102 protein-coding genes, 1 tRNA gene and 2 pseudogenes (2 of these 105 running past the window's edge) are annotated in these 113,602 nt (G+C 71.3%); 59 read left to right on the top strand and 46 right to left on the bottom strand.

The features are described from left to right. The 8 genes from ACZ601_RS14115 to ACZ601_RS14080 form a co-directional block, all read right to left on the bottom strand. Window positions 1–824: the 5' portion of a DUF1565 domain-containing protein gene (locus ACZ601_RS14115; RefSeq protein ID WP_469537064.1), read on the bottom strand. It extends 256 nt beyond the left edge of the window; the window shows 824 of its 1,080 coding nt (coding positions 1–824); it begins with the start codon at window positions 822–824; the stop codon falls past the left edge of the window. Further along, the gene (locus ACZ601_RS14110) at window positions 821–1,423 is read right to left on the bottom strand and encodes a hypothetical protein (RefSeq protein ID WP_469537062.1); all 603 of its coding nucleotides are present in this window, start codon (window positions 1,421–1,423) and stop codon (window positions 821–823) included. The genes ACZ601_RS14115 and ACZ601_RS14110 overlap by 4 nt, the downstream gene beginning before the upstream one ends. A gap of 3 nt (window positions 1,424–1,426) precedes the next feature. After that, the gene (locus tag ACZ601_RS14105; protein ID WP_469537059.1) at window positions 1,427–3,406 is read right to left on the bottom strand and encodes a heparinase II/III family protein; all 1,980 of its coding nucleotides are present in this window, start codon (window positions 3,404–3,406) and stop codon (window positions 1,427–1,429) included. A 3-nt stretch (window positions 3,407–3,409) separates the two neighbouring features. After that, entirely contained in the window at window positions 3,410–5,197 is a 1,788-nt protein-coding gene (locus ACZ601_RS14100; protein WP_469537057.1) for a heparinase II/III domain-containing protein, read from the bottom strand. Next, window positions 5,185–5,949, bottom strand: a complete 765-nt coding sequence (locus ACZ601_RS14095; protein WP_469537054.1) for an SDR family NAD(P)-dependent oxidoreductase — start codon at window positions 5,947–5,949, stop codon at window positions 5,185–5,187. The genes ACZ601_RS14100 and ACZ601_RS14095 overlap by 13 nt, the downstream gene beginning before the upstream one ends. A 44-nt stretch (window positions 5,950–5,993) precedes the next feature. Next, the gene (locus ACZ601_RS14090) at window positions 5,994–6,917 is read right to left on the bottom strand and encodes a carbohydrate ABC transporter permease (RefSeq protein ID WP_469537051.1); all 924 of its coding nucleotides are present in this window, start codon (window positions 6,915–6,917) and stop codon (window positions 5,994–5,996) included. Beyond that, on the bottom strand, window positions 6,904–7,746 hold the full coding sequence (locus ACZ601_RS14085) for a carbohydrate ABC transporter permease (protein ID WP_311307464.1): 843 nt from the start codon (window positions 7,744–7,746) through the stop codon (window positions 6,904–6,906). The genes ACZ601_RS14090 and ACZ601_RS14085 overlap by 14 nt, the downstream gene beginning before the upstream one ends. Window positions 7,747–7,884: 138 nt before the next feature. Next, the gene (locus ACZ601_RS14080; RefSeq protein ID WP_469537048.1) at window positions 7,885–9,153 is read right to left on the bottom strand and encodes an ABC transporter substrate-binding protein; all 1,269 of its coding nucleotides are present in this window, start codon (window positions 9,151–9,153) and stop codon (window positions 7,885–7,887) included. Between the two features lie 225 nt (window positions 9,154–9,378). Here ACZ601_RS14080 and ACZ601_RS14075 point away from each other — a divergent pair, with 225 nt between their 5' ends. Beyond that, window positions 9,379–10,533: a LacI family DNA-binding transcriptional regulator gene (locus ACZ601_RS14075; RefSeq protein ID WP_469537045.1), complete on the top strand. Its 1,155-nt coding sequence runs from the start codon at window positions 9,379–9,381 to the stop codon at window positions 10,531–10,533. 65 nt (window positions 10,534–10,598) lie between these two features. Here the strand turns inward: ACZ601_RS14075 and ACZ601_RS14070 are convergent, their stop codons facing one another. Then, window positions 10,599–12,446 carry a serine hydrolase domain-containing protein gene (locus tag ACZ601_RS14070; RefSeq protein WP_469537042.1) on the bottom strand — a complete coding sequence of 616 codons (1,848 nt, stop codon included), beginning with the start codon at window positions 12,444–12,446 and terminating at the stop codon, window positions 10,599–10,601. 181 nt (window positions 12,447–12,627) lie between these two features. On the opposite strand from ACZ601_RS14070, the gene ACZ601_RS14065 reads away from it, so the two are divergent. The 3 genes from ACZ601_RS14065 (at window position 12,628) to ACZ601_RS14055 (ending at window position 16,938) form a co-directional block, all read left to right on the top strand. Beyond that, window positions 12,628–13,737, top strand: coding sequence for an NAD(P)H-dependent flavin oxidoreductase (locus ACZ601_RS14065; protein WP_469537039.1), 1,110 nt, complete (start codon window positions 12,628–12,630; stop codon window positions 13,735–13,737). Then, on the top strand, window positions 13,734–15,275 hold the full coding sequence (locus ACZ601_RS14060) for an acyl-CoA synthetase (RefSeq protein ID WP_469537037.1): 1,542 nt from the start codon (window positions 13,734–13,736) through the stop codon (window positions 15,273–15,275). The genes ACZ601_RS14065 and ACZ601_RS14060 overlap by 4 nt, the downstream gene beginning before the upstream one ends. A gap of 151 nt (window positions 15,276–15,426) precedes the next feature. Continuing rightward, on the top strand, window positions 15,427–16,938 hold the full coding sequence (locus ACZ601_RS14055) for an acyl-CoA synthetase (protein WP_469537034.1): 1,512 nt from the start codon (window positions 15,427–15,429) through the stop codon (window positions 16,936–16,938). Window positions 16,939–16,974: 36 nt separating this feature from the next. On the opposite strand, the gene ACZ601_RS14050 is transcribed toward ACZ601_RS14055, so the two are convergent. Further along, entirely contained in the window at window positions 16,975–17,763 is a 789-nt protein-coding gene (locus ACZ601_RS14050) for an SAM-dependent methyltransferase (protein ID WP_469537031.1), read from the bottom strand. Window positions 17,764–17,935: 172 nt separating this feature from the next. Then, window positions 17,936–19,231: a phenylacetate--CoA ligase PaaK gene (paaK, locus tag ACZ601_RS14045; RefSeq protein ID WP_469537029.1), complete on the bottom strand. Its 1,296-nt coding sequence runs from the start codon at window positions 19,229–19,231 to the stop codon at window positions 17,936–17,938. A gap of 209 nt (window positions 19,232–19,440) precedes the next feature. Between paaK and ACZ601_RS14040 the strand changes: the two genes are divergently transcribed. Continuing rightward, window positions 19,441–20,964: an alpha/beta fold hydrolase gene (locus ACZ601_RS14040; RefSeq protein WP_469537026.1), complete on the top strand. Its 1,524-nt coding sequence runs from the start codon at window positions 19,441–19,443 to the stop codon at window positions 20,962–20,964. 17 nt (window positions 20,965–20,981) lie between these two features. Here ACZ601_RS14040 and ACZ601_RS14035 read toward each other — a convergent pair whose 3' ends face one another. Continuing rightward, window positions 20,982–22,616 (bottom strand): FAD-dependent oxidoreductase, encoded by a 1,635-nt coding sequence (locus ACZ601_RS14035; protein ID WP_469537024.1) that lies wholly within the window; start codon window positions 22,614–22,616, stop codon window positions 20,982–20,984. 276 nt (window positions 22,617–22,892) lie between these two features. On the opposite strand from ACZ601_RS14035, the gene ACZ601_RS14030 reads away from it, so the two are divergent. The 7 genes from ACZ601_RS14030 (at window position 22,893) to ACZ601_RS14000 (ending at window position 28,238) form a co-directional block, all read left to right on the top strand. Continuing rightward, window positions 22,893–24,014 carry a TcmI family type II polyketide cyclase gene (locus ACZ601_RS14030; protein ID WP_440577373.1) on the top strand — a complete coding sequence of 374 codons (1,122 nt, stop codon included), beginning with the start codon at window positions 22,893–22,895 and terminating at the stop codon, window positions 24,012–24,014. Window positions 24,015–24,091: 77 nt separating this feature from the next. Beyond that, complete coding sequence (locus ACZ601_RS14025) at window positions 24,092–24,526, top strand: cupin domain-containing protein (protein ID WP_440577372.1); 435 nt, start codon at window positions 24,092–24,094, stop codon at window positions 24,524–24,526. Next, window positions 24,523–25,791 (top strand): beta-ketoacyl-[acyl-carrier-protein] synthase family protein, encoded by a 1,269-nt coding sequence (locus ACZ601_RS14020; RefSeq protein WP_469537020.1) that lies wholly within the window; start codon window positions 24,523–24,525, stop codon window positions 25,789–25,791. The genes ACZ601_RS14025 and ACZ601_RS14020 overlap by 4 nt, the downstream gene beginning before the upstream one ends. After that, the gene (locus ACZ601_RS14015) at window positions 25,788–27,035 is read left to right on the top strand and encodes a beta-ketoacyl synthase N-terminal-like domain-containing protein (RefSeq protein ID WP_469537019.1); all 1,248 of its coding nucleotides are present in this window, start codon (window positions 25,788–25,790) and stop codon (window positions 27,033–27,035) included. The genes ACZ601_RS14020 and ACZ601_RS14015 overlap by 4 nt, the downstream gene beginning before the upstream one ends. A 50-nt stretch (window positions 27,036–27,085) precedes the next feature. Further along, window positions 27,086–27,343, top strand: coding sequence for an acyl carrier protein (locus ACZ601_RS14010; protein ID WP_311307478.1), 258 nt, complete (start codon window positions 27,086–27,088; stop codon window positions 27,341–27,343). A 1-nt stretch (window position 27,344) separates the two neighbouring features. Further along, entirely contained in the window at window positions 27,345–27,824 is a 480-nt protein-coding gene (locus tag ACZ601_RS14005; RefSeq protein ID WP_440577369.1) for an SRPBCC family protein, read from the top strand. Between the two features lie 81 nt (window positions 27,825–27,905). After that, window positions 27,906–28,238 carry a TcmI family type II polyketide cyclase gene (locus tag ACZ601_RS14000; protein WP_469537013.1) on the top strand — a complete coding sequence of 111 codons (333 nt, stop codon included), beginning with the start codon at window positions 27,906–27,908 and terminating at the stop codon, window positions 28,236–28,238. Window positions 28,239–28,313: 75 nt separating this feature from the next. On the opposite strand, the gene ACZ601_RS13995 is transcribed toward ACZ601_RS14000, so the two are convergent. The 3 genes from ACZ601_RS13995 to ACZ601_RS13985 all read right to left on the bottom strand — a co-directional run bounded on the left by ACZ601_RS13995 (window position 28,314) and on the right by ACZ601_RS13985 (window position 32,309). After that, a complete protein-coding gene (locus ACZ601_RS13995; protein ID WP_469537010.1) occupies window positions 28,314–29,387 on the bottom strand; it encodes a methyltransferase in 1,074 nt (357 codons plus the stop codon). Between the two features lie 35 nt (window positions 29,388–29,422). After that, window positions 29,423–30,496 (bottom strand): right-handed parallel beta-helix repeat-containing protein, encoded by a 1,074-nt coding sequence (locus ACZ601_RS13990; protein WP_469537007.1) that lies wholly within the window; start codon window positions 30,494–30,496, stop codon window positions 29,423–29,425. 184 nt (window positions 30,497–30,680) lie between these two features. Further along, window positions 30,681–32,309 carry an acyl-CoA synthetase gene (locus ACZ601_RS13985; protein ID WP_469537004.1) on the bottom strand — a complete coding sequence of 543 codons (1,629 nt, stop codon included), beginning with the start codon at window positions 32,307–32,309 and terminating at the stop codon, window positions 30,681–30,683. Between the two features lie 329 nt (window positions 32,310–32,638). On the opposite strand from ACZ601_RS13985, the gene ACZ601_RS13980 reads away from it, so the two are divergent. From ACZ601_RS13980 to ACZ601_RS13950, 7 genes are all read left to right on the top strand, one after another. Next, a complete protein-coding gene (locus tag ACZ601_RS13980; protein WP_469537001.1) occupies window positions 32,639–33,439 on the top strand; it encodes a crotonase/enoyl-CoA hydratase family protein in 801 nt (266 codons plus the stop codon). A 15-nt stretch (window positions 33,440–33,454) separates the two neighbouring features. Then, window positions 33,455–34,423 carry a Zn-ribbon domain-containing OB-fold protein gene (locus ACZ601_RS13975; protein WP_469536997.1) on the top strand — a complete coding sequence of 323 codons (969 nt, stop codon included), beginning with the start codon at window positions 33,455–33,457 and terminating at the stop codon, window positions 34,421–34,423. After that, window positions 34,424–35,476 carry a thiolase domain-containing protein gene (locus ACZ601_RS13970; protein WP_469536994.1) on the top strand — a complete coding sequence of 351 codons (1,053 nt, stop codon included), beginning with the start codon at window positions 34,424–34,426 and terminating at the stop codon, window positions 35,474–35,476. Further along, complete coding sequence (locus ACZ601_RS13965; RefSeq protein ID WP_440575735.1) at window positions 35,469–36,635, top strand: thiolase domain-containing protein; 1,167 nt, start codon at window positions 35,469–35,471, stop codon at window positions 36,633–36,635. The genes ACZ601_RS13970 and ACZ601_RS13965 overlap by 8 nt, the downstream gene beginning before the upstream one ends. Before the next feature lie 67 nt (window positions 36,636–36,702). After that, a complete protein-coding gene (locus tag ACZ601_RS13960; RefSeq protein ID WP_469536991.1) occupies window positions 36,703–37,110 on the top strand; it encodes an ACT domain-containing protein in 408 nt (135 codons plus the stop codon). A 142-nt stretch (window positions 37,111–37,252) separates the two neighbouring features. Next, entirely contained in the window at window positions 37,253–37,753 is a 501-nt protein-coding gene (locus tag ACZ601_RS13955) for a hypothetical protein (RefSeq protein ID WP_073738907.1), read from the top strand. Window positions 37,754–38,059: 306 nt separating this feature from the next. Next, window positions 38,060–40,300, top strand: a complete 2,241-nt coding sequence (locus tag ACZ601_RS13950) for a glycoside hydrolase family 95 protein (RefSeq protein WP_469537605.1) — start codon at window positions 38,060–38,062, stop codon at window positions 40,298–40,300. Here the strand turns inward: ACZ601_RS13950 and ACZ601_RS13945 are convergent. Continuing rightward, entirely contained in the window at window positions 40,276–42,489 is a 2,214-nt protein-coding gene (locus ACZ601_RS13945; protein WP_469536987.1) for a terpene synthase family protein, read from the bottom strand. The two genes, ACZ601_RS13950 and ACZ601_RS13945, sit on opposite strands and share 25 nt — an antisense overlap. A 297-nt stretch (window positions 42,490–42,786) precedes the next feature. Between ACZ601_RS13945 and ACZ601_RS13940 the strand changes: the two genes are divergently transcribed. Beyond that, window positions 42,787–44,118, top strand: a complete 1,332-nt coding sequence (locus ACZ601_RS13940) for an N-acetylmuramoyl-L-alanine amidase (protein ID WP_469536985.1) — start codon at window positions 42,787–42,789, stop codon at window positions 44,116–44,118. A 124-nt stretch (window positions 44,119–44,242) separates the two neighbouring features. Here the strand turns inward: ACZ601_RS13940 and ACZ601_RS13935 are convergent, their stop codons facing one another. Continuing rightward, window positions 44,243–45,379 (bottom strand): aminoglycoside phosphotransferase family protein, encoded by a 1,137-nt coding sequence (locus ACZ601_RS13935; RefSeq protein WP_469536982.1) that lies wholly within the window; start codon window positions 45,377–45,379, stop codon window positions 44,243–44,245. 231 nt (window positions 45,380–45,610) lie between these two features. On the opposite strand from ACZ601_RS13935, the gene ACZ601_RS13930 reads away from it, so the two are divergent. Next, a complete protein-coding gene (locus ACZ601_RS13930) occupies window positions 45,611–47,110 on the top strand; it encodes a DNA-binding protein NsdB (RefSeq protein ID WP_469536979.1) in 1,500 nt (499 codons plus the stop codon). A gap of 18 nt (window positions 47,111–47,128) precedes the next feature. Here the strand turns inward: ACZ601_RS13930 and ACZ601_RS13925 are convergent. Beyond that, window positions 47,129–48,586: pseudogene (locus ACZ601_RS13925) on the bottom strand (PP2C family protein-serine/threonine phosphatase); the annotation flags it as partial. Window positions 48,587–49,218: 632 nt separating this feature from the next. Here ACZ601_RS13925 and rpmG point away from each other — a divergent pair. Further along, on the top strand, window positions 49,219–49,383 hold the full coding sequence (gene rpmG, locus ACZ601_RS13920) for a 50S ribosomal protein L33 (RefSeq protein WP_440575741.1): 165 nt from the start codon (window positions 49,219–49,221) through the stop codon (window positions 49,381–49,383). Between the two features lie 199 nt (window positions 49,384–49,582). Here the strand turns inward: rpmG and ACZ601_RS13915 are convergent, their stop codons facing one another. From ACZ601_RS13915 to ACZ601_RS13900, 4 genes are all read right to left on the bottom strand, one after another. After that, a complete protein-coding gene (locus ACZ601_RS13915) occupies window positions 49,583–50,251 on the bottom strand; it encodes a DUF1275 family protein (RefSeq protein WP_469536976.1) in 669 nt (222 codons plus the stop codon). 113 nt (window positions 50,252–50,364) lie between these two features. Then, entirely contained in the window at window positions 50,365–51,738 is a 1,374-nt protein-coding gene (locus ACZ601_RS13910; protein WP_469536973.1) for a cryptochrome/photolyase family protein, read from the bottom strand. A 70-nt stretch (window positions 51,739–51,808) separates the two neighbouring features. Continuing rightward, a complete protein-coding gene (locus ACZ601_RS13905; RefSeq protein WP_469536971.1) occupies window positions 51,809–53,353 on the bottom strand; it encodes an SDR family oxidoreductase in 1,545 nt (514 codons plus the stop codon). 200 nt (window positions 53,354–53,553) lie between these two features. Beyond that, complete coding sequence (locus tag ACZ601_RS13900; protein WP_440575025.1) at window positions 53,554–54,171, bottom strand: sigma-70 family RNA polymerase sigma factor; 618 nt, start codon at window positions 54,169–54,171, stop codon at window positions 53,554–53,556. A 171-nt stretch (window positions 54,172–54,342) separates the two neighbouring features. Here ACZ601_RS13900 and ACZ601_RS13895 point away from each other — a divergent pair, with 171 nt between their 5' ends. From ACZ601_RS13895 to ACZ601_RS13855, 9 genes and pseudogenes are all read left to right on the top strand, one after another. Continuing rightward, window positions 54,343–55,347 (top strand): MerR family transcriptional regulator, encoded by a 1,005-nt coding sequence (locus ACZ601_RS13895; RefSeq protein ID WP_469536968.1) that lies wholly within the window; start codon window positions 54,343–54,345, stop codon window positions 55,345–55,347. A 135-nt stretch (window positions 55,348–55,482) separates the two neighbouring features. After that, on the top strand, window positions 55,483–56,733 hold the full coding sequence (locus ACZ601_RS13890; protein WP_469536966.1) for an NAD(P)/FAD-dependent oxidoreductase: 1,251 nt from the start codon (window positions 55,483–55,485) through the stop codon (window positions 56,731–56,733). Window positions 56,734–56,855: 122 nt separating this feature from the next. Next, window positions 56,856–57,758: a VanZ family protein gene (locus ACZ601_RS13885; RefSeq protein ID WP_469536963.1), complete on the top strand. Its 903-nt coding sequence runs from the start codon at window positions 56,856–56,858 to the stop codon at window positions 57,756–57,758. A 130-nt stretch (window positions 57,759–57,888) separates the two neighbouring features. After that, window positions 57,889–58,656: pseudogene (locus tag ACZ601_RS13880) on the top strand (DUF4389 domain-containing protein); the annotation flags it as partial. 158 nt (window positions 58,657–58,814) lie between these two features. After that, complete coding sequence (locus ACZ601_RS13875; RefSeq protein WP_440575021.1) at window positions 58,815–59,537, top strand: DUF4230 domain-containing protein; 723 nt, start codon at window positions 58,815–58,817, stop codon at window positions 59,535–59,537. Between the two features lie 288 nt (window positions 59,538–59,825). Next, entirely contained in the window at window positions 59,826–60,341 is a 516-nt protein-coding gene (locus ACZ601_RS13870) for a lytic polysaccharide monooxygenase auxiliary activity family 9 protein (protein ID WP_469536961.1), read from the top strand. Window positions 60,342–60,627: 286 nt separating this feature from the next. Beyond that, entirely contained in the window at window positions 60,628–61,035 is a 408-nt protein-coding gene (locus ACZ601_RS13865) for a hypothetical protein (RefSeq protein ID WP_469536958.1), read from the top strand. A 124-nt stretch (window positions 61,036–61,159) separates the two neighbouring features. Continuing rightward, window positions 61,160–61,606 (top strand): nitroreductase family deazaflavin-dependent oxidoreductase, encoded by a 447-nt coding sequence (locus ACZ601_RS13860; RefSeq protein WP_440575029.1) that lies wholly within the window; start codon window positions 61,160–61,162, stop codon window positions 61,604–61,606. Between the two features lie 274 nt (window positions 61,607–61,880). Further along, the gene (locus ACZ601_RS13855) at window positions 61,881–62,279 is read left to right on the top strand and encodes a DUF6221 family protein (RefSeq protein ID WP_469536955.1); all 399 of its coding nucleotides are present in this window, start codon (window positions 61,881–61,883) and stop codon (window positions 62,277–62,279) included. A 118-nt stretch (window positions 62,280–62,397) separates the two neighbouring features. On the opposite strand, the gene ACZ601_RS13850 is transcribed toward ACZ601_RS13855, so the two are convergent. Next, window positions 62,398–62,586, bottom strand: coding sequence for a DUF6381 family protein (locus ACZ601_RS13850; RefSeq protein ID WP_385038336.1), 189 nt, complete (start codon window positions 62,584–62,586; stop codon window positions 62,398–62,400). 150 nt (window positions 62,587–62,736) lie between these two features. On the opposite strand from ACZ601_RS13850, the gene ACZ601_RS13845 reads away from it, so the two are divergent. Then, window positions 62,737–62,810: transfer RNA gene (locus ACZ601_RS13845), tRNA-Met, on the top strand. Window positions 62,811–62,896: 86 nt separating this feature from the next. Here ACZ601_RS13845 and ACZ601_RS13840 read toward each other — a convergent pair. Continuing rightward, window positions 62,897–63,295, bottom strand: a complete 399-nt coding sequence (locus ACZ601_RS13840) for a MerR family transcriptional regulator (protein WP_469536952.1) — start codon at window positions 63,293–63,295, stop codon at window positions 62,897–62,899. 53 nt (window positions 63,296–63,348) lie between these two features. Here ACZ601_RS13840 and ACZ601_RS13835 point away from each other — a divergent pair, with 53 nt between their 5' ends. Next, window positions 63,349–64,461, top strand: a complete 1,113-nt coding sequence (locus ACZ601_RS13835) for an alkene reductase (protein WP_469536949.1) — start codon at window positions 63,349–63,351, stop codon at window positions 64,459–64,461. A gap of 56 nt (window positions 64,462–64,517) precedes the next feature. Here ACZ601_RS13835 and ACZ601_RS13830 read toward each other — a convergent pair whose 3' ends face one another. Together ACZ601_RS13830 and ACZ601_RS13825 are read right to left on the bottom strand one after the other, a co-directional pair. Beyond that, window positions 64,518–65,090: a GNAT family N-acetyltransferase gene (locus ACZ601_RS13830; RefSeq protein WP_469536947.1), complete on the bottom strand. Its 573-nt coding sequence runs from the start codon at window positions 65,088–65,090 to the stop codon at window positions 64,518–64,520. Between the two features lie 92 nt (window positions 65,091–65,182). Then, a complete protein-coding gene (locus tag ACZ601_RS13825; RefSeq protein ID WP_440575014.1) occupies window positions 65,183–65,926 on the bottom strand; it encodes an AraC family transcriptional regulator in 744 nt (247 codons plus the stop codon). 54 nt (window positions 65,927–65,980) lie between these two features. Between ACZ601_RS13825 and ACZ601_RS13820 the strand changes: the two genes are divergently transcribed. Continuing rightward, window positions 65,981–67,186 (top strand): MFS transporter, encoded by a 1,206-nt coding sequence (locus tag ACZ601_RS13820; protein ID WP_469536943.1) that lies wholly within the window; start codon window positions 65,981–65,983, stop codon window positions 67,184–67,186. Here ACZ601_RS13820 and ACZ601_RS13815 read toward each other — a convergent pair whose 3' ends face one another. Next, a complete protein-coding gene (locus ACZ601_RS13815) occupies window positions 67,187–67,978 on the bottom strand; it encodes an AraC family transcriptional regulator (protein ID WP_469536940.1) in 792 nt (263 codons plus the stop codon). Between the two features lie 93 nt (window positions 67,979–68,071). On the opposite strand from ACZ601_RS13815, the gene ACZ601_RS13810 reads away from it, so the two are divergent. Both ACZ601_RS13810 and ACZ601_RS13805 read left to right on the top strand, forming a co-directional pair. Beyond that, complete coding sequence (locus ACZ601_RS13810; protein ID WP_469536936.1) at window positions 68,072–68,875, top strand: sulfite exporter TauE/SafE family protein; 804 nt, start codon at window positions 68,072–68,074, stop codon at window positions 68,873–68,875. A gap of 29 nt (window positions 68,876–68,904) precedes the next feature. Next, a complete protein-coding gene (locus ACZ601_RS13805; RefSeq protein WP_469536933.1) occupies window positions 68,905–69,444 on the top strand; it encodes an AAA family ATPase in 540 nt (179 codons plus the stop codon). A 70-nt stretch (window positions 69,445–69,514) separates the two neighbouring features. Here the strand turns inward: ACZ601_RS13805 and ACZ601_RS13800 are convergent, their stop codons facing one another. The 3 genes from ACZ601_RS13800 to ACZ601_RS13790 form a co-directional block, all read right to left on the bottom strand. Beyond that, a complete protein-coding gene (locus ACZ601_RS13800; RefSeq protein WP_469536931.1) occupies window positions 69,515–70,888 on the bottom strand; it encodes an MFS transporter in 1,374 nt (457 codons plus the stop codon). A 115-nt stretch (window positions 70,889–71,003) separates the two neighbouring features. Next, entirely contained in the window at window positions 71,004–72,656 is a 1,653-nt protein-coding gene (locus ACZ601_RS13795; protein ID WP_469536928.1) for an amidohydrolase, read from the bottom strand. 203 nt (window positions 72,657–72,859) lie between these two features. Next, the gene (locus tag ACZ601_RS13790) at window positions 72,860–73,759 is read right to left on the bottom strand and encodes an Lrp/AsnC family transcriptional regulator (RefSeq protein ID WP_469536925.1); all 900 of its coding nucleotides are present in this window, start codon (window positions 73,757–73,759) and stop codon (window positions 72,860–72,862) included. A 210-nt stretch (window positions 73,760–73,969) separates the two neighbouring features. Between ACZ601_RS13790 and ACZ601_RS13785 the strand changes: the two genes are divergently transcribed. After that, window positions 73,970–74,980, top strand: a complete 1,011-nt coding sequence (locus ACZ601_RS13785; RefSeq protein WP_469536922.1) for a C-terminal binding protein — start codon at window positions 73,970–73,972, stop codon at window positions 74,978–74,980. 5 nt (window positions 74,981–74,985) lie between these two features. Next, a complete protein-coding gene (locus ACZ601_RS13780) occupies window positions 74,986–75,780 on the top strand; it encodes a class II aldolase/adducin family protein (RefSeq protein WP_469537602.1) in 795 nt (264 codons plus the stop codon). Here ACZ601_RS13780 and ACZ601_RS13775 read toward each other — a convergent pair whose 3' ends face one another. From ACZ601_RS13775 to yhfZ, 9 genes are all read right to left on the bottom strand, one after another. Beyond that, the gene (locus ACZ601_RS13775) at window positions 75,781–76,032 is read right to left on the bottom strand and encodes a hypothetical protein (protein ID WP_469536919.1); all 252 of its coding nucleotides are present in this window, start codon (window positions 76,030–76,032) and stop codon (window positions 75,781–75,783) included. A gap of 99 nt (window positions 76,033–76,131) precedes the next feature. Further along, on the bottom strand, window positions 76,132–77,373 hold the full coding sequence (locus ACZ601_RS13770) for a phosphopentomutase (RefSeq protein ID WP_469536916.1): 1,242 nt from the start codon (window positions 77,371–77,373) through the stop codon (window positions 76,132–76,134). A gap of 10 nt (window positions 77,374–77,383) precedes the next feature. Continuing rightward, window positions 77,384–78,547 carry an alanine racemase gene (locus ACZ601_RS13765; RefSeq protein WP_469536913.1) on the bottom strand — a complete coding sequence of 388 codons (1,164 nt, stop codon included), beginning with the start codon at window positions 78,545–78,547 and terminating at the stop codon, window positions 77,384–77,386. A gap of 2 nt (window positions 78,548–78,549) precedes the next feature. Next, complete coding sequence (locus ACZ601_RS13760) at window positions 78,550–79,674, bottom strand: aminotransferase class V-fold PLP-dependent enzyme (protein WP_440574991.1); 1,125 nt, start codon at window positions 79,672–79,674, stop codon at window positions 78,550–78,552. A gap of 1 nt (window position 79,675) precedes the next feature. Then, window positions 79,676–80,632 (bottom strand): phosphotriesterase family protein, encoded by a 957-nt coding sequence (locus tag ACZ601_RS13755; protein ID WP_469536910.1) that lies wholly within the window; start codon window positions 80,630–80,632, stop codon window positions 79,676–79,678. A 90-nt stretch (window positions 80,633–80,722) separates the two neighbouring features. Beyond that, a complete protein-coding gene (locus tag ACZ601_RS13750; RefSeq protein ID WP_440574993.1) occupies window positions 80,723–82,057 on the bottom strand; it encodes a YhfT family protein in 1,335 nt (444 codons plus the stop codon). Between the two features lie 43 nt (window positions 82,058–82,100). Next, window positions 82,101–82,457 carry a DUF2620 domain-containing protein gene (locus ACZ601_RS13745; protein WP_024491812.1) on the bottom strand — a complete coding sequence of 119 codons (357 nt, stop codon included), beginning with the start codon at window positions 82,455–82,457 and terminating at the stop codon, window positions 82,101–82,103. Between the two features lie 60 nt (window positions 82,458–82,517). Continuing rightward, the gene (locus ACZ601_RS13740) at window positions 82,518–82,904 is read right to left on the bottom strand and encodes a transcriptional antiterminator (RefSeq protein WP_469536906.1); all 387 of its coding nucleotides are present in this window, start codon (window positions 82,902–82,904) and stop codon (window positions 82,518–82,520) included. A gap of 122 nt (window positions 82,905–83,026) precedes the next feature. Continuing rightward, the gene (gene yhfZ / locus ACZ601_RS13735; protein WP_440574996.1) at window positions 83,027–83,965 is read right to left on the bottom strand and encodes a GntR family transcriptional regulator YhfZ; all 939 of its coding nucleotides are present in this window, start codon (window positions 83,963–83,965) and stop codon (window positions 83,027–83,029) included. Window positions 83,966–84,101: 136 nt separating this feature from the next. Between yhfZ and ACZ601_RS13730 the strand changes: the two genes are divergently transcribed. The 3 genes from ACZ601_RS13730 to ACZ601_RS13720 all read left to right on the top strand — a co-directional run bounded on the left by ACZ601_RS13730 (window position 84,102) and on the right by ACZ601_RS13720 (window position 88,377). After that, window positions 84,102–85,721, top strand: coding sequence for an MFS transporter (locus tag ACZ601_RS13730; RefSeq protein ID WP_469536903.1), 1,620 nt, complete (start codon window positions 84,102–84,104; stop codon window positions 85,719–85,721). A 284-nt stretch (window positions 85,722–86,005) separates the two neighbouring features. Continuing rightward, window positions 86,006–86,797: an endonuclease/exonuclease/phosphatase family protein gene (locus ACZ601_RS13725; protein ID WP_469536900.1), complete on the top strand. Its 792-nt coding sequence runs from the start codon at window positions 86,006–86,008 to the stop codon at window positions 86,795–86,797. Beyond that, on the top strand, window positions 86,794–88,377 hold the full coding sequence (locus tag ACZ601_RS13720; RefSeq protein WP_469536897.1) for an alpha-amylase family glycosyl hydrolase: 1,584 nt from the start codon (window positions 86,794–86,796) through the stop codon (window positions 88,375–88,377). Before ACZ601_RS13725 ends, ACZ601_RS13720 begins: the two co-directional genes overlap by 4 nt. A 75-nt stretch (window positions 88,378–88,452) precedes the next feature. Here ACZ601_RS13720 and ACZ601_RS13715 read toward each other — a convergent pair whose 3' ends face one another. The 4 genes from ACZ601_RS13715 to ACZ601_RS13700 all read right to left on the bottom strand — a co-directional run bounded on the left by ACZ601_RS13715 (window position 88,453) and on the right by ACZ601_RS13700 (window position 91,782). Next, window positions 88,453–89,706, bottom strand: a complete 1,254-nt coding sequence (locus tag ACZ601_RS13715; protein ID WP_469536894.1) for a sugar ABC transporter substrate-binding protein — start codon at window positions 89,704–89,706, stop codon at window positions 88,453–88,455. Between the two features lie 124 nt (window positions 89,707–89,830). Next, window positions 89,831–90,118, bottom strand: a complete 288-nt coding sequence (locus ACZ601_RS13710) for a DUF1905 domain-containing protein (protein ID WP_469536893.1) — start codon at window positions 90,116–90,118, stop codon at window positions 89,831–89,833. Window positions 90,119–90,294: 176 nt separating this feature from the next. Then, a complete protein-coding gene (locus ACZ601_RS13705) occupies window positions 90,295–90,951 on the bottom strand; it encodes a class I SAM-dependent methyltransferase (protein WP_469536891.1) in 657 nt (218 codons plus the stop codon). Between the two features lie 54 nt (window positions 90,952–91,005). Next, window positions 91,006–91,782, bottom strand: a complete 777-nt coding sequence (locus ACZ601_RS13700; protein ID WP_440575002.1) for an IclR family transcriptional regulator — start codon at window positions 91,780–91,782, stop codon at window positions 91,006–91,008. A 220-nt stretch (window positions 91,783–92,002) separates the two neighbouring features. Here ACZ601_RS13700 and ACZ601_RS13695 point away from each other — a divergent pair, with 220 nt between their 5' ends. From ACZ601_RS13695 to ACZ601_RS13675, 5 genes are all read left to right on the top strand, one after another. Beyond that, complete coding sequence (locus ACZ601_RS13695) at window positions 92,003–93,643, top strand: OPT/YSL family transporter (protein WP_469536888.1); 1,641 nt, start codon at window positions 92,003–92,005, stop codon at window positions 93,641–93,643. A 75-nt stretch (window positions 93,644–93,718) separates the two neighbouring features. Then, the gene (locus tag ACZ601_RS13690; RefSeq protein ID WP_469536886.1) at window positions 93,719–94,771 is read left to right on the top strand and encodes an S-methyl thiohydantoin desulfurase domain-containing protein; all 1,053 of its coding nucleotides are present in this window, start codon (window positions 93,719–93,721) and stop codon (window positions 94,769–94,771) included. A gap of 373 nt (window positions 94,772–95,144) precedes the next feature. Then, entirely contained in the window at window positions 95,145–95,306 is a 162-nt protein-coding gene (locus ACZ601_RS13685) for a hypothetical protein (protein ID WP_440575005.1), read from the top strand. Next, window positions 95,303–95,872: a sigma-70 family RNA polymerase sigma factor gene (locus ACZ601_RS13680; protein WP_311307524.1), complete on the top strand. Its 570-nt coding sequence runs from the start codon at window positions 95,303–95,305 to the stop codon at window positions 95,870–95,872. Before ACZ601_RS13685 ends, ACZ601_RS13680 begins: the two co-directional genes overlap by 4 nt. Further along, complete coding sequence (locus tag ACZ601_RS13675) at window positions 95,869–96,732, top strand: hypothetical protein (protein ID WP_469536884.1); 864 nt, start codon at window positions 95,869–95,871, stop codon at window positions 96,730–96,732. The genes ACZ601_RS13680 and ACZ601_RS13675 overlap by 4 nt, the downstream gene beginning before the upstream one ends. A gap of 30 nt (window positions 96,733–96,762) precedes the next feature. On the opposite strand, the gene ACZ601_RS13670 is transcribed toward ACZ601_RS13675, so the two are convergent. Together ACZ601_RS13670 and ACZ601_RS13665 are read right to left on the bottom strand one after the other, a co-directional pair. After that, the gene (locus ACZ601_RS13670) at window positions 96,763–97,701 is read right to left on the bottom strand and encodes a carbohydrate kinase family protein (RefSeq protein ID WP_469536882.1); all 939 of its coding nucleotides are present in this window, start codon (window positions 97,699–97,701) and stop codon (window positions 96,763–96,765) included. Between the two features lie 67 nt (window positions 97,702–97,768). Then, window positions 97,769–98,518 (bottom strand): dienelactone hydrolase family protein, encoded by a 750-nt coding sequence (locus ACZ601_RS13665; RefSeq protein WP_469536880.1) that lies wholly within the window; start codon window positions 98,516–98,518, stop codon window positions 97,769–97,771. A 504-nt stretch (window positions 98,519–99,022) separates the two neighbouring features. Here ACZ601_RS13665 and ACZ601_RS13660 point away from each other — a divergent pair. Further along, window positions 99,023–99,823 carry an SAM-dependent methyltransferase gene (locus tag ACZ601_RS13660; protein ID WP_440578761.1) on the top strand — a complete coding sequence of 267 codons (801 nt, stop codon included), beginning with the start codon at window positions 99,023–99,025 and terminating at the stop codon, window positions 99,821–99,823. Window positions 99,824–99,929: 106 nt separating this feature from the next. Here ACZ601_RS13660 and ACZ601_RS13655 read toward each other — a convergent pair whose 3' ends face one another. Beyond that, a complete protein-coding gene (locus ACZ601_RS13655; protein WP_469536878.1) occupies window positions 99,930–100,610 on the bottom strand; it encodes an alpha/beta fold hydrolase in 681 nt (226 codons plus the stop codon). 232 nt (window positions 100,611–100,842) lie between these two features. Here ACZ601_RS13655 and ACZ601_RS13650 point away from each other — a divergent pair, with 232 nt between their 5' ends. From ACZ601_RS13650 to ACZ601_RS13595, 12 genes are all read left to right on the top strand, one after another. Further along, window positions 100,843–101,499: a ThuA domain-containing protein gene (locus ACZ601_RS13650; protein ID WP_440578759.1), complete on the top strand. Its 657-nt coding sequence runs from the start codon at window positions 100,843–100,845 to the stop codon at window positions 101,497–101,499. Then, complete coding sequence (locus ACZ601_RS13645; RefSeq protein WP_469536876.1) at window positions 101,484–102,581, top strand: Gfo/Idh/MocA family protein; 1,098 nt, start codon at window positions 101,484–101,486, stop codon at window positions 102,579–102,581. Before ACZ601_RS13650 ends, ACZ601_RS13645 begins: the two co-directional genes overlap by 16 nt. Before the next feature lie 126 nt (window positions 102,582–102,707). Next, a complete protein-coding gene (locus tag ACZ601_RS13640) occupies window positions 102,708–105,740 on the top strand; it encodes an alpha-mannosidase (protein ID WP_469536874.1) in 3,033 nt (1,010 codons plus the stop codon). Between the two features lie 346 nt (window positions 105,741–106,086). Continuing rightward, window positions 106,087–107,301, top strand: coding sequence for an ROK family transcriptional regulator (locus tag ACZ601_RS13635; protein WP_469536873.1), 1,215 nt, complete (start codon window positions 106,087–106,089; stop codon window positions 107,299–107,301). A gap of 185 nt (window positions 107,302–107,486) precedes the next feature. Further along, window positions 107,487–108,311, top strand: a complete 825-nt coding sequence (locus ACZ601_RS13630) for an aldo/keto reductase (RefSeq protein WP_469536870.1) — start codon at window positions 107,487–107,489, stop codon at window positions 108,309–108,311. 50 nt (window positions 108,312–108,361) lie between these two features. Continuing rightward, on the top strand, window positions 108,362–109,381 hold the full coding sequence (locus tag ACZ601_RS13625; protein ID WP_469536867.1) for an aldo/keto reductase: 1,020 nt from the start codon (window positions 108,362–108,364) through the stop codon (window positions 109,379–109,381). Continuing rightward, window positions 109,378–109,551, top strand: coding sequence for a hypothetical protein (locus ACZ601_RS13620; protein ID WP_469536865.1), 174 nt, complete (start codon window positions 109,378–109,380; stop codon window positions 109,549–109,551). Before ACZ601_RS13625 ends, ACZ601_RS13620 begins: the two co-directional genes overlap by 4 nt. A gap of 70 nt (window positions 109,552–109,621) precedes the next feature. Beyond that, complete coding sequence (locus ACZ601_RS13615; RefSeq protein ID WP_469536862.1) at window positions 109,622–110,254, top strand: HAD family hydrolase; 633 nt, start codon at window positions 109,622–109,624, stop codon at window positions 110,252–110,254. 116 nt (window positions 110,255–110,370) lie between these two features. Beyond that, on the top strand, window positions 110,371–110,811 hold the full coding sequence (locus ACZ601_RS13610) for a MarR family winged helix-turn-helix transcriptional regulator (protein ID WP_469536860.1): 441 nt from the start codon (window positions 110,371–110,373) through the stop codon (window positions 110,809–110,811). Between the two features lie 37 nt (window positions 110,812–110,848). Beyond that, window positions 110,849–112,597: an MFS transporter gene (locus tag ACZ601_RS13605; protein ID WP_469536857.1), complete on the top strand. Its 1,749-nt coding sequence runs from the start codon at window positions 110,849–110,851 to the stop codon at window positions 112,595–112,597. Window positions 112,598–112,702: 105 nt separating this feature from the next. After that, window positions 112,703–113,272 carry a cysteine hydrolase family protein gene (locus ACZ601_RS13600; RefSeq protein WP_469536854.1) on the top strand — a complete coding sequence of 190 codons (570 nt, stop codon included), beginning with the start codon at window positions 112,703–112,705 and terminating at the stop codon, window positions 113,270–113,272. Next, a protein-coding gene (locus ACZ601_RS13595) for a YbhB/YbcL family Raf kinase inhibitor-like protein (protein WP_469536851.1) crosses the window boundary here: on the top strand, window positions 113,269–113,602 show its 5' portion. The gene runs 239 nt beyond the window's last position; only the first 334 of its 573 coding nucleotides appear in the window; its start codon is at window positions 113,269–113,271; the stop codon falls past the right edge of the window. The genes ACZ601_RS13600 and ACZ601_RS13595 overlap by 4 nt, the downstream gene beginning before the upstream one ends.

Raw genomic sequence — 113,602 nt, 5'->3', positions numbered from 1 at the left:
CTGCCGCGCGCGTCGAGCCCGCCTGAGCTGGGGTCCCGCTGTTCGGCGCAGTCGTTGTACTCGACGTAGTTGTTGGTCGAGTTCTCCTTCACGTCGACGCACTCGTTGCCCCGGGTGGCGATCGTGTTGTGGTGGATGCGGTTGTCGCGGCTGATGTCGGGGGCCGCGTCCGGGGCGCCGTTCGCGCCCTGCTGCTCGGGGGCCGTGCCGAGGTAGATGCCCTCGCCGTTCTTGCCGCCGCCGCCGAACTTGAAGTCCGCGACACCGCAGTCCGTGATCGTGTTCCCGGAGATCTCGGCACCGGTCACGAGGTAGCGCACCCGCAGGCATTCGTCCGCCGCGTTCTTCAGGGTCATACCGGTGATGCGCAGACCGCCCACACCGTTCCCGGGAGTCGTGCTCATGACATAGATGAGCTTGAGGCGGTACCCGGAGACATCGGTGGACGAGCCGTGCAGCCCGTCCACGGTGAATCCGCTCAGCGTCGTCGAGTCGTGCCGCACCTGGATGATCCGGGTGTCACCGGCGCCCTTCACCACCGCGTTCGACGGGCCCGTGAGGGTGACCCCGGCGCGCTCGGTGACGACATCCTGCTTGTACGTGCCTGCGGCGAGGTTCACCACCGCGCCCGCCGGCGCCAGGTCGAGGGCCTTCTGGATCGTGGCGAACGGAGACCCCGCCGACGTACCGGAGTTGGTGTCGCTACCGGACGGCGACACGTAGTAGGAGGTGGCGGCCGCAGCGGCCACCGACGGCGGGGCGAGGGCGAGCGGGGTACCGGCCGCGAGCGCGGCGACGAGGGTGGTGCGCAGTGCGTGGCTCATGAGGTGTGCCTCCTGGGATCAGCGAAGGACAGAGCGAGCAGTACGGGGATGCTCGGGCCGAGCAGCAAGGGCCCCAGCGGTACGACGAGAGAGAGCAGTACGGCGGAGACCACCGCGCCGAGCAGGGCGGTGCCCCGGGCGGCCGAGCCGAAACCGAGCGCCAGCGCCCGGCGGGTCCAGTCGCGGAGGGCCCCGCCGGGCGTCCGGGCGGCCTCGGCCGCGAGCGCCACATGGTGGATGACCAGGGCGGCCGCGATGCCCGCCTGGGCGGCGAGCAGGAGAGACGTCCACGGCTCGGAACGGCCCAGCAGATAGACGATGTTGGCGCTCAGGACGGCCGCCGCCGCCGTGGAGGCCAGTCCGTGCCGCCACAGCGAGCGCCAGTAGCGGGGGAAGGACGCGAAGGTGTTGGCGAAGCAGTGGCTGTCTCCCTCGGTCCGCCACCGCTGGAGCCCGTGCGCCATCGCGGCGAGCGCGGGCAGCCAGGTGACCACCCCCAGCGACAGCACGACGAACGCGGCCCCGGCGGCGGCCGGGTAGGCCACGAACTCCAGCCGCCGCAGCAGCGTCGGCCAGTTGGACGAGAGAGTTGCCCGCATGGGTCAGCCGGCCTTTCCTGTGTACGGTTCCGGCACGTCGAGGACGACCTCGCCGTCCAGTTCGAGCCGGGTGGCCGCCACCACGTACGGGGCGCCGTCCGAGGTGAGCAGTACGGCCGCGGCGTCGGCGCTGACACCTTCGGTACGGATCCGGCGGGCGACGGGGGAGAGCAGCACGGTCTCCGTACCGAACATCACCCCGTGCCCCGCCGCACAGGGGACCTGTGCGGCGTCCGCCCCCGGCTGCGGGCCGATCGCCGTGAGGAACAGCCCCTCGGCGGACCTGGCGGTCGTCGAACGCAGCGTGTGCAGGGTCCGGGTGAGGCTCAGCTCCGGCGTGCTGGACGTCGGATTGGCCACCACCTCGGTGACCTCGCTGACGGTCCGGCCGTCGGCGGGCGCGAACTGCCGCACCCGTGCGGTGGCCTCACCCGACCGGATCAGCCGGCTGCCGTCGGGCCGGGGTTCCGTGGGCCCGTCGGTCTGGAGCAGGAACGTCCACTCACGTGCCGCGTCCGCCTCCGCGAGGTCCAGCAGCACCAGCCGGCCCGACGGGGTGAACACCAGCGTCCGGTCCAGCCTCCGCACCCCGAGCGCGGGGTCGTACATCGCGGCGATCTCCGCCGTCGCGTGCGCCCATCCGCAGTCGGGGGAGAGGAGCACATCGCGCTGCCTGGCCTGCCGTTCGAAGGGGATGTCGCGGTACACGTGGTACCGGTCCTCGTCCGCGTACCCCTGCCCGTCCACCAGCAGCAGATTGTGGTGCGCGGCCTTCTTACGGTTGCTGTAGCCCTCGTCCACCGCGAGGAACGCGCCCTGCGAGACCAGCACGAACGAGCCCGAATCGGGGTGGTGGTGGCCCTGGTTGAGGGTCTCCCAGCCCTTCTCCGCCCGGTGCTTCGCGGCCGTCTCCCAGGCCCGGTGGCCCCCGCCGGGGCTGGCCTTGAACGAGACCAGGGTGGCGTCGTCGTCCCAGCCGGTACGGGCGGCCAGCAGCCCCAGGTCAGGGAAGAACGCCCGGGTCTCGGTGGGCCTCGCGGCCGCCACGGACGGGTCGTACCAGAGGTATTCGAGGTAGGCCTCCGGCAGGATCCCCGGCCGCACACCGCTCTCGGCCGCCTCCTTCCACAGCAGCTCGCCCGAGGCCAGATCACCCATCCACTGGGCCTCCGGGATGCCGTACTGCGCGCCGAGGCGGTAGTACAGCGCGGCACTGTGGCCGCTGCGCCGGTCGTGGCAGTCACCGTGGTCGACGTTGAACGCGAAGCCGGGCGCGGTCTGGTGCAGCCGGTAGCGGAACGTGTGGGACATGAACCCGCCGCGGTCCCACCAGTCGACGCCCTCCGCCTCCTTCAGGAGGTCCAGGTGAATGGCGAGGAAGGGTACGCCGTAGCGCCAGTACACGACGCCCTCCGCGTGCGAGCCGTCCTCCGGCATCAGGTCGAGCACGGTCCCGAGATTGTCCTTGGCGCGCTCGGTCCACTCCTCCTTGCCGAGCACGTACCCGGCCGTCGCCAGCCCCGCGTAGCAGATCCAGTTGTGGTTCTGCCAGTACGAGGAGGACCACCAGCTGCCCTCGCTCGCCACCGCGTACTCGTACATCCGCCGCCCCTGGAGCAGCAGCTTGTACCGCAGCAGCGCCCGTACCCCGTCCGGCAGTTCGTCGCCGATCCACTTGTACGTGAGGGCCAGGTGGTGGAGCAGCCAGCCGGCGTCCAGATCGTGGTCCGGCATATGGGCCCTGCCCCAGTGGGGCAGCCGCACCGCGGCCTCGATCCAGCGCCTGCTCTCCGCCAGGTGGGCCGGATCGCCGCCCACCCGGTAGGCCAGCGCCGGGTTGGACGCCGCGGGGCCCAGCCAGGTGATGCTGGCCAGCGGGTGCGTACGGGGCGGGGTCAGCCCGCGGTGACGGGCAGCCTCCTCGAACAGCCGGGCCTCCTGTGCGGGGCGCGGTCCTGGCGGCGGGGTCGCCGAGAGCAACAAGGGTCAGTCCTCCGATCGGAACCGTGTGATGCCGCCGTCCGCGAGCCGGACCGTCAGCCCGTCCTCCGCCAGCGTCACGTCGGTGACGGCGGGCCCGGCGGACCCGGCCTGGTACACCGAGGCGAAGGTGACCCGGTCGGCGACGGCGGTGAAGTCGACTCGGGTCCGCACCCGCTGGGGGTCGTCGGCCGGGCCGGGGCCCGGGGTGCTCACCGGGCGCACCGGCACCCCGGCGAGGTGCGTGTGCCAGCCGTGCAGCGTCTCGTCGCCGTACCAGGTGGTGCGCACCGGCCCGGCCCCCTGCGACTGGACGTCCAGGGCGGTGCCGGGGCGCAGCTGCGCGGTGATGCGCCGGTCCTCCCCGGCGGTCACGGTCAGCAGGTCGACGAGGAAGCCCTCGCCCGCCACGATCCGCCGGACCGCTCGCACCCCCTCGTACGCGGTGGTCACCTCCGCGGTCACCGAACGTTCGTCCGAGTGCAGCAGCGTGCCCGTGCACTCGGCCTGCTCGCCGCCGTCCACCCGGAACGCCGGATGTGCCTCGGTCGACGCGTACAGATCACGGAACTCGGCGTGGGCGTAAGGGACCTGACCTGGGTCGGGCTGCCACGGAGTCGTATCGCCGTAGAGATAAAGAGACAGCTTGTCCCGGTGGCCGTGCGAACCGCCGTGCGGGCCGAAGTCCAGCAGCGCGTGGATGCCCGCGACCCGCAGCACCCCGTACCCCGCGGAGCCGAACACCGTCAGCGCACCGGGCGCGGCCCGCTCCGGCAGCGGCGGGCCGGCGAACCAGCCGCCCAGCTCCCGGTCGAGACCGTCGTCCGCGTCACCGAGCTCGCCGCGAGCCCGCCCGGCCACCGCCTCCAGTGCGGCGGACGGCACCAACTGCTGTGCCAGCGAGACCATTTCGAGCCACTCAAGGGCCAGCGGACCGCGCAGGTACGGGCCGTCGTGCAGCGCCGGAAGAATGCCGCCCGGTGTGGCGATCGTCGCCAGCACGTCCGTCATCCCGGCCAGCACACCCACCACATCGGCCGGGAGGGCCGCCGGATCGGTCCCGCGCAGCGCGAGCAGCGCCGACCGCAGTACGAACCCGTGGTAGTAGGTGCTGCCCTCCCACTCCCAGCCGTCCTCCGCGACCGCGACCCGCAGATGCGCGTACAGGCCGTGCTCGCCCTCCAGCCACTCCTTGCCGCCGTCCCACTCCTGCCCGCGCGCCGCGGCGGCGCCGCGACCGGCGGCCACCCCCGCGGCATTGAGCCACGCGGTGTAGTTCGAGGCGAGCTGCCCCTTTCCGGTCAGCACGTTCCGGGCGTCCAGGGCCGCCCGCTCCAACGCCGCTAGCAGCGGCAGTACTTCGGCCAGATCAGCCGTGCCGTGCTCGGCCAGCGTGCTGACCGCGTGGCCGATGTTCACCGCCCAGATCGCGTCCGTCAGCGCCTGGTGGAAGAGCCGGCCGCGCAGCATCCAGCCCTGCGCCTCGCCGTGCCGCGAGGTGGCCAGCTCCTCGTACAGACCCGCGTACTCGACGAGCCGGGCCACCGCCTCCTCGCGCTCGCCGCGGTGGGCGAGCACCCGCAGGTGCCGCGCCCACGCCTGGTGCGACAGCACCAGCCAGGCCCCGCGCACCGCCTCGTCGTCCACCCGGCAGCCGTACGCGCAGCGCGCGCCGCCCTCGGGGAACACCCCGCAGAGCACATCGCCGTGATCCAGCTCCACCCCGTGCGCCGGGCACACGTACGCGTGCCACCAGCCGCCCCGCTCCCGGGCGATCCCCCTCAACGCGGCCACACGCCACCGTCGATGTCCACCGTGGTGGCGGTCAGGAAGCCGGACGCGGGCGACGCCAGGTGGACGACGGCGGAACCGACGTCCTGCGGAGTGCCGGCCCGGCCCACCGGGATGCCCGCCTCCATCGCCTGCTGCGCCTGGGGCGCGGTGAACGTGTCGTGGAAGGCGGTGCCCTTGATGAAGCCGGGGGCCACGGCGTTCACCGTGATGCCGGTGCCGCCGAGCTCCTTGGCCAGGCCCTTGGTGAAGCCGACGACCCCGGCCTTGGCCGCGGCGTAGGCGACCGAGCCGGGGCCGCCGCCGTTGTGCGCGGCCAGCGACGCCATGGTGATGACGCGCCCGGCTGACGACTTCGTCAGATGCGGCAGAGCGGCCCGCACGGTGCGGAACGTCGAGGTCAGATTGGTGGAGATGACCTGCTCGAAGTGGTCGTCGGACATCTCGGCGATCTTCGCCCGGCCGACCAGATGGCCCGCGTTGCAGACCAGGACGTCCAGACCGCCGAGGAACCCGGTCGCCTCCTCGACGAAGCGGTCCACCTCTGACGTCACCGTCACATCGGCCTGGAACGCCTTGGCCCGGCGGCCCAGCGCCTCGATCTCGGAGACCGTCTTCGCGGCCTCCTCCGCGGAGGAGTGGTAGTGGACGGCGACATCGGCGCCGGCCTCCGCGAGGGCGACGGCGATGGCACGGCCGATGCCGTGGCCCGCTCCGGTCACCAGCGCGCGGGAACCTTGGAGATCAGCAGACATGGGGGGAAACCTTTCGATATCCGGTCACTCAGGACCGGGACCGGTCACTTGAGACCGGCGGTTGCGAAGCCCTGCACGAAATAGCGCTGGCCGATGAGGAAGAGAACGACCATGGGCAGGGTGGCGAGCGTGGTGCCCGCCATCAGGAAGTGCCACTGGGTGCCGTTCTCGGTCTTGAAGACGGAGAGCCCGACCTGGATCACCCGGAGGCTGTCCGAATGGGTCACCAGCAACGGCCACAGGAAGTTGTTCCAGGAGGACTCGAAGGTCAGCAGCGCCACGGTGATGAAGGCCGGCTTGACCTGCGGGGACATGATCCTGGAGTAGATCCGGAACTCCCCGAGCCCGTCGAGCCGGGCGGCCTCCTCCAGCTCCACAGGAAGGTCCAGGTAGAACTGCCGGAAGAGGAAGACGGCGAACGGGGTGACCGCGCCGGGCACGATGAGGGCCCACCAGGAGTCCAGCCAGCCGCTGCCGCCCTGGCCGAAGAGGTCGTTGCCACCGGCCAGCGGCATGAAACGGACGATCAGGAACTCCGGCAGCACCTTGGTGTACGTCGGGATCATCAGCGCCGCGATGAACAGGTAGAAGATGACCTCGCTGCCCCGGAACCTGATCCGGGCCAGTGAGTACCCCGCCATCGACGCCACCAGGACGTTGATGAGGGTGTGGCTGAACGCGATGATGAAGCTGTTACGGGCGTACGTGGCGAAGGGCGCGGCCTTGAGCGCGTCGACGTAGTTGCCGAACTCCCAGTGCTCCGGCAGCAGTCCGGTGTCCTGCGACGCGATCTCCACGGGTGTCTTGAGGGAGGTCAGCACCATCCAGACGAACGGCACCACCATCAGCAGCGAGACGACGCAGAGCGTCAGGAAGAGAGCGATCCGGCCGGCGGAGCGGCGGTTGCCCTTGGTGGCGGTCCGGGGCGGACGCGGGGCCCCGGACTTGAGCGGCTCAGCTGTGGCCACGGGTGCCTCCCATGATCCGCCGGTTGACCAGGGTGAAGCCCATCAGCAGGACGAACAGCACCAGGGACTGGGCGCAGGCGTAGCCGACGCGGAACTCCCGGAAGGCGGACTTGTAGATCTCATACGTCATCATCGTGGTGCTGTTGGCCGGTCCGCCGTCGGTCAGGATGTAGATCTGGTCGAAGGACTGGAACGCGTTGATCATCGAGGTGATGAGCACGAAGAACGTCGCCGGCTTCAGCAGCGGCAGGGTGATCGAGAAGAACTGCCGGACCTTCGAGGCGCCGTCCACGGAGGCCGCTTCGTACAGCTCCTTCGGCAGGGACTGCAGCGCGGCCAAGTAGATGAGCATCTTCATGCCGATGCCCTGCCAGATGCCGACCAGGATCACGGACGGCATCGCCCATGAGGTCGAGGAGAGCCAGGCCGGGCCCTGGATTCCGACGAACGACAGCAGGGTGTTGAACAGCCCGTTGCCCGGGTTGTAGATCCACAGCCAGACCAGGGCGATGGCCACCGTGGCGGTGACCTGGGGCAGGAAGATCGCGGTGCGGAAGACACCCCGCGCCTTCAGCCCCGTGTGCAGGGCGAGCGCCATCAGCAGCCCCAGCGCCATGCCGAACGGCACCGTGAAGAAGGTGTAGATGACGGTGTTCACGATGGACTTGCGGAACACCGCGTCGTCCAGCATGTCCCGGAAGTTGTCGAACCCCACGAACTGCGGCGGCGTCAGCACGTCGTACTTGGTGAAGGCCAGGACGACCGAGGCGACGACCGGCAGCCCGATCCAGAGGGAGGCGTGCAGCAGGGCGGGTGCCACCATGAACATGCCGGCCCGTTGCCTGCGACGCCCGGGGCCCGTCGGGGTCCTGCGCGACCGCCGGGTCGCCGGTGCGCTGTGCTCAGTCGGGGAAGGCGGCCGCGCGGGCCGTGCCTTCAGTACGGATACAGCTCCCACAGTGACGCCTCACATCCGGCCGATGGCGGCCTCGGCCAGCCGGCCGAGTTCCGCGATGGCGTCCTTCGCGGACTGTCCGCCCACGATCGCGGGCTCAAGGGTCGGCTTGATCTTCTCGCGGATCTCCATCCACGCGGCCGTGCCGCCCTCCGAGCGCGCGGCGCTCATGTTCCGCAGCGACAGATCGACGAACTTGTTCTCCTTCACATAGCCGGATTCGTTGAGGTCCTTGAGCCCCGGCACGGAACCGCGCTGCTTGGCCGCGCCCAGGATCGACTCCGGGGTGGAGAGGTACTCGACCAGCGCACGGGCCGCCGCGGGGTGCTTGGAACGCGCCGACTGGGAGACCAGCGTGCCGCCCTGGAGCATCGCCGGCCTGCGGTTGGCGAGGACGAAGCAGCCGAGCGTGTCGTTCTTCAGGAGGTCCGGCGACTGCTCACGGCACTGTTCCCACAGGGCGCTGGTCGTCATCATCATCGACGCCTTGCCGGTCTGGACGTTCGACGGTGCGCCGGCGTCCGTCTTCTTCGTGTAGTCCGCGGAACCGTCCTTCGACAGGTCCTTGAAGAACTGCAACGCCTCGACGCCCCGGCTGTCGGTGAACAGCACCTTCTTGCCGTCCTCGCTGAACAGCTGGCCGCCGTTGGCGAAGAGGAAGGTCTCCCAGCACTGCCGCAGATCGATGGAGAACGGGTCGAAACCGATCCGGCCGCCCTTCGTCAGCTGCTTGGCGATGGCCCGCAGCTCCGCCCAGTTGGCCGGTGTCTTCTTGATCCCGGCCTCGGCGAAGTGGTCCTTGCGGTAGACGACGATGCGGGTGTCCAGCACCACCGGCAGCGCGTACAGCTTGCCGTCGTAGCGGGACGGCTCCAGCACCCGCTTCTCGTAGTCGTGCGCGGTGGCGAACTTCTCGGGCAGCGGGGCTATCGCCTTCTTGGCCGCGAACGGCGGGATCCAGCCGACGCCCATCATCAGCACGTCGGGCAGCAGGCCGCCCGCGAGTCCCGTGGTGATCTTCTCGTTGAGCTGCGCGTACGTGGTGTAGTCCACGTTCACCTTGACGTCCGGATACTTCTTCCGGAAGCCGCCGAGGATCTGCTTCTCCAACAGCGTCTTGCCGTCGGCGCCCTCGTAGATCGGGGTGAGCAGCGTGATCTCGCCCTCGGCGGGACCGTCGGCGGAGCCGGCGGCGGAGGAGCCGGTGCCGCAGCCGGAGAGTGCGGCCGCGGCGGTACCGGCGCCGATGGCAGCGAGCAGCGACCGTCGTTTGAGTTCCATGGACACCCCTTTTGAGGTGGAGGCAGTGGATCGATCCAGCGATGGCAACCCGGCCATGGCTGGGAAGCGCTGGTAAATCGATGCACTGAGACTAGGAACGCCCTGAGAGGCGCGTCAACAGCTGATGCACAACAATTTTCAGGGACGTTAACAGGTGTACCGGTGAAGAGAGTTCAGTAAATCGGTACACTAGTCTGGCTGAACGCGTTCCGAACCGGAGGTGGCATGAGCGGGGTAACGATCCATCAGGTCGCGGAGGCCGCGGGTGTATCCGCGAGCACCGTGTCGAACGTCCTCAACGGGCGTACGGACCGTATGCAGGCGGCCACCCTGGCCCGCGTGGAGCAGGTCATCGAGCAGCTCAGCTACCGGCCCAACCGTGCGGCGCGGATGCTGCGCACCGGCCGGATCAAGGTCATCGGCCTGATCGTGCCGTCCGTCGCCAACCCCTTCTGGGGGTCGCTCGCCCGCGAGCTGGAGGCCATCGCGCTGGCCGACGGCTACCACGTACTGCTCTGCAACAGCGAGCGCGACCCGGCCCGAGAGCTCAAGTACAGCGAGGAACTGCTGGCCGACGGGGTGAGCGGCGTGGTGCTCTGCTCCTCGCTGCCCTCGCTCGACCACGTCGCGCCGCTGCTCGGGCGCGGCCTGAAGATGGTCGCGTTCGACCGCACCGCCCAGGCGGGCGACCCTCCCTCGCTGTCCTCCATCAGCGTCGACAACGCGATGGGCGCGGAGCTGGCCACCCGCCACCTGCTTGAGCTGGGGCACCGCAGGCTGGCGTTCGTCTCCGGCTCGGTCAACAGTGTCAACCGGCGCGAGCGGCTGCGCGGATTCCGGGCCGCCCTGGAGTCGGCCGGCCTCGACCCCGCCGACGCGATCGTCTGGCCCGGCGCAGACACCGCCGAGTTCGGTGACAAGGACGCCGCCGAACTGGGCCGCAACGCCGCCCGCGAACTCCTCGGCCGGCCGCGACCGCCCACCGCGTTCGTCGCCATCAACGACATGTGCGCGATCGGGATCTGCCGGGGCGCGAAGGACGCCGGGCGCAGCGCCGGACAGGACGTCTCCGTGGTCGGGTTCGACGACATCCTGCTCGCCGACCTCTTCGAGCCGCCGCTCACCACGGTCCGCCAGCCGCTGCCGGAGATGGCCGCCGAGACGTTTCAGCAGCTGCGTGCACGCATCGAATCGGCACCGGTGGCGGGGCGTTCGCTCCTGATCAGGCCGAGGCTCGTCGTACGGAAGTCGACCGCGCAGGCACCCGCGGCGGCGGCGGCGGTGCCGGCGAGCCGGGCCCGCATCGGTGAGCCGACGGCCCCGACGACGGCCCAGACGGCGGCCCAGACGGCGGCTCCGGCGGCAGGGGCGCGCGGCTGACCTGACGCGCGGACGCCCCCGCCGGCCGCGGCCCGGACCCGGTGCGGGCCGCCGGACCCACCGGATCAGTTCGCCGAGGGGGCCCAGCCGTTCGCCTCGATGCGGTGGGCGTCGCCCGCCCGGCCCTCGTCGAAGACCGTGCGGCCGCCGTCCTCGACCCGGATCGCGTCGACGTAGACCCCGCGGCCGACGTACAACTGGTCCGTGGCGTACCGCCACCTCAGCCGCAGCTCGCTGCCGTGCCAGGCCGACAGGTCCGCGTCCAGCCGGTGCCAGACCCGGCCCGACCAGCCGGAGACGGAGCCGGCCGGATGGGGTTCCGGCCGGGGCCGCCGGTCCCGCGCCGCAACGGTGCTGAAGGGCACCGGCTGCCAGCTCGTCCCGGCGTCGGAGGAGCCCTCCAGGAACAGGAAGTCGGAATCCGGCTCGGTGTCCCACCACAGGGCGCAGCTCAGCCGGGCGCGCGAAGAGGTGAGGGCCAGCGGCGGGAGCGCCAGGGTGGCCGATGACGCACTGGCCAGGCCGGAGAACCAGGCCGTACGGCCCCGGGCGGGCGGGACCGCGACGGCGCGCGCCATCTGGTTGGCGGTGGCGACGCGTGGCGCGCTGCCGGAGCGCCAGCCGCGCACCGGGTGGACCGAGTTGCCGAGGACGATCAGGAACGAGTCGGTCGTCGGGTCCAGGACCAGGCTGGTGCCGGTGAACCCGGTGTGGCCCGCGGTGCGCGGGGTGGCCATCGCGCCCATGTACCAGTGCTGGTAGAGCTCGAAGCCGAGGCCGTGCGCGTCGCCCGGGAACGCCGTGTTGAAGTCGGTGAACAGCAGGTCCACCGAGTGGGCGGAGAGGATCCTCGCGCGCCCGTAGACCCCGCCGTTGAGGAGTGTGCGGGCGAGGACCGCCAGGTCCCAGGCGCAGGAGAAGACGCCGGCGTGACCGGCGACGCCGTCGAGGCTGTACGCGTTCTCGTCGTGCACCTCGCCCCAGACGAGTCCTCGGTCGAGTCCGGACCACGGCGGCCGCTCGTCCTCGGTCGCGGCGATCTTCGGCCGCCAGGAGGCGGGCGGGTTGTAACGGGTGCGGTGCATCCCGAGCGGAGCGGTGATCTGTTCGCGGAGCAGGACGTCCTCGGTGCGGCCGGTGATCTTCTCCAGCACCAGCTGGAGCGAGATCAGATTGAGGTCGGAGTAGAGGTACACCGTGCCCGGCGGGCTCGCCGGCACCTCGTTCCAGATCAGCGCCAGCTTCCCCTCCCGGGTCGGCGCCGAGTAGAGCGGAATCCAGGCGCGGAAGCCCGAGGTGTGGGTGAGCAGCTGGCGGATCGTGATGTCCTGCTTGCCGCCGCCGGCGAAGTCGGGGAGGTACGAGGCGACCGTCGCCTCCAGCTCCAGCGTGCCCCGTTCGATCTGCTGCACGGCCAGGATCGAGGTGAACAGCTTCGAGACCGACGCAAGGTCGAAGACCGTGTCCTCGGCCATGGCGATCTGCTGCTCCGGCGGGAACTCCACCCCGGTGTCGGTCTTCTCGTCGTACGCCGCATAGCGCACCGCCTTGCCGATCGGCCGGTGCAGCGCGACCGTCCCGCCCCGCCCGGCCAGCAGCACCGCACCCGCGTACCAGGGGTGTTCGGGGGAGTTGCCGAGATATCTCTCGGCCTCGGTGACGAGCTGGTCCAGCGGCTCCTGGAGCAGCCCGGCCCGCGCGGCCGAGCCGCGCCGCAGCGTCGGCCGGTGCTGCCCGGACGGCGATCCCGCCGCGGTTCCTGCGCGCATGTCCGACGCCCCCGCCTCCGGCTCCGTGGCAGACGCCCGCTCCGCGAACGGAATCGGCGCCAGGGCGAGTGCTCCGCCCAGGGCCAGCATCCCACCGCCCAGCCTCCGCCGGCTGATGCCCCCGCCCGCCGTGTCCTCGGCCATCCGGAACCCCTTCCCTGCGTGAAAGTAACTTTCGAAATCTCTTCCGAGACTGAAACTTCCTGCCGGACCAGAGAGTACTCACACCCTCCGCCGCCCCACAGGTCTCCGGGGCCACAAAGAATCTGACACTGCATCAGAAAATCTCTTCCTTCGGCTGTCCGACTGCGGCATCCTGCCGCCCATGGAGACGGAGCTGAGCAAGAAACTGGGGATCGAGCACGCCATCTTCGGCTTCACGCCGTTCCCCGCGGTGGCCGCGGCCATCACCCGGGCCGGCGGATTCGGTGTGCTCGGAGCGGTCCGCTACACCGCCCCCGACGACCTCGCACGCGACCTCGACTGGATGGCGGAACACACCGACGGCAAGCCCTACGGCCTCGACGTCGTGATGCCCGCGAAGAAGGTGGAGGGTGTCAGTGAGGCCGATGTCGAGGCGATGATCCCGGCCGGGCACCGGCAGTTCGTCCAGGACACCCTCACCAAGCACGGCGTCCCCGAACTCGCCGAGGGCGAGGCCTCCGGCTGGCGCATCACCGGCTGGATGGAGGAGGTCGCCCGCAACCAGCTCGACGTCGCGTTCGGCTACCCCATCAAGCTGCTCGCCAACGCACTGGGCTCGCCGCCCGCCGACGTCATCGCCCGCGCCCACGAGCAGGACGTGCTCGTCGCCGCCCTCGCCGGCAGCGCCCGGCACGCCCGGCACCACGCGGAGGCCGGCATCGACGTCGTCGTCGCGCAGGGCTACGAAGCGGGCGGCCACACCGGGGAGATCGCCTCCATGGTCCTCGTCCCGGACGTCGTCGACGCGGTGGGTCCGCTCCCCGTCCTCGCCGCCGGAGGCATCGGCAGCGGCGAACAGATCGCCGCCGGGCTGGCCCTCGGCGCCCAGGGCGTCTGGCTCGGCTCCCTCTGGCTCACCACGGAGGAGGCCGACATGCACTCGCGCGCCCTGACCGCCAAACTCCTCGCCGCGGGCTCCGGCGACACCGTCCGCTCCCGCGCCCTCACCGGAAAACCCGCGCGCCAGCTGCGTACCGAATGGACCGACGCCTGGGACGACCCGGCGGGCCCCGGCCCGCTGCCCATGCCGCTCCAGGGGCTTCTGGTGGCCGAGGCCGTCTCTCGCATCCAGAAGTACGAGACGGGAGCGCTGCTCGGCACCCCCGTCGGCCAGATCGTCGGCCGGATGAACACCGAGCGCGGCGTGCAGGCCGTCTTCGACGACCTCACCCGGGGGTTCGAACGCGCCGTGGACCGGATCAACCGCATAGCCGGACGGAGCACCTCATGAACCAGCCGCCCAACGGCTTCTGGGCCCAGGCCACCGCAGAGCCCGACCGCACGATCCTGATCGCACCCGACGCAGAGAACTGGACGGCCGGCCGGCTGCACGCCGACGCCAACCGGATGGTCCACGGGCTGCGCGCCGCAGGACTGGAGGAGGGCGACTCCTTCGCCGTCGTGCTGCCCAACGGCGTCGAGTTCCTCACCGCCTACCTCGCCGCCTCGCAGTCCGGCTTCTACCTCGTCCCGGTCAACCACCACCTGATGGGCCCCGAGATCGCCTGGATCGTCTCCGACTCCGGCGCCAAGGTGCTCATCGCCCACGAACGCTTCACCGACGCCGCGACCGCCGCCGCGGACGAGGCGAAACTCCCGACGAGCCACCGCTACGGCGTCGGCGAGGTGGACGGCTTCCGCCCGTACGCCGAACTGCTGGAGAACCGGCCGGTATCGCCCCCCGAGGGACGCACCCTCGGCTGGGTCATGAACTACACCTCCGGCACCACGGGACGGCCGCGCGGCATCCGGCGCCCGCTGCCCGGAAAGCTTCCCGAGAAGACGTACCTCGGCGGCTTCCTCGGGATCTTCGGCATCAAACCGTTCGACGGCAACGTCCATCTGGTCTGCTCACCGCTCTACCACACGGCGGTGCTCCAGTTCGCGGGAGCCGCCCTGCACATCGGCCACCCGCTGGTCCTGATGGACAAGTGGTCGCCCGAGGAGATGCTGCGGGCGATGGACACCCACCGCTGCACCCACACGCACATGGTCCCCACCCAGTTCCACCGCCTCCTCGCCCTCCCCGATGAGGTGAAGCGGGGTTACGACGTCACGGCGATGCGCCACGCCATCCACGGGGCGGCCCCCTGCCCCGACCACGTCAAACGGGCCATGATCGACTGGTGGGGCAGTTGCGTCGAGGAGTACTACGCGGCCAGCGAGGGCGGCGGCGCCTTCGCCACCGCGGAGGACTGGCTGCGGAAACCGGGCACGGTCGGCCGGGCCTGGCCGATCAGCGAACTCGCGGTCTTCGACGACGAGGGCAACCGCCTCGCACCCGGCGAGCTCGGCACCGTCTACATGAAGATGAGCACCGGCGGATTCAGCTACCACAAGGACGAGGGCAAGACGCGGAAGAACCGCATCGGGGACTTCTTCACGGTGGGCGACCTCGGCATCCTCGACGAGGACGGCTATCTCTTCCTCCGCGACCGCAAGATCGACATGATCATTTCGGGCGGGGTCAACATCTACCCCGCCGAGATCGAGAGCGAACTGCTCACCCATCCCGCCGTCGCGGACGCCGCGGTCTTCGGCATCCCGCACGCCGACTGGGGCGAGGAGGTCAGAGCGGTCGTCGAAGCCGCCGAGGGGTACGCGGAGGGTGACGCGCTCGCCGCCGAGATCCTCGGCCACTGCGCCGAGCGGCTCGCCGGGTACAAACGCCCCAAGACCCTCGGCTTCATCACGACGATGCCCCGCGACCCCAACGGCAAGCTGTACAAACGGCGTCTGCGCGAGCCGTACTGGGAGGGGCGCACCTGACGCGGCGGCCGGGGCACGACCACCGCGCGGGCCCCGGCCGTGGTCGCGCCGCCCCCCCACCACCCCCGAAACGTGCCCGCCCGGCGCCTTTGACATCCCGAGCGGTATCCGGACCCTTGACCACCGGGCCCGGCCCGCACAGGATCACGCCATGACAGGTGTACGAAGCAGCACAGTCGACGGCGTCCTGACCCGCAGCGCACGGCGCACCCCTGGCCGCACCGCCCTGCGGTACGCCGACCGGACCTGGACCTACCGGGAACTGGAGGAGGCCGTCAGTACCGCGGCCGCCGTCCTGATCGACGGCCACGACGGCCACGGGCTGCACCCGGGGGACCGGGTGGCCTCCTACGCCCACAACTCCGACGCGTACCTGATCGGCTTCCTCGCCTGCGCCCGCGCCGGACTCGTCCACGTGCCCGTCAACCAGAACCTCACGGGCGAGGACCTGGCGTACATCCTGAGCCAGTCCGGCAGCTCCCTGGTCCTCACGGACCCGGACCTGGCCGGCCGGGTCCCGGACGGCTACCCCGTACGCGCACTGCGCGACGCCCCGGACTCCCTGCTCGCGGAACTGGCCACGCCGCGCGCTTTCACGCCGGACCACGAACCGGGCGCGGACGACCTGGTCCAGCTGCTCTACACCTCGGGGACCACCGCGCTCCCCAAGGGCGCGATGATGACGCACGGCGCCCTCGTCCACGAGTACGTCAGCGCCGTCACCGCCCTCGACCTCCGGGCCGGCGACCGGCCCGTGCATGCCCTGCCTCTCTACCACTCCGCGCAGATGCACGTGTTCCTGCTGCCCTACCTCGCGGTCGGGGCCGTGAACACGGTCCTGGACGCACCGGACGCCGGCCGGATCTTCGATCTCGTCGAGTCCGGACACGCCGACAGCGTCTTCGCCCCGCCCACCGTCTGGATCGGCCTCGCCAACCACCCGGAATTCGGACGGCGCGATCTCGGCGGGCTGCGCAAGGCGTACTACGGAGCTTCGATCATGCCCGTACCGGTACTGGAACGGCTCCGCGACCGGCTGCCCGGACTGGCCTTCTACAACTGCTTCGGGCAGAGCGAGATCGGCCCGCTCGCCACCGTCCTTGGACCCGACGAGCACGAGGGGAGGATGGACTCCTGCGGCCGGCCCGTCCTCTTCGTCGAGGCCAAGGTGGTCGACGAGGACGGCGCGGACGTCCCCGACGGCACGGCCGGCGAAGTGGTGTTCCGCTCACCGCAGCTGTGCAGCGGCTACTGGGACAAGCCGCAGGAGAGCGCCGAGGCGTTCCGCGAGGGCTGGTTCCACTCCGGCGACCTCGCCGTACGCGACGCGGAGGGCTACTTCACCGTCGTCGACCGGGTGAAGGACGTCATCAACTCCGGCGGCGTCCTCGTCGCCTCCCGCCAGGTCGAGGACGCCCTCTACACCCACCCCGCAGTCGCCGAGGCGGCCGTCGTCGGACTGCCCGACGAGCGCTGGATCGAGGCCGTCACCGCCGTCGTCGTGCTGCGGGACGAGGCGACGGAGGCCGAACTGATCGACCACGCCCGCGAGCGGCTCGCCCACTTCAAGGCCCCCAAGAAGGTCCTCTTCGTGGACGGACTCCCGCGCAACGCCAGCGGCAAGATCCTCAAGCGGGAGCTGCGCGAACGCTTCGGCGCATAGGGCCCGTCCGGCGGATCATGGCCGGGGGCGCGGGGTTCACGCCACGCGGGCGACCCCGGCGTAGAAGCTCTCGGTCGCCCCGGTGCTCTCCGGGAGCGGCGTGTCCTGACGCCAGCGGGGAGCCGTGGTCAGACCGGGCTCGACGAGGTCGAGCCCGTCGAAGAACCGGGCGACCTCCGAGCGCGTCCGCGGCCGCAGGCTGATGCCGCTCGACCTGTACTCGTCGGTCTTGTCCTGCTCTGCGGAGAGGAAGTCCTTGGTGAAGTGCGAAAGCACCAGGCAGCTGCCGGAGGGCAGCGCGTCCAGGAGGGTGCGGGTGATGCCGTAGGGATCGTCCTCGTCGGGAACGAAGTGCATGAGGGCGACCAGGGACAGCGCGACGGGCCGGCCGAAGTCCAGCAGGCCCCGGGCGTGGTCCAGGATCCTTCCCGGCTCACGCACATCGGCGTCGAGGTAGTGGGTGGCGCCCTCGGGGGTACTGACGAGCAGCGCCTCGGCGTGGCGCAGGACGATCGGATCGTTGTCCGTGTAGACGACCCGGGCCGCCGGGTTGATCTCCTGCGCTACCTGGTGGAGGTTCGGCCGGGTCGGAATGCCCGTGCCGATGTCGAGGAACTGGTCGACGCCCGCGTGCGCGGCCCAGGCCACCGCCCGGTGCATGAAGGCGCGGTTCTGCGCAACGGCGGCCTTCGCCACGGCCGGCATCTGCTCCCCGAGTTCCTGGTCCACGGGGTAGTTGTCCTTGCCGCCCAGCAGATAGTCGTAGACACGCGCCGGGTGCGGCCTGCTGGTGTCGATGGGCGAGCCGGCCGTGCCAGACGTCATGGAGAGCTCCAGAGTGCTTCGGTGCGCAGCCGGTGCGCGTGCGCGGAACTGGACGGGACAGGCGGGAGGGGGAGCGCGGCCACGCCGCGGACCTTCACCGCATCGACGTATCCTGTCACAGCAACCAGGCAGACATCGTGGTGAGTTGAGCCGAAATGGCAGATGGGCGACGTCAACTGCCCGGCTTGTCCCGCTCGTCGACGATCCGCCTGAACTTGCCGACCGACCTCTCCAGCGTCTCCGGATCGAGGATCTCCACCCCGACCGAGACCCCGATCCCGTCCTTGACGGCCGCCGCGACCGACACGGCGGCGGCCGCGCGCTGCTCGGGCGTCGCCCCGGCCCTGGCCTCCGCGCGTACCGTCAGCACGTCCAGCCGGCCCTCGCGGGTCAGCCGCAGTTGGAAGTGCGGTGAGACCGCCGGGGTACGGAGCACGATCTCCTCGATCTGCGTCGGGAAGAGGTTCACCCCGCGCAGGATCACCAGGTCGTCACTGCGCCCGGTCACCTTCTCCATGCGCCGGAAGACCCGTGCCGTCCCCGGCAGCAGCCGGGTCAGGTCCCGGGTCCGGTAACGGATCACCGGCATGGCCTCCTTGGTGAGCGAGGTGAACACCAGCTCGCCCTCCGCCCCCTCGGGCAGCACCTCGCCGGTGAACGGGTCGACCACCTCCGGATAGAAGTGGTCCTCCCAGATGTGCAGCCCGTCCTTCGTCTCCACGCACTCCTGGGCGACACCCGGCCCCATCACCTCGGACAGCCCGTAGATGTCGACGGCGTCGATCGCGAACCGCTCCTCGATCTCGCGCCGCATCTCCTGCGTCCACGGCTCCGCCCCGAAGATCCCCACTTTCAGGGAGGTCGCCCGCGGATCGACGCCCTGGCGCTCGAACTCGTCCAGGAGCGTCAGCATGTACGAGGGCGTCACCATGATGATCTCGGGCCGGAAGTCCTGGATCAGCTGGACCTGCCGGGCCGTCATGCCGCCGGACGCGGGAATGACCGTGCAGCCGAGCCGCTCCGCCCCGTAGTGCGCGCCGAGTCCGCCGGTGAACAGCCCGTATCCGTAAGCGATATGGACCTTCTGCCCCGGGCGGCCGCCCGCTGCCCGGATCGAACGGGCGACCACGTCCGCCCAGGTGTCCAGATCCCCCTGGGTGTAGCCGACGACGGTCGGGCGGCCGGTCGTGCCGCTGGAGGCGTGGATCCGGCGCACCCGCTCCTCGGGCACCGCGAACATCCCGAACGGATAGTTGTCCCGCAGATCGGCTTTGGTGGTGAAGGGGAACCTGGCGAGATCGGCGAGCGAGCGGCAGTCGTCGGGGTGCAGCCCCGCGCGGTCGAACGCGTCCCTGTAGTGGCCGACGTGGGTGTACGCGTGCAGCAGTGTCGCCCGCAGCCGTTCGAGCTGGAGCGCCCGCAGCTCCTCGCGGTCCATTCGTTCCGCCGCGTCCAGCAGAGCCGTCATGCGGATCTCCCTCTTCCGTGCGCATCGTGCAGACGACCGATCATTCGGTCGCTCCTCCCGGGAGCAGTAATTCAGGATCTTCGGCCCGCTGGCAAGAGGTGGGACCGGACGCATGTCGCGCGACCGTCCCCGACGCGGCCGGCCCGCCGCGGATACGCTCGTACCGAACAGAGCCGCATCACCCGGTCGGCCCTGTTTGGATGGTTTGCATGCCGACTTTCCACACGTACGACGGAACCGAGCTCGCGTATCACCTCGAAGGACAGGGCACGCCCCTGATCTGCCTGCCGGGCGGGGCCATGCGGGCCAGTACCTATCTCGGACGCCTGGGCGGACTCGACGGCCACCGGCAACTGGTGCTGTTCGATCTGCGGGGCACCGGGGACTCCGCCGTACCGGGCGACACCTCCACCTACCGCTGCGACCGGCTGGTCGACGACGTCGAGGCACTGCGCGAACACCTCGGGCTGGAACACATCGATCTGCTCGCCCACTCGGCGGCGGCGGACCTCGCCGTGCTCTACGCCGCGCGGTACCCGCACGCGCTGCGCCGCCTGCTCCTCGTCGCCCCCACGACACGGGCCGCCGGACTCGGATTCGCCGAGCGCGAGGCCCGCGAGGCCGCCGCGCTGCGTAGCTCGGAACCGTGGTACGAGGAGGCGCTCCCGGCTCTGGAGCAGATCTGGGCCGGACACCTCGACGACGAACTGCGCGCAGCCTCCCGGCCGTTCCTCTACGGCCGCTGGGACGCCGCCGCACAGGACCACGCCGCGTCGTCCGCCTCGCAGATCAACGCCGTTGCCGCACAGGGCTATTACGCGCCGGGCGCCTTCGACCCGGCCGCGACGGTGGCCGCGCTGCACGAGCTGACGTCCCCGGTACTCGTCCTCGCCGGGGAGTACGACGGCGTGACGACCCCCGACCGCGCCGCCGAACTGGCCGCGCTCTTCCCGGAAGCCGAGTTCGCCGTACAGCGTGGTGCCGCGCACTTCCCGTGGCTGGACGACCCCGGGGCCTTCGTCCGCACCGCCGCCGCCTTCCTGGACCCGGACGTGCACAGCGTGCAGGCCGGCGGGACACGGCTCGCCTACCGGGTGTGGGGAGACCCGTCCGCACCGCCGGTCGTGCTGGTCCACGGACGCTGCGACGACAGTCGCACCTGGACCCGGATCGCCGGACAACTGGCCGCCCGGAACCGGGTGTACGCCATCGACTTCCGCGGCCACGGCCTCAGCGACTGGCCCGGCCGCTACTCCCTCGAACTGTTCCGGGACGACCTGCACGCGTTCCTGGAGGCCCGCAACCTGGCCGGGGCCACGGTCGTCGGGCACTCCATGGGCGGCGCGGCGGCCTACCTGCTGGCCGGGCGCCAGCCCGGACTCATCGGCCGGCTCGTCCTGGAGGAGGCCCCGCCGCCCTTCCCGCTCGACCCGCCCCGCGGACCCGTGGAACGCCCCGAAGGCGAGCTCGGCTTCGACTGGCCCGTGGTGCCGTCCATCGACGCCCAGCTCAACGAACCCGATCCGGCGGGCCTGGAACGGCTCGGTGAGATCACCGTCCCGACCCTGGTCATCGGCGGCGGGCCACGCAGCCAGATCGACCAGGAGGACCTCGCCCGGATGACCCGGCGGATCCCCGGCGGCCGGCTCGTCACCATCGACGCCGGCCACCTCGTCCACACCGAACGGGCGGAGGAATTCCTCGCGGCGCTCCGGTCGTTCGGCGTGGCCTGACGCGGCCGCCCGGTCGGTCAGCCCCGGTGCAGCAGCGACACCATGACATCGCGCAGCGTCGCCTCCGCGTCCGCGACGCCCGCCGGTGAACGCCAGGCGACGAACCCGTCGGGGCGGACCAGCACCGCGCCCTCGGCGCTCGTCCCGTGCGCCTCGGCCCAGTCGGCACCGGCCTCCGGCTCCAGATCGCCGCCGGGACCGGTGCCGATTCCGAACGCGTCCAGCCGCACCGACAGCTGGTCACCGACCCGGGCCGCCGCCCGCCGCCACGCCACGTCCGCGCCATCGGTGAGCAGGACGAACGAGCGCTCGTACAGGTCCAGGGTGGAGATCCGCTCCCCGGCGCGCCGGACCCACAGGTGCGGTGCGCGGCTGCCCGGTTCACCCGTCAGCTGCATCCCCTGCGGCACCACCGGCTGATCCGGGGCGACGCCCAGCACCGCACCCTCCACATAGCGGTAGCCCAGCGCCACGTTCAGCATGCCGCCGCGCTTGCCGCCGCCCACGGTGGGCGGCGGCGCGTACCCCGGGTGGCTGTGCTCGCCGGAACGCGCCGAGGCCCGCTCGCTCGTCGCCCGCGCCACCGGCAGCCGCTCCGCCCCGTACGTGTCCAGCAGACCCGGCCCCGCCTCACCGCGCAGCACGGCGGCCAGCTTCCACGCCAGGTTGTGCGCGTCCTGGATGCCGGTGTTGGAGCCGAACGCCCCGGTGGGCGACATCTCGTGCGCCGAGTCACCGGCGAGGAACACCCGGCCCCGTGAGTAGCGGTCCGCCACCCGCTCCGCCGCCTGCCACGGCGCCTTGCCGGTGATCTCCACATCGATGTCCGGTGCGCCGACCGCCTTGCGGATGTGCTCGGCGCACCGTTCGTCCGTGAAGTCCTCCAACGTCTCGCCCCGGTCGGGCTGCCACGGCGCGTGGAACACCCACTGCTCCTCGTTGTCCACCGGCAGCAGGGCGCCGTCCGCCTCCGGGTTGGTCAGGTAGCAGACGATGAAGCGCCGGTCACCGAGCACATCGGCGAGCCGGCGGGAGCGGAAGGTGATACTCACGTTGTGGAACAGGTCGCCGGCACCCGAACGGCCGATGCGCAGCTGCTCGCGGACCGGACTGCGCGGGCCGTCGGCGGCGATGAGATAGTCCGCCCGAACGGTGGTGTGCTCGCCCGTCTCCCGGTTCTTCAGGACCGCCCCGACACCTGAGCCGTCCGCGTCGAACGACAGCAGTTCGGTGGAGAACCGCAGGTCACCTCCTTGCTCCCGGGCCCGGTCCAGCAGCGCGGGCTCCAGGTCGTTCTGGCTGCACAGACACCAGCCCGTCGGGCTGAAGCGGGCCAGTGCGCCACCCGGGTCGATTTCCTTGAACAGCCACTCCTGGTCCTCACCGGTCAGCGAACCGGCCTGGAGGATGCCGTGGTTCTCCGCCAGCACCGAGGCGGCCGCCCGGATCCGCTCCTCCACCCCCGCCCGGCGGAAGACCTCCATCGTGCGGACGTTGTTGCCCCGGCCGCGCGGATGCGTCGAGGTGGCCGCGTGCTTCTCGACCAGCAGATGCTCGACGCCGAGCCGGCCGAGGAAGAGGGACGCGGACAGGCCCACCAGGGATCCGCCCACGATGAGGACCGGTACGTGGAGGTCGACGTTCTCGTTCATGAGTTGCTCCAGCTCGGACGCCGTACAGATGCAGTGTCCATGCCCCTGCCGGAGCCCTCTCGGAGCGGTTCGGACGCCCGCTCACCTGAACGGTTCATAAATCTCGCGTCAGCCGGACCAGCGTTTCACGATCGGTGACGGAGACGACGCCCGCGGTCCGGGGCGGACCGTGCGCAGCTGCCGGGAGACTCCCCGCTCCGATTCCACTCGACAGCCACCGGTTACCCAGCGAACCGGCGGGCCGGGCCGCCCCACCGTCTCGAAGGAGTTCGAAAGATGACCACCACCCTCTCGGAACGGACCTCCCAGTCCGCCTTCGACGGATCAAGGCTGCGGGTCATCCTGCTGCTTGACCTGCACGACGGCGCCCAGAAGCAGTTCCTGGACGCCTACGAGGACATGCGCAACCAGGTGGCCTCCATCCCCGGCCACATCAGCGACCAGCTGTGCCAGTCCATCGAGAACCCCTCCCAGTGGCTCATCACCAGCGAATGGGAGAGCGCCCCGCCCTTCCTGGCCTGGGTCAACAGCGAGGAGCACGTCGCCACGGTCCAGCCCCTGCACAGCTGCGTGCGCGACACCCGCTCGCTGCGCTTCAGCGTGCTGCGCGAGACCGGCGCCGCCTTCGAGGAGAGCTTCGAGCCCGCCAAGGGCGGCCTGCAGGCCGCGCCCCGCCTCGGGGACGGGATCGTGCGCCACGCGCTGACCTTCACCGTGAAGCCTGGCACCGAGGAGAGGGTCGCGAAGATCCTCGCCGACTACGACCCCCCGAAGGCACGGGTCGACGAGCACACCCGGCTGCGCCGCACCTCGCTCTTCATGCACGGCAACCGTGTCGTGCGCGCGGTCGAGGTCGAGGGCGACCTCCTCGCGGCCCTGCGCCACGTCTCCCGGCAGCCGGAGATCCGGGCCGTCGAGGAAGCGCTCAACCCGTACCTGGAGCAGGACCGCGACCTGGCCGACCCCGACTCCGCCCGGATGTTCTTCACCCGCGCGGCGCTGCCCACCGTCCACCACGTGACGACGGGCCGCCACCCGGACCGGGACCTCAAGCGCCACGCGCTCTTCTACCAGGCCAAGGAGGGCTGCGGCATGGCCCTGGCCCGCCTCCTGGCCGAGCACGACGAGGAGGAGGCCGACGACCCCGGCAGCCCCATCGACAGCAGCACCATCTTCCAGCGCGACGACGTCGTCGTCCGCCTCCTGGAAGTGGACGGCCCCCTCGACGCCCAGCCCGACCGGTCGCTGGGTATCCACGGCCCCGGCAAGGCGGCCCGGCTCGCCCGCCTCCTCGACGGGGAGGCGAACCCCGTGCCCACCGGCGACCAGGACGCCATGCGCTTCCTCGGCCGCGCAGGGATGCACCTGATCACCGACCGGCGGGCCGCGGAGTCCTGAACCGCGTACCCAGCAGAGCGGGGGGTTCTCGCTCGACCCGTCGACACAACGCGCAACGCGCCAGGAGGAAGACACTCATGACCACGCACCGGCCACGCATCGTGGACCTCAGTGAGACCCAGCCCAACACCAGGCGCGGAGGCGACCTGCGCGCCCTGCTCACTCCGACGGCCGTAGGCGCCACCAGCGGCTTCATGGGACTGGCCACCATCCAGCCCGGCGACCGCATCGCGGAGCACTACCACCCGTACTCGGAGGAGTTCGTGTACGTGGTGAACGGGCTCCTGGAGGTCGACCTGGACGGTGAGCCGTACGCGATGCGGCCCGACCAGGGGCTGCTGATCCCGCTGAACGTACGCCACCGCTTCCGCAACGTCGGTGACACCGAGGTCCGCATGGTCTTCCACCTCGGCCCCCTCGCCCCCCGCCCGGAGCTCGGACACGTCGACACCGAGCAGACAGAGGCCCCCGAGCAGGGCGCGCCGCCAGAACGAACCGAGGCCGCCTCATGACCCGGCGGGTGGCGGTCACCGGGGTGGGGGTCGTCGCTCCGGGCGGGATCGGCGCACCGGCCTTCTGGGACCTCCTGGCCAACGGCCGCACCGCGACACGCGGCATCACGCTCTTCGACCCGGCCGGCTTCCGGTCCCGGATCGCCGCCGAGTGCGACTTCGACCCGGCGGCCCACGGCCTTGACGAGGACGAGGTCGCCCGCTCCGACCGGTACGTCCAGTTCGCGATGGTGGCCGCCCGCGAGGCACTCGCGGACGCGGGCCTGGACCAGGAGCGCACCGACCCCTGGCGGATGGGCGTCTCGCTCGGCACGGCAGTCGGCGGAACCACCCGGCTGGAGCACGACTACGTCGCGGTCAGCGGCAGCGGCGCGCGCTGGGACGTCGACCACCGTCCGGCCGGGCCCCATCTGGAGCGGGCGTTCTCCCCGAGTTCGCTGGCCTCCGCCGTCGCCGAGCAGGTCGGCGCGCACGGCCCGGTGCAGACCGTCTCGACGGGCTGCACCTCCGGTCTCGACGCGATCGGCTACGCCTTCCACTCCATCGAGGACGGCCGCGTCGACGTCTGCGTCGCTGGGGCCTCGGACTCCCCGATCACCCCGATCACGGTGGCGTGCTTCGACGCGATCAAGGCGACCTCCGCCAACAACGAGGACCCGGAACACGCCTCCCGGCCCTTTGACTCCCGCCGCGACGGCTTCGTGATGGGCGAGGGCGGCGCCGTACTCGTGCTGGAGGAACTGGAGCACGCCCGCGCCCGGGGCGCGACGGTGTACTGCGAGATCTCCGGCTACGCCACCTTCGGCAACGCCTACCACATGACCGGGCTGACCCCGGAGGGCCTGGAGATGGCCGAGGCCATCAACCGGGCACTGGGCCATGCCAGGATCGACGCGTCGGACATCGACTACGTCAACGCGCACGGCTCGGGCACCAAACAGAACGACCGGCACGAGACGGCCGCCGTGAAGCGGGCGCTCGGCGCGCACGCCCACGACGTACCGATGAGCTCCATCAAGTCGATGGTCGGCCACTCGCTCGGCGCGATCGGGGCGATAGAGATCGCGGCCTGCGTACTCGCGCTGGTCCACCAGACGGTACCGCCGACGGCGAACTACGAGTCCCCGGACCCCGAGTGCGACCTCGACTACGTGCCGCGCACCGCACGCCCGCTGAAGCTGCGCAGTGTTCTCTCCGTCGGCAGCGGCTTCGGTGGCTTCCAGTCCGCTGTCGCCCTGACCAGAACCGGTGGGAGGACACCATGAGCACCGACAAGGCCCGGCAGACCGTCATCACCGGCATCGGCGTCGTCGCCCCCAATGGCACGTCCACCGAGACCTTCTGGAAGCGGACGCAGGAAGGCATGAGCGTCCTGGACCGGGTCACCCGCGAAGGGTGCGAGGAGCTCCCGCTGCACGTGGCCGGCGAGGTCAGGGGCTTCGACCCGGTCAGCCTGATCGAGGAGCGCTACCTCGTCCAGACCGACCGGTTCACGCACTTCGCGATGGCCGCGGCGGACATGGCCCTGGACGACGCCCGGCTGGGCCGCGCCGACTACGAGGACAAGCCGTTCAGCGTGGGCGTGGTCACCGCCGCGGGGTCCGGCGGCGGCGAGTTCGGCCAGCGCGAACTGCAACGGCTGTGGGGCCAGGGATCCAAGTACGTCGGCCCCTACCAGTCGATCGCCTGGTTCTACGCCGCGAGCACCGGCCAGATCTCCATCCGGGGCGGCTTCAAGGGGCCTTGCGCGGTGGTGGCCAGTGACGAGGCCGGCGGCCTGGACGCCATCGCCCACGCGGCCCGGTCCGTCCGGCGCGGCACCGACGCGGTGGTCGTCGGCGCGGCGGAGGCCCCGCTCGCGCCGTACTCCGTCGTCTGCCAGCTCGGATACCGCGACCTGAGCGCCGGCGAGGACCCGACGCGGGCCTACCGCCCGTTCACCTCTGACGCCTGCGGATTCGTGCCCGCGGAGGGCGGCGCGATGTTCGTGGTCGAGGAGGAGGGCGCGGCCCGGGAGCGCGGCGCCCGGGTCAGGGCCGAGATCGCCGGTCACGCGGCCACCTTCACCACCGCGATGCGCTGGGAGGAGTCCCGCGAAGGGCTCGCCCACGCCATTGAGGGGGCGCTGCGGGAGGCCGGCTGCGCGCCCGAGGAGATCGACGTGGTCTTCGCGGACGCCCTCGGCGTACCCGCCGCGGACCGTGCGGAGGCGCTGGCGCTGGCCGACGCGCTCGGTGCGCACGGCACGCGGGTTCCGGTGACGGCGCCCAAGACCGGTACCGGGCGGGCGTACTGCGGCGCCCCCGTCCTCGACGCGGCGGCCGCCGTGCTCGCCATGGAGAACGGTCTGATCCCGCCGACGCCGAACGTGTTCGAGGTCTGCCACGACCTCGACGTCGTCACCGGACGGGCCCGTGCCGCCGAACTGCGGACCGCGCTCGTGCTCAGCCGCGGCCTCATGGGCTCCAACGCGGCGATGGTGCTGCGGCGCCCCGCCCGCGGCGCGTGAGAGCCCACCGAAAGTACCCGCGAGATCCCGCGAGAAGGAAGAAGCACCTCATGACCGACCGACTGACCTACGACGAACTCGCCGCCCTGATGAAGAAGGGCGCCGGACTGACCGTCGACCCCCGGGAGATGGAGAACCGCTCCGGCACCGCCTTCGACGAGTTCGGCCTCGACTCCCTGGGCCTCCTCGGCATCGTCGGCGTGCTGGAGAACCGGCACGGACAGCCGCTGCCGGCCGACGCCGACCGGTGCAAGACGCCCCGCGAGTTCCTCGACCTCGTCAACAACAGCCTCATGACAGGAGCCTGACGTGTCCGGACACACCGAGAACGAGATCATCATCGCCGCCCCCCTGGACCTCGTCTGGGACATGACGAACGACCTCGCGAACTGGACAGACCTGTTCAGCGAGTACGCCGCCGTCGAGATCATCGAACGCGACGGCGAGCGGACCACCTTCCGCCTGACCATGCACCCCGACGAGAACGACAAGGTGTGGAGCTGGGTCTCCGAGCGCACCACCGACCGCCGCGCCCGCAAGGTCCGCGCCCGTCGCGTCGAGCCCGGCCCGTTCCAGCACATGGACATCCACTGGGAGTACTCCGAGGTCCCCGGCGGAACCCGCATGCACTGGGCGCAGGACTTCGCGATGCGCCCGGACGCCCCGGTCGACGACGCCTGGATGACCGACAACATCAACCGCAACTCGCGCGTCCAGATGGAGCTCATCCGGGACAAGATCGAGCAGCGCGACCGTGAGCGCCGCTCGGCGTCCGTCACGGCCGGCTGACGTCCCGTCCGCCGACGGTCCGGCCGCACCCGGCACCCGTGCCGGGTGCGGCCGGACCGGGTATCAGAAAGGCACCACCCGATGCACCACGCACTGATCGTCGCCCGGATGGCACCGGAGTCGGCGCCGGACATCGCCGAACTGTTCGCCGCCTCCGACAGCAGCGAGCTGCCGCACCTGGTCGGCGTCACCCGGCGCAAGCTCTTCCAGTTCGGCGACGTCTACCTGCACATGATCGAGTCCGAGCGGCCGCCGGGACCGGAGATCGCCAAGGTGACCGAGCACCCGGAGTTCAGGGGACTCAGCGACCGGCTGACCGCCTTCATCAGCCCGTACGACCCGCAGACCTGGCGGGGCCCGAAGGACGCGATGGCCCAGGAGTTCTACCGCTGGGAGCGCGACGACTCCGCCTGACGACGACGATCGCCCCGGGCCCGGCCTCTCGGCCGGGCCCGGGGCGATTCGCGTGCGCTCGCCGCGACGGCGGAATCAGTCCGGGACCACGCATTCGAACGCGTGGAGGTAGGGGTTGACCTGCCGGACCTCACCGATGAGCAGCCCGGCCTCCGACAGCCGGTCCACCAGACTCTGCCGGGTGTGCTTGGCGCCGCCGACGTTCAGCAGGAGCAGCAGGTCCATGGCGGTGGTGAACCGCATCGAGGGGGTGTCGTCGACGAGGTTCTCGATGACGACGAGCCGGGCCCCCGGACGCGCCGCCGCGACGACGCTGCGCAACGCGCGGCGGGTGCTGTCGTCGTCCCACTCCAGGATGTTCTTGATGATGTAGAGATCGGCCGCCACCGGGATGCCCTCACGGCAGTCCCCGGCCACGATGGCGGTCCGCCCGGCCAGCGGGCCGCCGTCCCGCAGCCGTTCGTCGGCCCGTGCCACCACACCCGGCAGGTCCATCAGGGTGCCGCTCACCGAGGGGTGCTTCTCCAGCAGGCTTGCCAGTACGTGCCCCTGACCGCCGCCGATGTCGGCGACCGAGGACACCCCGGTGAGATCGAGGAGGGCCGCGACGTCCAGCGCGGACTGCACGCTGGACGTGGTCATGGCCCGGTTGAAGACCTGGGCCGACTCGTGCGCGTTCTGGTGGAGGTAGTCGAAGAACTCCTTGCCGTGCACGTCCTCAAAGACATTGCGGCCGGAGCGCACCGCGTCGTCCAGCCGGGGCCAGACGTCCCAGGTCCAGGGCTCGGTGCACCAGAGTGAGATGTACCGGAGGCTGTTCGGGTCGTCCTCGCGCAGCAGCCGCGACATCTCGGTGTGGGCGAACGCGCCGTCCGGGGTCTCGGTGAAGATGCCGTAGCAGGACAGGGCGCGCAGCAGCCGCTCCATCGGTACCGGTTCGGTCTTCACCGCCGCGGCCAGCTCGGCGGCGGTGGCCGGTGTCTCGCCCAGCGCGTCCGCGACACCGAGCCGGCAGGCGGCACGCACGGCGGCGGCGCAGGCGGCGCCGAACACGATCTCGCGCAGCCGCATCGCGGGCTGCGGTGCGGCCGCGGCGGCGGGCGGGCCGGGAGCGGTGGCGGGGGTGGGGGTGGTACTCACGGTGGTCATGCGCTCTCGCTTCTCCTCGTACGGGGGCGCACCGGTCAGCACATTCCGGCCGGTGCGGACGTCGTGCAGACGTTGCCGGTGAAGTCGTTGCCCGTGCCGGTGTCCTCGTTGGCCAGGTCGGCCGGCTGGTTGCCCGTGACCACGTTGCCGGTGATGGTGTTGTCGGTGTTCTTCGCTCCGACGAAGCTCTTGAACAGCACGACGCCGCCCGAGAGCGGGGTGGCACCCACGTTGTCCCGGATCACGTTGGAGCGGACCTGGGTCGTCTCGGTGCCGGTGAGGACGATGCCGGAGCCCTGGAGGGCGGGCAGCCGGTCGGAGGCATCGCAGAACTTGTTGTTCCCGGTGATCCGGTTGGACCGGATGGTCATGGCGCCGGCCTTCGGTGTTCCCTCGTCGCCCACGACGAACACGCCGGTGCAGTTGGCGGTGAGGGTGTTGTCGTCGACGAGCAGGTTCCGCACCCGGCGTGCGGTGAACCCGATCCGGTTGTCGGTCAGCGTGTTGCCCCGGACCCGGGTGCCGAGGGTGTCCGTGGCGCCGCCCTCCTCGTCCACGCTGTTGGCGACGAAGATGCCCGCGTCGCCGTTGGCGCGGGCGGTGTTGTCCCGGATGTCGGAGCGGGTGGAGCGCTGCTGGGCGATGCCCCAGGTGCCATTGGAGCCGGCGGTCACGTCCCGGACCTCCAGCCCGTCCGTCCAGGAGGCCCAGACGCCGTTCTTGGCGAACCCGGTGACCGCGAGGGACCGGACGGACACGCGGTCCACGGTGTGCTGGGCCGTGCCCAGGACGCAGACGCCGCTGCCGGCCTTCGCGCAGGCGTTGTCCGGCTGCGCGCGGCTGGTGTCCGGCACGATGACCGTACGGTCCCCGGAGCCGCGCAGGGTCAGGCCCGGCGTGCTGATGAGCACGCTCTCGCGATAGGTGCCGGGCCGGACGACGATCGTGTCACCGGCCCGTGCGGCGTCCACGGCTGCCTGGATCGACTGGCCCGGATACACCACACGGTCGCCGGCCGCAGCGGCCGAGGCGGACGGAACGGCCGCGCCCAGTCCGGCGGCCGAGACGGCTGCGATGCTCACGAGGGATGTGAAGTGTCGTTTCCTCATGAGCCGAAGCTATGGGCGATCACCCCCCGATGCCACGCAGGGTGAGCGGTTGGGTACCGGACGTGCCCGAATGGCTTACGCCATGCCCCGCGGCCCCCGTCCGCGACGGACGCGGGGCCGCGCACTCGGGTGATATCGGGGCCGCCCGCCAACGCTCGTCTCCGCCGCCGACCCGACCGGTGTCTCAGCCGTCGGCCGGGCGGACCGGAGCGACGACCGAGCGGGCCCACCGGTAGTCGGCCTTTCCGCTGGGGGAGCGCCGGATCTGCGCGGCGATCACCAGGTGCCGGGGGATCTTGTAGCCGGCCAGCCGGGTCCGGCAGTGCGCCTGGACGTCGTCGAGCGAGGGAGCCTGAGCGCCCTCGCGCAGCTGCACCACGGCGGCGACCTGGCTGCCCCAGCGCTCGTCCGGCGCGCCGGCGACCAGCGCGTCGTACACGTCCGGATGGGCCTTGAGGGCCTGCTCGACCTCCTCCGGATACACCTTCTCGCCGCCGGTGTTGATGCACTGCGAACCCCGGCCCAGCACGGTCACGATGCCCTCGGCGTCGACCGTCGCCATGTCGCCGAGCAGCACCCACCGCTCCTCGCCCCTGCGGAAGAACGTCTCCGCGGTCTTGCGGGGGTCGTTGTAGTAGCCGAGCGGTACGTGACCGCGCTGGGCTATCCGTCCCGGCACGCCCGGCTCCGCCGGCTCGAAGGTCGCCGGGTCGACCACCGCCGTACGGGAGTTCATCCGCAGCCGGAAGCCGTTCTCCGGCCCGGAGTCGGCCGTCGCGGTGCCGTTGAATCCGGATTCGGACGAGCCGAAGTTGTTGAGCAGCATCACCGTGGGCACCAGCGCCTGGAACTCCGCCCGTACCGAGTCGGACATCACGGCGCCCGAGCTGGAGACGGAGAACATCGACGAGCAGTCGGTGCCCTTCAGCGGCCCCTTCAGCGCGTCGATCAACGGCCGCAGCATCGCGTCGCCGACCAGCGACACGCTGGTGACCTTCTCCCGCTCGATCGTGCGGAGCACCTCGTGCGGCACGAACTTGCGGTGCAGCACGACCCGCTGCCCGAAGTTGAAGCCGATGAACGCCGTGAGCGTCGAGGTGCCGTGCATCAGCGGGGGAGTGGGGAAGAAGGTGATGCCCTCCCCGCCCGCCGCGACCCGCTCGGCCAGCTCCTGCGGGGTCTTCACCGCCTCTCCGGTCGGCGCGCCGCCGCCGAGACCGGAGAAGAAGAGGTCCTCCTGGCGCCACATCACGCCCTTGGGCATGCCCGTGGTGCCGCCCGTGTAGATGATGAACTGGTCGTCGGGCGAGCGGGGGGCGAAGCCGCGCCCCGGATCCCCGACGGCCTCGGCCGCCGCGAACGCGACGGCGTCCGGACCGGATGCCCCTTCCGGGGGCGCTCCCACCCGGACGAGATGGCGGAGCTTCGGCGCCTGCGGCGCGGCGGCGGCCACGCGCTCGTCGAACTCGGCGTCGAAGACGAGCGCCGCCAGGTCCGCGTCCCGGTAGAGGTAGACCAGCTCCTCCTCCACGTAGCGGTAGTTGACGTTGACCGGGACGATGCGCGCCTTCAGGCAGGCCAGCACCGTCTGGAGGTACTCGACCCCGTTGTACAGATGCAGTCCCAGGTGCTCGCCGGGGGCGATGCCGGCCTCGATCAGATGGTGGGCGACGCGGTTCGCCGCGGCGTCCAGCTCCGCGTAGGTGAGCCTGCGCTCGGCGCCGGTCCCGGGATGGTCGAGGTAGACGAGCGCCTCGCGTTCCGGGACAGCGTCGACGACCGATTCGAACAGGTCGGCAAGGTTGTACTCCACCGTTCCTCCTGACCCCGGTTGCTGAGTGGCCCGGCGGTCATTAGAGCGCCGACCGGCACAAGTGGGAAGGGGCCCCGGCGAAGAAAACTGACTGCCTGTCAGAAAACTATTGAACTGCCTCCCCAACTACTGCAACCTGTTCTAGTGCCGCGTCAGGGAACCTTCGCCCGTCGCGACGCCCGGCACGCACTCTCGCCGCACCGCCCCCGGACCCCGGTACATCCAGTACAGGAGCCCGGGGGCGGCACACCGAGAGCACGCACCGGACGCCGCTCCTACTGGGCGAAGGTTCCCTGACGCGGCACTAGCCTTACGACGGGAGACAGACCATGGGCGGTACGGAACACCTCACCGTGCAGCGCGAAGGCGCCACACTGGTGCTCACCCTGAACAGGCCGGAAGCCAAGAACGCGCTCTCGCTGCCGATGCTGGTCGGCCTGTACGACGGCTGGCTGGCCGCCGACGCGGACGACGGGATCCGCTCCGTCGTCCTCACCGGCTCCGGCGGCTGCTTCTGCGCCGGAATGGACCTCAAGGCCCTCGCGGGTGACGGCATGGACGGCGAGCGCTACCGGGACCGGATGAAGGCCGACCCCGACCTGCACTGGAAGGCCATGCTGCGCCACCACCGCCCCCGCAAACCGGTCATCGCGGCGGTCGAGGGCCACTGCGTGGCGGGCGGCACCGAGATCCTCCAGGGCACCGACATCCGCATCGCGGGGGAGAGCGCCACCTTCGGCCTCTTCGAGGTCAGACGCGGCCTCTTCCCCATCGGCGGCTCCACCGTCCGGCTGCCCCGCCAGATCGCCCGGACCCACGCCCTCGAAATGCTCCTCACCGGCCGCCCGTACGACGCCGCGGAAGCGGCCCGGATCGGTCTGATCGGCCGGGTCGTCCCCGACGGAACCGCGCTGGAAGCCGCCCTCGCGGTCGCCGAGCAGATCAACGCCTGCGGCCCGCTCGCCGTCGAGGAGGTCAAGGCATCGGTGTACGAGACCGCGGAGATGACAGAGACCGACGGCCTCGCCGCCGAACTCAAGCGCGGCTGGCCGGTCTTCGCCACCGCCGACGCCAAGGAGGGCGCCCGCGCCTTCGCCGAGAAGCGCCCGCCCGTCTACCGACGCGCCTGACCCATAGGAGCACCCGTGCCCGACATCCTCAGCGCACCGCTGGTGGTCGAATTCCCCTTCACCCGCTCCCTCGGCCCGGTCCAGAGCGCCTTCCTCACCGGACTGCGCGAACGCACCGTGCTCGGCGTGCGGACCGGCGGCGGCAAGGTCCTGGTCCCGCCCGTCGAGTACGACCCCGTCACCGCGGAGGAGATCCACGAACTGGTCGAGGTCGCCACCACCGGTACGGTCACCACCTGGGCCTGGAACCCGCGGCCCCGCCGCGACCAGCCCCTGGACACCCCCTTCGCCTGGGTGCTCGTACGGCTCGACGGAGCCGACACCGGGCTCCTGCACGTCCTGGACGCACCCGGGCCCGAAGCCGTCCGCACCGGCATGCGCGTCCGCGTCCGCTGGGCGCAGGACCGCACCGGAGCCATCACGGACATCGCCTGCTTCGAGCCGTCCGGGAGCGGGCCCGGCGAACCCGGCGAGCCCGGCCAAACCGGCGAACCCGTCCCGCACGACGGCGAGTTCACCGAACCCGTCACCGGCATCGTCGCTCCCGCCCGGCTCGACTACACCTACACCCCGGGCCGCGCCCAGAGCGCCTACCTGGAAGCGCTGGCGGACCGACGCGTCGTCGGCGAACGCTGCCCCTCCTGCCGCAAGGTGTACGTACCACCGCGCGGCGCCTGCCCCACCTGCGGCGTCGCCACCGACGAACGGGTCGAGGTCGGACCGCGCGGCACGGTCACCACCTACTGCGTCGTCAACATCAAGGCCAAGAACCTCGACATCGAAGTCCCCTACGTCTACGCGCACATCGCCCTGGACGGCGCCGACCTCGCCCTGCACGCACGGATCGGCGGCATCCCGTACGACCAGGTGCGGATGGGCCTGCGCGTCGAACCCGTATGGACCGAGGGAAGCCGCCATCCCGACCACTACCGGCCGACCGGAGAACCGGACGCCGACTACGACGCGTACAAGGAGCTGGTCTAGATGCGGGACGTAGCGATCGTCGCCTTCGCGCAGACCGACCATCTGCGCCGCACCGACGAACTCTCCGAAGTCGAGATGCTGATGCCCGTCCTGCACCAGGTCCTCGACGCGACCGGCCTGCGGACCAGCGGCATCGACTTCACCTGCTCCGGCTCCAGCGACTACCTCGCGGGCCGCGCCTTCTCCTTCACCATGGCGCTCGACGGCGTGGGCGCGCACCCGCCGATCTCCGAGTCCCACGTGGAGATGGACGGGGCCTGGGCGCTGTACGAGGCCTGGGTGAAGATCCAGACCGGCGAGGCAGAGACCGCACTCGTCTACGCGTACGGAAAGTCCTCGCCCGGCCAGGTGCGCGACGTGCTCACCCGCCAGCTCGACCCCTACTACACCGCCCCGCTGTGGCCCGACTCCATCGCACTCGCCGCCCTCCAGGCCCAGGCGCTCATCGACGCGGGCGACACCGACGAGAGCGCGCTGACGGCCATCGCCACCCGCAGCCGAGAGGCCGCGTCGGACAACCCGCACGCCCAGCTCGCCGGAGACGTGCCGGCCGGCGACTACCTCGTGCGGCCGCTGCGCACCGGCGACTGCCCGCCCATCGGTGACGGCGCGGCCGCCGTGATCCTCGCCGCCGGGGACACCGCACGGGCACTGTGCGCGCGGCCCGCCTGGATCCGGGGCATCGACCACCGCATCGAGGCCCACGGCCTCGGAGTGCGCGAGCTGACCGAGTCACCGTCGACCCGGCTCGCCGCCGAACGGGCCGGGGTCTTCGAACGGCCCGTCGACACCGCCGAGCTGCACGCCCCGTTCAGCTCCCAGGAAGTGGTGCTGCGCAAGGCGCTCGGCCTCGGCGACGAGGTCAGCGTCAACCCGTCCGGCGGCGCGCTCGCCGCCAACCCGGTGATGGCCGCCGGGCTGATCCGCCTCGGAGAGGCCGCCGCCCGCATCCACCGCGGTGAGTCGGACCGGGCTCTCGCCCACGCCACGTCCGGCCCCTGCCTCCAGCAGAACCTGGTCGCCGTCCTCGAAGGGGAGAGCACCCATGCCTAAGGAGCCCGTGGCCGTCGTCGGCGTCGGCCAGACCAAGCACGTCGCGGCCCGTCACGACGTCTCGCTCGCCGGACTCGTCCGCGAGGCCGCTGTCGCCGCACTGAAGGACGCCGCACTGACCTGGGCGGACATCGACGCCGTGGTCATCGGAAAGGCCCCCGACTTCTTCGAGGGCGTGATGATGCCGGAGCTCTACCTGGCCGACGCCCTCGGCGCGGTCGGCAAACCCATGCTCCGGGTCCACACCGCCGGCTCGGTCGGCGGTTCGACGGCACTCGTCGCCGCGAACCTCGTCGCCGCCCGGGTGCACCGCACCGTCCTCACCCTCGCCTTCGAGAAGCAGTCCGAGTCCAACGCGATGTGGGGCCTCTCGCTGCCCATCCCGTTCCAGCAGCCCCTGCTGGCCGGTGCGGGCGGCTTCTTCGCCCCGCACGTGCGCGCCTACATGCGCCGGACCGGAGCGCCCGACACCGTCGGCTCGCTGGTGGCCTACAAGGACCGGCGCAACGCGCTGAAGAACCCGTACGCGCACATCCACGACCCGGACATCACCCTGGAGAAGGTCCAGTCCGCACCGATGCTCTGGGACCCCATCCGCTACTCGGAGACCTGCCCGTCCTCCGACGGGGCCTGCGCCATGATCCTCACCGACCGGGCGGGCGCGGAACGGTCACCCCAGCCGCCCGCGTGGGTGCACGGCGGCGCGATGCGCAGCGAACCGACCCTCTTCGCCGGCAAGGACTTCGTCTCGCCGCAGGCCGGCAAGGACTGCGCCGCCGACGTCTACCGGCAGTCCGGCATCAGCGACCCGCGCCGGGAGATCGACGCCGTCGAGATGTACGTCCCGTTCTCCTGGTACGAGCCGATGTGGCTGGAGAACCTCGGCTTCGCGGACGAGGGCGAGGGGTGGAAGCTGACCGAGGCCGGGGTCACCGAACTCGACGGCGACCTGCCGGTGAACCCCTCGGGCGGAGTGCTCTCCACCAATCCCATCGGCGCTTCCGGCATGATCCGCTTCGCGGAGGCGGCCCTCCAGGTGCGCGGAGGCGCGGGGGAGCACCAGGTGGACGGTGCGCGCCGGGCGCTCGGCCACGCCTACGGGGGCGGGGCGCAGTTCTTCTCGATGTGGCTGGTCGGCGCCGAACCGCCCACGCGCTGACCACGCCCGGTCCCGGGCGGCCGCCACCTGCGGTCCGTCCGGGGTCACCGTGGGTAGCCTGACGGGTGTGACCGCTGAGAGAGACCTTCGAACCCTGCTGCGCGAACTGCGCCCGGAGCTGCACCCCGGCCGGTACGTGTTCGCGACCGTGCCCGACGGAGTGGTGCCCGCCGGAGCCTCTCCTGTCGTCACGGTGAGTGAGAGCGAGGGGCTCACACTGGTGCTGCCGGAGCCGGAGGCCGTGGCGGCGGGGCTGAGCCACTCCTACCCCGCGGGCTGGATCACGCTCCGTGTGCACTCGGCGCTGGAAGCCGTCGGGCTGACCGCCGCGGTCTCCCTCGCGCTCACCGACGCCGGGATCAGCTGCAACGTGGTGGCCGGATTCCACCACGACCACCTCTTCGTGCCGCACGACCGGGCCGCGGAGGCCGTCGTCGTACTGGAGAGGCTGGCGGCGGAGTCGGCCGCGCGGTGACCGGGCGCGGAGTCGGACGCGGGTGACCGGGCGCGGAGTCAGCCGCGGGGTGACCGGACGCCGGACGGTTGCCCTCCGGTGCCGTCCGGGCCCCTGCGGGACCGGGCTCCGCGACGTGAGCCCGGCCACGTAACATGTCCGCATGTCCTTCCTCCGCCGCCGTAGCGCCGCCACACCCGCGGGCCCCGACTTCGACGTCCTGGCCATGGACCCCGGAGACTGGCCCGGAAACCTCGGCGCCGGTCTGCTGCCCGCCCCCGACGGCAGCTGTCAGGGCGTCTTCCTCCGCTACGACCTGTTCGGCGGCCGCGGCCCCGCGATGATCATCGGTAACCTCCCGGAGGGCTCGCCCGCCCGCGAGACCGAGGAGGGCCAGGTCCCCTTCGAGGTGGCCCAGCTGCTGCTCGCGCTGGAGAACGACGAGCCGGTCGAGGTCACCGGAACCGAGGACATGCCCGTGATGCAGGGCGACAACCTGCTGATCGTCCGCCGGGTCAAGCTCTCCGAGAGCCGGATCGCCTGCGTGCAGTTCGACCGCAGCGACGGGGTGCTCGTCACGATCGCCAGCTGGGACCGTCCGATCACCGATGACCTGTACACGCTCCTGAAGCCGCTGCCCGCGGAACTCTTCCAGCAGGGCTGAGCCGCACCCCGAGGCCGGGCCGTCGCACAGCCCGCGCTGTCCGGTCCGGCGGCTCCACTTCCACCGCGCACATCCGACCTCTGTCCAAGAGGCGACTTTGTCATTCGTCTTGTCTAAGTAGTCGTCGGACCTCTACCGTCGTTCGGCATGACATCCGGGATGACGCGACGCACCACCATGAAGACTGCGATCGGCGCAACTGGAGCTCTGGCACTGGGAGTTCCGGGCTTGTCCGGTACGGCGACCGCCGCCGGTACCTCCGATGAATCGGTGAAGGTGAGAGACGCGAGGGAGCTGCCGAACCCGGTGCTCCACTACCTCGCCCCGGCCGCCGACTGGGAGAGCGAATCCCTGCCGATCGGGGGCGGCGCCCTCGGCGCGAGCGTCCACGGCACGCTCGCCACCGAACGCCTCACCTTCAACGAGAAGACCCTGTGGTCGGGCGGGCCCGGCTCGGCCGACGGATACGACTTCGGGAACTGGACCGCCCCCAGACCCGGCGCCCTCGACGCCGTCCGCCGGCGCCTCGACACCGAGGGCGCCCTCGGCCCCGACGCCGTGGCCGCCGAACTCGGCCAGTCCCGCCGCGGCTACGGCGCCTACCAGGTCTTCGGGGACCTCCTGATCGATGTGCCGGGCGCCCCGGCCGCCCCCGACGCCTCCTACCGCCGCGCCCTCGACCTGCGTACCGCACTCGCGACCGTCGGCTACACGCGGGACGGGGCCACCCACACCAGGGAGTACTTCGCCTCGTACCCGGGAGCGGTCATCGGCGGACGGTTCACGGCGGACCGGCCGGGACAGGTGACCCTCACGCTGCGCTACACCTCGCCGCGCGGCGACTTCACCGCGGCCGCCACCGGCGACCGGCTCACCGTACGCGGAGCGCTCCAGGACAACGGGCTCCGCTTTGAAGCCCAGCTCCGGGTCCGCACCGAGGGCGGCACCGTCACCGCCGGCGCCGACGGCAGCCTCACCGTCACCGGCGCCGACAGCGCCTGGTTCTTCCTCGCCGCCGGGACCGACTACGCGGACACCTACCCGGACTACCGGGGCGCGGACCCGCACGACAGGGTCACCGCCGCCGTCGACGCCGCGGCCGGCGCCACGTACGAGCAGGTCCGCGACGCCCACACGGCCGACCACCGCGCCCTCTTCGACCGGGTGGCACTCGACGTCGGCCAGCTACTGCCCGACCCTGACCTGCCCACCGACCGGCTGCTCAGCGGATACACCGGAGGGGCCACCCCGGCCGACCGGGCCCTGGAGGTGCTGTTCTTCCAGTACGGGCGCTACCTGCTGATCGCCTCCTCGCGCGAGGGCTCACTGCCCGCCAACCTCCAGGGCGTGTGGAACAACTCCACGACTCCGCCCTGGTCCGCCGACTACCACACCAACATCAACCTCCAGATGAACTACTGGCTCGCCGAGGTCACCAACCTCGCCGAGACCACCGCGCCCTACGACCGCTACGTCGAGGCCATGCGCGAGCCGGGCCGCCGGACGGCGAAGGAGATGTTCGGGAGCGCCGGCTGGGTCGTGCACAACGAGACCAACCCCTACGGCTTCACCGGCGTCCACGACTACTCCACCTCGTTCTGGTTCCCCGAGGCCGCCGCCTGGCTCACCCAGCAGATGTACGAGCACTACCGGTTCAACGGCTCCACCGACTATCTGCGCGCCACCGCCTACCCGGCGATGAAGGAGGCCGCGGAGTTCTGGCTGGACAGCCTGCGCGCCGACCCCCGTGACGGACTCCTCGTCGTCACCCCGAGCTACTCGCCCGAGCACGGGGACTTCACCGCCGGGGCCGCGATGTCCCAGCAGATCGTCCACGACCTGCTGACCAGCACCCTGGAGGCCGCCCGCACCCTGGGCGACGACGCGGCCTTCCGGGGCAGGCTGGAGGCGGCCCTGGACCAGCTCGACCCCGGGCTGCGGACCGGTTCCTGGGGCCAGCTCCAGGAGTGGAAGACCGACCGGGACGACCCGGCCGACGACCACCGTCACGTCTCCCATCTCTTCGGCCTCCACCCCGGACGGCAGATCGAGCCCGGGAGCCAGTGGGCCGAAGCGGCGAAGGTCTCGCTCGGCGCCCGCGGTGACGGCGGCACCGGCTGGTCCAAGGCCTGGAAGATCAACTTCTGGGCGCGGCTGCGGGACGGCGACCACGCCCACAAGATGCTCTCGGAGCAGCTGAAGACCTCCACCCTGCCCAACCTCTGGGACAACCACCCGCCGTTCCAGATCGACGGGAACTTCGGCGCGGCCTCCGGCGTCGCGGAGATGCTGCTGCAGAGCCAGCACGACACGGTCGAGATCCTCCCCGCCCTTCCGGCCGGCTGGCCGGACGGATCGGTGCGCGGACTGCGCGCCCGGGGCGGGTTCAGCGTCGACATCGAATGGGTCTCGGGAACGGCCCGCCGTGTGGTGATCACGGCGAGCCGCACCCGCGAGGTGACGGTCAGCAGCACCCTGTTCCGGAGCGGCACGAAGACCTTCAGGGCGCTCGCCGGGGAGAGCTACCCGCTGACCCCTGAGAGCTGACCGAAGAGCGAGGACACCCGGGCGGAGGACGTGCCGAGCCCCGTGGGACCGCTGAGGTGCCACGGGGCAGCCGCGCCCTGCCGCAGATCCTCCTCGCGATAGCGCCGGCAGCCCCGGTGCCAGATCAGGATGCCCGCGATCCAGTGCTTCAGCTCCAGCACGTACCCCGCCAGGATCTCCCGTGCCTCTTCGTCCAGGCCGAAGTCGTCGTACAGCACCGGGAGTTCGTTCTCGGCGACATGCAGGAACTGCCGCAGCCGCGACTTCATCAGGTCGTACACGAGCCGCATCCCGGTCGGGTAGTCCACCCCGAAGAAGTTCTGCACCACCAGGACGCCGTTGTGCACCTCACCCTCGTACTCGATCTCCTTCTGGTACGAGAAGAGGTCGTTGAGCAGCGCGGCGTAGTCCGCCGCCGCGTTCTCCAGGGAGCACAGCGGGCCGCTGTCGTAGATCTCCGCAGGAACCTTCCTGCCGTGCCCGAGCCGGCACAGACTCATCGTCAGGTCGGATCCGAAGGTCATCCGCCGCATCTCGACGTAGTCCACCGGATCGGGAATCCGGTTCTGCGCCTGGTTCGCCAGCTCCCACACCCAGCTCGCCGTCATGTCCTCGATGCAGGTACGGAAGGCGCGCCGGCCGCTCTCGTCCATCGGCGCCGCCGTGCGCTCCCACAGATCGGCCAGCCCGCGCTCCAGCGCGTTGACCGGCTCGGGCACGCCCGTCCCGTCCAGCGGCATGAACTGCGAAAGACGCGCGTTGGCCACCTTCGCCCCGGCGAGGTCACGGGCCCGCCCGTGCACCACCGGGAACCAGTCGTCGCCATAGGTCCCCCAGGCCAGCCACTGCGACGAGAGATCGAGCTCGTCCGGGCCGGCGTCGGGATGGATCCCCGCCGCGCACAGCGGCAGGTCGATCGCCAGCAGCCGCCGCTCGTCCCAGATGTGCGAGCCGGGCACCCCCGGCTGCGCCTCCAGGATGCCCATCCGGGACGACCAGTCGACGAGCCGCAGCCGGGCCCCTTCCAGGTGCGGGCTGAGCGTTGTGCCGAACGGCAGGTCGAAATCGGGCAGCAGGGACGGGCCGACGTGCTGGTAGGGCAGATACATGTGACTCCGCAGCCTGGCCGATTCCGACCGGGGGGTGAACCGGATCGACGCGGCCGCCATCCCGAGGCCCGGCGTCGCCCGCTCCGAACCTCCGCCGTTCATGTAGCGGCTGGAGCGCATGTGCCACTCGTGGCCGCCGGACTGCCAGTCCTGGAGGCCCTTGACGTAGGCCAGGACCGCCGCCGTCTGCGCGGGATCCAGCGCCTTCTCGGAGCAGAGCGGACCGAGCTCGGTCAGGGCGGTGTTCTCGAACTGCTGGAGCCGCGACGTCAGCAGGTCGTTCACCGCCTCCGCGGCCTCCTGGGTCGAGCACTCCAGGAAGCGCTCAAGAACCAGCACGCCGTTGCTGTTCTCGCCCTCGTCCTCGACCTCGCGCTGGTACGAGAAGAGGTCGTTGCGCAGATGGACGGCGTCCGAGAAGGCGTCGCGCAGCACCCGCAACGCCCGCTCACCGGCCACCGCCTCCGGCACCTCCGCACCGGCCGCGTACTCCACCAGACCCGCCGACCACGGGGCGCCGCCCACCTTGCGGCGCATCTCGATGTACTCGACGGGGTTCGCGATGCGGCCCTCGTTGATGTTCGCGAGCTCCCACAGTGACTCGTTGAGCAGGTTCTTCGTCGCCTCGGCGAACCGGGCCCGCCAGCCGTCGGACATCGCCGGCACGGTCCGCGCCCACAGATCGGCCAGCCCCGCCTCCACCGGGTTCTCCGGCTCCGGCGTCGGCGCGCCGCGCTCCATCGGCATGAAGGCGGGCAGCCGGTCCAGATACCGTTTGCCGCCCTCGCGGTCCGGGGTGCGCTTGAACAGCTCCAGGAAGTGGTCGTCGAAGAAGAAGACCCACACGTACCAGTCGGTCACCAGCGACAGCACCTCGGCCGCGCAGTCGGGGTGGGTGTACGCGCACAGCAGCGCGTAGTCGTGGGAATCGAGGTCCTTCTCCTCCCAGATGCCCGAGCCCTCCAGCATCCCTATGGCCCGCGCCCACCCCTTGGTGTGCTGTCGGGCCTCCTCGACATGAGGATTGAGCCGCGCCGGATACGGAACATAGAAGTCCGGCAGGGTGAAGGGCTGAGCCATGTGCGTACGGCCTTTCGATGAGCCTTCGCGTGAGCGTCACGCGGTTCGTTGTGTCCGCGCGAGCACTACCCTTCGGCCGTTCGGGGCACGCACAACCCTGAATAGTCATACAAAACTTGATGTTGCCAGAAAGTCGTCGCCCACCGCCCTTCGCAGGTCAGAGCACCTGCCAGTGGTCTGGTCCACTGGCTCAACCCCTCGCATCCACAGCGCTCTTGACGACTTCTCACCTCAGGTCACAGAGTGTGCGCGCACGACGCAAAGCCCGGAAAGCGCACAGCTCCAAGAAGGGTTGTCATGACGTCCAAGCAGAGGACCGGACTCGCGGTCGCGTTCACCACCGTCGGCGCGCTGAGTCTCGCGCTGCTCAGTCCCACGGCGCAGGCCGGTGCGGACGGGGTGCGGCCGGAGTGCCCGCGCGGCCTCGAATGCGACTGGGTCCCGGCGGCCTACCAGCAGACCGGAGACCCGGCCGACAAGGAGACGTACGGCAACTACGACACCGCGGACCGGCCGCACACCAACAAGATCAGATTCATCGTCCTCCATGACACCGAGGAGGACTTCGACACCACTCTGGACATCTTCCAGAACCCGCTGAAGCAGACCTCCGCCCACTACGTGGTGCGCTCCGGCGACGGCCACGTCACCCAGATGGTGAAGAACAAGGACGTCGCCTGGCAGGCCGGGAACTGGTACCTCAACTCCAACTCCATCGGCATCGAGCAGGAGGGCGTCGCCGTCGACGGCGCCAAGTGGTACACCCCCGAGATGTACCGCTCGACCGCCGCACTGGTGCGCTACCTCGCCGCCAAGTACGACATCCCGCTCGACCGCCAGCACATCATCGGCCACGACGGGGTACCGCCCACGAGTGCCGCCGGCACCGCGGCCATGCACTGGGACCCGGGCACCTACTGGGACTGGAACCGCTTCATGGCCCTGCTCGGCAAACCCACCGTGCCGACGGCCCGCAAGAACAGCGAACTCATCACCGTCAACCCGAGGTTCAAGGACAACAAGCAGGCGTTCCGTGACTGCGAGAAGGGCGTCGACCTGCCCGTCCAGGGCTCCAGCGCGGTCCCGCTCCACACCGGACCCTCCGCCGACGCACCGCTCTTCTCGGACCCGGGGCTGCACACCGACGGCTCGCCCGGCACCAACTGCGTCGCCGACTGGGGCAGCAAGATCAGCGCGACCCAGCAGGCCGTCGTCGCCGGCCACGCGCCCGGCTGGACGGCGATCTGGTGGTACGGCCAGAAGGCCTGGTTCGAGACCCCGGCCCGCACCCGCACCACCACCCCCACCGCGGGCTATGTCGTGAGGCCGAAGGCCGGCAAGGCGGAGGTCCCCGTGTACGGGGTGGCGTACCCGGAGAAGTCCGAGTACCCCGCAGACTTCGCGGACCAGCGGGTGGGCACACCGCTCCAGTACACGATCAAGGCGGGCCAGTCCTACCCCGGCGGCGGCGAGGCCCCCACCGGCTTCTTCTACGCGCCGACGATCGACGCCTCCTACCCGCTGGACCACTCCTTCTTCAAGGGCAAGGAGAAGTACGTGACCGTCCAGATCGGCCACCGCATCGCCTTCGTGAAGGCCGCCGACGTGGACATCGTCCGCGCGCACTGAGCCCGCGCGCACCTAGAGCGCGCCCGTCCGGCGGCGGGCGCAACACAGCGCGCTGCGGGTCCGGTGTGTCGGCACCTGACCCGCAGCGCGCGTCCCCCTGGAGGGTCTGGAGGGCCCGGACGGTCTAGCGAGTGCCGACCGCGGCCCGTACGGCCCGCCTGGCCAGCGCGCAGTCGTCGTGCAGCCGGCGCAGCAGCAGACGCTGCTCCTCGCCCGAGGAGAGGGCGCCGGGCCGGTCCTGAGCGGGCCGGGGGCCCGAGGTGTCCCGCATGGCCCGCTGCACGGCCGTCTCGTACGTACGGATCTCCCGTGTCAGCACGAGCATCAGGTTGACGAGGAAGGCGTCCCGCGCCGCCGGTCCCGCGACCTGGGCCAGCTGGCTGATCTGGCGCCGGGCCACCGGGGCGTCACCCAGCACCGTCCACAGCGTCGCCAGGTCGTACCCCGGCAGATACCAGCCGGCGTGCTCCCAGTCGACCAGCACCGGGCCGGTGGGCGACAGCAGGATGTTGGAGAGCAGCGCGTCACCGTGGCAGAACTGCCCCATCCCCTGGCGGCCGCCCGCATGGGCCAGACCGTGCAGGAGCTTCTGCAGATCACCCAGATCGCGATCGGTGAACAGCCCCAGCTCGTGGTAGCGGTTGATGCGTGCCGCGTAGTCGAGCGGGGCCTCGAAGAGACCGGACGGAGGCCGCCAGGCGTTGACCCGGCTGACCGCTCCGAGCACTGCCCGCAGATCGGCCCGGGGCGGCGCCTCCGACGGATGCCTCGTCAGCGCCGCCACCCGGCCGGGCATCCGTTCGATGACCAGGGTGCAGTTCTCCGGGTCCGCCGCGATGAGCCGGGGAACCCGTACCGGCGGGCGGTGCCGGACGAACGCCCGGTATGCCGCTATTTCGTGGCGGAACCGCTCCGACCACGCCGGGGAGTGGTCCAGTAAGCACTTGGCGACCGCGGTCGCGCGTCCGGTCGAACCGACGAGCAGTACCGAACGGCCGCTGCGCCGCAGCACCTGCACCGGATTGAACTCCGGGCAGATCCGGTGCACCGAGGCGATCGCCATCCTCAGCTGCGCGCCCTGCGGGCCCGACAGGTCCAGTCTTCCGCTGAGCGAGGGGGTACCCGGCCCTGCCATACGCCGGGCCCGACCCATGCCGGGCGCCGGAACAGCGGCGCGGGGGTCGAGATACGGTCCGCCGCCCGACCCGAGAGGACGGAGCGGCCGGGGCGGGGCGGACACGGAGGACGATGCTGTGTACATGGGCGAGACAGATCCCTTCGTGCGCCGACAAGTTGCGTGCGCCGCCCCGGCCGGCGGCCGTTCGGCACCCTGGGGAGTACCGAGGGCTGCCGGGCGGGGTGGCGCTTTCCTACCTGACACCGGCGCGCGGGTGGCAGACCATGTGGCGGACCCTGGCGAACCCTGGCGAATAGTCGCAGGGCATCTGACAGGGGGTTACTGTCAACACAGCCGAGAACCTGGGGGCTTGACGTGACCGGAGAACCCAACACCCGTCTGTCGGACCTGTTCGGCCTTGCCGGCTGGTCCAAGGGCGAACTCGCGAGAATGGTGAACAGGCAGGCGGCGGCCATGGGCCACCCCCAGCTCGCCACCGACACCTCGCGGGTGAGACGCTGGATCGACATGGGGGAGTCCCCGCGCGATCCCGTCCCTGAAGTGCTGGCGGCCCTGTTCACCGAGCGGCTCGGTCGTGTCGTGACCATCGAGGACCTCGGGTTCGGTCGGCGCGGGCGTGTGGGGAAACGGCGAGAGACCGGGACGGAACACAATCCCGACCAACTCCCCTGGGCGCCCGAGCGGACGGCAGCGGTCCTCACCGAATTCACGGGAATGGACCTCATGCTCAACCGACGCGGCTTGGTGAGCGCGGGCGCCGCGCTCGCCGCCGGCTCCACCATCGCCGGCCCCATGCACGACTGGCTGCACACCGACCCCGTACTGGCGGCCGACGCGCCACGCACCGACGATCCCGTGCACGCGGACCCGGCCGGTTTCGACCGGTACGAGGCCGCGCCCATCGGTTCGCAGGAGATCGAGGCGCTGGAGCGGTCCGTGGAGGTGTTCCGCGCCTGGGACGCCTCCCGGGGCGGCGGTCTCCAGCGCAAGGCCGTGGTGGGCCAGCTCAACGAGGTGGGCGGCATGCTGGCCTACCGCCACCCCGACCATCTGCAGCGGCGCCTCTGGGGCGTGGCTGCCAACCTCGCCGTACTCGCGGGGTGGATGTCCCACGACATCGGCCTCGAACCAACGGCCCAGAAGTACTTCGTCATCGCGGCCCACGCGGCGCGCGAGGGCGGTGACCGGCCCCGCGCGGGCGAGGCACTGTCCAGGGCGGCCCGTCAGATGGTCCACCTGGGCCGTCCGGACGACGCGCTCGACCTCATGAAGCTCGCCAAGTCCGGCTCGGGCGACATGGTCCTGCCGCGCACCCAGGCGATGCTCCACACCATCGAGGCCTGGGCACAGGCGTCCATGGGGCGGGGCCAGGCCATGCGACGCACGCTGGGCCTGGCCGAGGAGCTCTTCGTCTCGGACAAGGGCGATGTCCCACCGCCCAGCTGGATGCAGATGTTCGACGAGGCGGATCTGCACGGCATGCAGGCACTGGCGTTCCGCACCCTCGCCGAGCATGAGCCCTCGGCGGCCGTCATCGCCCAGCGGCACGCGAAACAGGCACTCGAACTGCGGGTCACCGGGCGCCAGCGGTCGAAGATCTTCGACTACATCTCGCTCGCCTCGGCGTGCTTCATCGCCGACGATCCGGAGCAGGCCGACCGCTACGCCCGGCTCGCCCTGGTGTCGATGGGGGAGACCTCCTCGCACCGCACCTGGGACCGGCTGCGCGAGATGTACCGGCTCACCGGCCAGTTCGCGGGACACGGGAAGATCGAGGACCTGCGCGAGGAGATCGAGCGTTCACTGCCGCAGAGGTCCCTCATCAAGCAGCGGACCAGGAGCTCCGAGATCTGACCCCGGACCAGGGTCCTGAGCTCCGATGCGGGCGATCAGCACACAGGCGTCGTCCAGCCGGCTCGCGCCGCCGAACTCCTCGGCGACGGCACGTACGCAGTCCTGCGCCGAGCGGGCCACGGCGAAACGCGGCGCGAGTCCGAGCAGCGCCTCCGTGCCCTGACGGAGGCCGCCGCGCCCGTTGTCGGTCCTGGCCAGTCCGTCGGTGTGGAGCACCAGCACATCGCCGGGCAGCAGGGCCGCCTCGTCCTGCTCGTAGGCGACCCCGGAGGCCGCTCCGAGCAGGACGCCGTCGGGCTGCGGCAGCGGGCGCCCGGTTCCGTCGCGGAACAGCAGCGGTGCGGGGTGCCCGGCCTGCGCCCAGTCCAGGGTGCGGGTTGCGGGGTCGAACCGGCAGCACACCGCGCTGCCCAGCGCGGGCTGGACCGACGACGTCTCCAGCAACTGGTTCAGATGCCCCATCAGGGCTCCCGGATCGATGCCGGCCATCGCCATGCCGCGCAGCGCCCCGAGGATCATCGCCATGGCCGAGGTGGCCTGGATGCCGTGACCGGTCAGATCACCGACCGTGAGCAGCGTCCGGCCGTCCGGCAGCTCCATGGCGTCGTACCAGCCGCCGCCGATCAGTTCGCCGGACCCGGAGGGCAGGTAGTGGGCCGCGATGTCCAGGGCTCCGGGCCCCTGGTCCGGGAGGCGCAGCGAACCCCGCCATGGCGGAAGTACGGCCTCCTGCAGCTCGACCGCGATCCGGCGCTCGGTCCGGTCGATGTGCTGCTGGCGGCGGAGCGAGTCATGGGTGCGGCGCACCGTCCGCTGGCTGCGCCGCAGCTCGCTGACGTCGCGCAGGACCGCCCACATGGAGGCGGTGCAGCCGTCCGCGTCGAGGACGGGCTCGCCCATCATGTGCAGGGTCCGCATCTCGCCGTCGGGCCGGTGGATCCGGAACTCCCCGTCTATCGACTCTCCGTCGACCAGGCAGTCCGTCACGAGAGCGGTGAGCAAGGGCTGGTCCTCGGGGACGAGCACGGTGGGCAGATCGTCCAGGGAGAGCGGTCCGGCCTCCGCGGTCCGGCCGAAGATCTGGAGCAGCTCCTCTGACCAACTGACCTCGTCCGTCAGCAGATTCCACTCGGCGCTGCCCACCCGGCCGATCAGTGAACCCTCCCGCTCCTCGCTGAGGGGCACCGGGCCCGTGCCCAGGGACAGTTCGGCGGCGAGCTGCTGCGCGGCCTCCGGCGGGAGCCCCTCCCTGAGCTGTCCCAGGTGCGCGCCGAGATCGTCCAGGTGATGGACCGCCAGTTCGCAGAGCGCGCGCTGCCAGCGCAGCTGCGGATCGTCCTCGTCGACAGCCATGGCGTCGCGCCGCACCGCTTCCACGTCGCCGCGCAGCCGGCGCGTCCGGTTGATCAACGCGTCGACGGCATCGCGCTCGGGCGACTGGGGGGCGGGGCGGTCCGCGGACAGATGGGACGGCATGACGTACTCCGATACAGGCGCGGTACAACCAGGTCTGAGGGTGGACCGGATACGACTGTCGCACAGCCGGCTGGGGGTCGTAAGCGGTTTGGCGACACTCGATGCGTTCTTGCTTCTGACATATGCCAGCGGCTGGACGACGCGGCGATCGTTCGAACAGCCTTTCTTTCAAGGGCTGTTGAGTCAGGCGATCCGGTGTGCGGAGGCCCTCCGTGCGCCCTTTCGTGCTGGACCCGAGTGGTGCGGGCGTGGTGCGTCGGGGCATATGCGGGACGCGGGCCCCGTGGGCGGCGGGTGCCGCCGGGCCCGTCGCCGTCAGTGCGCGGGCGGCGTCATCGCGGTGGTCGTGATGGGGGAGGGGAAGCTCTTCGGGCGCATGGGTCACATTCCTCTGGCGGTCGTTCGCTGGGCCGGGCACTGCGGTCAACGAGCGTGGCGGCCTCACGTGACGGCGTCGCGGAAGAGTGCTCGACCTGTCGTGGGCGAGTGCCGGACCCGTGGCCGGCAGCTCCGGAATCCGGGCGGGGTCCGGGTGGGAATGCGGCCACCCGCTGTCGCGTTGCACCGGCAGAACGAAAACGAATCCCGTTCCCATCAAGGGGTGGATTCGGTCCGCCAGTACGGAGGTTCCCATGGCCCGAAGTGAAGCCCGTCCCGTCGTCACGCTCCGTTCGACCGCAGGAACGGGCCAGAGTTATGTGACGCGCAAGAGCCGCCGCAACAACCCCGACCGGATGGTCCTGCGCAAGTACGACCCGGCCGCCGGGCGGCACGTCCTCTTCCGCGAGGAGCGCTGACCGCCGAGCGGCTCACGGTGCGGGTGTCCGTGCTCCGGATCACACTCCGGGGTGCGGATTCCCGGGAACGCGAGGCAATGGTTTATCGTTCACCTATATGTGATGACGCACTGAGCGCACACACCAAGAACTGCCCCGGCTGGATTCCCCCGATCCGGCCGGGGCTTCCCTTTTGCCCGGTCGCGGATCCTGCCCCGGTTCACCGCCGGCGCGGTACGGCCTCGACCAGCAGCGCCGCCGCCGCGAGCGCCGCCGCGGCCACGGCCCCGGTGCCCGGCCGCTCGCGCACGGCCAGCGCGGCCGCCGCCGCCCCCGTCACCAAGGCGGCCAGCCGGCCGGCCACCCAGCCGTCGCCCCGCCGCCAGGAACCCACGGCCAGCCTGCCGACGAGGGAGGTCAGCGTGCCGGTGAAGTAGTTCGTCGGCGTGGCACGGAGACGGGCCTGGATCCCCATCGCGAGCCCCATGAGAGCCAGCAGGCCCAGCCGGTCCGCGTCCGAAGTGATCAGATCCAGCCCCCACAGCACAGCGGCCGCGGCGAGCAGCGCCACCTCGGCCGCCAGCATGACCGGCAGCCGCCGCCACACCCGCTCGCCCGCCACCGCACCCCACGCCACCCCGAAGCCGTACGAGACGAGCGCCGTGACCACTCGCAGCGCCACCCCCTCCTCACCCGCCCCGGCGGCGGAGGCTCCCAGCAGGACCAGGTTCCCCGTCATCACCCCGGCGAAGACCTGGCCGACGCAGATGAAGACGAACGCGTCCGCCGCGCCGGACGCCGCCGACAGGAGCAGCAGGGCCGCATGACCGCGTGGTTCGTCCACGGTGGCACGGCCGGCCGGGGCGGAGGGCGCGTCGGGAGTCGGCATGGCCGCATCTTCGCTGGCGCCGGGCCCGCAGGGGCGTGTTGCCCGTCGGCCCGGCGTGCCGCGCGGTGCGGCGCCGCACCGGCCGCCGGCCCACCGGCGCGCGCCCGCGGCGATCAGTCCAGGCCGCGCGCCTGCTTGAACCGTCCCAGCCCCTCGGCCAGGTCCACCAGCGGATCCGGATAGTCCAGCCGGGCACGCTCCGCGCCGCGCAGCTTCCACGGCTCGTGCACGGCGGACCCCGCCAGCGCCGCCAGCTCCGGAACCCACCGTCGGACGTAGTCGCCGTCCGGGTCGTAGCGCTTGGCCTGGAGCACCGGGTTGAGCACCCGGTTCGGGCGGCTGTCCGTCCCCGTTCCGGCCATCCACTGCCAGTTCAGCTGGTTGTTGGCGACGTCTCCGTCCACCAGTAGATCCAGGAAGTGCCGGGCGCCGACGCGCCAGTCCACGTACAGGGTCTTGGTCAGGAAGCCCGCGGCGAGCAGCCGTCCGCGGTTGTGCATCCAGCCCTCGTGGCGGAGCTGGCGCATGGCGGCGTCGACCACCGGATAGCCGGTGCGGCCCTGCCGCCATGCCTCCGTCTCCTCGGCGGCAGCGGTCCCGGACCGCCAGCGATCGTGCCGGGTCCGGTAGTCGAGGCGGGCCGCGCCGGGCCTGGCCGCGAGGACCTGGTGATGGAACTCGCGCCAGCAGAGCTGCCGGACGAACGCCTCGGCTCCGGTGCCACCGGCCGCGCGCGCCCGGTGGATGAGTTCCGCGGGGGAGAGGGTGCCGAAGTGCAGATGCGGCGAGAGGCGGGACGTGGCGTCCCCCGGCAGGTCGTCGTGGCGGTCCTCGTACGCCGCGAGTCCGTGGCGCCGCCAGGCCGTGAACCGCTTGCGGGCCTCTCGCTCGCCGCCCTCCGCGAGTCCTGCCGAGACGCCGGACACGTCAGCCCGGACCGGCACGTCCTCGGAGCCCGGACCCGGCGGCACCCGTACCGCTCGCGGCGCACCGAAGGGGTCGCGCACCCGCTCCTCGGACCAGCGCCTGAAGTACGGGGTGAACACGGCGAAGTGGTCGGAGCCCGCAGGGGTCACGGCGCCCGGCGCGACCGCGGTGACCACGCCGTCGTGGACGTGCAGCCGCGCCCCGCCGGACTCCAGTTCCGCCCGCAGCCGTTCCTCGCGGCGATGGGCGTAGGCACTGACCCCCGCGGCCAGATGGACATCGCCCGCACCGGTCTCTGAGACGATCCGGCACACCTCGCTGACCACGTCGCCCGAGCGGATCACCAGCCGGCCGCCCCGCTCGCGCAGCCCCGTGTCGAGATCCCGCAGGCAGTCGGCGAGGAAGGCGAGGCGGTTCGGGGCGCCGAACCCCGCCGCGTCGACTCCCGTGTCGCGTACGAACAGGGGCACGACCTCGTCGCAGGACGCGAGCGCGGCATGCATGGGCGGATGGTCGTGCAGGCGGAGATCGGCGGTGAAGAGGACGACCGCTACGGTCATGGCGCAACTCCTGGTGGGGGGGCGTGGACATGCTTCTGTTCCGTCCGAGGGCCCCCGGCGGATGCGGTGGTCACCGGGACAGCGCGCCACGTTCCTCCGCCGCCGGGGAGGGCGGCAGCGCCGCGGCCGCCCGTGCGATGTTGCGGGCCATGCCGCCGAACACGATCGCGTGGAACGGCGAGACGCTCCACCAGTACGCGTGGCCGAGCAGTCCGCGGGGATGGAACAGTGCCCGCTGCCGGAAGTGCGCCCGGCCCCGCTCGTCCCGTTCCGCGTACATCTCCAGCCAGGCCAGTCCGGGCAGCCGCATCTCCGCGCGCAGCCGCAGCAGGCGGCCGGGCTCGATCTCCTCGACCCGCCAGAAGTCCAGGGAGTCACCCACCCGCAGCCGGTCGGTGTCCCGGCGCCCGCGGCGCAGGCCCACCCCTCCCACCAGCCGGTCGAGCCAGCCCCGTACGGCCCACGCCAGCGGGAACGAATACCAGCCGTGGTCGCCGCCGATGCCCTCGACGACCTTCCAGAGGGCCTCCTGCGACGCATCGACGTCGAGTTCCCGCACATCCGTGTACAGGCTGCCGCCGGCCCAGTCGGGGTCGGTGGGCAGCGGGTCGCTGGGCACGCCGGGCACCGACGCCGACGACCAGCGGGTGGTGACCCGGGCCTCGCGCACCCGCTGGAGGGCGAGATGCAGGGCCTTCTCGAACGTGAAGGGCTGCCCCGGCCCGTCGGTCACATACCGCGCGATGTCGTGCTCCTGGCACACGACCTCGTACCGCAGCGACTCCGCGAGCGGCCGCGCGATCGACCTGGGGACGGGCGTGACCAGCCCGATCCAGTGACTGGACAGCCGTGGCGTCAGCATCGGGACGGGCAGGATCAGCCGGTGCGGGAGCGCCGCGATCTCCGCGTACCGCTGCATCATCTCGCGGTACGTGATGACGTCCGGCCCACCGATGTCGAACGCGCGGTTCACGTCCCGGGGCATCCGGGCGCTGCCCACGAGGTAGCGCAGCACGTCCCGGACCGCGATCGGCTGGATCCGGGTCGACACCCAGCTCGGCGTCACCATGACGGGCAGCCGTTCCGTGAGGTAGCGCAGCATCTCGAACGACGCCGAACCGGATCCGATGATGACCGCGGCTCGCAAGGCCGTGGTCGGGACCCCGGAATCCAGCAGGATCCTGCCGACCTCGGCGCGCGAGCGCAGATGCGGCGAGAGCTCCTGATCGGGTACGCCGGGCGGCGTGAGCCCGCCGAGATAGACGATCCGGCCGACGCCTTCCCCGGCGGCCGACTCCGCGAACACCGTGGCCGCCCCGCGGTCCGTCTCCTCGAAGTCCGCACCGGTCGTCAGCGCGTGCACCAGGTAGTAGGCCACGTCGATGTCCGCCATGGCGGAGGCGACCGAGTCCGCGTCGGTGACATCGCCCCGGACGATCTCGACATCCGCGGCCCACGGGTAGTCCCGTAGTTTCCGGGGGGTGCGCACCATGCACCGCACCCGGTGCCCGGCCTCCAGTAGCTCGGGCACCAGCCGGCCCCCGATGTATCCGGTGGCCCCGGTCACCAGACAGTGCAGGGGCTTCTCGGGCATTTCCGTGCTGTTGGTCCTCATGGGCTCTCCGCATCGGCCGGTTACCGCTCGCTTCACCGTGCCTCGTCCTCACGCATCACGCTCTCCGAGGCGTCCGGATGCGGCGGACGCACCCGCCCATGGTCACAGTCGCGGGGGCCCGGGGCGAGGCGCGTCGATTGTGCGTCGGTGGCCGCGCCACGCCCCGGCCGGCGATCCGTACCGGTTGCCGATCCGCCCGGTCAGGGCTCCGTTTCGCCCCCGGACAGCGAGCGCCGGATCCGGTGCAGCGCGCGGCGCACATGGCTCTTGACCGTGCCGAGCGGGAGCCCCGTCAGCTCCGCGATGCGGGTCTGGGGGAGGCCGTCGTAATAGGCCATGTGCAGGATCCGGCGCTGTACCTGGGGCAGCTTCCCCAGCTCCGTACCGACCAGGACCCGGTCCAGCGCCGAGTCCGGACCCGCGGCCGCGCCGGATTCCACCAGCCGCATCCGCGCCGCCGTCGCGGCGGCCAGTTCGGCGCGTCGGGTACGGGCGGCGAGCGCGTCCGCGACCTTGCGCCGGGTGATGCCCACGAGCCAGCCGGGCAGCGGGCCGCGCTCCGGACGGTAGCCGAGCCTGCCGCGCCAGGCGGCCAGGAAGACCTGCTGGGTGACGTCCTCCGCCTCACGGCTGTCACCCAGGGACCGGGCGGCCAGGGAGTGCACGAGCGCGCCCCACCTCCGGTAGGCGGCGGCGAAGCAGTCCTCGCTGCCGCGCACCAGACCGGCGGCGAGCTCCTCGTCGGCGAGGTCCTGCGCGGCACACGGTCGCGGATCGGGCCTGCCGGGCCGCGTGTCCTGCGGTGCGAGCGCGGTCATGGCTGTCCTTCCTCCGGGCGCCCCGGCCCAGGAGCCGCGTCCACGGCCGCGGCCGGCCGGAGAAGTCCGGTGTGCTCTCCGGGCCTCCGACGGGGGCCCGTGACCGGCAGCGTTCCAACAGCGCACTCGCCGGGACAAGCTGCGTCGATTCTGCGTCGTATGATCAAACGCATGCCGTCCTCCACGGAGCGGGCCCAGGCAGGAACCGCCGACCAAGGCCTGACCACCGGCACAGTGGCACGCCGGCTCGGCGTCGCGCCGACGACACTCCGCACCTGGGACCGCCGCTACGGCATCGGCCCCGCCCGCAGGCAGGGAGGCAGGCACCGGCGGTGGACGGCCGAGGACATCGCCGTACTGGAACACATGTGTGAGCTGACCGGCTCCGGTGTACCCCCGGCGGAGGCCGCCCGCACGGCACTGAACGCGGCTACCGGTACGCGGCCTCCAGCCGCCGCACACCACTCGGTGCTCCCCGCGCGCCTTCCGGTGCCCTCCGACGCGGAGGAAAGGGATCCGGACGGGCTCGGCCCGGACGCCGCACGCCACGAACGCCGAGGGCTCATGAGCGCGGCACTCCGGCTGGACACGCGGACCATCGACGACCGGCTGACCGCCGCGATCGACCGGTACGGACCGGTGGCCGCCTGGGACCAGGTGATCATGCCGACACTGCACGCGGTGGGACGCAAATGGCAGACGTCCGGTGAGAAGTACGTCGAGGTCGAGCACCTGCTGTCCTGGCACGTCTCCAGCGCCCTGCGTCGGGTGGCCGTGCGGCCCGCCGCCGCCGAGGACGGCACCGGGCTCACCCTGCTGGCCTGCACACCGGGCGAGACACACACGCTTCCCCTGGAGGCACTCGCCGCCTGCCTCACCGAACGGGGCCTGGGCGTAAGGATGTTCGGTGCGTCGGTGCCGGGCGAGGCGTTGAGCGAGGCCGTGCGCAGGACCGGCCCGGCGGCCGTGGTGCTGTGGTCCCAGTCGCGGAACACGGCGGCACGCCCGCTGGCACACCACGTGGCATCCAGCGAACGGGGGGTACGGGGCGCCAGGACCCGTCCGGCCGTGCTGCTCGCCGGACCAGGCTGGGCGGGACCCCCGACGCCCGGCACCCACCGGCCGCGGGAGCTGGCCGAGGCGATCAGGATGCTCACCGGACTGTGCGCCCGGTGAGACGCGCCGCCCGCCGCCTGCCGGACCGCTCCGGCCCGAGCTGGGAGCATGCGCGATGAGACCGGTCCGGACCGAACCGGTCGGACGGGTCCGGCTCCCGGCCGTGGCCGGCAGCCCGCACGAAAGGTGAATCCCATGGCGAACCCCGCGGAGCCCCGGCCCGATGTCATCGTGATCGGAGCGGGAGCGGCAGGCCTCGCCTGTGCGGCCGATCTGACCGCCGCCGGACTCTCCGTCCGCCTCCTGGAGGCGTCGGACGGAGTGGGGGGCCGCATGCGTACCGACCGCCGGGACGGCTTCCTCCTCGACCGGGGCTTCCAGGTGTTCAACACGTCCTACCCGCAGGTCAGAAAGCGTCTGACCCTCCGTGATCTGCGACTGCACCCCTTCACCCCCGGCATGCTCGTGCAGACCGGGACCGGCTCCACCGGCCGGGTCCGGTTCAGCGACCCGACCCGCCGCCCCGGTTCGGCCCGTGAACTGCTGCCCGGACGAATCGCCTCCGGCCGCGATCTGCTGGCGCTCGGAGTGCTCTCGGCCCGGGACATGCTCGGCCCGGTGAGCGCGATCAAGCGGCGCGCCGATCGCACGACCCGCACCGAACTGGCCGATGCGGGCATCTCCGAGGAGTTGGTGCGGACCCTGCTCCAGCCTTTCCTGTCGGGCGTCTTCCTGGAGGAGGAACTGGAGACCTCTTCCCGCGTCTTCCACCTCGTCTGGCGCAGCATGCTGCGCGGCACCCTCTGCCTGCCCGCAGCCGGCATCGGAGCCGTACCGGCGGCGCTCGCCCAGGCGCTGCCGCCGCGCACCCTGTCCGTGGACACCCCCGTGCGCGGCCTCACCGACGACGGTGTGCTCCGCGAGGACGGTACGGAGCTTCCCGCGTCCGCCGTAGTGGTGGCGACGGGCCCGGAAAGGGCCGCGCGGCTGCTGCCCGGCCTGACGGTTCCGGAGACCCGCACCGTCACGACGTACTACCACGTGGCCCGTTCGTCCCCGTTGCGGGAACCGACCCTGCTCGTCGACAGCAGGCGCCGCTTCCTGAACACCGTGGTACTCAGCGAGGCCGTACCCGGCTGCGCACCCGCCGGGTACGCGCTGGTCTCGACCTCGGTGGCGGGCTCCGACGCCCCGGGCCGGGAAGCGCGGGTGCGGGGGGATCTCGCGGAGGTCCACGCGACCGACACCGCCGCCTGGGACCTGCTCGCCACCTACTCGGTGCCGGGAGCGCTGCCCGCGATGCCGCCGCCGTGGCCGTTGTCCCGCACCTCACGGGTCGGACCGGGCCGGTACGTGTGCGGGGATCACCGCGCGACCGGATCGGTGCAGGGAGCGCTCGCCTCCGGTGCGCGTGCGGCCCGTGAGGTTCTCGCGGACCGGGGCTGACCGCGCGGCCACGGCTGCTCCGCCGTACGGAGGTCAGCTCCACGGCTCCGCAGGGGCGCGCCAATTCCGCGGCGGCTCCACCGGCCAGGTGTGGTCCGTCCGGACCGGGGCAACTGTCGCCCATGAACGCAGAGGCTGAGAGTGGTACGCAGAGCGGAACGCGGCGCAGAACATGGGGAAGCGTTCTTCTGCAGGTGACCTTCCTGGTGCTGGCCTTCCTGGCCATGGTCTGTTTCTCCGTCGTGCTGGCGAAGGTGACGCTGACCCCGTCGCCGGCCTCGGAGGAACTCGTGAAGTCGAATCTGCGTCCCGGCCGCTCACTGCGGCAGTACGCCGAGGACTACACCTTTCTCGCGGCCTGCAAGCAGGCGGGCGGAAACCTGGTGCTGGGCATGCCGTTCGGCGTGCTTCTGCCCATTCTCGTACCGCGCCGCCTGCGGATGATCCGCATGGTCCTGCTGACCGTGCTGGTCATAGCGGTGGTCGAACTGGTGCAGGGCGCGCTCGTCGCCGGGCGGGCCTTCGACGTCGACGACGTCATTCTCAACACCGCGGGAGCGCTCCTCGGCTATCTGCTGCTGGGCCGTCGCCTGAGCCACCGCTACCACGTGCTCGCGGCCGGGCCGGAGCCGGTGCCGGAGCCGGCGGACGAACGCACCCGTGCGCCGAAGCCGGCAGCCCGCGACGCGCACGAGACGGATTCGCGCCGTCGATCCTGGCAGGGGGCATGGGCGAAGGTCGCGGCACGGACGAAGCCGACGGCCGAGTCCTCGAAGCAACCCGCGAAGAAACCAGTGACGAAGCCGAAGACGAAGGCCGGGGCGAACACGAAGCCCAGGCCCAGGCCCGTCGCAACGAGCAAGCCCGAAGTGGCCGCCACAACGGCAAAGCCCAAGCCCACGCCGAAGTCCGGCGCCACAACGGCCAAGCCCAAGTCCCCGGCAGCCCCCGGCAAGGCCCCGCGTGCGGACAGGGAACGCACCAATCCGGGCCGTGCGCTGCTGGACCGGTTCCGAGGCCGCTGACCGTCCCGGGCCCGGACCGGCGGGCACCCGATCGGCCCGTGGCCGTTTGCGGGCCGGTTTCCCGGGCCCGAGCGTAGGGGACGCGGAGTGCGCAGAGGGCGTACGCGATCACCTGCCGGAGGGGAACGCCATGGCCGACGCCCAGTGGAGCCCGGGGCGGAGGGCGGGGGACGCGGATGAATTCCTGCCCGTGCTGGACCTCATCGAGCCCATCCGCCAGCGCCGGCTCACCGTCCTGGTCCGGCTGCTCCTGCTGATTCCGCATTTCGTCGTGCTGTTCTTCCTGGAGATCGCGGCCTTCTTCACCGCCGTGTTCGGCTGGTTCGCCGCCCTCGTACTGGGACGGCTGCCGGAGCCCGTCTTCCGCTTCCTCGCCGGGGTGCTCGGCTACCGGACGAGGGTCGGAGCGAGCGGCATGCTGCTCATCGACCGCTATCCGCCCTTCGCGCTGAACCCGCCGCCCGACTGGCCGGTTCAGATCGACGTCCGCCCGACCCGGCTGAACCGGCTGGCCGTCTTCTTCCGGCTGATCCTGGTGATCCCCGCCGCGATCGTGCAGAGCCTCGTCACGTCCGGCTGGTACGCCCTGGCGATCCTGTGGTGGCTGATCACGCTGATCCTGGGACGTATGCCCCGCCCCCTCTTCCAGGCCACGGCTGCCACGCTGCGCTACGACATGCGCGTGTCCGCCTACCTGTCGTTGCTCAGCCCCGCCTACCCCAAGCGTCTCTTCGGCGAGGACGCGCTGTCCGTGCCGGAGCGGCAGGGGCGCTCCGCCACCCGGCCACTGGTCATGAGCGGCGCGGCCAAGGCGCTGCTGGTGCTCTTCCTGGTCCTCGGGCTCGTGAGCGCCATCACGACATCCGTCACCAGGTCATCGTCCGACGACACCGATACGTGGATGCGGCAGCAGAGTGTTCGCGTCGTGCACCCGCCGAGAGGCAACCGGCCACCGCCGCCGAGGACTACGCCCGGCCGTCTGTATCAAGGTACGGAATCGAGCGGAACCGCGGCGGGCGGCGGAGTGAATCCGGACAGTCGGGTCACACGGGGAGTATGACTTCCACCGACGTACCGACAGACGCACCGGGCGAGTCCGACGGGCGAGCGGACGGCCGCCGAGGCAACGGCCCCCGCCGCGGCCGACGATGGGGAAGGGCGGTCGCGATCGGCGCGGTCGCCGTCGCGCTGCTTCTCCTCGGCACGCGGCTCAGCCTGCTGCCGGGGCTGGGTGACATCTTCGGCGAGAAGACCCATGACCGCTCAGGCCCGGCCGTACTCAAGTCGATTCGTGACATGAGCAGGTACGAGGCGGCGGCGGGCAATTTCCAGGTCGTCGTCGATCTGGAGAAGGACACGAAGTTCATCCCCGACGCGATCCGGGGTTCGCGCACCCTGTACGTCGGCGCGGGCACGGTCGGCGCCTCCGTCGACCTGGGCGACGTCGCCGACAACGGAGTCGTCGTCAACAAGGACCGGACGACGGCCGAGCTCCGGCTGCCGCACGCCGTCCTCGGGAAACCGGCCCTCGATCCCGACCGCTCCTACGCGGTGTCCAAGCAGCGCGGGCTCTTCGACCGGATCGGGGACTTCTTCTCCGACAACCCCGGCAGCGAGCAGGCGGTGAACAAGCTGGCGGCCCAGCACATCGGTGAGGCGGCGAAGGAGAGCGGGCTGACACAGCGCGCCGAGAAGAACACCACCGCCATGCTCCAGGGGCTGCTCGGCTCGCTCGGCTTCAAGGAGGTCACGGTCCATTACGGTGACGCCCGAAAGTAGGACCGGCCACCGGGCGGACCGGGCTTCGCCGACCGGCTCCGGTCCCCGCGCCGGTACCTCGCTCAACTCCCTTGAAGTGCCGCACTCTTGACGGTCACGCCTCGATGGGTATGGTCTAGTCCAAGTGCAGGGACGGCGCCGGACATCCGCATTCCCGGGGTGTGTCCGGTCATGGATCCTGCCGTTCCCTTCGCGCCTCTTGGCCCCACACCTGAGAGGCTGGACTGCCGCTATCGGGCTCCCCACAGTCCGCCCGCGTCGCAGCGATGCCTCATGTGAAGGAGAAGCATGCACGCGAAAAGGAAGACCGCCGTAGCCGTCGGTGCCGTACTCGCACCGGTACTCGCCCTGTCCCTCCCGGCAGGGTCGGCCAGCGCGCACGGCTACATCTCGTCACCGCCGAGCAGGCAGGCGCAGTGTGCCGCCGGAACGGTCAGCTGCGGTTCCATCACCTACGAGCCCCAGAGCGTGGAAGGCCCCAAGGGGCTGACCAGTTGCAGCGGCGGCAACAGCGCGTTCGCCGAGCTCGACGACGACGCCAAGGGCTGGAAGGTCACTCCGGTGAGTTCCAGTACCTCGTTCCAGTGGGTGCTGACGGCTCGTCATTCCACCAGCACATGGGAGTACTTCGCGAGCGGCCAGAAGATCGCGGAGTTCAACGACAACGGCGCCCAGCCCGGTGCGACCGTGACCCACCAGGTCGATTTCGGCAGCCTCAAGGGCCAGCAGAAGGTCCTCGCGGTCTGGAACATCGCCGACACGGCCAACGCCTTCTACGCGTGCATCGACGTCAACGTCAGCTGATCCCGCACGCACCGCCCCGCCGCCCCGGAGGGCCGTGGCCGGCCACGGCGCCACCTTCGGCGGGCGCGTAGCAGGAGGGACCCCTGCCCGGTACCGGGCGGGGGTCCTTGCCGTGCCGCCGCGATCCAGTCCGGGCACCGACCCCGGCGGCGGGACGTTTAGGGCCTGTCCGGCGGGCGGCACCCGGATGGCAGGCCCCGTCACCCGCATGCTGTCCGGGCCGCGCCGATCCGGCCGGGCACCGCGACGCTGAGTCCGTCACCGCGTCGGCAGAAACGGATTCAGCATGCTCATATCGAAGCTCCTCGGTCCCGGCCGCCCGGCTCCCTGCCGTGCGGGGGCGCGTTCGCGTCGCGGATACGCCTTCGCGGTCGTCCTCACCGTGGCGCTGAGCGCGGGAGCGGTACCGGTCGCGGAGGCCGCGCGCACCGTACCGGGCCGGGACGCGGGCGCCAGGGCGGCGGTGGTACTGGTGCGCGGTCCGCTCAACGCGTCCGGGCCGGGCAGGAGCGAGGCCCTCGGCCTTCTCGGCGCCCGGTTCCGGGGCGCGCGCGAGCCGCTCGCCCCGAGACGGACCAGGACCTTGGTGCTCGCGGTGATCGGAGGCGCCGCCGGGCTGGCGGTGTTCGCGATCGGCGGCTTCGTGTCGGCCGCCCGCAGGCGCAGCGGCTACGGACGCCGGCCCCACGGCTGACGCCGCCCGACGCGACACGTCGGCCGCGCACGGGATTCGGGGCGGCCGATACGGTTGACGCGATGATGAGGAATGGCGGCCGATGAAGCGTCACGGCCGGATCGTCGACGACGGGACAGACATCATGCCTCTCCAGGGTGAGTACGAGCCCAGCCCCTCCGAGTGGGTTCGGGACCAGGTCGAGCAGTACGAGAGTTCGGGCGGTACGGAAGGGACGACGATGCGGGACCTGCCCGTCATCATCCTGACCACCCGGGGCGCCAGGAGCGGGAAGATCCGCAAGACTCCGCTCATGCGCGTAGAGCACAACGGCGTGTACGCGGTGGTCGCCTCGAAGGGTGGAGCCCCCGAGCACCCCGTCTGGTACTACAACCTCACTGCCGACCCGCGTGCCGAACTGCAGGACGGCCCGGTGCGCCAGGACATGAACGTCCGGGAGGTGACGGGGGACGAGAAGGCGGTCTGGTGGGAGCGAGCCGTCGAGGCGTTCCCCGACTACGCCGACTACCAGAAGAAGACCGACCGCCAGATCCCGGTCTTCCTCCTGGAACCGGCGGAGACCGGCCACTGACCGGCCGGGCACGGTACGAGAACGGGGCGCGGCCGTATCGCTGAGTGCGCCCCGGAGGCCCCACCGGTTCCCCTCCCCGGAACCGTGGGGCCTCCGGCCTTCCCCGCCCCGGACCTCTCGCCGGACTGCGGGGAACGGCCGCCCGGGAGCCCCGCGCGCATCGACAGCGGACACACGGTGGGCGATGAGCTGCTACGGGGCACCCGGCGCGGCGGGATACTCTCCAGCACGGCCCCTTGAGGTGCGGGGCCGAGTGGGAAGGATTCAGAACCTGATGACAGACAATGTCCGCCTGGTCGCGTTCGTCCGGGCGCGTCTCGACGAGGAAGAAGACGTCGCGCGTGCGGCCGGTGGTGAGGGGTGGCGGTGTCCGGCCGAGGTGCCGGGCGAAATCCACGACCGCACCGGCGCGATCGCGTTCAGTCTGCGGACGCACGGCTACAACCACCACATCGCCCGGCAGGATCCCGCGCGCACTCTCCAGCGCATCGAGACCAGCCGGGTGCTCCTGGACGAGTACGCGGAGGTGGCCGCGCTGGACACCGACCGCCCCGAGCGGGACTTCGCCTCGGGGCGCGCCTTCGGTCTCGGGTTCGTGGTCCGGCAGATGGCCGCCGAGCACGCGGGGCACCCCGACTACCTAGTGAAGTGGCTTCCCCGATTCACCCAGTAGCGCCGCGGCCGGGACACCGCGGCGCTCGCGCCCGGCCGCCCCGCCGTGACCACCGCACCTGCGGACGGCGTGACCACCGCACCTGCGGACGGCGGCCGACCGGGATCTCACGAGGGGCTCAGAGGGGATTCACGCCCCGGTCGCCCTTCGTACTCACCTGATCACTTCGCTCCTGGAGCCGGCGGGCCTTGTCCTTGAGGCGCTCCCGCTCCTGTGGATCGGAGGCCCGCTCGGCGGCCTCCTGCATTTCCTGCGCCTTGGCGCGAATACGCTCGGCGCGGCCTCCGGACTCATCCGCAACGCTCATGATCACTCCTGGATCTCGGGGGAGAGCCGACGCCACCAGCGAATCAGCGCTCCCGCGCGACTGCATCTCGAACGGTGACCGACTGCTACGAATGCGCCGAGAGGTGGTCGGGGCGCCCGCCGGGGTGGCGTAGGGTGGGAATCACAACGACGCGGGGTGGAGCAGCTCGGTAGCTCGCTGGGCTCATAACCCAGAGGTCGCAGGTTCAAATCCTGTCCCCGCTACTTTCGAAGCAGGGCCCGGAACCACACGGTTCCGGGCCCTGCTGGTTTCGTCCGGGCACCCCACGGGCCGGGCCGCCCACGGCCTCTCACCGCCGGGGCCGCTCCCTCTCCCGAGGCTCTGAAGCGCTTTCGCCCGCCGCGGTGCTGATCACCTGGTCCAGGACGTCGCGTGAGCGCAGCAGGTCATTGACGGTGCGGTCGATCCGGTCCCGCTCGGTGGTGAGTTCGGCGACCAGCGCCGGGGTGGCGTTGGCGGCCGGGCCGCCGTCGTCGTCACGCATGCAGGGCAGGATCCGCGCGATCGCTGAGCTGTGAAGTCCTGCCGCGTAGAGCTCCTGGATGCGGATGACACGATCGACGGCGCGTTCGGAGAAGTTCCGGTGGCCGCCGGGCGTCCGGCTGGACGCGAGCAGGCGCTGCTCCTCGTAATAACGCAGCGACCGCTCGCTGACACCCGTGCGTGACGCCAGTTCCCCGATGCGCATGTCCCACCCCACGACTTGAACTTCACATCAATGTCAGGTTCTACGTTACCGGCATGACGAACACACAGCAGGCCCCCGCCATATCCCAGCTGTTCGAGCCGGCCCGCCTCGGCACCCTGGAGCTGGCCAACCGACTCGTGATGGCACCGCTGAGCCGTAACCGGGCCGGAGCCGACGGGGTTCCCGGTGAACTGATGGCAACCCACTACGCGCAGCGCTCCTCGGCCGGCCTCATCATCGCGGAGGGCACGACGCCGAACCCCGTCGGCCAGACCTACCCCCACATCCCCGGCATCCACAGCTCCGCGCAGATCGCCGGCTGGCGCCGGGTCACCGACGCGGTGCGCGCCGCTTCCGGCACCCGGATGTTCCTCCAGTTGCAGCACGGCGGCCGGGTCGGCCATCCCGACACCAGCGGCCACCTCCCACTCGCCCCGTCCGCCGTACGGTTTCCGGAAGAGCTGCACACCCCCAGCGGACCGCAGAGCGGTGTGGAGCCCCGTGAGATGAGCGTCCGGGACATCAGGTCCACCATCGCGGACTTCGCCACCGCCGCACGCAACGCCGTCGAGGCCGGTTTCGCCGGTGTGGAGGTGCATTCCGCCAACGGCCATCTGCTCCATCAGTTCCTGGCGAAGAACACCAACCGCAGGACCGACGGCTGGGGCGGACCGGCGGAGGGACGGATCCGGTTCACCACCGAGGTGGTCCGGGCCGTCGCCGAAGCCATCGGCCCCGACCGGGTCGGGGTACGGATCTCGCCCGGAGTGGGGGTCAACAGCGTCGAGGAGGGTGACACGGAGGACATCTACCGGGCGCTCCTCCCCGCCCTCGCGCACATCGGCCCGGTCTATCTGCACCTGATCCACGCCGACCCGGACAGCGCGCTCTTCGCCGGGATCCGCAAGGCCTGGCCCGGCACGCTGATGGCGAACCCGGTGCTCTCCCGTGAGGAGGGCGCGGCCGACGGCGGCAAGCGGCGGGGCGAGCGGCTGCTGGCCGGCGGCGCCGACCTGATCGCGCTGGGCCGGGGCTTCCTCGCCAACCCCGACTTCATCGAGAGGCTGCGCACCGGCGCGCCCCTCAACGAGATCCGCCCGGAACTGCTGATGCACGTGCACGGGGCGGAGGGCTACAACGACTACCCCGCACTGGGCCGCCGGTGAACCACGCGCACCGGACGACGGCGGTTCGTCGCGGGGCGCACCGGTTGATTTGCCGGTCAGCGCAGGTCGAGCCGCATCAGGACGCGGGGGTGACCGGCGAGCACCGAAGTGGTGTCGGCCGCGTGGGTGAACCCGGCGCGCTCGAAGTTCTTCCGGATTCCGGCGTATGCCATCGTCAGGTCGACTTTGGCGCCACCGTTGTCGAGGGGATAGGCCTCGATCACCGGTGCGCCCTGGGCGCGGGCGAAGTCCACCGCACCGGCGATGAGGGCGTGGGAAATCCCCTTCCGGCGATGGCCGGGACGCACGCGGATGCACCAGAGGGACCAGACGGGCAGGTCGTCGACGTGCGGAACCTTGCGGCTGCGCGCGAAGACGGTGTCCGCGCGCGGTCCCACGGCGGCCCAGCCGACCGGTTCCTCGCCGTCGTAGGCGAGGACCCCCGGAGGGGGCTGCTCGCGGCACAGCCCGGCCACGTAATCACCCCGGGCCCGCCCCCGGAGCTCGTTGTTCAGCTTCGAGGGGATGCGGTGGCTCAGGCACCAGCAGACGTTGGCATCAGGCGACTTCGGGCCGATCAGGGTGCGGGTGTCCCTGAAGACCGTAGCCGGACGAACCTTGATGGTCATGGCGCCACAGTGCCACGGGCCGGACGGCGAGGCAGGCGGACGACGAGTCTGCCCGTGCGACGGGATACCCGGTGCGAGGCCGCCCGAGGCGGTCAGCGGGGCCGGTGCGTGCCCGGCGTGTGCCCGAAGGCGCGGCGGAAGACATCGATGAACGCGCTGGCGGACGACCAGCCGCACCGGTGGGCCACGGTGGTCACCGGGACGTTCCCGGCGAGCAGGACCAGCGCGTGGTACAGGCGCAGTTGGGTGCGCCACTGCGTGAACGTCATCCCGAGATCGGCCTTGAAGAGGCGGGAGAGCGTGCGGTCGCTGGCACCGGCCGCCCTGCCCAGTGCGGCCAGCGTGCGGTCGTCGGCCGGATTCGCGCGCAGGATCTCGCACACCGCCCGCAGCTGAGGAGCGGTCGGAGTGGGCAGGTGCAGCGGTTCCTGGGGCGAGGCCCGCAACTGGTCGAGCAGCACGGCCCGCAGCCTGCCGCGTTCCGGCCCGTCGTCGTACGGGGTGCGCGTGTGGGCGAGGATCAGTTCACGCAGGAGAGGACCGACCGCCAGCACGGTCGGCTCGTCCAGGCCGAGCGGGTTGTCAGCCGCGTCCAGACCGACGAAGTGCAGTTCGAGTTCGCCGTGAGCCTGGTGGGCGTGCACGGTGCCGGCCGGTACCCAGATGGCACGTGTGCCCGGTGCGACCCAGGTGCCCTTACTCGTCGTCACGGCCAGCACCCCGCGGCCCGCGTAGACGATCTGGTGGCCGTCGTGGCGGTGGGCGTCGATGGCCGCTCCGGACGCCAGCCACCGAGTGAGGGTCGGCGCCACGGGCTGGTGGCGGATTTCCGTCATTGCTTGGCAGCATATCGGAAGCGCGTCAGGTCCTCCGGCGATGAACATGGCGATGTGCCAAGAAACAGGACCATCCTCATGTTGTCTGTCGGCCACGCCTGCGTGGACATCTACCAGGGCGCCGTCGCGTCGCTCGTACCGTTCTTCGTCGCCGAACGCGCCTACAGCTACGCCGCGGTCTCGGGCGTCGTGCTCGCCGCGTCGCTGCTGTCCTCGGTGGCCCAGCCGGTGTTCGGTGTGCTCACCGACCGCTGGGCGATGCCCTGGCTGCTGCCGGTGAGCACGATCCTCGGCGGGCTGGGCATCGCCCTGAGCTGTGTGAGCGGTTCCTACGCCCTGACGCTGACGTTTGTCGCCGTGTCCGGTGTCGGAGTCGCCGCCTACCATCCCGAGTCCGCCCGCGTCGCGCGGCTCGTCAGCCGGGGCAGTCACACCGCGATGGGCTGGTTCTCGGTCGGCGGCAACCTCGGCTTCGCCGCCGCCCCGCTCATGGTCACCGCGGTCTTCGCTGCCGGCGGCCTGCGGCTGGCGCCGCTGTTTGTGATCCCGGCCCTGGTCGGCAGCGTGCTGTGCCTGCCCGTCCTGCGTGCGCTGGAGAAGACGGCACCGGGCGGCTCCCGCAGCGCGACCGGGGCGGGCGTCGACGACAAGGCGTCGTTCGTGAAGCTGTCGCTGGCCGTGGTCTGCCGGTCCATCGCCTTCATCGGCCTGAGCACCTTCATCTCGCTCTACGTCAAGCAGCGCCTCGGCGGCAGCACCGCGGCCGGCACCGCGGCACTGTTCGTGCTCTATCTCGGTGGCGCGGTGGGCTCCGTACTGGGCGGCGGTCTGGCCAACCGCTGGGACCGGGTCACGGTCGCCCGCTGGTCCTACCTCGTCTCGGTGGCCGCCGTCGCGGGGGTCGTGTACGTACCCGGCCCGGCGGTCTACGTATGCGTGGTGCTCACCTCCGCCGGTCTGTACGTCCCCTTCTCGCTCCAGGTCACGCTCGGCCAGGACTACCTGCCCACCCGCGTCGGCACCGCGAGCGGTATCACCCTCGGGCTGACCGTCAGCATCGGCGGCCTGGCCAGCCCCCTCATCGGCAGCATCGCCGACGCGACCTCCCTGCGCACCGCCCTGACCCCGCTGATCCTGATGCCCGCCCTGAGCTGGCTGCTGTTCCGCACACTGCCAGAGCCCGCCGCACCGAGGCCCCCCGCCGTGCAGCCCGCAGCGGAGCGGCAGACCGGCCCGCCCGTCCGGCGGGGATCCGCCTGATCAGGAGCGGCGGCCGCGCCCGGCGTCCCGGCGGTTCGCGGTGAAGCGGGACGGCGGCCGGCCGAAGGTGCGGGTGAAGGCGGCGGTGAACGCGGCGGGGGAGGCGTAGCCGAGCCGGCCACCGACCTCGCTCACCGACGCGGTCCGCAACAGCGCGACGGACGCGAGCAGCCGGGCGCGGGCCCGCCAGACAGCGGGGCTGTCGCCCGTCTCGGAGCGGAAGCGCCGGGTGAAGGCCCGTTCGCTCATGGCCGCCCGCGCCGCCCATGCGGTGTTGGTGACCGACGCGTCAGGGGCGGCCAGATACTCGCGGCAGAGCCTCGCGAGCTCTGCCGAGGCGGGAATCCCGACGTGGAACGGCAGCGGGGCGCGCTCGGCGATCTCGTGGAGAAGGAGCGCGGCGACTGCGCCCTCCCGTCCGGACAGCCCGTAGTCCGCCTCGAACCCGACCGCTGCCAGGAGCAGTTCGCGCAGCAGCGCGGACACGTCCACGACCGTGCAGGTCACCGGCCACCAGGGGACCGCGGCCGGCTCGATGTACAGACTTCTGGTGCTCACCCCCAGCATGTGGACCCGGTGCCGGGTGGCCGCCGGGATCAGTACCGCGCGTTCCGGCGGAACGGTCCAGGTGCCGTCGGCGGTGTCGACGACCATCACCCCGGTGGCGCCGTAGAGGAACTGCGCGCGCCGGTGCTCGTGCCAGTCAAGTACGTGACCGGGCGGGTAGTCGGTGCCGATCGGCAGGACAGCCCGGTCGATGTGGTCGACGTCGGCCAGCGGAACGTTCTTCACCGTTCCAGCCTTCCACGCCACTGGCCGAAACGCGAAGGAATGGTGCCGATCATCGAATGCGGGCAGCCCGTCCGCGCTGGTGGAGTGGTGCCCATGGACGTGGTGGCATTGGCAGGGATCGGGATCCTCACGGGGATGACGACGGTGTTGTTCGGGTTCGGCGGCGGATTCGTCGCGGTGCCGGTCGTGGTGTGGGCGGACGCCGCACTCGGCAAGGACGCGATGCGGGTGGCGACAGCCACCTCGGCCCTGGTGATGGTGGTGAACGCGGGCTTCGCGACGGCCGTCACACCGCGCCAGGTGCTCCGCGCGCTCCGCGGGAGCGGCGCGCTGCTCGTCCTCCTGGCGGCCGGCGCCTCGGCCGGAGCCGCTGCCGCCGGGCTCGCCCCGGCCGGTCCGACGCGCTGGGCCTTCGTCGCGTACGTCGCCCTCACCATCGTCGACCTGCTGCTGCGCCCGGGATTCCTGCGCCCGCGCACGCGGCCCGAGGAGTCCCCCGGCCCCCCGCGCCCGCTGCCCGCCCTGCTGGGCCCCCCAGTCGGTGCGGTCGCGGCCTTCCTGGGCGTGGGCGGCAGCGTGATGACCGTCCCCGCGATGCGCCGCGCCGGGCACCCGATGCGGCTGGCGACCGCCCTGGCCAACCCGCTGACCCTGGCCATCGCGCTCCCGGCCACCGCGGTGTCCCTGTTCGGGGCCTCGGTCCCGGCCGCCGCCGACGCGCACACGCACCTGGCCGGTCTCGTCGACCTCCGCGCCGCCTCTGCGCTGCTTCTCGGAGCTCTGCCGGTGATCGCGGTGCTGCGCCGGCGCCCGCCGCGGATCCCGGACCGTACCCATGCCTGGGCGTACGTCGGACTCCTGGCCACGGTGATGGTGGCGATGCCGCTGGCGGCGTAGGGCCGGGGACGCCACAGTAGGATGCCGCAATGCGTGTAGACGGCAACGGAGATGTGTCCGCCCTTCTGGTCAACGGCACCGTCGGCGTGGGCAAGTCGACCGCCGCCGAGGCCGTGGGTGATCTCCTCGCCGACGCCGGTGTCTCCCACGCGGTGCTCGACCTCGACAGCCTGAGGCAGTCGTGGCCCGCGCCGCCCGGTGACCGCTTCAACTTCGGCATGCTGCTGCGGAACGTGCGGAGCGTCGCCGCCAACTATCTCGACGCGGGCGCGACGCGCCTCGTGCTCGCGGGTGTGATCGAGCAGCCGGACGAGCGCCGACGACTGTCCGAGGCCGTGGATACCGAACTCACGGTGTGCCGTCTCAGGGCCGATCCCGCTGTCCTTCGTGAGCGTCTGACCCGCCGCCACGCCGGCGAACCCGAAGCGCTGCGATGGCATCTGGACCGATGCGGCGAACTGGACGCCGTCCTGGACCGTTCGGGGGTCGACGACTTCACCGTCGACACGACCACGGGATCGGTCACCGATATCGCCGCATCGGTCGTCAAGCGAGCCGGCTGGCTGTGACCTGCTGACGGAGGGGCCGGGCTGTTCCCGCAAGAGCGGCAGCCCGGCCCCGTTGGTGTGTGGTGAGCCGTCAGTTCCCGGCGGTGACCGCGGTCGTCGGGAGCTGCGGCACCGTGCGGGCGGCAGCGGCGGACTCGGCGGTGAGCCGGAGCTGGTGGTAGGTCCGAAGCCGCAAGGTGCACCAGATGCCGATGACCGAGACGAGCATCAGCGCCACCGCGGGCGGCCAGTACGCGCCGCCCGCCAGGGACGAGAGCCATACGGCTGTGACGGGCGCGAACCCGGCGAAGATCATGTTGCAGATCTGGTAGGAGAGCGAGATGCCGGTGTAGCGCACGTGCGGGGCGAAGCCGTCGGCGAGGATCGCCGCGATCGGCCCGTACAGCGCGGACATCACGAGCCGCATGGCCAGCATCGACAGGTAGATCAGCACGACGCTGCCGGTGCCCATCACCATGAACTGCGGCAGCGAGAAGAGCACGACCCCGGTCAGGCCCGCGACGACGACCCGGTGCGCGCCGACGCGATCCCCGAGCAGCGCGAGGAAGGGGGTGACGACGAGTTCCAGGAACGCGGCCAGCGAGAGCCCGTTGAGCAGCATCGACTCCGACAGGTGCAGCTCGTCGGTGCCGTACGAGAGGAGATAGCTGGTCACGACGTAATAGCCGCCGGTGGCCGTGGCCAGCGCGAACACGCCCACCAGGACGGTCTTCCAGTCCTTGGTCAGCACCTCGGTGACCGGCAGCCTGCTGCCGCTCCCGCCGGGCTCGGGCTGCGAGGCGTGGATGTCGTCCATCACGGGGGAGTCCTCAAGCTTCGTACGGACCACGAGACCGATGACGACGAGGATGGACGAGGCGAGGAACGGCACGCGCCAGCCCCAGCTGTGGAAGGCCTCGCTCCCGAACAGGTTCATGAGGCTGAACGCGCCGGTCGACAGCAGTGCGCCGACGGAGGAGCCGAGCTGGGCGAAGGAGCCGAAGAACGTGGCCCTCCCCTTGGGCGCGTTCTCGACCGCGATGAGAACCGCGCCGCCCCACTCTCCGCCGATCGCTATCCCCTGCACCAGCCGGAGCGTGATGAGCAGGATCGGGGAGAGGGCGCCGACCTGCGCGTAGGTGGGCAGCAGCCCGATGGCGAACGACGCGATGCCCATCATCAGCAACGTGATGACCAGGGTTTTCTTCCGGCCGACACGGTCACCGATATGACCGAAGACGATGCCGCCGAGAGGCCGCAGCAGGAAGCCCACGGCGAAGGTGGCGAAGGCGGCGATCGTCCGGAGCGCCGGCGGCATGTCGGAGGGGAAGAAGACATCGTCGAACACGATCGCCGCGGCGGTGGCGAAGGCGTAGAAGTCGTACCACTCGATCGATGTGCCGGCCAGGGCGGCCAGGGCCGACCGGTACGGGCTCTGGGGCTTCGGGGTGGTGCGGTCCGGCATGGGGACCTCCGGCAGGAAGGGTTACGGGGACGGGGAGGAGCGGCCGGGCGGGTGGCGCGGTGGCGGCACCCGCCCCGGCCGGTCCGGGACGGTTCTGCGGTGGCTGCCGGCAGGGTCAGCGGCCGGGCGCGGCCCAGGCACGGCGGCCGCCGACCCAGGTCTCGCGCACCCGGATACCGGTGAGCCCGTCGGCCGGGACCGTCAGCGGATCGGCGTCCAGGACGGTGAAATCTGCAAGCATGCCGGGGGCGAGGGCGCCGACCGCGTCCTCCCGGTGCAGGGCGTGGGCCGCGGCCGCCGTGTGGGCGTGCAGTCCCGCCTCGACCGGCAGCCTCAGCGCCTCGTCACCGAGGACCGTGCCGAGGACGGTGCGGCGGGTCGCGGCGGCGGCGACGGCCTCCAGCGGGGCGGGCGGCGCGACCGGCGCGTCGGAGGAGAAGACCACCGGGACACCCGCCTCCGGGCAGCGGCCCGCCGGGTTGTAGCGGTGGCCCAGCTCGCCGACGGCGGTCAGGGTGCCGTCGCCGGTGCGCAGGTGGTGCTGGGGCTGCATGACCGGGACGACACCGAGTTCGCCCATGCGGTCGATCTGCTCGTCGGTGGGCAGGCCGCAGTGCTCGATGCGGTGCCGCATGCCGGGCCGGTCCCGGTCCGCCTGGGCCTTCTCGACCGCGTCGAGGACCATGCCGATGGCGTACGGGGACTGGGCGTGCGTGGCCGTCTGGAGACCTGCGGCGTGAGCGCGCCGGACGATGTCCGCGTACTCCTCGACCGAGTGGTAGAGCTGTCCGTGGTGACAGCAGTCCGCGGCGTACCCCTCGGGGAAATACGCGGTCCAGCCGCCGAGCGTGCCGTCGGCGTAGAACTTCACGCCCTGGATGCGGAAGTGGTCGTCGCCGAACCCGCGCACCGCGCCGAGTTCCAGCGCGGTGTCGAGCAGCGCCGAGGTCAGGTACGCCGAGACGCGCATCCGCAAGCTGCCGTCGTCGTTCGCCCGCAGATACGTCTCCATCTCGCGCCGCGACACCTGGGCGTCCCCGACCGTGGTGACACCGGCCGCGAGGAACACCTCCTGGGCGCGCAGCAGATGGTCCGCCATGATGTCCTCGGGTTCCGAGAGGTGGAAGTTCGGCCCGTGGTTGCCGATCTTCACCCCGGCCGGCCCGGTCAGCAGGTCGCAGGCGGCGTCCCACAGCTGCCCGTCCGGCTCGCCGTTCTCGAAGTGGCCGATGCTGCCGCCCTCCGGCGACGTGGTGCCCGCGGTGATGCCGCAGGTGCGCAGGGTATGGGAGTTGACGACGCCGCCGTGTCCGGAGGCGTTCATCACGTAGACCTCGCGGTCCTCCGCGACCCGGTCCAGATCGTGGCAGCTGGGGTGGCGCCGCTCGTTGAGCCGTCGGTGCTCGTAGCCGAAGCCGCGGACCGGGACACCGGCCGGCAGCTCGCGTCCGGCCTCACGCAGGACCTCCACCATGGTCGCGATGTCCGGCACGCGTTCCGGCCGCAGGTCGACCCAGGCCAGCGCCTGCCCGTACATGACGGGGTGGCAGTGGGCGTCGATGAAGCCGGGGTGGACGAGGCCGCCGTCCAGCCGGAGTTCCTCGTCGACCCGGCCCAGCGACGCGCGGGCGTCCTCAGCGGTGCCGACGTGCACGATGCGGTCGCCGCGCACGGCCAGCGCCTCAGCGCGGACCGAGGTGCCCGCGGCGGCGACGGCGGCACCGGTGACGAGCAGGGTGCGGTCGGGATTGTCGGGATGGCGGGGCATGGCAGGCCTGCTTTCGACCGGAGAGGTACGGGAGAGTGCCGACAGACGATTCGGCTCGCTGAACGATATGAAACGAACGAAGGATTGACCATAGGGGGAGGCAGGCAATTTTTGTAAAGTTCAATCGTTAGCTGGGTTACGAATCAGCTGTGACTCGGCTCTCCGGGTGGTGTCTGTCGCCCTACGGCGTCGCGGCGTGCTGTTCAGGCAGGACGCGACGCGGTGTCGTAGCGCTCCTTCACCAGCTCCAAGTGCAGCCAGCTCTCGATCTCGCGCACCGCCGGCAGTGCCCGCATCTCCTCCAGCGTGGCGCGCACCGCGTCGAAGGACTCCGCCGTGATCGTGCCGACCAGCTCGGCCCTGCCCAGGCACGTCGACAGGAAGGTCACCCGTGCGAACCGCTCCACTTGTGCGGCGACGGCGGCGGCCTCGCCGCCGACCCGGAGGCTGAATCCGCAGAGGAAGCCCATGCCCAGTACGTCGGGCCGCACCAGGGCGACCACCTTGGCCACCCCGCCGTCGAGCAGGCGCAGGGTCCGGGACCGGGTGGCCCCGGCGGACAGCCCCACCCGTACGGCCAGTTCGGCGAAGGGGAGCCGCCCATCGTCCTCCAGTGCGGCCAGGATGCGCTCGTCGACGTCGTCCTGGAGCGCCACGGTCGGCTCGTCCGTCAGCAGGTACGGGTCCTTGACGTGCCGGGTGGCGATCAGGGGGTCCACGGTGCGCACACCGGGAAGCGCGCGGATGTGCTCGATGGTTCGCTCCAACTCCTGGAAACCGGCGGTCCGCAGCTCGCTCATGATGGCCCGGCGCCCGCTCGTCAGGGTGACGAACGGGGCCTGGGGGAGTGCCGCGATCTCCCGGGCGACCGGCGCGGCGGCCCCCTCGGTGTCGATGGCGAGATGGGCCGAGGCCGACAGCTGGCGCACCGCCGGGTGCACGATCGCCACCACGCGCACGGCGCCGGACTCCGTCAGCCGCTGGACCCGCATCCGGGCCGCCGGGCGGGAGAGGCCCACCCGCTGGGCCAGTGTCTCGTAGGTGAGCCGCCCGTCGCTCTGCAGCTCCCGCACGATCGACAGGTCGGTCCCGTCCAGTTCCATGTGCTGTCCCCTCGGTGGCTCGGTGCCGCCCGGCCGTGTCCGACCGGGCGCCCGCTCATTGTCGGTCAGCACCTCCGGCGCTCCGCCGGGGGAGTGCGAAGGTCGCCGCAGGCCTGTAGAGACAACCATCTCGTCAGCCATAGACAAATAATGCAGCGGAAACGTAAGTTTGGCGGTGTTGAGACGATCGAATCATCCATGGAGACCGAAATGACGCGCCCTGTCGCCGTGATCACCGACCCGGAGGAGCTCGACCCGGAACCGGCTGTCCGGCTCCTGACCGAGAGCGGCTTCGAGGTCCGGGTGGTGGGCAGTCGCGATCCGGAGGCGATCGTCGCGGCCGCGCACGACGCCGACGCCCTGATCGTCGGCTACGCACGGATCGACGCCGCTCTACTGGACCGCATGCCCAAGGTGCGGCTCCTCGCCACCATGTCCGCGGGCTACGACATGATCGACACCGCCGAGGCCGCCCGCCGCGGCCTGTGGGTCACCAACCTGCCGCACTCGGCCACCGAGGACGTCGCCGTCCACGCGCTGGCCGCGGCACTCTCGCTGATCAGGCGCCTCCCGCAGGCGGACGCGGTGGTGCGCTCCGGCGGCTGGAGCCGCGACTTCACGGAGGTGCCGCGCCGGGCGAGCGAGATCACCCTCGGCCTGATCGGCTTCGGCCGCATCGCCCGTACGCTCGCCCGCATCGCCGCCCCGGTCTTCGGCCGCGTCATCGCCCACGACCCCCACGCCGCCGACTGGCCCGCAGGCGTCGAACGGCTGGATCTGGACACCCTCGTGGCCCAGGCCGACGTACTCTCCCTGCACACCCCGTCCACGCCGGCCACCCGAGGGATGGTCAACGCGGATCTGCTCGCCGGGACACGTCCGGGCAGCCTGCTGGTGAACGTCTCGCGCGGCGACCTCGTCGACCCACAGGCACTGCTCGCCGCCCTCGACAGCGGTCAGCTGGCAGGTGCCGCCCTCGACGTCTTTCCCGTCGAACCCCTGGTGCGGGACGATCCACTGCGCACCCACCCGCGCCTCCAACTGTCGCCGCACAGCGCGTTCCTCACCGACGCCTCCCTGCGCGCCTACGCACTCGAACCCGCCCGCAACGTCCTCGCGTGGTGGACCACAGGCCGCCCGCACACCCCCGTCGTCGTCCCGGCCGAAGCCCCGGCCGGCGCACCGCAGCAGGCCCCCGGCCGGCAAGGAGCATCCGCGTGACCGAGATCCTCACGACCCCCGCCCCCGCCCCCGCCCCCGCCGCGGCCGACGCGCTCGCGGCCGAGGAACTGCGCCTGCGGCGCGAACTGGCCGCCGTCTACCGCCTGGTCGCGCACTTCCGCATGACGGACCTGATCTTCACGCACATCTCGCAGCGGCTGCCCGGCCCGGACAACCACTTCCTGATCAACCCCTACGGACTGCTGTTCGAGGAGATCACCGCGTCCAGCCTGGTCAAGATCGACCTGGACGGCAATCCCGTCGGTGTCTCCGCGCACCCGGTCAACCCGGCCGGATTCGTGATCCACAGCGCGGTCCACAGGGCCCGCCCGGACGCCCACTGCGTCCTGCACACCCACACGAAGGCGGGCTGTGCCGTGGCGGCCCAGCAGGGCGGGCTGCTCCCGCTCAACCAGATGTCGATGGAGTTCCACAACCGGGTCGGCTACCACGCCTACGAGGGCGTCGCGCTCAACCTCGACGAGCAGGAACGCCTGGTCGAGGACCTCGGCGGTCACCCCGCGCTCATCCTGCGCAACCACGGACTGCTCACCGTCGGCGAGAGCGCCGCTCAGGCGTTCCTGCGGATGTACTACCTGGAGAAGGCCTGCGAGATCCAGGTCACCGCGCAGGCGGCGGGCACCGCGCTGGTCCTGCCCCCCGAGGAGATCTGCGAGTACACCGCGCGGCAGCTGGCGGGGGAGGCCACCGCGGACTTCCAGGACGACATCGCCTACGACCTGGCCTGGGCGGCGCTGCTGCGCCTCGTCGAACGGATCGCCCCCGATCACAAGGACTGATCAGGCGGTGCGGGGCCGGCCCGGCGGCCACGGGGCGGACAGGACCGGCACGATGTCGTACTGGTAGCACGGCGTCGTGAAGCACTGCTTGGGCGCCGGGACGCAGACGGAGCCGAGCGGTGCGATCACGGTGGCGCACGGGTTCGCCCGGTGCGCCGCGGAGCCGTCCACGGCGTGTGCGGGACCGGTCAGTGTGAGCGACAGGGCGGCGAGAGCGGCCGGGGCCCCGGCGCGCAGCAGGTTCTTGAGCATGGGCAACAGGCATAGCCGGTCCGCCGTCCCCGGGGAAGGCTCCGGAGGGCCAAGTCACCCGTCCGGGGCCAGGAGCCTCTCGTTCGGATCAGGCTGGGCTCAGGCCGCGCGGCGGCCCGTGTGCAGCGGGGTGCCTCCGGCGAGGCCCTCCGGGTCCAGCGCGAGTGACAGCGCGGCGGTCGCGCCGACGTCCGCCAGGCTGTGCGCGTCGGGCAGGAGTTCCACGCCGTCCGCGCCGGGCCGGTGGATCAGCACCGGCACGTACTCCCGGGTGTGGTGCGCATGGCCGATCGTGGGGTCGTTGCCGTGGTCGCCGGTGACGATCAGCCGGTCGCCGGGGTCCGCGAGCAGGGCCACGAGCCCGGCCAGTCCGGCGTCCACCTGTTCCAGCAGGTGCCCGTACCGCCCGGTGTCCTGCTGATGGCCCGCCAGATCCGTCTCCTGGACGTTCGCGACCACCAGCGCGTCGCCCTCAGCGCGTACCGCGTCCAGGGTGTGCGAGAGCACGTCGGCGGTGGCGACGGCAGGATGACGGGTCGCCGCCGCGCACACCAGGATGTCGGCGGCCTTGCCCACCAGGGTGACCGGGATCCCGGCCCGTGCCGCCAGCTCGGGGAGCTGACGGGTGTGGTCGAGCGGGGCGCCCAGGTGCTGCACCTGGAGGCCGCCGTTGCGGTAGAAGCCGGTGGCGGGGGTGTCAAGACCGACCGTCTCCCCGTCGCCGGGGCGGACGAAGTCGCGGAGCGGGCCGTCCGCGTGGCCGCCGACCGCGATGACCCGCGCGACCGGGGCTACGGCGCGTACGGTACGGGCGATGGCGAGGATTCCGTTGGGCCCGTCGAACGGGAGGTCGTCGAGGCGGCCGGAGGCGTTCCAGTTGATTCCCGGATCGGCCTCCAGGTTGTCGTGGACCAGGACCGCCCCGTCGACGACGAGCAGCGGCCTGCCGTCCAGGCGCTCGACCCGGTGGCCGGCGGCCGTGAGAGCGCCGGACACCTCGTCGAGGTGGTCGGCGAGCCGGGCCACCGTCACCCGGCTGAAGTCGGCGCCCATCATGGTCTGGTGGCCCGCGAAGGTATCCGCGCCCGGGTAGCCGAGCGCGGCCCTGCCCGCGGCGACGGGGAGATGGGTGCGGCGCGCCAGGTCCGGGTGCGGGTGGACAAGCCCGAGCCCCAGCGCCCCGAGCACCGGCAGGCGCAACGGGCGGCCGAACGCGGCCCGGCAGTGGTCGAGTACGTGCCCACAGGTGTCGGCGGTGAGGTCGCCGGGGCGCAGGGTGCCCGCGTCGGGCATGGCGCCGATGCCGAATCCGTCGATGACGACGATGACGGTCTTGGCCATGAGGTGCTCCTTACAGGGCTCGGCCGTGCGCGTCGTAGAGCCCGTTCAGCCGGGGGGCGCCGGAGGCGAGCCCGGAGACGACGGCGACGGTCGAGCGGGTGACGAAGATCTGGGTACGGAAGGCGAGCAGCGCGGTGTCCCCGACCCGGGCGTCCGCCGCGCGGGCGGGCGCGTCGAGCAGCCGGTAGTAGTCGATGTTCTCGGCGGGCGCGTCCTGCACACCCAGGCGCACTCCGGTGCGCGGCAGGAGGGCGCTGCGGATGTGCGCGCGGGGGTAGAAGCCGCCGCCGAATATCGCCGGGCGGCCGTCGTCCAGGGTGTGCGCGACCTCGCTCACGTACACGTACGCGGGCTTCTCCGGCTGGGCCGGATCGACGGCGTGCAGCGGTGTGGTGCCGGTGAGGGCGTGGCCCGGCTCGCCGTGCGTCGCGCCCAGTTCCGCGAGCAGCGGGAGGGACGCCATCGAGGTGGCGCTGGGGGCGCTGAGCATGAGGTCCTGGTGTCCGCGTGCGGCCAGGAGTTCGCGGGCCTTGAGCGCCAGGCCGAAGTTGGGGGTGGCGGCGGGCAGGCCCGTCACCGGGTCGCACAGCACGCAGGGGAAGGCGGTGACACCGGCGATCCGGATGCCGTCCAGTGCTTCGGCCGCCTCGGCGAAGGCGTCCAGCCGGTCGAGCGGTACGCCGCCCTCCTGGCCGGGGTAGACGTCGCCCTCGGCGCCTTCGAGCCTGATCAGGACGGGCTGCGCGAAGCCCAGTTCGCGGGCCGCCTCTGACACGGCACGGGCGTTGGCCAGGTCGAAGACCGTGACGGTCTCCGGGCGCCAGGCCAGCATCTCGGGCAGCGCGCGCCGGGGGATCTGGACGAGGTGTCCGAGGTTGCCGGGCCGGGCTCCGGCGTTGTGCAGGGTGCGGGCCTCGCTCGGGTCGATGGCGGCCGAGCGGGGGATGTGCCGGGCGATGGCCCGGATCAGTTCGGGGTTGCGGCCCAGCTGCTTGACGACGAACCAGAGGCTGATCCCGAGGCGGTCGGCCTCGGCCGCCAGCAGCGCGGCGTTGGCCTCGACGGCGTCCAGGTCGACGACGTAGGTGTCGGGCGGGATGTCACCGTTGCGGTGCAGCGCGGCCGCGGCGTCCACGAGCCCGGGATTGCGGGTGAGTACGGTGTCGAGGAACACGGTCAGTCGTCCTTCGGGTCGTCCAGGGCGGCGAGTGAGCGGCGCAGGATGTCGATCACGAGGTCCGCGCCCGCCCGCATCGGGTTGATGCGTACGGTCCAGTCGGCCAGTTCGGGGGAGTCGTCGAGAGCCGAGCTGGACATCCGGTAGAAGAGCGGCGCGATCTCGTAACGCGAGTTGGAGCCGACGGGGTAGGGGGCCGCGCCGAACCGGGCGGCGACGGCGGGCAGTCCCGCCGCGACGGGCCGGTCGAGCCGTACGAGCAGACAGCGGTCCTGGGCGTTGGCGATGCGCACCTCCGCCACCCCGGCCACCTCGCCGGCCGCCAGCCGCTCCGCGACCTCGGCGCCCACCCGGGACTGCACCGACCACATGACGGGAACGTGGGTGAGGGAGCGCAGGGCGTCGAGCGCCTGGTGGCCCTGGACCTGCCCGCCGCCGGAGTAGTTGTCGCGGCGGACGTGCTCGACCAGGTCGCGGGCGCCGACGACGAGGCCGACGCCCTCCGGCCCGTGCAGCTTGAAGAGGGAGAAGCAGGAGGCGTCCGCTCCCAGCTCCACCCCGGCGGCGGGCGTGCGCATCACGGCGTAGTTGTCGTCGACGATCGTGCGCACCCCGGCGGCCCGGCAGGCGGCGATGACCTCGGCCGGATCGTAGGAGTCCGCGAGCCGCTGCCGGGTGTGCTGGATGTACGCCCACCGGAACCGGCCGGACTCCAGGGCTTCGCGGAGCGCCGCGGCGTCGTTGAAGTCGGCCTCGACGGTGTGTACGCCGATGCCCCGCAGGGTGACCTCTGTGGTGCGGTAGACCGGGGCGCGGTGGATGAGCAGCGGGTCGCCCGCCCGGACGGCGGCGTTGAGGGCGGCCCGGATCGCGCCGGTGCCCGCGCCCTGGACGAAGGCGGCGTCCTGGGCGCCGAAGAAGTCCGCGAGCACGGCCTCCACCCGGGCGGTGGTGCGCGGCCGGCCGAGACCGGGCACGACGCCCGCGTCGGACGAGAACAGCTGCTGTCCCTCGAAGTGGGCGGCGGTGGCCTCCAGCAGCCGGAACTGCCTGGCCACGGCGTCGTCCAGATCCACCGTCGCCAACGGGAAGGTGGCGGGAAGCACGGGAGGTACGGGGCTCATGTCAGTTCTCCTCCACGGTCGCGCCGGTCAGGAAGCGCAGCGGATTGCGTCGGGTCAGCAGGTCGATCAGATCGTCATCGGCACCCGCCGCGCGCAGCTCGGGCAGGAAGCTGCGGAAGAGGTGCCCGTAGCCCTGGCCGCCTTCGTCCAGCAGGTAACCGTGGCGGGAGATGTCGCAGCTCAGCAGTGCCCGCTCCGCGTACCCGGCCTCCACCAGGGCCAGCAGCAGCCGCAGCCGGGTCCGGTCGCTCTGGTAGGCCGACTTGCCCACGGTGTCGAAGGCGACGTACGCCCCGCGCGCCGCGAGCTCCCGGTGGACGCCCGGGTCGTCGAGCAGATCCTGATGGCCGATGCTGACGCGGTGGGCGGGCAGCCCCTCACCGGTGAGCAGTTCCAGCTGGGCGAGGCCGCCCCGGCCCAGCTGGGCGTGGGTGGCGAGGGAGAGCCCGGTCGCCCGCGCAGCCCGCGCGCCGGCCCGCAGCACCTTGGCCTCGGGAGCCGTGGGGGTGTCCCCGTGGCTGCCGATCTCGCCGAGGACGCCGGGCCGGATGCCGGTCGCGCCGATGCCGTCCTCGATCTCGCGGACGAGGACCTCGGTGAGCTGTGCCACGTCGGCGGTGTCGATCTCCGGGGTGTGGAACGGCTCGTAGTACCAGCCGGTCGCGGCGACCACCGCGACCCGCGCGTCCCGGGCGATCGCCGCCAGGGCGCCGGCGTCGCGCCCCATGCCCCGGCAGGTCAGCTCGACGACGAGGGAGAGCCCGAACTCCTCCCGCAGCGCGCTCAGCTCGGCGGTCACGGCCGCCGCGTGGCGTCGCGGGCCGAGGACGGCCGCACCGTCGCCCCGCTGGTCCAGATCGAGGACCAGGTGTTCGTGGGCGAGGGCCGGGCCGCGTACCGAAGCGGTCGCGAGGTCGCCGGTGACGGTACGCAGGGTGTGCGGGGCGGGGTGATTCATCGTGGGGTTCCTTCTTCGTGTACGGGCCCGGTCCGGTCAGCGGGCGCGCCGGCCCTGACACGGGGTGAACAGGTCCCGGCGGCGGGGGCGTCAGCCCTTGACCGGGGTGAACAGATCGAGCCAGTACAGGATGTTGAGCAGGATGCCGCCGACGATCACGGCCGCCGGTGCGGCGGCCATCTTCACGACGGGCCGGCCCATCGCCTCGTTCAGCAGGTAGAGCCCGCCGACGACGAGGATGCCGAGTCCGCCGCCCATGGCGTTGGCGGCCATCAGCGAACCGAAGAGGATCGCGAGCTGGAGGGTGTCACCGATGGCGCTGCGCAGGTGCTCGGAGGAGTCACGGACGCTGGGCAGCTTGCCGAGGAGCCGGCCGATCCAGGAGAGGGCCAGCACCTCGGCCGCGAACACGAGCGCACCGACGACCGCGGCCAGGAACGGGTTCGGCATGAGGTAGCCGATCGGGTACACCAGCGTGAAACCGGCGATGCCGTACGCCCCGGAGGCCAGCGCGGTGGTCGCGATCAGCGGGATGAAGCCGAACACCCGGTAGAAGTCGACCTGGGCGGCCTCCGAGTACTGCCCCTTCGCGATGAGGAAGCTGGTGGCCTCACCGCCACCGAATATGTGCATCTGGGCGAGCACACAGACCCCGGCCCCGAGCACCATGAACAGCGGCAGGTACCTGCGCAGCCGGGCCGCGCTGGCGCTGAACAGAGACGCCATCGGATCGTCCTCCAGGACGACCTCCTCGACGCCCGCCGCCCGGTCGGCCCGGCGCTGCCGGACGTCCTTGGCGACCGCGAGGCCGATGAGCATCAGCACGCCGACGGCCATGGCCAGCGCTCCGGCGAACATGTTCGGCCACAGCTTCATCGTCATGACGACGAGGGCCAGTTCGAGGACGCCCGCGATACCGCCCCACTTGCGGCCGAACTGCTTGGTGATGGCGAGCACCGGGAACAGCGAGAAGAGGAAGAGGATCGGCGTCGACATCTGCTGCATCGCGGTCAGGAAGTCGACCGGCAGGTCGTGGGCGACGTTGTTCGCGCCGTTCAGACCGAACACGACCACCGCGCCCCAGGCGGCACCGAGGATGGGGGCGAGCCACTTCTTCGGTGCCAGCATCCCGAGGATGTCCGTGGGCAGGAAGACCAGCCACGGGTTCAGCACACCCGTGGACAGGGCCATCGGCGCACCCAGTCCGAAGATGAACCCGGCGGACAGGCCGAACGAGACGGCCGTCGTCGCGCTGCGGGTGGTGCGCCCCTGGATGAAGTCCAGCATGAAGGGGCGTACCCCGTCGTTGAAGACGGCCAGGGCCATGTGCGAGATGTAGGCCGTCAGCGCACAGAGGGCTATCACGGTCAGTTGCTGGGCCAGCGTGAAGTCGAGGCCGGCGCCGGCGGCGAGTGTGGTGCTCACGAGTCACTCCTTGGTGCCCGGGATGATGAGAACAGGCTGTTGTTCAGCCGCGGGCGGCGATGGCGCGCGCCATGAGGGGGGCGATGATGTCGATCTGGTCCATCGAGAAGCCGAAGACCTTCTTGCCTTCGGCGAGCAGGGCGGTGACCTGCTCCTCCGTCGGAACGCTGCGTCCGAAGGTGTGGCAGGCGGCACTGCCCATGAGGCCGACGAGCACCCCCAGCGAGGCGCCGGCGCCCGTGTGGCAGGTGCCCAGGTAGTAGTCGGCCTGGCCGGCCCGGAGCTTCATCGCGGCGTCCATGTCGCTGGAGGCGACGACGTCGAGCGAGTCGATGCCGAGCTTGCCGATGGCCGCGGTGACCTCGACCTTGCCGACTCCACCGGTGAGGATCTTCGTCATGGCTGTTCTTCTCTCTGCGTCGGTTTCTGCTGCGGGGTAGGGGGTGCCTGCCGTGACGGGTCAGGCCGTGGGTGCGGCGGGGGGCTGCTGCGCCAGGACGGCCAGGTGCATCCCGAGGAAGTTGACCTCGGACTCGGGGAGCGCGGCCCCGAGCTCCCGTTCGGCGCGGGCCGATACGGCACGGGCGCGGGCGACGGCGTCGGGATGTCCGGCCAGCTCGGCGGCGATCTGGTCGTCGGTGAGGAACTGCTCGATCGCCTCGCCGTCCAGGATCCGGCCGAGCGCCATCATCAGATGGCTGGTCAGCATGCCTGCCGTCGCTTCGGTGACCGTGCGGCCCTCCGCCTCCAGGGCGGTCAGCTCGGTGGTGACGAAGTCGGCCACCTCCGGCCTGACCGTGCCGCCCTCGCGAAAGAGCTGGATCCGCAGTGCGAGCTGGTCGTCCATGGTGATCCTCCTAAAATCAACAGTAACCAGGATTTTGTATTTTCAGGGCGAGCGACGCCCCGGAGTTATGAGACCCCGGTCACGGAGCCCGCTGGCCGGTACGAGCGCACGGAGCCCGCCGGTCAGTACGAGGGGACGCGCTCTCCGCGCAGCACCTCGCTCTGCAGCCGGGTCACCAGCGACAGATCGAGCGAATCGCGCACCGCGGCGAGCGCCTTGGCCCCCTCGGACCGGCCGATCACCGCGGCGGTGGAGTTGCGCAGTGCCAGCTCCCGGTTGACCTCGTCCCCGAGCGGGAGGACGTCGACGCCGACTCCGAGCCGGTCCCGCGCCTCGTCCAGGTTCCAGACGGTCGCGTCCACCTCGTTCCGCGCGAAGAGATCGCTCAGCTGCATGTACGAAGCCTCCCGCCACTCGACGTCCTCCCGGTCGGCGAAGACCCGCTCCACGAGCATCCGCAGATCCTCGGAGGCGTGGTCGACCGCCACCCGCAGTCCGGGCGTGTCCAGGTCCACCCCGTGCCGTACCAGCATGCCGTGCGCGCCGACGTAGGTGGCGGGGCCGAGATCGGCCACCAGCTCCACCGGGTGCTCAGCGATCAGCTGGTCGGCGGCGAACCGGGACAGGACGACCAGGTCGACCTTGCCCTCCAGCAGCGCCGCGGTCCGCGCCCCGGCGCCTCGCATGAACGTGATCGCGAACGGTGCGCCCGCCTCCTCGAACGCGCTGCGCAGCCCGGTCGCCAGGCCCTCGTACCGCCGTGAGTAGGGGAGCGGCATCGCCGCGAGCAGGGTGCCCAGGCCGGACAGCCGCCACAGGACGGTGCGGTCCGAGTGGACGAGGAAGGTGCCGAGGTGGCCGCGCGCGGTCGTCGAGATCGCGCCGGCCTCCTCCAGCAGGCTGAGGGCTGCCTGAACGGTTCCGTTTCCGCAGCCCAGCTCCTGCGCGAAGTCGCGCACGCGGGGCAGCCGGGTGTCCGGCTCGTGGTGCAGGAGCAGGACGGCGAGCTGCCGCGCGGCGAGGCCGTTGCGGGTGAGGAAGCGGTCGTCGAAGTCGTTCACGAATCAAACAGTAACCAGGATTCTGGATACTGACAAGGCCCCTCCCGCAGCCGCCTCGGCAGCTCCGCGCGCCCCGGCCTCCTCCTGCTGGTCCGCCCGGCGTGCGCCGGGCGGTGGGCGCGGAGAACATGAGGCCATGAGCAACTCGGCGCCCCGGGCGCAAGGTCCGGACCGCCCCGCGAAGGCCGGTGCGAGCGGGCCGCCGAACCAGACGCTGGCACTGGCCGCGATGATGTTCGCGGTGTCGATGACGTTCATCGACCAGACCATCGTGGCGATCGCCGCACCCGACATCATTCACGAGCTGGGCCTCACCTCCTCGCAGATGCAGTGGGTCATCAACGCCTACCTGCTCACGCTCGCCGCGTTCTTCGCGCTCGGCGGCCGGCTCTCCGACATCTTCGGCCACCGCCGCGTCATGCTCTGCGGCACGCTCGTCTTCGTCATCGCCTCCGCGCTCTGCGGTGCCGTGCCGTCGGGGGAGTACGCCCAGGCGTGGCTGATCGGGTTCCGGGCGATCCAGGGCTTCGGCGCGGCCCTGATGTTCCCGGCAGCACTCGCCGTCGTCATCGCGGTGTTCCCGGTGGAACGGCGCGGGCGCGCGCTGGCGCTGTTCTTCGGCGTCTCCGGCGGGCTGACGGCCATCGGTCCGCTGCTGGGCGGCTGGCTCACCGAATGGACCTGGCGCGCCATCTTCTGGATCAACGTCCCCGTCGCCGTGGTCGCCATCGTCCTGGCACTGCTCGCACACATCCCCGAGAGCTCGGACCGGGAACCGCTGGACGTGCCGGGCACCGTGCTGATGGCGGTCGGCATGGGGCTGACCGTGCTGGGACTCCAGCAGTCCGTGTCCTGGGGCTGGGACACCTGGTCGACCTGGACGTGCATCGTGGCGGGGCTCGTGGTCCTGGCCTGCTTCTGCCGCTTCGAACTGGGCCGGCGCCACCCGCTCGTCAGACTCCAGGTCTTCCGGGACCGGGCGTTCGCGGTCGACATGCTCGTGCTCTTCTTCGCCATGACGGCCTTCGTGCCGGTGCTCTTCTTCGCCTCTGTGTACGCCCAGGTCTCCCTGAGCGCCTCGCCCAACCAGGCGGCGCTCTACCTCCTCTACTTCTTCGTGGGGTTCGCCCTCGCCTCCCAGTGGGGCGGCCGCATCCTGGACAAACGAGGCGCCCGCCCGGCCCTGAAGATCGGGTCCGCGCTCGGCGCGGTCGGCTTCGCGCTCTGGGCCGCCAAGCTGACGACGCTCTCGATGCACGACCAATGGCCGTACGCGGCGCTCGCCGGCGCCGGCATCGGCTTCCTGCTCGCGCCCGCCTCGACCGACGCCGTCAACCGGTCGATCGGCGCCTCCTACGGCGAGGTCACCGGCATCACGCAGACGGTCCGCAACTTCGCCGCCAGTATCGGCCTCGCGGTGTTCGGCACGGTGCTGACGCATGTCACGGTCAACCGTGTCGGCCAGACGCTGCGGGGCGAGGGCGTGCCGTCCGGCCCCGCCCACACCGCCGCCCGGCACATCGCGGAAGCCGTCACCGGGAACGCCGACGCGCGACAGCCCACGGGACACGGCAGGGCCGCCGAGCTCACCCGGGAATCGATGCAGGCCATCAGGGCGGACTTCGCCGAGGCGAACCAGTGGGTGTTCTACTCCATGGCCGGCGCGCTCGTGCTCGCGTTCATCTGTGCGCTGTGGCACCCGGGTACACGTGTGACGGAGGACGCCGGCACCGCACGCCCCGCCAACACGGCCTGAGGGCTGTCCCGCCAGGAATCGCAGGACAGCCCTCAGGAGGGTGTGCTTTCCGGTCATCGCGACGATGGGCCGGTCGTGAGGCCGGGGGATTCTTCCGTCCTGGTTCCCTTTCCGTCCTGGTTCCCTGCGGGTCTTGCCACACCAGGGGCGGTGAAGTTACCGTTTCCCGGTTATGTAAGCGCATACAGAAGCGGCGGGGCATTTCGTCGCAGAGCGCGGCGGCACAGCACGGGCACGGCACGGAAGGCAGCACAGTGACGGACACCCGACACGGACTGCGGGTCATGACGTTCAACTTGCAGGTCGACTGGGACGGTGCTCCGCACCCCTGGTCCCGGCGACGCGGTGCGGCCGTGGACCTGCTGCGCCGCGAACGGCCCCATCTGATCGGCACCCAGGAGGGGCTGTACGCCCAGGTGAGGGATCTGGAGGCCGGACTGGGACCGGACTACGGCTGGACCGGTCAGGGGCGCGAGGGCGGTACGCGCGGCGAGTACATGGCCGTGTTCCACGACCGGCGACGGCTGGAACCCCTCGCCCACGGACATTTCTGGCTCTCCGACACCCCGAAGGCTGTCGGCTCCAACACCTGGGGCGGCGGCTGCCCGCGGATGGTCACCTGGGTCCGCTTCCGCGACCGGCTCACCGACGGCGAACTGTGCGTGGCCAACACCCACTTCGACCACCTCGCGGAGGACGCCCGCCGGCGCTCCGCCCGGCTGCTCGCCGAGTGGCTGTCCACCAGGCCGGCGGACGTCCCCCACCTGGTGACCGGCGACTTCAACACACCGGCGGAACGCGGCGTCGCGTACGACACCCTGCTCGCCGGAGCCGACCTGGTCGACACCTGGGGCGCGGCCGAGGAACGCGGACCGGCCCTCGGCACGTTCCACGACCACGGGCCGCCCGGCCCGGACGGCGACCGGATCGACTGGATCCTCGCCTCGCGCGGCACTCGCGTCCGTTCGGCCGGCGTCAACACCTGCGCCGAGCAAGGACGTTGCCCCAGCGACCACTTCCCCGTCCAAGCGCTCGTGCACCTCGCACGGGCCGTCCCGGAGGATTCCGCCCCATGACCCCGTCCCGTCCCGCCCTTGAGTGGCTGGCCGACGCCGTCCTCTACCAGATCTACCCGCAGAGTTTCGCCGACTCCGACGGCGACGGCATCGGTGACTTCGCCGGGATCGAGTCAAGGCTTGACCACCTCGCCTGGCTGGGCGTCAACACCGTCTGGTTCAACCCGTGTTTCGCGTCGCCGTTCGACGACGCGGGGTACGACGTCAGCGACTACTTCTCGGTCGCCCCGCGCTACGGCACCAACGACGACCTCGCCAGGCTGACCGACGCGGCCGGCCGGCGCGGCATCCGCGTCCTCCTCGATCTGGTGGCCGGACACACCTCTGACCGGCACCCCTGGTTCACCGCCTCGGCCAACGACCCCTCCGACCACCGCTACATCTGGGCCGGCCCGGACCGGCGGCCGGACGGATTCGTCGCCTCCCCGGGCACCCGCCCCGGCTTCTACCTGCCGAACTTCTTCGAGTCGCAGCCCGCGCTCAACTTCGGCTACGGGCGCACGGACCCGGCCGAGCCCTGGCGGCAGCCCGTCGACGCGGAGGGCCCGCGCGCCAACCGGCAGGCCCTGTACGACATCATGGACCACTGGCTGTCGCTGGGCCTGTCCGGCTTCCGGGTGGACATGGCCGCCTCACTCGTCAAGGACGACCCGGGCCACGCGGAGACGGTCCGGCTCTGGCGCGAACTGCGCGGCCGGCTCGACGCCGCGCACCCCGGGGCGGCGCTGCTCTCCGAGTGGGGTGATCCGGCGGTCGCCGTACCGGCGGGATTCCACGCGGACTTCTTCCTGCAGTTCGGCGCAGCGGACGACGGACTGGTGCTGCGCTCCCTGTGGAACAACTTCGAGGGCACCGTGAGCGAGCAGTGGGAGCCGCGCGCCCCCTACTTCGACGCCGGGGGGCAGGGCTCCCCCCAGACCTTCCTGGACGGCTGGCGCCGGGCGACGGACATCATGGGCGATGCCGGATTCATCTCGCTGCCGACCGCCAACCACGACTTCTCCCGGCTCGCCTGCGGGCCGCGTACCGCCGAACAGCTCCCGGCCGCCTTCGCGTTCCAGCTCACCTGGCCGACGCTGCCGGCGATCTACTACGGTGACGAGATCGGCATGCGGTACGTACCCGGGCTGCCCGAGCGCGAAGGCAGCCGGCTCGGCCCGCGCTACAACCGGGCCGGCTCCCGCACTCCCATGCAGTGGGACGACTCGCCCAACGCGGGCTTCTCCACAGCCCAGGCCGACGCTCTCTACCTGCCCGTCGACCCCGCCCCGGACCGCCCCGACGTGGCCGCGCAGCGCGCCGACACCGGCTCCCTGCTGCACCTGGTCCGGCGCCTCATCGCGCTGCGCAAGGAGACCCCGGAGCTGGGCACGGCGGGGAGCACCGAGGTGCTGCACGCCGGCTACCCCCTGGTCCATGTGCGCGGCGGCCGGTACCTGGTGGTGATCAACCCCCGCCGCGAACCGGCCGAGGCCGACGCTCCGGCGGACACCGCGACCCCACTGGAGGCATCGGGCGTCACGGTTCGCGGCGGCCGTGTCCACGCGGACGGCTTCGGATACGGCGTCTTCCGGCTCTGACACCTGCCGGAACGGTCGGAGGGGGCCTCTCGCACACCGTGCGCGAGGCCCCCTCCCAGCAGAGCGGTGCCGTGCTCAGTCCACCAGGCCCTCGGTGGCCTTCTGGAGCTTCGCGGCCGTCGCGGCGGGGTCGTCCCCGGCCGAGACCTTCTCCAGGGCGCTGTCCATCTGCGCGGCGAACTCCTCCCACTTCGACAACGGCGGGATGTCCTTCGCGGTGGCGAGCGACTTCTTGAAGACGGCCAGGGAGGCACCGCCGTTCTTCAGGGCGGGCTGGTCCCAGGCGGCCTTGCTGGTGGGCAGCGCCTTGGAGGTCTCGTACCAGTGGGCCTGCATCTCGGGCGTGGTCAGGAACTTCGTGAACTCCTGGGCCGCCGCCCGGTGCCCACTGTCCTTGAAGGTGACCAGCGAGGCGCCGCCTACCCAGGAGCTGGAGCTCTTGCCGGCCGGGACCGGCGCGACCTTCCACTTGCCCTTCAGCTGGGGCTGCTGCTCCGCGAGGTTCTGGACGATCCAGGGCCCTGACACGAACATCGGCATCCGGTCGGCGGCGAAGTCCTTCACGACGTCCTGGCCGGGCACGAAGTTCTTCTTGGCGAGCCCCGCGTCGAAATAGTGCTGGAACTCGGTCAGCGCCTTCACCGACTCGGGGGAGTCCAGGGCGGGCTTCCCGTCCTTGCCGAGCAGCGAACCTCCGGCCGAGAAGAGGAAGGGGGCCCAGCCCTGCCAGGCTCCGGCGCCGCCGGGCTGGAGGGACAGCCCCCAGTCGGTCCCGGCCTTGTTCTTGTAAGCGGCGGCCATGGCCCGCATGTCCTTCCAGGTGGCCGGCGCCTTGTCGATCCCCGCCTGCTCCGCGAGGTCGGTGCGGTAGTAGAGGGCCCGGGTGTCGGCGTACCAGGGGACGCCGTAGGCGGTGCCGTCCACCACGTTGCCCTTCCAGGTGGCGGGGAAGAAGTCGTTCTCGTCGAAGACCTTGGTGTCCACCGGCTCCAGGGAGCCGAGTTCGATGAACTCACCCATCATGGTGGAGCCCATCTGGGCCATGTCGGGCAGCGTCCCGGCCGCCGCGGCGGACAGCAGCTTCTGGTGCACGACGTCCCAGCCGACCGGGGTCACCTTGACCGTGATGTTGGGGTGCTTCGCGGTGAACTCCTTGGCGACCGCCTGGATCCGGTTGCCCTCCTCGCCCATGGCCCACACGGTGAGGGTCTGCTTGGAGTCGGCCTTCGCCTGATCGGAGCCGCTGCCCCCACAGCCGGTCAGGGCGAGCGCCGTCACCGTCGTGGCAGCGGTGACTGCGGACCGGACGGTCCTGATGGTGCGGGTCATGCGGCTCCTCCGGCGGCTCATGTATGCGCATTCCGTAAGCGCATACATGACTGTGCGGCACGTCCCGGGGCGACTCAAGAGGCGTACGGATAACGCTTTGGCAAACCTACTTCCGCGACCCGCCCTAGAGGCGCACGGTCATTTTCACGCTCGCCCGGTCACCCGCCGAGAGGCCCAGTGGCCCCCGCACGGCGCCTTTCAGCGGGAGCAGGTAGCCGCCGTCCCTGGGGAACAGCGAGGTGGTGAAGGCGAGTTCACCGATGCGGGCCTCGACGGGGATCACGCCCCAGCCGTACGTGGCCATCGCGGCGACCTCCCGGATGTCGGCCGCCTCCTCCTCGGGCACGGTGACGAAGTAGAACGGCGAGGGCCCACGCCACTCGATCACGAGGCCGGTGAACACGACATTCATGGGGGGTGATCCGTTCAACGACGGGGAGCGGAAGGGAAAGCCCGGAACCTGGGCAGCCTACCGGCGGTGCGCCGGGGAGGCGGTGCGGGCCTTTCCGGTGCGCGGGCCTTCCCGGTGTGCATGCCTTCCTGGTGCGCGGGCCTGCCGCCGTCGTGACAACTCGTCTGCGGGTCCCGTCAGTTCTGGTGCCAGACCAGGGTGTACCGCCAGAAGACCCTGCGGCGGAGCCGGGCACCCGGCAGCACCTGCCGGGCCTCACCCGCGATGTCGGCGAAGCTCATCACCGCGGGCCGGGTGGGAGCGGTCATCGACACCGGCCGTGCCGAGCGGCGCCCCCGGTTCTTGATCAGGGCCATGGCGACGTTCAGCGGAACAGCGGCCGCACCGAGGAGCCGGTCACCGGCCGACTGCGCGCGGGCCAGCCCCACGACGACGAGTGTTCCGCCCGGCGCCAAGTGCCTGCGGAACACGCCGAGGGCGTCGGAGAACGGGAGATGGTGGAGGGCGGCGACACAGGTGATCACGTCGTAGGAGCCGGACGGTATGCCGGTGAGCGCGTCTCCGGCGGTGAAGACGACGGGCGCGTCCGGTGCGGTGAGGGTCCGTGCCCGAGCGACGATCGCGGGGTCGGAGTCCAGGCCCCGCACGGAGCCGGCGCGGGTGCCCAGCAGCCGGGCCAGGTCCCCGCTGCCCGAACCGATGTCGAGGGCGGTGCCGAAGCGCTTCGGGATCTGCCGCATGATCCAGCGGTGGTAATGGGCGTTGTGGTCCCACGGGCGGGCGGCGTGGAACCGTTCCAGCGCCGCGAGGAGCCGGGGCAGCAGTGTCGTCATCGCACCAGTCCATCACCCGTCGTCCCGAGGCGGACCGACGGCTCCGCGCGACCGTCAGCTGTCGGTCGCGGCGAACCGCAGCCAGTACGGATCACCGATCCGCTTGCCGACGCGAAGGGCGGCGTCCCGCACCGCCCTGCCGAACCGCTCCGGCATCCCGTCACTCAACTCCTGGGCGGGGAGCGCGATGCCGATCCCGAAGACCTGGCCCGTGTCACCGTCCAGGACGGCCCCCGAGATCCCGGCCACGCCGGGGACGTACTCGCCCCGCGAGAACTCCCACCCGTCGGCGCGGACCCGGGCCAGCTGAGCCAGCAGCTCCTCGCGGGTCTTCGGAGCCTGTCCCACGCTGTGCTCCAGGCGTTCGTCGACGAGGCGCGTGACCTGGGCGTCCTCCAGCCGCGCCAGCAGCGCCCGGCCCATTGAACTGGCGTACGCGGGTGCCCGGGTGCCCGCCGGGGTGTAGGCGTGCAGGGAGCCGATGGCGCTGACGCGCATGTGCAGCACGAGCGACTCGCTGCCGTCCAGGACATCGACGTACCCGGTGTACCCGGTGTCGGACACCAGCCGGGCGGCCTCCTCCTCCAGCAGGGAGACCGTGCCGCGCGAGGCGCGGTAGTGGTACGAGGCCTCCATGATCAGCTCGCCGGGGCGGTAGGCCCGGGTGGCCGGGTCGCGCTCCAGGAAGCCGTACTCGGCCATCATGCTCAGGGTCCGCGACACCGAACTCTTGGGAAGCCCGAGTTCGCCGGCCACGTCGGTGACGGTGACATCGCGCCGCAGGCGGGCCATGAGGCGCAGGACGTCCCGGGCATTGGCGAGTGTGCTCACCGTCTTCCTCCCTCTCCGGCCGCTCCCGGCCGTGTCGCGTCCGATGGTATGCCGCCCCGGGGCGGTGATCGTTCCGCCCACATTCTGAGACTTCTTGACGACGGGGCCCCTTCGATCCGATGATCCAGGGGTAGTCCAGATAATAGGACTCGGTTCCATATTCTAGAACTTTCAGTGACCGGGGCGGTGCCGCCACCGCACCGGCCCGTCAGGAGCACCCATGAGCCACGACGCCGGCACCCCCACGTCGGCCGGGGCGAGGGCACGTGTCGAACGGCTCGCTGCCTCCCCGCGACGTCATCCGCGCGCCCTCGCACCGGGCAACCTGATCCTCACCGTGGTGCTCAGCCTCTTCGGCGCCGTCGTCGGCATGCAGCTGCTCGCCACCCTGGGCATCACACCCAGCACCTCCCTCGTCGGCGCGCTCGCCGCGATGACGCTGGCCCGTATCCCGCTGGCCGCCTTCCGCGGCTACCGCTCGGTGCACGCCCAGAACCTCGCCCAGACCAGCATCTCCTCGGCGACCTTCGGCGCCGCGAACAGCCTGTTCCTGCCGATCGGCATCCCGTTCCTGTTCGGGCTGCCCGACATGGTGCTGCCCATGCTGATCGGGGTGGCCGCCGCGATGCTGGTGGACGCCTGGCTGCTGTACCGCCTCTTCAACACCCCCGCCTTCCCCGCCGACAACCCCTGGCCGCCCGGCATCGCCGCGGCCGAGGCCATCAAGGCGGGCGACGGGGGCGGCCGCCGCGCCAAGGTGCTCGGGGCCGGTCTGCTGGCCGGCGCGCTCGGATCGGCCTTCTCGCTGCCGATGTCGGCCTTCGGCGTCGCTCTGATCGGCGGTCTCGGCGCGATGATCGCGTTCGGCGCGGGCCTGCTGACCAGCTCGTACGCGGACACCCTGACCGGCGTCGACCTGAACGCGATCTACCTGCCGCACGGCATGATGATCGGCGCCGGTGTGGTCGCCCTGTTCCAGGTGGGGCGCGTCGTCCTCGACGGCCGTACCGGAAAGGCCACTACGACGACGGCGGCGAGCAGGGACTCCGGACGCCGCGTCGGCCGGTCGCTGGGCATCGGCGGCGGCGCCTATCTGGTCATCGCCCTGCTGCTGACCCTCGGCACCGGCATCGCCACCCATATGAGCCCCGGCATGCTGATCGGGTTCATCGTCTACGCGACGGCCGCCGCCTTCGTCCACGAGCTGCTGGTCGGGATCGCCGCCATGCACGCCGGCTGGTTCCCGGCCTTCGCCGTCGCCCTGATCACCGTCCTGCTCGGCATCCTCATCGGATTCCCGCCGGAGGCCCTCGTGGTCCTGGCCGGCTTCACCGCCGCCACCGGACCGGCCTTCGCCGACATGGGCTACGACCTCAAGACCGGCCACCTGCTGCGCGGCGGGGACGCGGATCCGGCCTTCGACCTGGAGGGCCGCCGCCAGCAGCTGATCGCCGCCATGATCGGCTTCGGTGTGGCGGTCCTCGTGGTGCTCGTCTCGTACCGGATGTTCTTCGACAGCGGGAAGGTGCCGCCCATCGACGCGGCCTATGTCGCCGCGATCAAGGCCGGCCCCTCCATGGAGACCGCCCGCAACCTCGCCCTGTGGGCGATTCCCGGCGCCCTGGTCCAGCTCCTGGGCGGGCCGCGCCGACAGCTCGGCATCCTGCTGGCCACCGGCCTGCTGATCACCACTCCCATGGCGGGCTGGATGGTCGCGGCGGGCCTGGCCTGCCGCCTGCTCGCGCCACGGGTGCTCGGCCCACGCGTCCAGGAGGACCTGGAGGTCTTCGCCGGCGGCGCCATCGCGGGGGACGCCCTCTACTCCTTCGGCCACGGCGCGTTCGACGCCCTGCGCAAGTAGCCGGACGGCCCGAACACCGGGCCGCCCTTCCGGACAGCCCCCTCAGAGAAGAAGAGAAGAATAGTGAAGCGACAGTTGACCCATGAAGACATCCGCGCGGCCGTGTACGGCGGCGCCGTGCTCGGCGGGGGCGGGGGCGGATTCGTCGGGCGCGGGCTGCGCACCGCCGAACTCGCCCTCCAGGTGGGTGTGCCGGAGCTGTGGACCGCCGACGAGTTCGCGCCCGAGGACCTCACCGCCACCGTCGCCCTGGTGGGAGCGCCCGCCGCGGCGGACCCGCTGGTGCTGCCCACGCATCTGCTGCGCGCCCTGGAGCTGCTGCGCCGCGACCTGCCGCGCCCGCTCGCCGCGATCCACACGAACGAGAACGGCGCCGAGACCACCATCAACGGCTGGTTCCACTCGGCGATGACCGGACTGCCCGTCATCGACCTGGCCTGCAACGGGCGTGCCCACCCCTCCAGCGTGATGGGCGCGATGGGGCTGCACCAGGAGGACGGATACCGCTCCGTCCAGGGCTACGCGGGCGGCAAGCCGTACACGTACGTCGAGGGCGCCGTCGCCGGCGGACTGGAGGCCACCTCGTCCGTGGTCCGGCGCGCGTCGGTGGAGGCGGGCGGCTGGGTGGGCGTCGCCCGGAACGCGATCGAGGTCGGTTACGCCACGCGGCACGGCGCGCCCGGCGCCATCGGCTTCGCCATCGAACTCGGCCACCGGTTCCTGACCGACGGCCCGGCCGGCGCCGCGCGGCACCTGGGCGGCGGGATCGTCGCCACCGGCACGGTCCGCGAGTACCGCTGCGAGCAGCGCGAGGGCCTGGACGTCGGCGTCGCCGTGCTGGACGACGCCGAGAACACCACGCTGCGCTTCGTCAACGAGTACATGACGCTGGAACTGGGCGGCGAGCGCAGGGCCGCGTTCCCCGATCTGATCACGACGTTCGACGAGGACGGCGCGCCGCTGGCCTCCGCCGACGTCGCGGTCGGCAAGGGGCTCAGTGTGCTGTGCGCCCCGGCCGCGAGCCTGCTGCTCTCGTCGACGATGCACATGCCCGAGGTGTACACCCCGGTCGAGGAACTGCTCGGCTTCTCCTTCGCGCCAGAGGGCAGGACGCTGGCCCACGCCTGAACCCAGACCGGGACGCGCTGCACCGAGCGGCAGTCGGCTGACTGTGCGCCAGGTACGCACAGTCAGCTGGGGATGTGACCTGGGTCACGGTCGATGTTTGCTGGATTTGCGCAAATTTATGCAAAATGGTGGCCGTGGAGCGTGTGCGCTGGTGGCGGTACCGGCGGCCGCCTGGCGCGGGGTGGCTGATGGTCCCGGATGAGCAAGCGGGAACGTCCGTGCGTCACCGGTTCTGTCGATCCGTCACTTTCTCCGAATTACGCCTGCACAGTTGTTCGTTGCCAGGTGTTGTTGAGAGTGAAGGGCGCACCACCGCGCACTTCCCGGGCTCGAAGAAGCGCCCGGCTCTCCGCACGAACAGAGGCTCGCGCCTGTGACGATCCACCTCGTAGGTGACCTGATGATCCTGGCGGTCACGATCCGCGTCTTCGGCAAGGACGCCCACACCCTGCTGCGCCAACTGGCGGCCGCAGGAGTCCGGGTCGGGGTGAGCGAGCTGAGCCGCCGTCCCCGTGACCGGAAGGAAGGCCGTTGACCGAGTACCGAAGCCGCACCCGTCCGGGCACAGAGCCGATGACCCAGCAGCTCCCCGACCTCTCGTTCACCGCCTTCCACCAGATGAACCGGCCGCGCTACATCCACTACGCCGAGACGTTCCTGCACAACCGCCACGATGCCGAAGAGGCGATCGACAGCGCCTTCGAGCAGCTTCTGCGCACCTGGGACAAGGTCCTGCTCGTCGAGAACCCGTCCGGCTACGCGTGGACCGTCATGCGCAACAAGGTCAACGATCACAGCCGCGCGCGCAGGCGCCGGCCCCCGCTGCTCGACGACGAGGCCTTCAACACCTTCGCCCTGCGCGACGCCGTTGATCCGTACGGGCAGATCACCGAGTCCCTCGCCCTCATGAGGGCCATGCGGCAGCTCACCGAGCGTCAGCTCGACGTCATGGTGATGACCTACCTCCACGGGCTCAACGCCCCCGAAGTGGCCGACGTACTCGGCATCACCAGCGCCACCGTGCGCTCCACGGTCCGGCACGCGACGCGCCGGCTGCGGGACATCCTGGGACCGGACCGCGCCATGGAAGGGCGACGATGACACGCCACATCACGGAGTTCCTCTCCCGCGCACGCCTCGTCACCACCCCCTACACCCAGGACGACATCAACGCCGCGGAGACCCGCCTCCTCGCCCGCCTCCACGCCGCCGGCCCGTCCTGTGCCCCGCCACCGGCCGTTCCCGTACCGGAGGAGCCGACGGAGCAGGAAGCGGCCCAGAACCTGCAGACCCTCTGCGAGACCGTCGTCACCCGCAACACCGCACTCAGCACCCTGGACACCTTCCTCACCCCGCAACTCCCCGAACCCCCGGGCGCACGGGTCCTGGGCTGCATCCTCCAGCTCGCGGAATCCGAGGAGAACGCCCGCTTCTGGTGGCAGTACGCGGCCGGCGCCGGTGACCCCGCGGCCTCCTACTGCCTCTACCTCCACCACCTCGCACTCGGTGAGCACGGTGAAGCCCGCTGGTGGTACGAACAGACTGAGCAGATCCAGAGCGCGCCCCCCTCCACCGACGACTTCGCCGACGCCGTGCCCGACGTCACCGCCGACGACGTGCCCGGCATCGTCAGTGACGCGCTCAACGCGGTGACGACCACCGACGCGAGCCTGCTGCCCACAGCGCTGCGCATCCTCGGCGCGCTCAAGACCGATCCGGCCCCGGTGCCCGCCATGGTCGGAGCCGTGCTCGACTACGTACCCGCGGCGGTCTGCCACACAGACGACTTCGAGCTGCCCCTGCCCGCCCCCGGCTTCACCGACCACATCCGCAGCCTCACCGCCGGCAGCGCACCCGCCCCCGGACGGCCCTCCGTGCGCAACCGGCTCCAGCCCCGCCCCAAGTCGGCCCGCCCGCTCATCGCCGCCGCCCGCAGGCAGCCCAAGTGGTGCTGGGGGTAGCGGCGGTCCTCAGCGGCGCCGGTCCCGGCGTCAGCAGCCAGTGCCACCGAGTGCCACGGCGAGCTCCGGTGCGTCGGGCGGGTTGGCACCGGCCCTCGCGACGGTCACGGCAGCGGAGGCCGCCGCGTGGCGCAGGACATCGGTGACAGTGGCCCGGTCCACTGCGCGGAGCCGCTCCCGTCCCCGCGCGCCGAGCAGCCCGTGTGCGGCGAGTGCGTGGAGGGTGCCCGACATGAAGGCGTCCCCGGCCCCCACCGTGTCCGCGACGTCGACGGGCGGCGCGCCGACCGACACCCGCCCGCCGGGCAGGACCGCCAGGGCCCCGTCGCCGCCCCGGGTGACCAGCACGAGGGCCGGTCCGGCGCCGAGCCACCGCTCGGCGACCCGCCCCGGCTCCTGACCCGGGTACAGCCACTCCAGGTCCTCGTCGCTGGCCTTGACCACATCGCTCAGCGCGACACAGCGCTCGACCTCGCGCACGGCCGCCTCGTGATCCCCCATCAGCTCCGGACGCACATTGGGGTCGTAACTGACCGTCGCGGCCGTCCGCAGCGACTCGACGGCGGCGACGACGGCGGAAGCACCCGGCTCCATCACGGCCGCGACCGACCCGGTGTGGATGTGCAGGGGTGGCCGTTCCAGGGAGACCGGGCCCAGCGTCCAGGTGATCTCGAAGGTGTAAGCGGCTCGCCCGGCGCCGTCCAGGGTGACGGCGGCGGACGGGGTCGGGGCCGTCGCACCGTCCGTGCGGACCTCGACCCCGGCACCGGCCAGATGGTCGCGGATCCGCCGCCCGTGGGCGTCCGGACCGAGCTGGGTGAGGAGGGTGACGTCGTGTCCGAGCCTGGCCAGGCCGTACGCGACATTGGCCGGGCTGCCTCCCGGGTGGACCCGGTCGGCGGCACCGGGCAGCCGGACGATGTCGGCGACGCATTCACCGATGACCAGCAGGTCGTTTCTGTCGAGCATGAGGGTGGGGTCTCCTGGACTACGAGGGCCGGACCGGCCGCGGGCGGCGCGGGTCCGGCCCGGAACCTCAGCGGCCGGCGAGCGCGCGGTCGAGGAGCGGCAGCAGTCGGTCCCAGTGTCGCTGCAGTCCGGAAGCGCTGAACGCGTCGGTGTCGGACATGGTGAAGCCGTGGACGGTGCCGGGGTAGACCTCGCAGCTGTGGCTGACGCCCGCGGCGTCCAGCGCCTGGTTGAGCTCGCTGAGGCTCTCCGGCGTCATGTCGCCCTCGGCCAGGCCGAGGTGCACCTGGGCGGATACCTCGGAGAACCCGTGGTGCGGGCTGTCGGGCGCGTCGGTGACCAGGGCGCCGGGGTGGAATCCGGCGACGGCCGCCACCTGGTCGGGATACGCGGCCGCGGTGCGCATCGCCAGGGTTCCGCCCATGCAGTAGCCGATCGTGGCGACCGGCCCGGCGCTGACCTCGGACTGACTGGTGAGGAACCCGAGGTAGGCCTCGGCGTCGCGCAGGGCGCGTTCGCTCGTGTGTGCCTTGATCAAGGGCATCACCTGGGCGAAGACCGCGGGCCGGGCCTCGGCGCCGATGTGCTCGGGAAGCTCGGTCACCGGTGCCGGACCGTGCCGGTAGAAGATGTTGGGGACGAGCACGTAGTACCCGTGCCCGGCCAGTTCACGTGCCATCTCCTCCAGCACCGGCCGCACGCCGAAGGCGTCCGGGTACAGCAGCACGCCCGGGTGCCGCTCCTCACTGTCGGGGAAGACGGCGAGTGCGTCGGCCCGGCCGTCGGCGGTGGGAATCAACAGCGTCTTGGTAGGCACGTTCTTCCTTCTTCGGACTGGTGCATACACCGTCGGAGGGCGACGGAGCGAAGACCTCAACCCGTGAGTCCGGCAAGTCAGTTCACTTTCGCCAGCAAAGTACAACCTGTACGGCAGCAAATGCAATGACTGTTGTGCCTTGCCCGCGGTGCATACCTCGTCCTCCGGCGGCAGCGGTGGCCGGGGAGGAATCAATCCATGAGACAGCGCACGGCGGGGGAGTGGCGGGCCGTCCTTCCGGGGCCTCGGTAGGCGCGGGCGGACCGGAATTTGCTGCCGCTCACGGATGTGATCCCTCGGCTCCCTCCGTCGCCCACCGGCCAGGACCGGCCGTACGAGTGACGGAGCGCCGCGTGAGCGGAGTCCGAGCAGCGCGGTTCCAGGGCCGGCCCGGCCCGGAACCAAGTGGCACGGGCTGATGGGTGATGAGCGTTGGATCACGGATGTACCGTGTCCGTACTTGAGTTCGAGCTGGCTGTGGCGGCCGCACGAGGAGACAGAACCATGAATGAGAACACGCTTTCCGCACCGCATCCCGCGAGCGCGCATCCCGCCCGCGTGTACAACGTCTGGCTGGGCGGGAAGGACCACTACGTCGTGGACCAGGAGGCGGCAGAGCTCGCCGCCCAGGCCAACCCGACGATCGTGCCGTCGGTCCGGGCCAACCGCGCCTTCCTCGGCCGCGCCGTACGTCACCTCACAGGCCTCGGTGTCCGCCAGTTCCTCGACATCGGTACGGGAATTCCCGCCGCGGCGAACACTCACGAGGTAGCGCAGGAGGCAGCCCCCGAATCGCGTGTCGTCTACGTCGACAACGACCCGATCGTCCTCACCCACGCGCGGGCGCTCCTGGTCAGCGGCCCCGAGGGGCAGACCGACTACGTGCAGGCCGATGTGCGCGACGTGGACGCGATCCTCGAAGCGGCGGCCCGCAACCTGGACCTCGACCAGCCGGTCGGCCTCATGCTCGTGGCGATCCTCCAGTACATCAAGGACACCGAGGACCCCTGGGACATCACCCGCCGGCTGCTGGACCGCCTTGCCCCCGGCAGTCACCTGGTGCTGTCGCACCCGGCCGCCGACGTCACCGCGCCCGAGGTCGCCGAGTCCATGCGGATCTACAACGAGCGAGCCGCCAGCCACGCCTCGGCCACTCCCCGCACCCACGCCGAAGTGCAGCGCTTCCTCGACGGCCTGGAGATCCTGGAACCGGGGCTGGTCACCCTGACCCGCTGGCGTCCCGGCCCGTCCGATATCGCGGACGACACCCTGCCCATGTGGTGCGCCGTGGCCCGCAAGCCGTAACGGCTCGGTTCACTGTCACCAACCGCCTTGCCTGCCTTGCCGGTCGGCCGGGGCCGGGCCGTCGGATCATTCCCCCGGCTCGGCGGCCTCGGCATCGGAGCCATGGTTACCCACCGGCCGGTGGCAGCGTGCGGAGAATGGCGGCGAGGCCATGGGGGTCGCGGCGGGCGATGTTGTGACCGACGGGAAGTTCGTGAACCCGCCAGGCCGCGTCGTCGCGCAACCGTTCGGTCAGAGCGAGGAACGGGCTGCCCGGCCAGCCGCCACCGCTGATGAACGTCCGGGCGGGCCGCGTGTGTCCGGAGTCGTCCCGCAGCCTGACCGACTGGATGAAGCTCGCCAGCGGGTGCGCTCGCGCGCGCGGATCGAGCCCGTCGGGGACTGCGACCCACCGGCCGTCGGCGCGGGATCCGGCGATGAACAACTCCCGGAAGCTGTCGCTGGTCAGGGACCAGCACGAATCCCCGTCGTCCGGAACATAGGCGTCGATGAAGACGAGGTGATCGAGGCGGGCGCCGAGCCTGTCCGCGACACCGGCGATCACCATCCCGCCGTAGCTGTGCCCGCACAGCGCCAGTGGTGCCCCGTCAGCGCCTTCGATGATCTCTGCTACCTGGTCGATGTGGGTGTCGAGGTTCGGCGGACGCTCCGTATCGACCGGGCCGTCCGGCTCCAGCCCCGCCAGGGTCACCGCCTCGACCTGATGACCGGCCCGGTTCAGCTCGGCGGCCACTGAGTCGAAGGCCCACCCGCCCTGCCAGCCACCCGGCACCATGACGAATTTCATCGGGCCATCGTAGGCGGCGAGATGCGCGACCGATACTGCTCGGAGCGGGATGCGACCGTGTTAGTACAACGTATTGACAAAGTGTGTTCACCGTTCGTACGTTCTTATCGCACCCAGCCGACGACCGGCCTGAGCGGCGGTAACCCCGCTTCCCCGATCGGTCGGCCGAACTCGCCCAGACCCCTACCGCCGCACCCCGCACGTGCGGCGCCGACGGGAGCGTGCAATCACCGTGACCACCCCCACCAGGCGGGCGCTCGTCGTCCGCGGCGGTTGGAACGGGCACCGGCCCGTGACGATCAGCGACGGATTCCTGCCGTTCCTCAAGGAGCGCGGGTTCGCCGTCGAGACCTCCGAGGACCTCGCGGTGTACGAGGACGCGGAGAAGCTCGCCGCCACCGACCTCATCGTGCACTGCTGGACGATGGGCACCATCACCCCCGAGCAGCGCGAGAACCTCGCCGAGGCCGTCCGGGCGGGCACCGGTCTCGCCGGCTGGCACGGTGGCATCGTCGACTGCTTCCACGACCACGGCTACCACCTGCTGACCGGCGGCAAGTTCGTGATGCACCCGCCGGGCTTCCACGACCACACGTACAACTTCCTGCCCGAGCGCGCGGACCACCCGGTCATCGCGGGCCTCGACGACTTCTCCGTGCACACCGAGCAGTACTGGGTCCTCACCGACCCGCGTATCGACGTCCTGGCCACCACCACCTTCCCGGCCGACGGACCGCACGACGGGCCCACTGTGATGCCCGCTGTGTGGACCAGGACCTGGGGGGCCGGCCGGGTCTTCGTCTCGACCATCGGGCACAAGCCCGACGACTTCGACGTGCCGCAGGTCCGTACGCTGACCGAGAGGGGGCTGCTGTGGGCGAGCCGCTGAAGCCTTTGAACGTCGGCATCGTGGGCGCGGGAAAGATCAGCGGCGCCTATCTGTCCACGCTGGAGCGGCTGACGTCCATGCGCCTCACCGCTGTCACCGACCTCGACGCCGGCCGCGCGCGGGCCGTCGCGGAGCAGGCCGGCGACGGGGTCTCCCTCGCGCCGACCGTCGCCGGCCTGGTCGCCCGCGACGACGTGGACGCCGTCCTCAACCTCACCGTCCCGGCAGCGCACGCGGACGTCGCGTTGACGGCACTCGCCGCGGGCAAGCACGTGTACGGCGAGAAGCCCCTCGCCGCCGACCGCGAGGAGGCCGACGCCGTGCTCGCCGCGGCGCGCGCGGCCGGACTGCGGCTCTGCTGCGCCCCCGACACCGTCCTGGGCACCGGAACGCAGACCGCCCGCAAGGCCGTTGACGACGGACTGATCGGCCGGCCGGTCGCGGCCACCGCCTTCATGACGACCGCGGGCCACGAGAAGTGGCACCCGGACCCCGAGTTCTACTACCGCCCCGGCGGCGGCCCCCTGCTCGACATGGGCCCGTACTACCTGTCGGCCGTGGTCCACCTGCTCGGCCCCGTGGTCAAGGTGACCGGTGCGTCCTCCCGGCCCCGCGCCGAGCGGACCATCGGCAGCGGGCCCCGCGCGGGGCAGACCTTCCCGGTCGAGGTGGACACCCACATCACGGGCGTCCTGGAGCACGCGGACGGGGCGCTGTCCACGCTGGTGATGAGCTTCGACGTGCGCGCCGCGCGACTGCCCCGCATCGAGGTGCACGGCACCGGCGCCTCGCTGTCCGTGCCGGACCCGAACCACTTCGACGGCCCCGTCGAGATCCACCGCGGCGACGGCTGGGAGACGCTGCCCGTGTCGGCCGGATACCGAGGCGCGGGCCGGGGCGCGGGCCTCGCGGATCTGGCGGAGGCGCTCCACGGCGGCCGCCCGCACCGTGCGTCCGCAGAGCTCGCCGCACATGTCCTGGACGTCATGCTCACCCTCATGGACGCGGCGGACGAGGGCCGGGCACTGCCGGTGACCACCACGTGCGAGCGCCCCGCTCCGGTGGCGGACACCAGCCTCTGACCTGCCTCGACCGCCGACGAGCCCCCTGACAACACCCCGCCCGCTCGACAACACCCCGCGTCAGGACACCTCGCACGGCGCCCCGTCGAGCCCGGCGCCCGCTCGCAGCAACAGGAGATCCCTCTCATGCACGACGACCGGAACCTGGTCGAAGCACGTCTGGACCGCGTCCTCAGGGAACGTATCCGTCCGGCCGTCCACCCCGTCACCACCCCCCTGAACGTGGAGATCTGGTCCACGTCGGGCGAACCCGTCCCCGTGGCCGAGGGCCTCACGGCGCCGAACCGTCCCATCACCCCGGGCACCGCGTGGGGTGCGCCGTGGGGGACCAGCTGGTTCAAGGTCACCGGGACGGTTCCCGCTCAGTGGGCGGGCCGCACCGTCGAGGCCGTGCTCGACCTCGGCTTCACCCCGCGCACGCCCGGCTTCCAGTGCGAGGGCCTCGTACACCGGCCCGACGGCACCCCGGTCAAGGGCCTCCACCCGCGCAACTCGTACGTCCGCGTCGGATCACCGGTGGCCGGCGGTGAGCAGGTCGACTGGCGCATCGAGGCCGCCTCCAACCCCGACATCGACGCGAGCGGCGTGCCGTTCCAGCCGACGCCGATGGGGGACAGGGCCACCGCCGGTGATGCGCCGCAGTACGTGCTCGGCGAAATGAACCTCGCCGTGTTCGACGAGACGGTGTGGAACCTGGTCATGGACCTGGAGGTCCTCGGCGAGCTGATGGCGGAACTGCCGGTGGAGGGAGCGCGCCGCTGGGAGATCCTCCGGGCGGTCGGGCGGGCGCTCGACGCCGTCGACCTCCAGGACGTGAACGGTACGGCGCGGGCCGCGCGCGACGAACTGGCCGGTGTGCTGGCCGCCCCGGCCGCTCCCGCCGCGCACCGCATCAGCGCGGTCGGGCACGCGCACATCGACTCCGCCTGGCTGTGGCCGCTGCGTGAGACGGTGCGCAAGGTGGCCCGTACGACGTCGAACATGACGGCCCTCCTGGAGGACGAGCCGGACTTCGTCTTCGCGATGTCGCAGGCCCAGCAGTTCGCCTGGATCAAGGAGCACCGCCCCGAGGTGTACACGAAGGTCAAGAAGGCGGTCGCGGAAGGCCGGTTCGTGCCCACCGGCGGAATGTGGGTCGAGTCGGACACGAACATGCCGGGCTCCGAGGCGATGGCCCGTCAGTTCGTGCACGGCAAGCGGTTCTTCCTCGACGAGTTCGGCATCGAGAACGACGAGGCGTGGCTGCCCGACACCTTCGGCTTCGCGGCCGGGCTGCCGCAGATCATCAGGGCGGCGGGCTCCAAGTGGCTGCTGACGCAGAAGATCTCCTGGAGCAAAACGAACACGTTCCCGCACCACACCTTCCAGTGGGAGGGCATCGACGGCACCCGGATCTTCACCCACTTTCCGCCCGTCGATTCGTACAACTGCGAGATGAGCGGCCATCAGATCGCCCACGCCGCACGCAATTTCAAGGAGAAGGGCGTCGCCTCCCGGTCACTCGCACCGACCGGATTCGGTGACGGCGGGGGCGGCACCACCCGCGAGATGGTGGCCAAGGCCGCCCGAATGGGAAGTCTCGAAGGATCGGCGACCGTGGTGTGGGAGACCCCAGCCGGTTTCTTCACCAAGGCCGAGGCCGAGTACCCCGACCCGCCCGTCTGGGTCGGGGAGCTGTACCTCGAACTGCACCGCGCCACCCTCACCAGCCAGGCCCAGACGAAGCGCGGCAACCGGCGCAGCGAATCGCTTCTGGCGGAGGCCGAGCTGTGGGCCACGACTGCCGCGGTACGGACCGCGTTCCCCTACCCCTACGAGAATCTGGACCGGATCTGGAAGACGGTGCTGCTGCACCAGTTCCATGACATCCTGCCCGGCTCGTCCATCGCCTGGGTGCACCGCGAGGCGCGTGAGACCTACGCGCGGCTCGCCGCGGAGCTGGAGGACATCATCGGCGCAGCGCAGCGCGCGCTGGCCGGTGACGCGTCCGGTGGCACGGAGCTGGCCTTCAACTCGGCGCCGCACAAACGTGGTTCGGTACCGGCCGGCGGCGCTTCGCCCCGGCCGGCCCACAACGAGGCGGTGGTCCCCGTACCGCTCGACGGTGGCGGATACGTCCTGGACAACGGGCTGCTGCGGGTCGAGATCGACGGACGCGGCCTGGTCGTCTCCGTGTACGACCACGGCGCGGAGCGCGAGGCCATAGCGCCGGGGCAGGCGGCCAACCTCCTCCAGCTGCACCCGGACTTCCCCAACCAGTGGGACGCCTGGGACGTCGACGCCTTCTACCGGAACGTCGGCGCAGACCTCACCGAGGTCACCGAACTCGGCGTCGAGGGAGCGGCGGTGCGCGTCGAGCGGGCCTTCGGCGACTCCCGCGTCGTCCAGCTCCTGACGGTCCCGGCCCGCGCCAAGCGGCTCGACATCGCCACCGAGGTGGACTGGCACGAGACCGAACGCTTCCTGAAACTGGCCTTCCCCCTGGACGTGAAGGCCGACCGGTACGCCTCCGAGACCCAGTTCGGCCATGTGTACCGGCCCACCCACCAGAACACGAGCTGGGAATGGGCCAAGTTCGAGGCCTGCAACCACCGTTTCGTGCACGTCGACGAGCCGGGCTGGGGTCTCGCGATCGTCAACGACGCGACGTACGGCCACGACGTGACGCGTGCCGTGCGGACCGGGACCGACGCAGGCACGACCACGACCGTCCGGGCGTCGCTGCTGCGTGCGCCCCGCTACCCCGACCCCGAGACCGACCAGGGCGTCCACCGGTTCCACCACGCGCTGGTGCCGGGCGCGACGATCGGTGACGCGGTCCGCGAGGGCCACCGGGCCAACCTGCCGGAGCGCCGGATCACCGGCTCCGCCGCGGAGGTCGCGCCACTGGTGACGGTGGACAACGAGGCCGTCGTGGTCAGCGCGGTGAAACTGGCCGACGACCGCAGCGGTGACCTGGTCGTACGACTCTACGAAGCGCATGGCGGACGGGCCCGAGCCACCGTGCGCGCCGACGGCTTCGCCACCGCGAGGGCCGTCCCGACCGATCTCCTGGAGCGCCCGCTGACCGACGCCGAACAGCCCGCGGAGAACGCCGGCGGCGTGGTGCTCGCGCTGCGGCCGTTCCAGCTGGTCACCCTGCGGCTGCCCCGCGCCTGACGACGTGCCGCCCGGGACGGCGGCACCCGTGTCGGGACGTCGGCGGCGCACAGCCCGCCGCCGACGTCCCGGTGGGCCGGACGGCCGGTACGTAACGGAAGAGGACCGAAGAGGACCCATAGGACGGGGCCGTCGGCCTCGCGTTCCGGCCCTTCCAGATCCGCACGGTGCGCCTGCGCCCGACTACGGAGAAGTGAAGTCATCCGGAGAGAGGGACAGTTGTGCGGAGGGGTGTGTTCGCCCCCGGCGCGCTGTCCAGCCCGCGTCGTACCATTCCATCGATTCTGTTGCCGTCGCAGGCGGGACGGCGATCGGGCCGTCGCCCGCAGAGGCTGGGAGAGACACGTTGACGAGCAAGACGGCGAGCACGGAGAAGGGCGCCATCCGGCGTGGCACCAACCTGCCGAGGATGGGGGATTTCAACGAGTCCGTGATCCTCGACGCCATCCGCCGGCGGGGGCGCGGCGGCCTGAGCCGGGTGGAGCTCGCGCAGGCCACCGGGCTGTCCGCGCAGACCGTCTCCAACATCACCCGACGACTGCTCGACCAGGGCCTCGCCCGTGAGTCGGGCAAGCACAACACCGGCAGCGGGAAGCCCCGCACCCTGTTGGAGATCGTCCCCACCTCCCGGTACGCGGTGGGCGTCCATCTCGACCCCGCCGTGATCACCTGCGTCCTGGTGGACCTGCTCGGGAAGGTGGTCGCCCAGCGCAGCCGCCGTACCCCCAGCGGCGGCGACACCGACGGCACCGTCGCGGACATGGCCGCGTCCGTGTCCGGGATCGTGGCGGAGTCCGGGATCGACGACGGACGGGTCCTCGGCCTCGGCATCGCCGCGCCCGGCCCCATCGACGTCACCGCGGGATGGGTGGTGGAACCGCCCGAGCTGCATGGCTGGGGCCGCTATCCGCTGCGCGACCGGCTCAGCGAGGCGACCGGGTTCCCGGCCCTGCTCGACAAGGACGTCACGGCCGCCGTCGTCGCGGAGCGCTGGGCGGGGGCGGGCACCGACAGCCGCAACCTGCTCTTCTTCTACCTCGGTACGGGTTCCGGCATGGGGCTCGTGGTGGACGACACCGTGCTGCGCGGCGTCTCCGGGAACGCAGGCGAGGTGGGCGGGCTCGGCGCCGCCTGCTCGACACGGACCCTGGTCGAGGAGGCCATCGCCCTCGGCGTGCTCGGTGGTGAGTACACCGTGCTCGATCCGGCCGACGCGCAGAGCGGCCTGGAGCGCCTCGGGCAGCTCGCCGCGGAGGGGGACGCCCAGGCGGACGGCATCATCGAGCGGCTGGGGCTGCGCGTCGGCCGGGGGGTGTGCGCGGCGGCGACGCTCCTGGACGTCGACAGCATCGTCTTCGGCGGACCTGCCTGGCACGTACTGGGTGAGCGTCTCCTGGCCACCATCGAGCCGATGGTGGCCAGGTCCCCGTTCGTCAGGGCGGCCCACCCCACCACCGTCGCCTCGACCGTCCTGGGCGAGAACGTGGCCGCCGTCGGAGCGGCCTCCCTCGTCCTGGACCAGGCGCTCTCCGCCCAGCCGAGGTCCCTGCTGCTGGGCTGAGGAGACAGAGGGAAAGGGGACAGAGGGCGAGGAGACAGCGGGCGAGGGGACACGCGGACCGGGGGAGCCCCAGGACATAAGGCGCACGCCAGCATGGCGCGTTTGCAATAGCCCGCGCATGCAAGTATTGTTTTCGCTTGTAAGGCGCTGTTGCACGCGTGTCCCCCCGGAGAGAACGAGACATCATGAGCTCCATCCCGAACATCACCCTCAACAACGGCGTCACCATGCCGCAGCTCGGCTTCGGGGTCTTCCAGGTCCCCGACGAGGAGACCACCGCCGCCGTCGCCACCGCCCTCGACGCCGGATACCGCAGCATCGACACCGCCGCGGTCTACGGCAACGAGAGGGGCGTCGGCCGGGCGCTCGCCGAATCCGGCATCGCCCGCGACGAGCTGTTCATCACCACCAAGCTGTGGAACGCCGACCAGGGCTACGACTCCGCGCTGGCCGCCTTCGACGCCTCCCTGGACAAGCTCGGGCTCGACCATGTCGACCTCTACCTGATCCACTGGCCGACCCCGGCCCGCGACCTCTACTCCGACACCTGGCGCGCCCTGGAGAAGCTCCTCGCGGACGGGCGCACCCGCGCCATCGGCGTCTCCAACTTCCAGCCCGCCCACCTGGAGCGCCTGCTGAAGGGCGCCTCCGTCGTCCCGGCCGTCAACCAGATCGAGCTGCACCCCGGCCTCCAGCAGCGGGAACTGCGCGACTTCCACGCCCGCCACTCCATCGCCACCGAGGCCTGGAGCCCGCTCGCCCAGGGCGCCGTCCTGAGCGACGATGCGGTCGTCTCGCTCGCGGCGAAGCACGGCAGGAGCCCGGCCCAGATCGTCCTGCGCTGGCACCTGCAGACCGGCAACGTGGTCATCCCCAAGTCGGTGACCGAGGCCCGCATCCGCGAGAACCTCGACGTCTTCGGCTTCCGGCTGAGCACCGAGGACATCGAGGCCCTCACCGCCCTGGACCGCGCCCTGCGCACCGGGCCGGACCCGGACACCCTCAACTGACCCTCCCCGGTCACCACCACACCCCCACGCACAAGATCGAGGCACCACCCATGACCGTCCGCTCCCTGCTGCCCGGCCGCATCGGCTTCGGCACCGCCCCCCTGGGCAACATGTTCCGCGCCATCCCCGACGAAGAGGCCGCCGCCACCGTGCAGGCCGCCTGGGACCAGGGCATCCGCTACTTCGACACCGCCCCGCTGTACGGCGCCGGCCTCGCCGAGATCCGCCTCGGCGACGTCCTCGCCGACAAGCCGCGCGAGGAGTACGTCCTGTCCACCAAGGTCGGCCGGGTCATCCTCGACGAGGTCGAGGACCCCGCGAGCCGCCGACTCGGAGAAAAGGGCGCCCTCTTCGAGCACGGACGCCCCAACAGGATCGTCAACGACTACAGCGCCGACGCGACGCTGCGCTCCGTCGAGGACAGCCTCAAGCGCCTCAGGACGGACCGTCTCGACATCGTCTGGGTCCACGACATCGCCCAGGACTTCTACGGCGACGACTGGCTGGCCATGTATGAGAGCGCCCGCACCGGTGCGTTCCGCGCCCTGACCCGGCTGCGCGAGGAGGGGGTCATCAAGGCCTGGGGACTCGGCGTCAACAAAGTCGAGCCGCTGGAGCTGACCCTGGACCTGGACGAGCCGCGCCCCGACGCGTTCCTCCTCGCCGGCCGCTACACCCTGCTCGACCACTCGCGGGCCCTCCAGCGCCTCCTGCCCGCCGCGGCCGAGCACGACGTCGACATCGTCGTCGGCGGCCCCTACAGCTCCGGCATCCTCGCCGGCGGCAACCACTACGAGTACGCCGAGGCGCCCGCCGGCATCGTCGATAAGGTGAGCCGGATCAAGGCGCTGGCACAGGAACACGGCATCGGCATCAAGTCCGCCGCGCTCCAGTTCGTCCTGGCGCACCCGGCCGTCGCCGCGGCCATCCCCGGCGCGACCCGCCCCAGCCGGATAGCCGAGGACCTCGGCGCCCTCACCGAGAACGTGCCGTACGCCTTCTGGAAGTCACTGCGGGACCAGAAGATCATCGCCCACGACGCGCCCGTCCCCGTGCGGGAAGCGTCATGACCACCACCACCGTCACCCTCACCACCACGTGGTCCGCGGACCGGGTCTGGCAGCTCATCGGCGGCTTCGGCTCCCTGCCGGACTGGCTCCCCTGCATCAAGGAGAGCCGGCTCGGCGAAGGCGTCTACCGCGACGGACTCGCCGCACTGGAGAAGACCCTCGCCGCCTGACCCGGCGGGCACTCCGGAACAAGGACACCTGAGACACCAGTCGTCACCGCCCCTGTGCTATCCAGGGGCGGTGACGACTTCTCATCCCTCCGGCAGGGCTTTCGACGCGGTGCTGTGCGATTTCGACAACGTGATCCGGTTCTATGACACGACGCGGTTGACGAGCCTGGAGCGCCTCGCGGGGCTGGCCCCGGGCACGACCATGGAAGTGGCCTTCGCACCGGAGACGGATCTGCCACTGCTCCTCGGCGAGATCACCCAGAAGCAATGGGTGGAGTCCATCGCGCTCGGCCTGTCCTGCCGGGTGCCGCGGGCGCGGGCCCACGAACTGGGCGCGGCGCTGGCTGAGGCGCCGTTCCGCGCCGACGAGGCGGTGGTGGGCCTGCTCCGTCGGGTGCGCGCTCACATGCCCCTGGTCCTGGTGACCAACGCGACCCTGGAGTTGGAGAGCGATCTGGTGTCGCTGGGGCTGGCGGACTTCGCCGACCACGTCGTGAGCAGTGCCCGGGTGGGGGTTGCCAAGCCGGACCCGAAGATCTACGAGATCGCTGCCGAGCGGGCCGGCGTCACCGTGGACCGATGCCTCTTCGTGGACGACCGGCTGGAGAACATCGAAGCCGCCGTCGCGCTCGGGATGACCGGCGTGCACTACCGCGGACCATCAGACCTCCAGGCGTCGCTCGGGCCCCTGCTGGACGGCTGAGTTCCTCGGTCGACGCGGCAACAGCCGAAGCCGCGACAGCCGAAGCCGCAACAGGTGTACCGAGACCGATCGCGCCCAAAAACAAATAAGGCTGATTGATAAGGTAGCCTTAGTATATGAACGAAGATGCGGACCCCGGAAAGGTCGCCGCCTCCCTGCTCGTGGGCGTCGGAGCGCTGTTGCGGCGGGTGCGGCAGGTGCCCACCGGGGGCGGGCTCACGATGCCGGAGCGGACCGCCCTGTCGCGTCTGGAGCGTTCGGGGTCCACCACCTCCTCCGCGCTGGCCCGGGACGTGCAGATCACCGCCCAGGCCATGGGGGCGACGCTCGCCGCGCTGAGGTCCCGGGGCCTGGTCGAGCGCAGCCCCGATCCGGACGACGGCAGGCGCGTGGTGCTGACGGTGAGTGAGGCCGGCCGGCGGGAGCTGCGGGACAAGCGCAACGCGCGCACCGAGCTCATCGCCCAGGCGCTGGCCGGCGGCGCGTTCACCCCGGCCGAGCTGGAGCAGCTCGCGGCGGCAGGACCCCTGCTGGACCGGCTGGCCCAGAACATCTGAGCGTCTGGCACCGACGCGACCACGAGGAGTCAGACGGATGACGGACCCAGCCAGGACGCGCGCCACGCGCAGCTCGCCCGGTGACCGGTACAAGTGGACAGCGCTGACGAATACGACCGCCGCGGTCTTCATGTCCGCGTTGGACGGCTCCATCGTGCTGATCGCCCTGCCGGCCATCTTCAGGGGCGTGCACCTGGACCCGCTGGCCCCGGGCAACATCGCCTACCTGCTGTGGATGATCATGGGGTACCGGCTGGTCCAGGCCGTCCTGGTGGTCACGGTGGGGCGACTGGGAGACATGTACGGCCGGGTCCTGATCTACAACTCCGGGTTCGCGGTCTTCACCTTCGCCTCGATACTGCTGTCCTTCGACCCCTTCGACGGGGGCCACGGAGCGATGTGGCTGATCGCCTGGCGCCTGTTGCAGGCTGTCGGCGGCTCGATGCTGACGGCGAACTCGGCCGCGATCCTGACCGACGCGTTTCCCGAGGAACAGCGCGGCTTCGCCCTGGGCATCAACCAGGTCGCGGCCCTGGCCGGGATGTTCATCGGTCTGGTCGCCGGGGGACTGCTGGCGGCCTGGGACTGGCGGGCGGTGTTCTGGGTGAACGTGCCGGTCGGAGTGTTCTTCACGGTCTGGGCCTACCGCACCCTGCGGGAGACCGGAAAGCGCGGTGGCGGCCGGATCGACTGGTGGGGCAACATCACCTTCGCGGTCGGACTCAGCGCGGTCCTGATCGCGGTCACCTTCGGCCTCCAGCCCTACGGCGGGCACACCATGGGCTGGACCAATCCGCTGGCTGACGGGCTGATAGCCGGCGGACTTATCCTCCTGGCGGCGTTCGTCGTCATTGAGAACCGCGTCTCCGCGCCCATGATCGAACTGAGCCTGTTCCGCCTCCGGGCCTTCACCTTCGGCAACCTGGCGGGCCTGGCCATCTCGATCGGCCGAGGCGGGATGCAGTTCGTACTGATCATCTGGCTGCAAGGCATCTGGCTGCCGCTGCACGGCTACGACTACAGCGACACGCCCCTGTGGGCCGGCATCTTCATGCTCCCGCTGACGGCCGGATTTCTCGCCGCCGGGCCCGTCTCCGGCTATCTGTCCGACCGGATCGGCTCCCGGGGCCTGGCCACCGGCGGCGCGTTGCTGTTCGGCGCGAGCTTCCTCGGGCTGATGTTCCTGCCGATCGACTTCAGTTACTGGATATTCGCTGTGCTGATCACGCTGAACGGGATCGCCAGCGGCATGTTCGCCTCCCCCAACTCCTCCTCGATCATGGGCAGTGTGCCCGCCCGGCTGCGTGGCGTCGCCTCCGGCATGCGCGCCACGTTCCAGAACTCCGGCACCGCCGTCTCCATCGGCGTGTTCTTCTCCCTCATGATCGCCGGGCTGGCCGGCAGCCTCCCGCACACGCTGACCAGCGTCCTGCAGCAGCAAGGCGTGCCGGCGGATGTCGCCGGCCAGGTCGGCAGCCTGCCCCCGGTCTCGTCGCTCTTCGCCGCCCAGCTGGGCGTCAATCCCATCCAGCACCTGCTCCAGCCCACCGGCACTCTCACTCACCTCACCGAGGCGCGGCAACAGGCCCTGACCGGACGCGAGTTCTTTCCGTCCCTGATCGCCGGCCCCTTCCACTCCGGCCTGATCATCGTCTTCGCCTTCGGCGCCGCCCTCGCGCTGCTCGCCGCCATCGCCTCCGCTCTGCGCGGCAGCAGCCCCGAGGCCAAGGCCCCGGCTCCGCACGAGACCCCGACCCCGGACACCCTCGCACGACCACAGGGGTAGTTCAGCGGCCGCGAGGACCGAAGCGGCTGCGACCACCGATGCGGCTGCGACCACCCGAACTGTCCCGCCCGGCAACCGGCCGGCATCCACAGGAGAAACAACCGCATGACACTGACTACGATCGATCCCAGGCCCGCACTCGTCGTGATCGACCTGCAGGAGGGCATCGTCTCCGCCCTGACGGGCAGTCCACTCGCCGCCACCGCCGTCGAACAGGCGACCCGGCTGGCCGCCTCCTTCCGGCGCCACGACCTGCCCGTGGTCCTCGTCAACGTCACCGGACGCGCGTCGGGCCGTACCGACGCCGGACGGTCCGCGAACGACGGTGCCCGGCCCGCCGGCTGGGCAGACCTCATCGACGAACTCGATGTCCAGCCGGCCGACCACCTGATCACCAAGCGGCGGCGCAGCGCGTTCCACGACACCGGCCTCGACACCCTCCTGCGAGACCTGGGCGTCACCCAGACCGTGCTCGCGGGCATCTCGACCAGCGCGGGCGTCGAGTCGACCGCACGCTCGGCCTCCGACCACGGCTACCACGTCGTCATGGCCACCGATGCCATGTGCGACCCCGATCCCGAGTCCCACCGCCACAGCATCGAACGTGTCTTTCCCAAGATCGGTGAAACCGCCATCACCGCCGAGATCATCGACATGGTCGAGGCGACACGATGACGCTGCTCGGCAGGCTCCTGAACAACCGCAGAGCGGGCGAGGCCCATACGGCGTGGAACCTGCCGAACCTCCAGGGCCCCGCACTGCTGACCCTCACCAGCCGGGACTTCGCCCACGGTGATCCCATGCCACCGCGACACGGTGCGAAGAACATCGGCGGCGAAAATCTCTCCCCCCATCTGGCCTGGACGGCGCCGCCACCCGGAACCGCCCGACTCCTCCTGGTGGTGGAGGACATCGACGTCCCCCTGCCCAGGCCCGCCGTACACTGCGTCGCTCTCCTCGACCCGGCATCGGGAGAGCTCACCCCTGGCGCCCTCGACGCCCGGC

This window comes from Streptomyces sp. NPDC104307, from assembly GCF_055584045.1.
Note: the sequence above shows the minus strand (reverse complement) of the source record. Positions and strands in the feature narration are given on the sequence as shown.

What these genes read in the sequence shown, in the direction of transcription:
- ACZ601_RS13810 (WP_469536936.1), top strand. Translation starts at nt 68,072, where the DNA reads ATGGACGTGGTGGCATTGGCAGGGATCGGGATCCTCACGGGGATGACG.
- ACZ601_RS13670 (WP_469536882.1), bottom strand. Translation starts at nt 97,701, where the DNA reads ATGCTCGACAGAAACGACCTGCTGGTCATCGGTGAATGCGTCGCCGAC.
- rpmG (WP_440575741.1), top strand. Translation starts at nt 49,219, where the DNA reads ATGGCCCGAAGTGAAGCCCGTCCCGTCGTCACGCTCCGTTCGACCGCA.
- ACZ601_RS13860 (WP_440575029.1), top strand. Translation starts at nt 61,160, where the DNA reads ATGCCTCTCCAGGGTGAGTACGAGCCCAGCCCCTCCGAGTGGGTTCGG.
- ACZ601_RS13785 (WP_469536922.1), top strand. Translation starts at nt 73,970, where the DNA reads ATGACGCGCCCTGTCGCCGTGATCACCGACCCGGAGGAGCTCGACCCG.
- ACZ601_RS13790 (WP_469536925.1), bottom strand. Translation starts at nt 73,759, where the DNA reads ATGGAACTGGACGGGACCGACCTGTCGATCGTGCGGGAGCTGCAGAGC.
- ACZ601_RS13940 (WP_469536985.1), top strand. Translation starts at nt 42,787, where the DNA reads ATGACGTCCAAGCAGAGGACCGGACTCGCGGTCGCGTTCACCACCGTC.
- ACZ601_RS13910 (WP_469536973.1), bottom strand. Translation starts at nt 51,738, where the DNA reads ATGACCGTAGCGGTCGTCCTCTTCACCGCCGATCTCCGCCTGCACGAC.
- ACZ601_RS14025 (WP_440577372.1), top strand. Translation starts at nt 24,092, where the DNA reads ATGACCACGCACCGGCCACGCATCGTGGACCTCAGTGAGACCCAGCCC.
- ACZ601_RS13600 (WP_469536854.1), top strand. Translation starts at nt 112,703, where the DNA reads ATGACACTGACTACGATCGATCCCAGGCCCGCACTCGTCGTGATCGAC.
- ACZ601_RS13955 (WP_073738907.1), top strand. Translation starts at nt 37,253, where the DNA reads ATGTCCTTCCTCCGCCGCCGTAGCGCCGCCACACCCGCGGGCCCCGAC.
- ACZ601_RS13720 (WP_469536897.1), top strand. Translation starts at nt 86,794, where the DNA reads ATGACCCCGTCCCGTCCCGCCCTTGAGTGGCTGGCCGACGCCGTCCTC.
- ACZ601_RS14020 (WP_469537020.1), top strand. Translation starts at nt 24,523, where the DNA reads ATGACCCGGCGGGTGGCGGTCACCGGGGTGGGGGTCGTCGCTCCGGGC.
- ACZ601_RS14035 (WP_469537024.1), bottom strand. Translation starts at nt 22,616, where the DNA reads ATGAACGAGAACGTCGACCTCCACGTACCGGTCCTCATCGTGGGCGGA.
- ACZ601_RS13675 (WP_469536884.1), top strand. Translation starts at nt 95,869, where the DNA reads ATGACACGCCACATCACGGAGTTCCTCTCCCGCGCACGCCTCGTCACC.
- ACZ601_RS14075 (WP_469537045.1), top strand. Translation starts at nt 9,379, where the DNA reads ATGAGCGGGGTAACGATCCATCAGGTCGCGGAGGCCGCGGGTGTATCC.
- ACZ601_RS13935 (WP_469536982.1), bottom strand. Translation starts at nt 45,379, where the DNA reads ATGTACACAGCATCGTCCTCCGTGTCCGCCCCGCCCCGGCCGCTCCGT.
- ACZ601_RS13980 (WP_469537001.1), top strand. Translation starts at nt 32,639, where the DNA reads ATGGGCGGTACGGAACACCTCACCGTGCAGCGCGAAGGCGCCACACTG.
- ACZ601_RS13995 (WP_469537010.1), bottom strand. Translation starts at nt 29,387, where the DNA reads ATGACCACCGTGAGTACCACCCCCACCCCCGCCACCGCTCCCGGCCCG.
- ACZ601_RS14110 (WP_469537062.1), bottom strand. Translation starts at nt 1,423, where the DNA reads ATGCGGGCAACTCTCTCGTCCAACTGGCCGACGCTGCTGCGGCGGCTG.
- ACZ601_RS14085 (WP_311307464.1), bottom strand. Translation starts at nt 7,746, where the DNA reads ATGTTCATGGTGGCACCCGCCCTGCTGCACGCCTCCCTCTGGATCGGG.
- ACZ601_RS13900 (WP_440575025.1), bottom strand. Translation starts at nt 54,171, where the DNA reads ATGACCGCGCTCGCACCGCAGGACACGCGGCCCGGCAGGCCCGATCCG.
- ACZ601_RS14095 (WP_469537054.1), bottom strand. Translation starts at nt 5,949, where the DNA reads ATGTCTGCTGATCTCCAAGGTTCCCGCGCGCTGGTGACCGGAGCGGGC.
- ACZ601_RS13915 (WP_469536976.1), bottom strand. Translation starts at nt 50,251, where the DNA reads ATGCCGACTCCCGACGCGCCCTCCGCCCCGGCCGGCCGTGCCACCGTG.
- ACZ601_RS13825 (WP_440575014.1), bottom strand. Translation starts at nt 65,926, where the DNA reads ATGACGGAAATCCGCCACCAGCCCGTGGCGCCGACCCTCACTCGGTGG.
- ACZ601_RS14055 (WP_469537034.1), top strand. Translation starts at nt 15,427, where the DNA reads ATGACAGGTGTACGAAGCAGCACAGTCGACGGCGTCCTGACCCGCAGC.
- ACZ601_RS13895 (WP_469536968.1), top strand. Translation starts at nt 54,343, where the DNA reads ATGCCGTCCTCCACGGAGCGGGCCCAGGCAGGAACCGCCGACCAAGGC.
- ACZ601_RS13640 (WP_469536874.1), top strand. Translation starts at nt 102,708, where the DNA reads ATGCACGACGACCGGAACCTGGTCGAAGCACGTCTGGACCGCGTCCTC.
- ACZ601_RS13945 (WP_469536987.1), bottom strand. Translation starts at nt 42,489, where the DNA reads ATGGCTCAGCCCTTCACCCTGCCGGACTTCTATGTTCCGTATCCGGCG.
- ACZ601_RS13770 (WP_469536916.1), bottom strand. Translation starts at nt 77,373, where the DNA reads ATGGCCAAGACCGTCATCGTCGTCATCGACGGATTCGGCATCGGCGCC.
- ACZ601_RS14040 (WP_469537026.1), top strand. Translation starts at nt 19,441, where the DNA reads ATGCCGACTTTCCACACGTACGACGGAACCGAGCTCGCGTATCACCTC.
- ACZ601_RS13965 (WP_440575735.1), top strand. Translation starts at nt 35,469, where the DNA reads ATGCCTAAGGAGCCCGTGGCCGTCGTCGGCGTCGGCCAGACCAAGCAC.
- ACZ601_RS14000 (WP_469537013.1), top strand. Translation starts at nt 27,906, where the DNA reads ATGCACCACGCACTGATCGTCGCCCGGATGGCACCGGAGTCGGCGCCG.
- ACZ601_RS13755 (WP_469536910.1), bottom strand. Translation starts at nt 80,632, where the DNA reads ATGAATCACCCCGCCCCGCACACCCTGCGTACCGTCACCGGCGACCTC.
- ACZ601_RS13800 (WP_469536931.1), bottom strand. Translation starts at nt 70,888, where the DNA reads ATGCCGGACCGCACCACCCCGAAGCCCCAGAGCCCGTACCGGTCGGCC.
- ACZ601_RS14030 (WP_440577373.1), top strand. Translation starts at nt 22,893, where the DNA reads ATGACCACCACCCTCTCGGAACGGACCTCCCAGTCCGCCTTCGACGGA.
- ACZ601_RS13805 (WP_469536933.1), top strand. Translation starts at nt 68,905, where the DNA reads ATGCGTGTAGACGGCAACGGAGATGTGTCCGCCCTTCTGGTCAACGGC.
- ACZ601_RS14060 (WP_469537037.1), top strand. Translation starts at nt 13,734, where the DNA reads ATGAACCAGCCGCCCAACGGCTTCTGGGCCCAGGCCACCGCAGAGCCC.
- ACZ601_RS13730 (WP_469536903.1), top strand. Translation starts at nt 84,102, where the DNA reads ATGAGCAACTCGGCGCCCCGGGCGCAAGGTCCGGACCGCCCCGCGAAG.
- ACZ601_RS13875 (WP_440575021.1), top strand. Translation starts at nt 58,815, where the DNA reads ATGACTTCCACCGACGTACCGACAGACGCACCGGGCGAGTCCGACGGG.
- ACZ601_RS13990 (WP_469537007.1), bottom strand. Translation starts at nt 30,496, where the DNA reads ATGAGGAAACGACACTTCACATCCCTCGTGAGCATCGCAGCCGTCTCG.
- ACZ601_RS13620 (WP_469536865.1), top strand. Translation starts at nt 109,378, where the DNA reads ATGACCACCACCACCGTCACCCTCACCACCACGTGGTCCGCGGACCGG.
- ACZ601_RS13835 (WP_469536949.1), top strand. Translation starts at nt 63,349, where the DNA reads ATGACGAACACACAGCAGGCCCCCGCCATATCCCAGCTGTTCGAGCCG.
- ACZ601_RS13660 (WP_440578761.1), top strand. Translation starts at nt 99,023, where the DNA reads ATGAATGAGAACACGCTTTCCGCACCGCATCCCGCGAGCGCGCATCCC.
- ACZ601_RS13695 (WP_469536888.1), top strand. Translation starts at nt 92,003, where the DNA reads ATGAGCCACGACGCCGGCACCCCCACGTCGGCCGGGGCGAGGGCACGT.
- ACZ601_RS13625 (WP_469536867.1), top strand. Translation starts at nt 108,362, where the DNA reads ATGACCGTCCGCTCCCTGCTGCCCGGCCGCATCGGCTTCGGCACCGCC.
- ACZ601_RS13905 (WP_469536971.1), bottom strand. Translation starts at nt 53,353, where the DNA reads ATGAGGACCAACAGCACGGAAATGCCCGAGAAGCCCCTGCACTGTCTG.
- ACZ601_RS13740 (WP_469536906.1), bottom strand. Translation starts at nt 82,904, where the DNA reads ATGGACGACCAGCTCGCACTGCGGATCCAGCTCTTTCGCGAGGGCGGC.
- ACZ601_RS13760 (WP_440574991.1), bottom strand. Translation starts at nt 79,674, where the DNA reads ATGAGCCCCGTACCTCCCGTGCTTCCCGCCACCTTCCCGTTGGCGACG.
- ACZ601_RS14070 (WP_469537042.1), bottom strand. Translation starts at nt 12,446, where the DNA reads ATGGCCGAGGACACGGCGGGCGGGGGCATCAGCCGGCGGAGGCTGGGC.
- ACZ601_RS13970 (WP_469536994.1), top strand. Translation starts at nt 34,424, where the DNA reads ATGCGGGACGTAGCGATCGTCGCCTTCGCGCAGACCGACCATCTGCGC.
- ACZ601_RS14010 (WP_311307478.1), top strand. Translation starts at nt 27,086, where the DNA reads ATGACCGACCGACTGACCTACGACGAACTCGCCGCCCTGATGAAGAAG.
- ACZ601_RS13705 (WP_469536891.1), bottom strand. Translation starts at nt 90,951, where the DNA reads ATGACGACACTGCTGCCCCGGCTCCTCGCGGCGCTGGAACGGTTCCAC.
- ACZ601_RS13885 (WP_469536963.1), top strand. Translation starts at nt 56,856, where the DNA reads ATGAACGCAGAGGCTGAGAGTGGTACGCAGAGCGGAACGCGGCGCAGA.
- ACZ601_RS13840 (WP_469536952.1), bottom strand. Translation starts at nt 63,295, where the DNA reads ATGCGCATCGGGGAACTGGCGTCACGCACGGGTGTCAGCGAGCGGTCG.
- ACZ601_RS13630 (WP_469536870.1), top strand. Translation starts at nt 107,487, where the DNA reads ATGAGCTCCATCCCGAACATCACCCTCAACAACGGCGTCACCATGCCG.
- ACZ601_RS13610 (WP_469536860.1), top strand. Translation starts at nt 110,371, where the DNA reads ATGAACGAAGATGCGGACCCCGGAAAGGTCGCCGCCTCCCTGCTCGTG.
- ACZ601_RS13865 (WP_469536958.1), top strand. Translation starts at nt 60,628, where the DNA reads ATGCTCATATCGAAGCTCCTCGGTCCCGGCCGCCCGGCTCCCTGCCGT.
- ACZ601_RS13795 (WP_469536928.1), bottom strand. Translation starts at nt 72,656, where the DNA reads ATGCCCCGCCATCCCGACAATCCCGACCGCACCCTGCTCGTCACCGGT.
- ACZ601_RS13710 (WP_469536893.1), bottom strand. Translation starts at nt 90,118, where the DNA reads ATGAATGTCGTGTTCACCGGCCTCGTGATCGAGTGGCGTGGGCCCTCG.
- ACZ601_RS13855 (WP_469536955.1), top strand. Translation starts at nt 61,881, where the DNA reads ATGACAGACAATGTCCGCCTGGTCGCGTTCGTCCGGGCGCGTCTCGAC.
- ACZ601_RS13605 (WP_469536857.1), top strand. Translation starts at nt 110,849, where the DNA reads ATGACGGACCCAGCCAGGACGCGCGCCACGCGCAGCTCGCCCGGTGAC.
- ACZ601_RS14065 (WP_469537039.1), top strand. Translation starts at nt 12,628, where the DNA reads ATGGAGACGGAGCTGAGCAAGAAACTGGGGATCGAGCACGCCATCTTC.
- ACZ601_RS13715 (WP_469536894.1), bottom strand. Translation starts at nt 89,706, where the DNA reads ATGACCCGCACCATCAGGACCGTCCGGTCCGCAGTCACCGCTGCCACG.
- paaK (WP_469537029.1), bottom strand. Translation starts at nt 19,231, where the DNA reads ATGACGGCTCTGCTGGACGCGGCGGAACGAATGGACCGCGAGGAGCTG.
- ACZ601_RS14080 (WP_469537048.1), bottom strand. Translation starts at nt 9,153, where the DNA reads ATGGAACTCAAACGACGGTCGCTGCTCGCTGCCATCGGCGCCGGTACC.
- ACZ601_RS13775 (WP_469536919.1), bottom strand. Translation starts at nt 76,032, where the DNA reads ATGCTCAAGAACCTGCTGCGCGCCGGGGCCCCGGCCGCTCTCGCCGCC.
- ACZ601_RS13890 (WP_469536966.1), top strand. Translation starts at nt 55,483, where the DNA reads ATGGCGAACCCCGCGGAGCCCCGGCCCGATGTCATCGTGATCGGAGCG.
- ACZ601_RS13655 (WP_469536878.1), bottom strand. Translation starts at nt 100,610, where the DNA reads ATGAAATTCGTCATGGTGCCGGGTGGCTGGCAGGGCGGGTGGGCCTTC.
- ACZ601_RS14050 (WP_469537031.1), bottom strand. Translation starts at nt 17,763, where the DNA reads ATGACGTCTGGCACGGCCGGCTCGCCCATCGACACCAGCAGGCCGCAC.
- ACZ601_RS13870 (WP_469536961.1), top strand. Translation starts at nt 59,826, where the DNA reads ATGCACGCGAAAAGGAAGACCGCCGTAGCCGTCGGTGCCGTACTCGCA.
- ACZ601_RS13725 (WP_469536900.1), top strand. Translation starts at nt 86,006, where the DNA reads ATGACGTTCAACTTGCAGGTCGACTGGGACGGTGCTCCGCACCCCTGG.
- ACZ601_RS14015 (WP_469537019.1), top strand. Translation starts at nt 25,788, where the DNA reads ATGAGCACCGACAAGGCCCGGCAGACCGTCATCACCGGCATCGGCGTC.
- ACZ601_RS13830 (WP_469536947.1), bottom strand. Translation starts at nt 65,090, where the DNA reads ATGACCATCAAGGTTCGTCCGGCTACGGTCTTCAGGGACACCCGCACC.
- ACZ601_RS13850 (WP_385038336.1), bottom strand. Translation starts at nt 62,586, where the DNA reads ATGAGCGTTGCGGATGAGTCCGGAGGCCGCGCCGAGCGTATTCGCGCC.
- ACZ601_RS13745 (WP_024491812.1), bottom strand. Translation starts at nt 82,457, where the DNA reads ATGACGAAGATCCTCACCGGTGGAGTCGGCAAGGTCGAGGTCACCGCG.